This window comes from Arthrobacter sulfonylureivorans (genome assembly GCF_022637435.1).
Taxonomy (GTDB): domain Bacteria; phylum Actinomycetota; class Actinomycetes; order Actinomycetales; family Micrococcaceae; genus Crystallibacter; species Crystallibacter sulfonylureivorans.
This window is the reverse complement of sequence record NZ_CP093326.1, coordinates 226,446-340,295: the sequence shown is the minus strand read 5'-3', so window position 1 is coordinate 340,295 and position 113,850 is coordinate 226,446. Positions and strand designations below refer to the sequence as shown.

101 protein-coding genes, 1 pseudogene and 1 riboswitch (2 of these 103 running past the window's edge) are annotated in these 113,850 nt (G+C 66.0%); of the genes and pseudogenes, 40 read left to right on the top strand and 62 right to left on the bottom strand.

Features of this window, described 5'->3' with window-relative positions; translation table 11 throughout:
* The 3 genes from MNQ99_RS01630 to MNQ99_RS18995 all read right to left on the bottom strand — a co-directional run.
* Window positions 1-323, bottom strand: the beginning of a protein-coding gene (locus MNQ99_RS01630; RefSeq protein WP_241914202.1) for a DUF2306 domain-containing protein. Its footprint begins 412 nt before the window's first position; the window shows 323 of its 735 coding nt (coding positions 1-323); it begins with the start codon at window positions 321-323; its stop codon lies beyond the left edge, outside the window.
* Between the two features lie 43 nt (window positions 324-366).
* On the bottom strand, window positions 367-837 hold the full coding sequence (locus tag MNQ99_RS01625) for a hypothetical protein (RefSeq protein WP_241914201.1): 471 nt from the start codon (window positions 835-837) through the stop codon (window positions 367-369).
* A gap of 214 nt (window positions 838-1,051) precedes the next feature.
* Window positions 1,052-3,337, bottom strand: coding sequence for a LuxR C-terminal-related transcriptional regulator (locus tag MNQ99_RS18995; RefSeq protein WP_277883583.1), 2,286 nt, complete (start codon window positions 3,335-3,337; stop codon window positions 1,052-1,054).
* A 111-nt stretch (window positions 3,338-3,448) separates the two neighbouring features.
* Between MNQ99_RS18995 and MNQ99_RS01610 the strand changes: the two genes are divergently transcribed.
* A complete protein-coding gene (locus tag MNQ99_RS01610) occupies window positions 3,449-3,673 on the top strand; it encodes a hypothetical protein (protein WP_127512174.1) in 225 nt (74 codons plus the stop codon).
* An 887-nt stretch (window positions 3,674-4,560) separates the two neighbouring features.
* Here the strand turns inward: MNQ99_RS01610 and MNQ99_RS01605 are convergent.
* Complete coding sequence (locus MNQ99_RS01605; protein ID WP_241914200.1) at window positions 4,561-5,793, bottom strand: saccharopine dehydrogenase family protein; 1,233 nt, start codon at window positions 5,791-5,793, stop codon at window positions 4,561-4,563.
* 216 nt (window positions 5,794-6,009) lie between these two features.
* Here MNQ99_RS01605 and MNQ99_RS01600 point away from each other — a divergent pair, with 216 nt between their 5' ends.
* Complete coding sequence (locus tag MNQ99_RS01600) at window positions 6,010-6,660, top strand: hypothetical protein (RefSeq protein ID WP_241914199.1); 651 nt, start codon at window positions 6,010-6,012, stop codon at window positions 6,658-6,660.
* A 456-nt stretch (window positions 6,661-7,116) separates the two neighbouring features.
* On the opposite strand, the gene MNQ99_RS01595 is transcribed toward MNQ99_RS01600, so the two are convergent.
* The 5 genes from MNQ99_RS01595 to MNQ99_RS01575 all read right to left on the bottom strand — a co-directional run bounded on the left by MNQ99_RS01595 (window position 7,117) and on the right by MNQ99_RS01575 (window position 11,983).
* Window positions 7,117-7,812, bottom strand: coding sequence for a helix-turn-helix domain-containing protein (locus MNQ99_RS01595; protein WP_241914198.1), 696 nt, complete (start codon window positions 7,810-7,812; stop codon window positions 7,117-7,119).
* Between the two features lie 126 nt (window positions 7,813-7,938).
* Window positions 7,939-9,123, bottom strand: coding sequence for an oxamate carbamoyltransferase subunit AllG family protein (locus MNQ99_RS01590; protein ID WP_241914197.1), 1,185 nt, complete (start codon window positions 9,121-9,123; stop codon window positions 7,939-7,941).
* A complete protein-coding gene (locus MNQ99_RS01585) occupies window positions 9,120-9,749 on the bottom strand; it encodes a hypothetical protein (RefSeq protein WP_241914196.1) in 630 nt (209 codons plus the stop codon). Before MNQ99_RS01585 ends, MNQ99_RS01590 begins: the two co-directional genes overlap by 4 nt.
* A gap of 44 nt (window positions 9,750-9,793) precedes the next feature.
* Complete coding sequence (locus tag MNQ99_RS01580; protein ID WP_241914195.1) at window positions 9,794-10,705, bottom strand: NAD-dependent epimerase/dehydratase family protein; 912 nt, start codon at window positions 10,703-10,705, stop codon at window positions 9,794-9,796.
* 72 nt (window positions 10,706-10,777) lie between these two features.
* Window positions 10,778-11,983 carry an aromatic ring-hydroxylating oxygenase subunit alpha gene (locus tag MNQ99_RS01575; protein ID WP_241914194.1) on the bottom strand — a complete coding sequence of 402 codons (1,206 nt, stop codon included), beginning with the start codon at window positions 11,981-11,983 and terminating at the stop codon, window positions 10,778-10,780.
* Window positions 11,984-12,124: 141 nt separating this feature from the next.
* On the opposite strand from MNQ99_RS01575, the gene MNQ99_RS01570 reads away from it, so the two are divergent.
* Window positions 12,125-13,456, top strand: coding sequence for an amidase (locus MNQ99_RS01570; RefSeq protein WP_241914193.1), 1,332 nt, complete (start codon window positions 12,125-12,127; stop codon window positions 13,454-13,456).
* A gap of 103 nt (window positions 13,457-13,559) precedes the next feature.
* Here the strand turns inward: MNQ99_RS01570 and MNQ99_RS01565 are convergent, their stop codons facing one another.
* Entirely contained in the window at window positions 13,560-14,567 is a 1,008-nt protein-coding gene (locus tag MNQ99_RS01565) for a PDR/VanB family oxidoreductase (RefSeq protein WP_241914192.1), read from the bottom strand.
* Window positions 14,560-15,096, bottom strand: coding sequence for a type 1 glutamine amidotransferase domain-containing protein (locus tag MNQ99_RS01560; RefSeq protein WP_241914191.1), 537 nt, complete (start codon window positions 15,094-15,096; stop codon window positions 14,560-14,562). The genes MNQ99_RS01565 and MNQ99_RS01560 overlap by 8 nt, the downstream gene beginning before the upstream one ends.
* Window positions 15,097-15,319: 223 nt before the next feature.
* Here MNQ99_RS01560 and MNQ99_RS01555 point away from each other — a divergent pair, with 223 nt between their 5' ends.
* A complete protein-coding gene (locus MNQ99_RS01555) occupies window positions 15,320-16,732 on the top strand; it encodes an MFS transporter (RefSeq protein WP_241914190.1) in 1,413 nt (470 codons plus the stop codon).
* 184 nt (window positions 16,733-16,916) lie between these two features.
* Here the strand turns inward: MNQ99_RS01555 and MNQ99_RS01550 are convergent, their stop codons facing one another.
* The 3 genes from MNQ99_RS01550 to MNQ99_RS01540 all read right to left on the bottom strand — a co-directional run bounded on the left by MNQ99_RS01550 (window position 16,917) and on the right by MNQ99_RS01540 (window position 18,209).
* A complete protein-coding gene (locus MNQ99_RS01550; protein ID WP_338423125.1) occupies window positions 16,917-17,519 on the bottom strand; it encodes a recombinase family protein in 603 nt (200 codons plus the stop codon).
* Window positions 17,520-17,655: 136 nt separating this feature from the next.
* On the bottom strand, window positions 17,656-17,886 hold the full coding sequence (locus MNQ99_RS01545; protein WP_241914188.1) for a transcriptional regulator: 231 nt from the start codon (window positions 17,884-17,886) through the stop codon (window positions 17,656-17,658).
* A complete protein-coding gene (locus MNQ99_RS01540) occupies window positions 17,883-18,209 on the bottom strand; it encodes a restriction endonuclease subunit S (protein WP_241914187.1) in 327 nt (108 codons plus the stop codon). The genes MNQ99_RS01545 and MNQ99_RS01540 overlap by 4 nt, the downstream gene beginning before the upstream one ends.
* 220 nt (window positions 18,210-18,429) lie before the next feature.
* Between MNQ99_RS01540 and MNQ99_RS01535 the strand changes: the two genes are divergently transcribed.
* The gene (locus tag MNQ99_RS01535; RefSeq protein WP_241914186.1) at window positions 18,430-20,334 is read left to right on the top strand and encodes an ATP-dependent nuclease; all 1,905 of its coding nucleotides are present in this window, start codon (window positions 18,430-18,432) and stop codon (window positions 20,332-20,334) included.
* Window positions 20,335-21,296: 962 nt separating this feature from the next.
* Here MNQ99_RS01535 and MNQ99_RS01530 read toward each other — a convergent pair.
* A pseudogene (locus MNQ99_RS01530) lies at window positions 21,297-21,469 on the bottom strand (IS3-like element ISAar4 family transposase); the annotation flags it as partial.
* 316 nt (window positions 21,470-21,785) lie between these two features.
* Here MNQ99_RS01530 and MNQ99_RS18990 point away from each other — a divergent pair.
* The 3 genes from MNQ99_RS18990 (at window position 21,786) to MNQ99_RS01515 (ending at window position 25,780) form a co-directional block, all read left to right on the top strand.
* Complete coding sequence (locus MNQ99_RS18990; protein WP_277883582.1) at window positions 21,786-23,120, top strand: M23 family metallopeptidase; 1,335 nt, start codon at window positions 21,786-21,788, stop codon at window positions 23,118-23,120.
* Between the two features lie 379 nt (window positions 23,121-23,499).
* On the top strand, window positions 23,500-23,970 hold the full coding sequence (gene bcp / locus MNQ99_RS01520; RefSeq protein ID WP_241914185.1) for a thioredoxin-dependent thiol peroxidase: 471 nt from the start codon (window positions 23,500-23,502) through the stop codon (window positions 23,968-23,970).
* Between the two features lie 442 nt (window positions 23,971-24,412).
* Window positions 24,413-25,780, top strand: coding sequence for an MFS transporter (locus tag MNQ99_RS01515; RefSeq protein WP_241914184.1), 1,368 nt, complete (start codon window positions 24,413-24,415; stop codon window positions 25,778-25,780).
* A gap of 472 nt (window positions 25,781-26,252) precedes the next feature.
* Here the strand turns inward: MNQ99_RS01515 and MNQ99_RS01510 are convergent, their stop codons facing one another.
* Window positions 26,253-27,932 (bottom strand): thiamine pyrophosphate-binding protein, encoded by a 1,680-nt coding sequence (locus MNQ99_RS01510; RefSeq protein WP_241914183.1) that lies wholly within the window; start codon window positions 27,930-27,932, stop codon window positions 26,253-26,255.
* A gap of 26 nt (window positions 27,933-27,958) precedes the next feature.
* Window positions 27,959-28,468 (bottom strand): flavin reductase family protein, encoded by a 510-nt coding sequence (locus MNQ99_RS01505; RefSeq protein ID WP_241914182.1) that lies wholly within the window; start codon window positions 28,466-28,468, stop codon window positions 27,959-27,961.
* Between the two features lie 337 nt (window positions 28,469-28,805).
* On the opposite strand from MNQ99_RS01505, the gene MNQ99_RS01500 reads away from it, so the two are divergent.
* The 6 genes from MNQ99_RS01500 (at window position 28,806) to MNQ99_RS01475 (ending at window position 35,424) form a co-directional block, all read left to right on the top strand.
* Window positions 28,806-29,144, top strand: coding sequence for an EthD family reductase (locus MNQ99_RS01500; RefSeq protein WP_241914181.1), 339 nt, complete (start codon window positions 28,806-28,808; stop codon window positions 29,142-29,144).
* A complete protein-coding gene (locus MNQ99_RS01495; protein ID WP_241914180.1) occupies window positions 29,141-30,904 on the top strand; it encodes a GMC family oxidoreductase in 1,764 nt (587 codons plus the stop codon). Before MNQ99_RS01500 ends, MNQ99_RS01495 begins: the two co-directional genes overlap by 4 nt.
* 82 nt (window positions 30,905-30,986) lie before the next feature.
* Window positions 30,987-32,162: an LLM class flavin-dependent oxidoreductase gene (locus MNQ99_RS01490; RefSeq protein WP_241914179.1), complete on the top strand. Its 1,176-nt coding sequence runs from the start codon at window positions 30,987-30,989 to the stop codon at window positions 32,160-32,162.
* Window positions 32,159-33,010 carry an isocitrate lyase/PEP mutase family protein gene (locus MNQ99_RS01485; RefSeq protein WP_241914178.1) on the top strand — a complete coding sequence of 284 codons (852 nt, stop codon included), beginning with the start codon at window positions 32,159-32,161 and terminating at the stop codon, window positions 33,008-33,010. Before MNQ99_RS01490 ends, MNQ99_RS01485 begins: the two co-directional genes overlap by 4 nt.
* A gap of 19 nt (window positions 33,011-33,029) precedes the next feature.
* Window positions 33,030-33,905: an SMP-30/gluconolactonase/LRE family protein gene (locus tag MNQ99_RS01480; protein ID WP_241914177.1), complete on the top strand. Its 876-nt coding sequence runs from the start codon at window positions 33,030-33,032 to the stop codon at window positions 33,903-33,905.
* A gap of 37 nt (window positions 33,906-33,942) precedes the next feature.
* Entirely contained in the window at window positions 33,943-35,424 is a 1,482-nt protein-coding gene (locus MNQ99_RS01475; RefSeq protein WP_241914176.1) for an aldehyde dehydrogenase family protein, read from the top strand.
* A gap of 161 nt (window positions 35,425-35,585) precedes the next feature.
* Here MNQ99_RS01475 and MNQ99_RS01470 read toward each other — a convergent pair whose 3' ends face one another.
* The 5 genes from MNQ99_RS01470 to MNQ99_RS01450 all read right to left on the bottom strand — a co-directional run bounded on the left by MNQ99_RS01470 (window position 35,586) and on the right by MNQ99_RS01450 (window position 43,095).
* Window positions 35,586-36,578 (bottom strand): helix-turn-helix domain-containing protein, encoded by a 993-nt coding sequence (locus MNQ99_RS01470; protein WP_241914175.1) that lies wholly within the window; start codon window positions 36,576-36,578, stop codon window positions 35,586-35,588.
* 298 nt (window positions 36,579-36,876) lie between these two features.
* A complete protein-coding gene (locus MNQ99_RS01465) occupies window positions 36,877-37,578 on the bottom strand; it encodes an ABC transporter ATP-binding protein (RefSeq protein WP_241914174.1) in 702 nt (233 codons plus the stop codon).
* Window positions 37,575-40,304 carry a branched-chain amino acid ABC transporter permease/ATP-binding protein gene (locus MNQ99_RS01460; protein WP_241914173.1) on the bottom strand — a complete coding sequence of 910 codons (2,730 nt, stop codon included), beginning with the start codon at window positions 40,302-40,304 and terminating at the stop codon, window positions 37,575-37,577. Before MNQ99_RS01460 ends, MNQ99_RS01465 begins: the two co-directional genes overlap by 4 nt.
* 2 nt (window positions 40,305-40,306) lie before the next feature.
* Entirely contained in the window at window positions 40,307-41,497 is a 1,191-nt protein-coding gene (locus MNQ99_RS01455) for an ABC transporter substrate-binding protein (protein ID WP_241914172.1), read from the bottom strand.
* A gap of 251 nt (window positions 41,498-41,748) precedes the next feature.
* Window positions 41,749-43,095: an NtaA/DmoA family FMN-dependent monooxygenase gene (locus MNQ99_RS01450; protein WP_241914171.1), complete on the bottom strand. Its 1,347-nt coding sequence runs from the start codon at window positions 43,093-43,095 to the stop codon at window positions 41,749-41,751.
* Between the two features lie 359 nt (window positions 43,096-43,454).
* On the opposite strand from MNQ99_RS01450, the gene MNQ99_RS01445 reads away from it, so the two are divergent.
* Genes MNQ99_RS01445 through MNQ99_RS01435 form a run of 3 tightly spaced genes read left to right on the top strand, consistent with a single transcriptional unit; the run spans window position 43,455 to window position 47,730 of the window.
* On the top strand, window positions 43,455-43,763 hold the full coding sequence (locus MNQ99_RS01445; RefSeq protein ID WP_241914170.1) for a hypothetical protein: 309 nt from the start codon (window positions 43,455-43,457) through the stop codon (window positions 43,761-43,763).
* Window positions 43,763-45,811 (top strand): hydantoinase/oxoprolinase family protein, encoded by a 2,049-nt coding sequence (locus MNQ99_RS01440; protein WP_241914169.1) that lies wholly within the window; start codon window positions 43,763-43,765, stop codon window positions 45,809-45,811. Before MNQ99_RS01445 ends, MNQ99_RS01440 begins: the two co-directional genes overlap by 1 nt.
* Window positions 45,808-47,730 carry a hydantoinase B/oxoprolinase family protein gene (locus MNQ99_RS01435; protein ID WP_241914168.1) on the top strand — a complete coding sequence of 641 codons (1,923 nt, stop codon included), beginning with the start codon at window positions 45,808-45,810 and terminating at the stop codon, window positions 47,728-47,730. The genes MNQ99_RS01440 and MNQ99_RS01435 overlap by 4 nt, the downstream gene beginning before the upstream one ends.
* Window positions 47,731-48,004: 274 nt before the next feature.
* Here the strand turns inward: MNQ99_RS01435 and MNQ99_RS01430 are convergent, their stop codons facing one another.
* The 9 genes from MNQ99_RS01430 to MNQ99_RS01390 form a co-directional block, all read right to left on the bottom strand.
* Entirely contained in the window at window positions 48,005-48,532 is a 528-nt protein-coding gene (locus MNQ99_RS01430) for a MarR family winged helix-turn-helix transcriptional regulator (RefSeq protein WP_241914167.1), read from the bottom strand.
* A gap of 147 nt (window positions 48,533-48,679) precedes the next feature.
* On the bottom strand, window positions 48,680-49,672 hold the full coding sequence (locus MNQ99_RS01425; RefSeq protein WP_241914166.1) for an aldo/keto reductase: 993 nt from the start codon (window positions 49,670-49,672) through the stop codon (window positions 48,680-48,682).
* 62 nt (window positions 49,673-49,734) lie between these two features.
* Window positions 49,735-51,171 carry an aldehyde dehydrogenase family protein gene (locus MNQ99_RS01420; protein WP_241914165.1) on the bottom strand — a complete coding sequence of 479 codons (1,437 nt, stop codon included), beginning with the start codon at window positions 51,169-51,171 and terminating at the stop codon, window positions 49,735-49,737.
* Between the two features lie 80 nt (window positions 51,172-51,251).
* Window positions 51,252-52,094, bottom strand: coding sequence for an ABC transporter ATP-binding protein (locus tag MNQ99_RS01415; RefSeq protein WP_241914164.1), 843 nt, complete (start codon window positions 52,092-52,094; stop codon window positions 51,252-51,254).
* The gene (locus tag MNQ99_RS01410; protein WP_241914163.1) at window positions 52,091-52,915 is read right to left on the bottom strand and encodes an ABC transporter permease; all 825 of its coding nucleotides are present in this window, start codon (window positions 52,913-52,915) and stop codon (window positions 52,091-52,093) included. The genes MNQ99_RS01415 and MNQ99_RS01410 overlap by 4 nt, the downstream gene beginning before the upstream one ends.
* 2 nt (window positions 52,916-52,917) lie before the next feature.
* Complete coding sequence (locus tag MNQ99_RS01405; RefSeq protein ID WP_241914162.1) at window positions 52,918-53,766, bottom strand: ABC transporter permease; 849 nt, start codon at window positions 53,764-53,766, stop codon at window positions 52,918-52,920.
* 38 nt (window positions 53,767-53,804) lie between these two features.
* Window positions 53,805-54,812, bottom strand: a complete 1,008-nt coding sequence (locus tag MNQ99_RS01400) for an ABC transporter substrate-binding protein (protein WP_241914161.1) — start codon at window positions 54,810-54,812, stop codon at window positions 53,805-53,807.
* A gap of 56 nt (window positions 54,813-54,868) precedes the next feature.
* Window positions 54,869-55,204, bottom strand: coding sequence for a DUF4387 domain-containing protein (locus tag MNQ99_RS01395; protein WP_241914160.1), 336 nt, complete (start codon window positions 55,202-55,204; stop codon window positions 54,869-54,871).
* A gap of 2 nt (window positions 55,205-55,206) precedes the next feature.
* On the bottom strand, window positions 55,207-56,574 hold the full coding sequence (locus tag MNQ99_RS01390; RefSeq protein WP_241914159.1) for an acyclic terpene utilization AtuA family protein: 1,368 nt from the start codon (window positions 56,572-56,574) through the stop codon (window positions 55,207-55,209).
* Window positions 56,575-56,765: 191 nt separating this feature from the next.
* On the opposite strand from MNQ99_RS01390, the gene MNQ99_RS01385 reads away from it, so the two are divergent.
* Window positions 56,766-57,929, top strand: coding sequence for a flavin reductase (locus MNQ99_RS01385; protein WP_241914158.1), 1,164 nt, complete (start codon window positions 56,766-56,768; stop codon window positions 57,927-57,929).
* A 159-nt stretch (window positions 57,930-58,088) separates the two neighbouring features.
* Here the strand turns inward: MNQ99_RS01385 and MNQ99_RS01380 are convergent, their stop codons facing one another.
* A complete protein-coding gene (locus MNQ99_RS01380) occupies window positions 58,089-59,366 on the bottom strand; it encodes an MFS transporter (RefSeq protein WP_241914157.1) in 1,278 nt (425 codons plus the stop codon).
* Between the two features lie 95 nt (window positions 59,367-59,461).
* Here MNQ99_RS01380 and MNQ99_RS01375 point away from each other — a divergent pair, with 95 nt between their 5' ends.
* The 3 genes from MNQ99_RS01375 to MNQ99_RS01365 all read left to right on the top strand — a co-directional run bounded on the left by MNQ99_RS01375 (window position 59,462) and on the right by MNQ99_RS01365 (window position 61,162).
* On the top strand, window positions 59,462-60,559 hold the full coding sequence (locus MNQ99_RS01375) for a WD40/YVTN/BNR-like repeat-containing protein (RefSeq protein ID WP_241914156.1): 1,098 nt from the start codon (window positions 59,462-59,464) through the stop codon (window positions 60,557-60,559).
* Window positions 60,560-60,574: 15 nt separating this feature from the next.
* Window positions 60,575-60,877, top strand: coding sequence for a MoaD/ThiS family protein (locus MNQ99_RS01370; RefSeq protein WP_241914155.1), 303 nt, complete (start codon window positions 60,575-60,577; stop codon window positions 60,875-60,877).
* 69 nt (window positions 60,878-60,946) lie between these two features.
* Window positions 60,947-61,162, top strand: coding sequence for a hypothetical protein (locus MNQ99_RS01365; protein WP_241914154.1), 216 nt, complete (start codon window positions 60,947-60,949; stop codon window positions 61,160-61,162).
* 45 nt (window positions 61,163-61,207) lie between these two features.
* On the opposite strand, the gene MNQ99_RS01360 is transcribed toward MNQ99_RS01365, so the two are convergent.
* Window positions 61,208-61,747 (bottom strand): DinB family protein, encoded by a 540-nt coding sequence (locus tag MNQ99_RS01360; RefSeq protein ID WP_241914153.1) that lies wholly within the window; start codon window positions 61,745-61,747, stop codon window positions 61,208-61,210.
* 36 nt (window positions 61,748-61,783) lie between these two features.
* On the opposite strand from MNQ99_RS01360, the gene MNQ99_RS01355 reads away from it, so the two are divergent.
* Window positions 61,784-62,368 carry an LOG family protein gene (locus MNQ99_RS01355; RefSeq protein ID WP_241914152.1) on the top strand — a complete coding sequence of 195 codons (585 nt, stop codon included), beginning with the start codon at window positions 61,784-61,786 and terminating at the stop codon, window positions 62,366-62,368.
* A 133-nt stretch (window positions 62,369-62,501) separates the two neighbouring features.
* Here the strand turns inward: MNQ99_RS01355 and MNQ99_RS01350 are convergent, their stop codons facing one another.
* The 4 genes from MNQ99_RS01350 to MNQ99_RS01335 all read right to left on the bottom strand — a co-directional run bounded on the left by MNQ99_RS01350 (window position 62,502) and on the right by MNQ99_RS01335 (window position 67,077).
* Window positions 62,502-63,482 (bottom strand): ABC transporter substrate-binding protein, encoded by a 981-nt coding sequence (locus MNQ99_RS01350; RefSeq protein WP_127513924.1) that lies wholly within the window; start codon window positions 63,480-63,482, stop codon window positions 62,502-62,504.
* Window positions 63,483-63,632: 150 nt separating this feature from the next.
* A complete protein-coding gene (gene aqpZ, locus MNQ99_RS01345; protein ID WP_422387482.1) occupies window positions 63,633-64,439 on the bottom strand; it encodes an aquaporin Z in 807 nt (268 codons plus the stop codon).
* A gap of 103 nt (window positions 64,440-64,542) precedes the next feature.
* Window positions 64,543-66,234: a long-chain-fatty-acid--CoA ligase gene (locus tag MNQ99_RS01340; protein ID WP_241914151.1), complete on the bottom strand. Its 1,692-nt coding sequence runs from the start codon at window positions 66,232-66,234 to the stop codon at window positions 64,543-64,545.
* Window positions 66,235-66,360: 126 nt separating this feature from the next.
* Window positions 66,361-67,077, bottom strand: coding sequence for a transglycosylase family protein (locus tag MNQ99_RS01335; RefSeq protein ID WP_422387481.1), 717 nt, complete (start codon window positions 67,075-67,077; stop codon window positions 66,361-66,363).
* 477 nt (window positions 67,078-67,554) lie between these two features.
* Here MNQ99_RS01335 and MNQ99_RS01330 point away from each other — a divergent pair, with 477 nt between their 5' ends.
* Window positions 67,555-68,088, top strand: a complete 534-nt coding sequence (locus MNQ99_RS01330) for an OsmC family protein (RefSeq protein ID WP_241914150.1) — start codon at window positions 67,555-67,557, stop codon at window positions 68,086-68,088.
* Between the two features lie 10 nt (window positions 68,089-68,098).
* Here the strand turns inward: MNQ99_RS01330 and MNQ99_RS01325 are convergent, their stop codons facing one another.
* Complete coding sequence (locus MNQ99_RS01325) at window positions 68,099-68,623, bottom strand: metallophosphoesterase family protein (RefSeq protein ID WP_241914149.1); 525 nt, start codon at window positions 68,621-68,623, stop codon at window positions 68,099-68,101.
* Between the two features lie 22 nt (window positions 68,624-68,645).
* Window positions 68,646-69,254, bottom strand: coding sequence for a LysE/ArgO family amino acid transporter (locus tag MNQ99_RS01320; protein WP_241915226.1), 609 nt, complete (start codon window positions 69,252-69,254; stop codon window positions 68,646-68,648).
* Window positions 69,255-69,336: 82 nt separating this feature from the next.
* Between MNQ99_RS01320 and MNQ99_RS01315 the strand changes: the two genes are divergently transcribed.
* From MNQ99_RS01315 to MNQ99_RS01285, 7 genes are all read left to right on the top strand, one after another.
* Window positions 69,337-70,236, top strand: a complete 900-nt coding sequence (locus tag MNQ99_RS01315; RefSeq protein WP_241914148.1) for a LysR family transcriptional regulator ArgP — start codon at window positions 69,337-69,339, stop codon at window positions 70,234-70,236.
* A gap of 110 nt (window positions 70,237-70,346) precedes the next feature.
* On the top strand, window positions 70,347-71,858 hold the full coding sequence (locus tag MNQ99_RS01310) for an acetyl-CoA hydrolase/transferase family protein (RefSeq protein WP_241914147.1): 1,512 nt from the start codon (window positions 70,347-70,349) through the stop codon (window positions 71,856-71,858).
* A 100-nt stretch (window positions 71,859-71,958) separates the two neighbouring features.
* Window positions 71,959-72,068, top strand: a riboswitch (TPP riboswitch).
* A 30-nt stretch (window positions 72,069-72,098) separates the two neighbouring features.
* Window positions 72,099-72,770: a YkoF family thiamine/hydroxymethylpyrimidine-binding protein gene (locus MNQ99_RS01305; protein ID WP_241914146.1), complete on the top strand. Its 672-nt coding sequence runs from the start codon at window positions 72,099-72,101 to the stop codon at window positions 72,768-72,770.
* A 22-nt stretch (window positions 72,771-72,792) separates the two neighbouring features.
* Window positions 72,793-73,410, top strand: a complete 618-nt coding sequence (locus MNQ99_RS01300) for an ECF transporter S component (protein ID WP_241914145.1) — start codon at window positions 72,793-72,795, stop codon at window positions 73,408-73,410.
* Between the two features lie 28 nt (window positions 73,411-73,438).
* Window positions 73,439-75,121: an ABC transporter ATP-binding protein gene (locus MNQ99_RS01295; protein WP_241914144.1), complete on the top strand. Its 1,683-nt coding sequence runs from the start codon at window positions 73,439-73,441 to the stop codon at window positions 75,119-75,121.
* On the top strand, window positions 75,118-75,933 hold the full coding sequence (locus MNQ99_RS01290; protein WP_241914143.1) for an energy-coupling factor transporter transmembrane component T family protein: 816 nt from the start codon (window positions 75,118-75,120) through the stop codon (window positions 75,931-75,933). Before MNQ99_RS01295 ends, MNQ99_RS01290 begins: the two co-directional genes overlap by 4 nt.
* A complete protein-coding gene (locus tag MNQ99_RS01285; protein ID WP_241914142.1) occupies window positions 75,917-77,266 on the top strand; it encodes an NtaA/DmoA family FMN-dependent monooxygenase in 1,350 nt (449 codons plus the stop codon). Before MNQ99_RS01290 ends, MNQ99_RS01285 begins: the two co-directional genes overlap by 17 nt.
* Window positions 77,267-77,381: 115 nt before the next feature.
* On the opposite strand, the gene MNQ99_RS01280 is transcribed toward MNQ99_RS01285, so the two are convergent.
* Window positions 77,382-78,203, bottom strand: a complete 822-nt coding sequence (locus MNQ99_RS01280; RefSeq protein WP_241914141.1) for an oxidoreductase — start codon at window positions 78,201-78,203, stop codon at window positions 77,382-77,384.
* 15 nt (window positions 78,204-78,218) lie between these two features.
* Complete coding sequence (locus MNQ99_RS01275) at window positions 78,219-79,337, bottom strand: hypothetical protein (protein ID WP_241914140.1); 1,119 nt, start codon at window positions 79,335-79,337, stop codon at window positions 78,219-78,221.
* A gap of 417 nt (window positions 79,338-79,754) precedes the next feature.
* Here MNQ99_RS01275 and MNQ99_RS01270 point away from each other — a divergent pair, with 417 nt between their 5' ends.
* Complete coding sequence (locus tag MNQ99_RS01270; protein ID WP_277883581.1) at window positions 79,755-81,593, top strand: FAD-dependent oxidoreductase; 1,839 nt, start codon at window positions 79,755-79,757, stop codon at window positions 81,591-81,593.
* Between the two features lie 248 nt (window positions 81,594-81,841).
* Window positions 81,842-82,375 (top strand): flavin reductase family protein, encoded by a 534-nt coding sequence (locus MNQ99_RS01265; protein ID WP_241914139.1) that lies wholly within the window; start codon window positions 81,842-81,844, stop codon window positions 82,373-82,375.
* 67 nt (window positions 82,376-82,442) lie between these two features.
* On the opposite strand, the gene dnaB is transcribed toward MNQ99_RS01265, so the two are convergent.
* Complete coding sequence (gene dnaB / locus MNQ99_RS01260; RefSeq protein WP_127514026.1) at window positions 82,443-83,810, bottom strand: replicative DNA helicase; 1,368 nt, start codon at window positions 83,808-83,810, stop codon at window positions 82,443-82,445.
* Window positions 83,811-84,299: 489 nt separating this feature from the next.
* On the opposite strand from dnaB, the gene MNQ99_RS01255 reads away from it, so the two are divergent.
* A complete protein-coding gene (locus MNQ99_RS01255; RefSeq protein ID WP_241914138.1) occupies window positions 84,300-85,049 on the top strand; it encodes a hypothetical protein in 750 nt (249 codons plus the stop codon).
* 68 nt (window positions 85,050-85,117) lie between these two features.
* Window positions 85,118-85,549 (top strand): DUF1801 domain-containing protein, encoded by a 432-nt coding sequence (locus MNQ99_RS01250; protein ID WP_241914137.1) that lies wholly within the window; start codon window positions 85,118-85,120, stop codon window positions 85,547-85,549.
* Between the two features lie 73 nt (window positions 85,550-85,622).
* Here MNQ99_RS01250 and MNQ99_RS01245 read toward each other — a convergent pair whose 3' ends face one another.
* The 9 genes from MNQ99_RS01245 to MNQ99_RS01205 form a co-directional block, all read right to left on the bottom strand.
* Window positions 85,623-86,462, bottom strand: a complete 840-nt coding sequence (locus MNQ99_RS01245) for a PhzF family phenazine biosynthesis protein (RefSeq protein WP_241914136.1) — start codon at window positions 86,460-86,462, stop codon at window positions 85,623-85,625.
* A gap of 77 nt (window positions 86,463-86,539) precedes the next feature.
* Entirely contained in the window at window positions 86,540-86,989 is a 450-nt protein-coding gene (gene rplI / locus MNQ99_RS01240; RefSeq protein WP_241914135.1) for a 50S ribosomal protein L9, read from the bottom strand.
* 27 nt (window positions 86,990-87,016) lie between these two features.
* Entirely contained in the window at window positions 87,017-87,256 is a 240-nt protein-coding gene (gene rpsR / locus MNQ99_RS01235; RefSeq protein WP_127514036.1) for a 30S ribosomal protein S18, read from the bottom strand.
* A 59-nt stretch (window positions 87,257-87,315) separates the two neighbouring features.
* Window positions 87,316-87,903 carry a single-stranded DNA-binding protein gene (locus MNQ99_RS01230; RefSeq protein ID WP_241914134.1) on the bottom strand — a complete coding sequence of 196 codons (588 nt, stop codon included), beginning with the start codon at window positions 87,901-87,903 and terminating at the stop codon, window positions 87,316-87,318.
* Window positions 87,904-87,997: 94 nt separating this feature from the next.
* Entirely contained in the window at window positions 87,998-88,303 is a 306-nt protein-coding gene (gene rpsF / locus MNQ99_RS01225; protein ID WP_127514040.1) for a 30S ribosomal protein S6, read from the bottom strand.
* A 266-nt stretch (window positions 88,304-88,569) separates the two neighbouring features.
* Window positions 88,570-89,289: a response regulator gene (locus tag MNQ99_RS01220; RefSeq protein WP_277883580.1), complete on the bottom strand. Its 720-nt coding sequence runs from the start codon at window positions 89,287-89,289 to the stop codon at window positions 88,570-88,572.
* Window positions 89,282-90,550, bottom strand: coding sequence for a sensor histidine kinase (locus tag MNQ99_RS01215; RefSeq protein WP_241914133.1), 1,269 nt, complete (start codon window positions 90,548-90,550; stop codon window positions 89,282-89,284). Before MNQ99_RS01215 ends, MNQ99_RS01220 begins: the two co-directional genes overlap by 8 nt.
* 21 nt (window positions 90,551-90,571) lie before the next feature.
* Window positions 90,572-91,420: an ABC transporter permease gene (locus tag MNQ99_RS01210; protein ID WP_127514045.1), complete on the bottom strand. Its 849-nt coding sequence runs from the start codon at window positions 91,418-91,420 to the stop codon at window positions 90,572-90,574.
* A 2-nt stretch (window positions 91,421-91,422) separates the two neighbouring features.
* A complete protein-coding gene (locus MNQ99_RS01205) occupies window positions 91,423-92,409 on the bottom strand; it encodes an ABC transporter ATP-binding protein (RefSeq protein WP_127514047.1) in 987 nt (328 codons plus the stop codon).
* A gap of 314 nt (window positions 92,410-92,723) precedes the next feature.
* Between MNQ99_RS01205 and MNQ99_RS01200 the strand changes: the two genes are divergently transcribed.
* Entirely contained in the window at window positions 92,724-93,017 is a 294-nt protein-coding gene (locus MNQ99_RS01200) for a DNA gyrase subunit A (RefSeq protein ID WP_241914132.1), read from the top strand.
* Between the two features lie 310 nt (window positions 93,018-93,327).
* Window positions 93,328-94,122 (top strand): DUF2238 domain-containing protein, encoded by a 795-nt coding sequence (locus MNQ99_RS01195; protein ID WP_241914131.1) that lies wholly within the window; start codon window positions 93,328-93,330, stop codon window positions 94,120-94,122.
* A gap of 44 nt (window positions 94,123-94,166) precedes the next feature.
* On the opposite strand, the gene MNQ99_RS01190 is transcribed toward MNQ99_RS01195, so the two are convergent.
* From MNQ99_RS01190 to MNQ99_RS01180, 3 genes are all read right to left on the bottom strand, one after another.
* Window positions 94,167-94,985, bottom strand: coding sequence for a class I SAM-dependent methyltransferase (locus tag MNQ99_RS01190; RefSeq protein ID WP_277883578.1), 819 nt, complete (start codon window positions 94,983-94,985; stop codon window positions 94,167-94,169).
* A gap of 126 nt (window positions 94,986-95,111) precedes the next feature.
* Window positions 95,112-96,266, bottom strand: a complete 1,155-nt coding sequence (locus tag MNQ99_RS01185; RefSeq protein WP_241915436.1) for an MFS transporter — start codon at window positions 96,264-96,266, stop codon at window positions 95,112-95,114.
* Between the two features lie 64 nt (window positions 96,267-96,330).
* Entirely contained in the window at window positions 96,331-98,013 is a 1,683-nt protein-coding gene (locus tag MNQ99_RS01180) for an ABC-F family ATP-binding cassette domain-containing protein (RefSeq protein ID WP_241914129.1), read from the bottom strand.
* A gap of 407 nt (window positions 98,014-98,420) precedes the next feature.
* Here MNQ99_RS01180 and MNQ99_RS01175 point away from each other — a divergent pair, with 407 nt between their 5' ends.
* Window positions 98,421-99,362 carry a 2-dehydropantoate 2-reductase gene (locus MNQ99_RS01175; protein WP_241914128.1) on the top strand — a complete coding sequence of 314 codons (942 nt, stop codon included), beginning with the start codon at window positions 98,421-98,423 and terminating at the stop codon, window positions 99,360-99,362.
* Between the two features lie 78 nt (window positions 99,363-99,440).
* Here MNQ99_RS01175 and MNQ99_RS01170 read toward each other — a convergent pair whose 3' ends face one another.
* The 5 genes from MNQ99_RS01170 to MNQ99_RS01150 form a co-directional block, all read right to left on the bottom strand.
* The gene (locus tag MNQ99_RS01170) at window positions 99,441-100,556 is read right to left on the bottom strand and encodes a zinc-dependent alcohol dehydrogenase family protein (protein ID WP_241914127.1); all 1,116 of its coding nucleotides are present in this window, start codon (window positions 100,554-100,556) and stop codon (window positions 99,441-99,443) included.
* 81 nt (window positions 100,557-100,637) lie between these two features.
* Window positions 100,638-103,508, bottom strand: coding sequence for a helix-turn-helix transcriptional regulator (locus MNQ99_RS01165; RefSeq protein WP_241914126.1), 2,871 nt, complete (start codon window positions 103,506-103,508; stop codon window positions 100,638-100,640).
* Window positions 103,509-103,546: 38 nt separating this feature from the next.
* Window positions 103,547-104,371, bottom strand: a complete 825-nt coding sequence (locus tag MNQ99_RS01160; RefSeq protein ID WP_127514061.1) for a fumarylacetoacetate hydrolase family protein — start codon at window positions 104,369-104,371, stop codon at window positions 103,547-103,549.
* Window positions 104,372-104,481: 110 nt separating this feature from the next.
* Window positions 104,482-105,141, bottom strand: a complete 660-nt coding sequence (locus tag MNQ99_RS01155) for a response regulator (RefSeq protein ID WP_127514063.1) — start codon at window positions 105,139-105,141, stop codon at window positions 104,482-104,484.
* Window positions 105,138-106,574 (bottom strand): sensor histidine kinase, encoded by a 1,437-nt coding sequence (locus MNQ99_RS01150; protein WP_241914125.1) that lies wholly within the window; start codon window positions 106,572-106,574, stop codon window positions 105,138-105,140. Before MNQ99_RS01150 ends, MNQ99_RS01155 begins: the two co-directional genes overlap by 4 nt.
* Before the next feature lie 175 nt (window positions 106,575-106,749).
* Here MNQ99_RS01150 and MNQ99_RS01145 point away from each other — a divergent pair, with 175 nt between their 5' ends.
* The 3 genes from MNQ99_RS01145 to MNQ99_RS01135 all read left to right on the top strand — a co-directional run bounded on the left by MNQ99_RS01145 (window position 106,750) and on the right by MNQ99_RS01135 (window position 110,758).
* Window positions 106,750-107,850, top strand: coding sequence for an ABC transporter permease (locus MNQ99_RS01145; protein ID WP_422387543.1), 1,101 nt, complete (start codon window positions 106,750-106,752; stop codon window positions 107,848-107,850).
* Between the two features lie 98 nt (window positions 107,851-107,948).
* Window positions 107,949-108,668 (top strand): ABC transporter ATP-binding protein, encoded by a 720-nt coding sequence (locus tag MNQ99_RS01140; RefSeq protein WP_241914123.1) that lies wholly within the window; start codon window positions 107,949-107,951, stop codon window positions 108,666-108,668.
* Window positions 108,669-108,952: 284 nt separating this feature from the next.
* A complete protein-coding gene (locus MNQ99_RS01135; protein WP_241914122.1) occupies window positions 108,953-110,758 on the top strand; it encodes an HNH endonuclease signature motif containing protein in 1,806 nt (601 codons plus the stop codon).
* 112 nt (window positions 110,759-110,870) lie between these two features.
* On the opposite strand, the gene MNQ99_RS01130 is transcribed toward MNQ99_RS01135, so the two are convergent.
* The 3 genes in view from MNQ99_RS01130 to MNQ99_RS01120 are tightly spaced (at most 40 nt apart) and all read right to left on the bottom strand, a layout consistent with a single transcriptional unit that may run on beyond the window.
* Window positions 110,871-111,890 carry a PHP domain-containing protein gene (locus tag MNQ99_RS01130; protein ID WP_241914121.1) on the bottom strand — a complete coding sequence of 340 codons (1,020 nt, stop codon included), beginning with the start codon at window positions 111,888-111,890 and terminating at the stop codon, window positions 110,871-110,873.
* 40 nt (window positions 111,891-111,930) lie between these two features.
* Window positions 111,931-113,370 (bottom strand): phytoene desaturase family protein, encoded by a 1,440-nt coding sequence (locus tag MNQ99_RS01125; RefSeq protein WP_241914120.1) that lies wholly within the window; start codon window positions 113,368-113,370, stop codon window positions 111,931-111,933.
* On the bottom strand, window positions 113,367-113,850 hold the 3' portion of the coding sequence (locus MNQ99_RS01120; protein WP_241914119.1) for a glycosyltransferase family 87 protein. It continues 1,109 nt past the right edge of the window; only the last 484 of its 1,593 coding nucleotides appear in the window; the start codon falls outside the window, past its right edge; the stop codon is at window positions 113,367-113,369. The genes MNQ99_RS01125 and MNQ99_RS01120 overlap by 4 nt, the downstream gene beginning before the upstream one ends.

The following is a 113,850-nucleotide window of genomic DNA, read 5'->3' as shown; positions in this document are numbered from 1 at the left end:
AGGCCAGAAAGCGCAGCGGCCAGCCCAGCGGGCACGAGAATGCGCCCCGCGATCCGATGCCATCTCCGCCCCCGCAGTGCCGGGACGAACTGGAACGCTCCGAGCAGCGAGTACACCGTGGCACTGATGATATGAAGGGACACCGGGACAGGAGATTCGAAGAACCGCTCGTTGTGCGAGGTGATCTCCGCACCGCCAGCCAGCTCGGCGAGACGCATCGCCCCGCCCAGTATCGGGGTGAGGCTGAGCAGTATCAGCCCGGTGGGCACACCCCAAAGTGCGGGCTTGCGCCGGGTTTGACGGCGCCTCGCTTCGGTTTTCATTGGTTGCACGACTCATTGGGGTCTGGATGTGAAGCTGTGGTTATCATCTCCAGGCATCTCCCCGTGCGCTGACGTAGCGCCGCCAGCTGTATCCCCATGGAATGACTGCGATGATGACGATGACAAAAAGGCAGCTGAAGAGGAGCTCGCCGGCAGCGGCGTCCAGATTGTCGGAGAGCACGAGGGGGAGGGCGACGGCGGCGAACCAGATGAGTTTCCATGCCACTTCGAACAGCAGGATCGGGAGCATTTTGACCGGGTACCTGAGGCCTAGGAATGCCAGGAGCGACATGGCCGTCAGCACGCAGGCGACTACGCCCTCCATCAGCGGAAGGGAGTGGACGCCTTGGACGAACAGCGGCCACTTGACGATGGCCAATCCCACGCCCATGAACGCATATCCGACACGCATGACGTTCAGACGGCGGGTGGACAGCCCGTCGGTGCCGCCGTGCTGTCCGGCGGCGGTGGTTGTATCAACGGTAGTACCGTCGACGATTCGGGCAGTGGGCATGATGGTCTCCTGGGGTGATGGCACGGCTGGACCGGATTCGCCCCGGGGCGGCCGCTCGAGTCTTAGGATGTTCGTTCCCTGCTTCAACGGGAAGCGGGCGATCCGAAACCCCGTCCGGTGGGCTGACCGTGGGGGCGATTACCAACGTAGGCGGATCGGGCGCCGGTGGAATCAGTGGAACAACGGAGACGGCACTGAAACAGGCACCGGGACTTCAGCTGGCGTTTGCGGCCACCCACGCTGCTATCTGGGCCCGCTTGCTGAAGCCGAGCTTGTTGAGCGTGTTCCGCACGTGACTCTCCACCGTTCGTTCGGAAAGGAAGAGACGGCCACCGATCTCCTTGTTGGTGCAGCCCTCCGCGACGAGCCGGGCGACCTCCAGCTCGCGGCGGCCCAGGGGCGCCGAACCGGTGGTCCCAACCGACGGGTCGGAGGGTGGAGTATTTTCTCCCAGGGCAAGCTGCACCGCCGCGGCGCGCCCGAGCGACCGGCCGGCCGCGGTTTCGGAGGCGAATCGAGAGGGCCCCAGCGCCGCTGCAGTGGTCGCCGTGGCCGGGGCCAGGGCGCGGCGGATCCCCGTGTTCAAGGTGGCCCCGGCTTCCTCGCGCAACGTCTCCATGGCGCCGAAGAGCCGGGCGGCCAGCCGTGGCTCGCGGCGCCTTGAGGCGCAGCATCCCAGGCCACCCAGCAGGTAGCACTGAGCCACCCGGTCGTCCAGGTCCCGGGCGATGCTGAGTGCCTCGAGGAAGTGGTGCTCGGCCTCAGCGCTCTTTCCGAGCTGCAGGGTGGCGAGTCCAATGTTCATCAGCATCATTACCAGGCTGTACTGGTCGCCGAGCTCCCGGCTCAGGGCAGCCCCGGGTGTGGCCGAGGCTATGACCGTCGATGGGTAACCGTCGAGGACGCCGTTCAGCGCGGACGCCTGGTGCACCATGAGGGTGGCGCCCACCTCGTCGATGTCCGCGGCGATGGCCGTGGCCTCTTCGAGCTGACGTCGTGCAGTACTTGGATCTGCCGACATGGTTGAGGCAATGGAGGCCATCGCCAACAGCCGCGCGAGGACAGCGTCCGGCCCTTCCGCGCGGGCAGTCGCGATCCCAACGGACAGGCTGCGGGCGGCCACTTCCGGGTCGTTCTGAAGCACGGCCAGGAAGCCGCGGACGAAGTGCGCCACCGGGCGGCCCCTGCCATTGCCGCTCTCGAGGAGGCAGTCGAAACGCCGGGCACCTTCGCTGGTTGCCCGGGTGATCCAGAAGTACATCAGGCTGGCGGCCAAGTCGACAGCCGCCGGGTCGCGGGCGAGGGTAAGCCGGTCGAGCACGGCACGGACGTTGTCGGCTTCGAGCTCCATCCAGGACAACCACGGCAGGAGCCGGCGACGGCCCTCTGCCGCGAACTGGCCGCACCTGCGCGTAAAGTGGCCGGCCAGCCGCTCGTGCATCGCGTGGATCTCACCAGCCTTAACCAGATGGAGGTGGCCGAACTCGCGCATGGACTCGTGGAGACGGTAGCAGGGCGTCATCGCTGCGGTATCACGGACCACCAGCGATTTGTCTACCAGTGAGGACAGCAGGTCGGTGGCCGCGGACGCGGAGCCGTCCTCGAGGCAAACCATCTCCACGTCGTCTATCTGGAATCGGCCGGCGAAGGCACTGAGTCGGCGCAGCAGTTGGGCTTCCTGCTCATTCAGCAGATCGTAGCTCCACTCAATGGCCGCCTGAAGGGTTTGGTGCCGTGGAAGGGCTGCCGGTGACCCTCCGCTGAGCAGCGAGAACCGCTGCCCGAGCCGCCCGCAGATCTGCACGGGCGTCAGCGCCCGGGTCCTGACCGCGGCCAGCTCGATCGCCAGGGGTATCCCGTCCAGCCGACGGCAAAGCTCCACGACCGACGCCCGGTTGTCACCGGTGAGCTCGAAGACGCCCGAGGCGGCCGCAGCGCGTTCCACGAAGAGCTGGACAGCCTCGTTCAGCCGGAGTTTGCCCAGGTCTTCGATCTCGAGGGGCGGCAGGTCCAGGGGTGGCAGCGGGACGACATGTTCTTCGATCAGGCCCAACGGTTCCCGGCTGGTGGCCAGTATGCGTACCCCGGGCCCGGCCTTGAGCACGTTGCTCGCCAGCTGCGCGGTTTGTACGGCCAGGTGCTCGCAGTTATCGAGCACGAGCAGCAGGCGCTTGTCCTTCACCTGCGCGCACAAGGCCGCAATCGGATCACCTGTGCCGTGCTCGCGCAGGCCCAAGGCAGCGAGTGCCGTGCTGGCTACCAGCGTGCGGTCACGGACCTCAGCGAGCTCGACGAACCAGACTCCGTCCGGGAAGTTCCGGCTTAGCTGTCCGGCGAGACGAATGGACAGCCGCGTTTTCCCCACGCCTCCCGGGCCCACCAAGGAAACCAGGCGGGCGGTCTGGAACTTGTTCTTGGCCTCACCGAGTTCCGGCCGCCGCCCGACAAAGCTGGTGGTCTCCGCCGGCAGGTTTCCCGCGGGCCCGCTCTGCCTCGCCATTCGCTGACAGTACCACCGGCACCCCAACGACGGGCGGTTCCCTGCTCTTTCAGTGGCAGTTCAGTCATTACCCGCATCCGCTGGCCTGCTGCAGAACATATCGTCCATAAAATGAATGAGAAAGCAGGCATCTCCCGGGTCGAAATCCACCTCACCAGAACGCCACCAGCCACGCGTCTGACCCGGACCGCCGGGGTAAGCGAAGTCAACGTTTCGGGGACAGTCCTCACCTGCCTGGTATCCGGCAGCTTCCAGCCGCTGCTGGAATCCCTGCAAGGATACGAGGTGGTCCGTCTGTGGTCCTCACCTGGGTCCCTCACGCAGCCCAAACACTGACGTTCGCGCAAGATGAAGCTGCCACGGCAGTGGCGGCCAGCTGTGAGAATCCTGGTGTGGGGGTCGAAGAATGAACATACCGTCTTCTATGCACTTGACGGGCGCGGGTCAGCCGCTGGCCGTCGCCTCATACAGACGACTCGTTGCCGAAGGCGGAACAGCAGGTACTGCCGTGGCCCGAAGCCTTCGCCACAGCATGGGAAGCAGAACCCGACGAGTGAACGATGCAGGCAATTGTGCAGACACTCTCTGCACGGCTGCCTGAGTCAACTACCTGCGTGGATTATCGGCGACGAGGGAGGGAGTGTATTCCTTTAACAGTTCCGCCCAAGCTTAATTTCTGCTTTGAAAAGGGACTTTCACGGCCTGTGGATTGTTGACAGCACTACTCGCAAATTCCGCAGCAGACCGGGGAGACGCCGATTCCAAACCTGTGGATAGCGCACCATCCAACTTGGCCTTTGCCGGCTTTTCCCCGTCGCGCATACCGGTCCCCCACCGCGACAAAGATGAGCGAGGGCTTACGCAAGTGCCTGGATAACGCCGGTGCGTCGTGTTCCGGCTGCATCCGGGTTCATTACTGTCTCTATTGAGCATTCTTCATCGAGACGCCTGTCCGCACATACTCACGGTTATCGGCCCTTAAAAACGGGCAGAGGGAGTGACTGCTCAAGGGCTCCACGACCTGGAGCAGAGTGCTGGTCTGGACTCAGCGCGTGAAGGTGCGCGCCGGGGCGGCCCAGGGTTAAAAGCCGATTTGGAAGCATCGCTGGTCGCGATCTTTAGATGACCCTGGCATACTCCCTCGGCGAAATCCCATCGCGCCGCTAGTCGGACTGGTCCAGTCAATGATTGCCCCGTTATCAGGGGACCTGCAGGATCTGGGTTCAGGCGAGTTTGGTTACCTGGTAAGTGTGGCCGGCCGCACGGAGTCGTTGCATGAGCACGTTGCCGAGTGCAGTGGCCGGTGTTAGCGACCCTTTCGCAGTCGGCAGCCGGTCACCGTCGAGGGCAAGAGCGAGTGCAGTCTCCCCTGCCATCACGGCGGTGGCGGCATAGCCGGGATCGCCGGGGCCAGCAGCAATCGCCTGGTATCGGTGCCCGTTCTCGGTGCGGGCGGTTACCTGGGAGTGGAACCAGCCCGCGCGCTGCGTGCGGGTGCTCGGACCCGAACCTGGTGCCGGAAGACAGCGGTCGAGCACTCCCCGGGTCGGCGGGAACGCCATCGCGCCCGTGAATGCCCGGAGCCCGAGTGCCATTGCCCTGGCGATGACCGCTCCTGCCGGTCCGCGGGCTACCCCCATCACCTCGCCGTACTGAAGGGAGCGGCCGTAGGCCCAACCCTGCAACGCGTTGCTGCGGCGCACTGTCCGAGTGTTGACCGCGGCCATGATGAAAGGCGCGGTCCAGGTGCCGTCATCGGAACGGCGCACAGGACCGGCGTCGGGAGGCTGTTGTGTCGTCGGCTCCCGTGTGCGGTCGGGGCTCAGAGCGTAGGGGTCCGCGGCTAATGACCGCAGGGCGGTGCTCGATCGCATGGCGTCGAGCTGCCCGCGCATCGACTCGAGCGTGCCTCCGCTGATGCCACCCTTGGCCGTAGCAACGAGTTGGACCTCGACCAAACCGCCAGCGCCATCGGCTTCTGCTGCCTGATGAAGCAGCAATACAGCGAGGTCGGACGGCACGGAGTCGTAGCCGCAGGAGTGCACGATCCGGGCCCCGCTCGTCCTGGCCAGAGCGTCGTAGCGATCGATCGCCTCCCGGACGAAGGACACCTCACCCGCGAGGTCGGCGTAGTGGGTACCGGCCCGTGCGCAGGCGTCGACGACAGGTAATCCGTGTTTCGTGTATGGACCGACGGTTGTGAGGAGCACGCGCGTGCCCGCAGCCAAGGCAGCGATCGAGTCCGCGTCCTCCGAGTCGGCTTCGATGAGGGCCCATCCGTGCGCCGCGACCGGCAACTGCGACCGAACCGCCTCGAGTTTGGACCTCGACCGGCCCGCGAGTCCGACTCGCATGCCGGTCGGTGCATGCTCCGCGACGTAGCCGGCGATCAGTCGGCCAACGAAACCCGTCGCTCCGTAGAGAACGAGGTCATGTTCCCGGGATGAGTTGTCCATAACTGCAGCCTTTCACAGCGGCAACTCCAAGCTGACACACGGCTCCTTGCTTTGGTCCTCGGGTATCGTGAGTGGTCCTGCTTGGGAGACTGGCTCGCGTTCCGCGTGTTTGCCAGTTAGGGTACACCCCAACCTGACGTCAGGTGAGTGCCGGCGGCGACGTCGATTTTACGCAACGGCGTGCGGCGGGGCCGGCCGGAGCCGTACGGTATCCGGATGGAACGCTTTACAGGGTTCATCGCGGGTCTGGGCACCAGCGCGGGTCGTCGACTGGTGGTCGGGCACTGGATGGACTCCCCGCTCGGCGCCTTCACGGACGTCATGACCGAGGACCGCGACGGGCTGCGGACGCTGCTGGCTCCCCACCGGGCGGTCGCCGACTATGTGTCCGCGACCTACCGCTTCGACGACGTGGTGGTGGCGCCGCTGGACGCCAGCCTGAGCCCCGCCGGGGAACGGAGCGCGGAACCGGGGAACGAACCCGGGACCGCCGCACTGGTCCTCCGCGTTTCCGGCGGCCCGTTGGAGCTGCGCGCCGATCTGGGCCCCCTGACAGCGCTGGGCTGGATGCTGCAACTGGTCCCCGCCCGGATGGCCGTCCACCCGGCGTGGCTGACTGCCGTGAACCGCGCCGCGGGGATCCTGCTCCCGGGGGTGGCCACCGCCGGCTCCGCCGGAGGCGGACGTCGGGAGTACTATGGCGTGCGCTCCATCCGTGGCGTCGAGCGCGCCGCGGCGAGCTGGGACGGGGCTGGTCTCGGGCCCCTCGCGCCGGTGGATCCGCCCGTGCGCTTCGGCTTCAGTTCCGTCCCCCGCACGCCGCAGGCCGTGGCCGTCACGACGACGATCCTCCCCGCCCGCCGCTGAGGTGGGACGGGTGGCTGAAGGGAGTTAGTGGCGTTCGTTCCGGAGGCAACAAGACCTTCCCTTCTCAAGGTCGGGAGTTGCCCGCCCGCCAGTCTCATAAGCCGGTCCCCCATTGCGACAAAGGTTAGTCACGACCCGTCGGTCAATATCCCACACAAGTACTGCTCTTGCTGATTCGCATATACCCCGCCCCCAATATTGCCCGGCGGGGTGCCTCAACCGCTGCAGCTGCGGCGGCGGCCCGGAGACGGTCCAAACCGGTGGCCGCACGGCCGGTGTGGGCAGCAGTGAACTCATCTGCCGGCACACGCCCAGGCAGGAGCAGGACCAAGCCTGCTGAGAAGCCGGACTTCCACAAGTACTGCGCACTTGAGAAGACCGGGTTCCGCGATTCTCATCAACGTAGACGGGACGTCAGGTTTAAGCTGGCCGTTTCCATACCCATCGCAGTCCGCGTCAGAAGGCGCCTGTGTCCTCCGGCGCGGTGACGGTGCACCAGACCGCCTTCACAACATCCGGCCCCTCATTCCAGAATCGGTGCGGTAGGGCGGACTCGAAGGCAATGGTGTCCCCAGGGCCGAGTTCGTACTCGTCAAACTCCAGTTGCACGCGCAGCCGTCCGGAGAGGACGAGTCCGTATTCGCGTCCGCTGTGGCGCATGAAACTGTCCGGCTGGGTGGATCCGCTGCCGGCAGGATAGACGATTTCGCGGAAGTCCACGGGCTCACGAGTGGTGGGCGTAAGCAGCTCCCACCGGACGCCGGTGTCAAGGTTGATAGTGCGCCTCTCCGCGGCACGGGTCACGAAGCGGTCCTCGCCAGGTGTCCGGGCGATCCCCTCCATCGAGGCGACTTCGGCTACGGAGGAGCTGAACAGGTCGCTCATGCCGAGCGAGAGGACGTCTGCGATCGAGTACACCAGCGAAATGGACGGCTTCACCAGTCCGCGTTCGACCTGGGAAATGTGTCCGGCGGAGACACCCAGGCGTCGGGCCAGTTCGCGCAGGGTCATACCCTGTTCGGAACGGGCGGCCCGGATGCGGCCCCCGACGTCGCCATGGCCCTCCGACTGGGCCGGACCACGGACTTGCGGCAGAGTATCCGCGTTCTGATCCCGTGCCGGTTCAACGGTGTTTGCCTCGGCCTGAGCCACGGTTCCCTCCTCGCCCTAGTGTTTAGTGCTGTTCGCTCTACCATAACGCCCTGTTTGCCCGGGGACAGTGAGGGCCGACCGGGAAGTCATTTTATGGACTTCCCGGCCGGCCTACTGTTCTGTTTGCTAGGAAACAGGTGCCGCAAGTGCTTCTTGGAATACCGTCAGGGAGGGTTCGAAGGCCCCTCCCCCGATCCGGCCTTCCAGTCCCTGGCCCTCAATCATGCCCAGCAGCACCACGGGTGTCCGGCCGGCCTCAGCAATGCGTGAGGCCGAGACCCCGGTGCGGATCGGAAGCCGCGGATGCTCAAGCTCCATCAGCGCTTCGGGCCGCTCGAGTACCTCTGCGGGTGCAAACTCCCCGAGGCTGCCCAGCGTCAGCGGCGCGTGCCGCAGCGATGCGCCGCCGAGACCGAAGAAATCGAGGACGGCGCTGTCACCGATGGCGCCGAGGACAGGCAAGCCTTCGAACTCGGCCGGGATTGGGCCGCGGGGCGGGGTGCCGGCCACCGTTCGCCAGCGTCCGGGCTCGGCGGCTATCTGGACGCCGAAGTCAATGCCGTTTCCGCCTACGCGGGTGACGGCGTCAGAGCCTTCTGTCCCCTCTGCCGTGCGCAGGGAGAGCGCTGCGGCGGCCATCCACAGGTTCAGCGCGAACGGCAGGCACTCGGCCAGGAAGGCCTCAGCCTCCGAACGGAAGGCGGAGGCATCGTTGTGAAGCAGCTCGGACGCGACGAGCGCGCTGCCGGCCATGGTGCGGTTGTGCCCGTCGTCGCCCTGTTCGAGGGAAGCCGCGAGCAGTGGCAGCAGCGGCAGCGGCCCGCGCGCGGCCAGGCGGTCGGACAGCCACAGGGCGAACGGCCCGTGCAGCCAGTGCTGGTGGTCCACGAGTCCGGGTTCGACGACGCCCACGCGCAGGCAGTGGCGCATGCCTTCGTTCAGGACCGCGTACTGCACGCGGCCCGACTCGGCGTCGGTCACTACGTGCAACTGCATGGATGGGGAGATGACGCCGGCAAGCGGGACGAGGCAGTTGTGGTCCTGCGCCGGCTCTAAACCGACAGCGCCGGAATCGAAGAGTTCTTCCGCCGCCTCCATGGTGCTGGCCCAGCCCTCGAACAGGATGGCCTGGACCACGGAGTTGCGCACCGGCTGCGGCACGGTGTTTCGGCTGCTGAACGTTGGGCCGGCGTGCAGCAGCGTCCTTTCCGGGCAACCCGTGGCTGCGAGGACCTGAGCAAGCGGCGCCATGCCCGTCCAAACCGGTTCGGTCGCGCCAATTCTGGCCGCAGCCTGGGCGTTGGCGCTCACTGGTCCTCCACCCAAGTCTCGGAGATGGCCATGCCGGCGGACTGGCCGCGGCCGTTGAGGAAGTCCCGCTCGATCGTGGCGCCGGGAAGGCGCCGGCCGTCGACGCTGACTTCGCCGCCGCCGGCAATCCGGAACACTGCGAACATCTCGTGCAGGCCGGTGCCGGACTCCGGGCCGGGTACATCGACGGCGAACGGTTCACCGAGTTTGCGCCACGTCATGGTGACGCTGCGGCCGCCCGAGGTTGCGGTCTCGGTCCAGTCGTTACCGTCAAGGATCTGCTCGAAGGTGGCGCCATCGACGTACTCCAAGTCGTCCATAACGGGCGACGGACGGAAGAGCACGAACTTGGAGACGAAGTCGCGCACCAGGAAGCGCGCCAGTTCGACGTTGTCGGTCAGCACCAGGCGCGCAGCTCCCTGAGCGGCGCCGTCGTAGGGGTTCTCGACGACGACGGCTGCTTTCCCTGGCCCGTATTTGGAGGCGGCGATCCGGAAGTAGACGGAGAGCGAGCTCCATGCACCTTCGGTGTCGGTCTTGAGGTAAATGAATGGGTTGTCTCCGGTCCAGGCGACGACCCCGGGTCGGACGACGGGGAGATGAATAGCGGTGGTGGTCTCGGTCATGTTGGCGCTCCTCTTCGTGAGTGTTCGGTAGGCCCGGCCTGGGCTCAGGGGGCGGCGGTTTCGGGCAGCGGATGTCCTTGTGCTGCCCGCAGGTGTAGGAAGTTACTGGTCGGCGCCCAGCCGAGCTTTTCTTTGGCTCGGGCGGAGGAGAAGATTGACGCGCGGGGGTTGTTTTGGAAGAGCGCGGCGTCATGTTGCGGCACGTTTCCGCCGATCACGCGTGGGTACCAATCGAGCGTTGGTTCGGGATGGCAGGTGTCGTCGGCGCTGATGAAGAAGGTGTCGAAGCCGAGACCTTCGGCTTCGACAGCGGCGCGAAAAGCGCGGGCCAAGTCTGAGGCTTCGATGTAGTAGAACAGCCAGCGCAGCTCGGGGTTGTCAATGAACTCGGTGAACTCGGTGAGGGCCTCGGGCAGCACCACGGCCAGCGGCCGGATGCAGATCACCGACATACCCGAACCGCGCGAGACCGCCTGCCCCATGTTCTCCATGATCTGTTTGCTCAGACTGTAGGCCTGCACCGGCCGGATCTCGTGGTCTTCGTCCACCTGCAGATACTGCGGAGTCCAGTCAGGGCGCATCTCGGACAGGCCGCAGGCGGAGATGCTCGAGCAGAGCACCACCTTCTCCAACCCGTTCTCCTCCGCGGCCTGCAGTACATTCCAAGTGCCCAGCGTGTTAACCCTGATGTACTTCTCGGGCGCGGCCTTCCAGTCATAATCGATGGCGGCGAGGTGCACCACGGCATCGGCTCCCTTGAGTGCCGCGCGCACCTCGTCCAGGTCCATGACGTCGGTGGCCATGTACTCGACGTTGGCGGGCGGGCGCCCGTTCGGGCCAGCTGCAGCCGGGGCAAGGTCGGCGTTGCGCACGTCGAAGGCGCGGGCTAGTTCGTCGAGCACGTACCGGCCGACCCGGCCGGAGCCGCCGGTGACAACTACTTTCTTGGGAGACACTGTCTCTCCTTGCTTCTCGGGGCCGCACCGGCCGGGGTGTCCGGCCGGTGCGGCACTGATCGATGGGGCGGGTCAGACGCCGGCAGGTTCGGCGGCACCGACGACCTCGACGCCCCGTGCCTTGGCGTCTGCGGTGCGGTACTTGTTGATCAGCCACTCGTTGAGCCGGACCAGCACGATCTCGCTGGGCGCGTACCGGCCGCGCGGGGCGTTGCGGGAGAACATGCCCTTCTGCACTGACTCCCAGGCGTAGACGTCCTCGACCATGACCTCTTTGAGGTCCTCGACCTCCATCTTCCATTCCTCCTCGAAGGAGGGTTTCGCCAGCGTGGAGTCCGGGTAGAGCCATGTGGCAGCGAACACCGAAGTGGTTGGGCCGGTTGGCAGCCACGTGAAGTACTTGACCTTGTCAGGCATGGCGATCAGCAGCAGGTTTGGCGCCACGGTGACGTAGACGAGCCGGCGGCGCTGGTCGTCTGTCAGGTTGGGTAGCACCGGCTGCAGGTTCTTGCCGGTGCGCGTTGGGGATAGGTCCTTGTCCAGGCTCATCAAGTCGTAGGCGATTATGCCTTTTTCCGGCTCGTTGGCCAGGGAGTCGTAGTCAATGCGCTCCGAGGCGGTGTCATACATCGGGCACCAGCTCTTGGAGTGCAGGTGCGCGCAGTGGTAGCACTCGTCTCCGAAAATCTTCCAGTTGCAGTTCACCGGGAAGTAGGTCAGCGGGGAGGACGACTTCAGGTCGGAGAGGCCCCAGTTGGTTAGGTAAGAGGAGAGGTTGGAGAGCCGGTCGGCCAACGGCGGGATGTCCGGGTCGAAGGTGATGAAGACGAAGTTTTCCCAGATTTCGGAGCGGATTTCGGGCAGCTTCACCGAGGACTTCACGAAGCAGGGATTGTCGTTCAGATCTGGTGCAGACTGCAGTTCACCGTCCAGTCCGTAGACCCACGAGTGGTAGTCGCACTTGAAACGCCGGGCATTGCCACTGCCCTGTACCAGCTTCATGGCGCGGTGTCGGCACACATTTGACTGGACACGGACGGATCCGTCGGCCTGGCGCACCACCAGCAGCTGCTCTCCCAATGCGTCGACGCTAAAGTAGTCACCCTTATTGGGGATGTCGGTGGCCCGGCCGATGCAAAGCCACTCATGGCCGAACACCGCATCCATCTCGAAGTCGTAGAACTCCTGGGAGGTGAAGGTGGCCGGCGGCAGCGAAACGACCTCGTTGATGTCGCCGCAACTGGCGTCGAATTCTTCCAGGGGAATCGGGGTGAGCATGGCGTCTCCTTGAGCTTGGATGGGTATTGGGGTTCACATGGTTTTCCTATAGTGTTCTGTCAGATAGAACATAAGTCAAGACCTCGTTCTCCATAACCTTTTCCCGAGCAATGCCTGCCCGAAGCTGAAAGGAAAAACTTCATGCAGTATGTCGCCCCGAAGTCGCTCGAAAAGTCCGTCACATCCTTGGCCCGGGGAGAGAGTACCGCGATGGAGACCGTATGCTCCGCGCTCGACCGGATCGCCATGGCAGAGGCGGATCTCCATGCCTGGGTTACGGTTGATGCGGCGGGGGCGTTGGCTGCCGCAGAACAGTTGGACCGTCTGCCGATCGCCGAACGCGGCCCGCTGCATGGTGTGCCGGTAGGGGTCAAGGACATTATCGATGTGGCAGGGCTGCCGACCCGCTGCGGTTCAGTGTTGCGTAACGGGACTCCTGCGGCCGCCGACGCCGCAGTCGTGGCACTGCTGCGCCGTCTCGGGGCGGTAGTGCTCGGCAAGACCGTGACAACCGAGTTCGCGTACTTCAGTCCTGGCCCGACAGCCAATCCGCATGACCCCTCGCGGACGCCGGGGGGCTCTTCGTCGGGGTCGGCAGCCGCGGTCGCCGCCGGCATGGTCCCGTTAGCCCTGGGCACCCAGACCGCTGCCTCGGTCTCCCGGCCCGCTGCCTATTGTGGGGTAACCGGTTTCGTCACCGCGCGCGGCACCTATCCGGAGGGGGGCATTACCGGACTGAGTCCCTCGCTGGACTCACTCGGCTTCCTTACCGCGTCGGTAGCGGATATGGATTTCCTTCTCCGGGTGCTGAACAACTGCGATCCGGCAGTACCGGCCTGTCCGGCAACGGCGCCCGCACCTGTCCGGGTGCTCAGCTGGACTCCGGCCGGCTCCTTCGCTATCGAACCAGCCATGCTGGAAGCCCTTCGGACCGCCGAACAGTCCTTGGCTTCATTGGGCCACCCGGTCCTGCCGCTGGACTTCGATGTTCGCGGGGCAAGGCTGGTCGATGCCCACAGCGCGATCATGGCCTACGACGCGGTGCGGCTGCGCAGCGCCGAGGCGGCCAGTCCCGATGGGATCAGCCCGCAGCTGGCCGCCTTGTTCGAGGCCGGGCGGGCCACCGGGGACGATGAGTACACCGCCGCGCATGCGGCAGTCGCCGAAGAGCTCGCCTGGCTGCAGGAAGAGCAGGCCGGTGGTTCCGTTCTGATGGCACCTGCCGCGCAGGGACCGGCTCCGCAGGGTTTGTCCGCTACCGGATCCCCCTTGATGAGCCGGCCGTGGCAGGCGCTCGGCCTGCCGGTGCTCGTGGTCCCCGGGCTTGTTGAGCCAGCCAGCGGTATGCCCTTGGGTATCCAGTTCGCCTGCCTCCCCGGCGATGAGGAGCTCCTTTTCGCGGCCGCCGCCGGACTTGAACGGCAACTGCGTGCCGCGGCACCGTCTGGATCAGCAGCACCTGTTACCGGGTGATCCGGGACCGGGCCGTCGGCCGCTCCTCCGCCGGGCCATGCTGGCAACGCAGCGGGGCCCGGGTACCGCCGTCGGACGGTAGCCGGGCCCCGCTTGGGGCGGCCTAGAGATTGAGCACGAGTCGCGGTCCACGGGCGCGGGAGACGCATGGCATCATGGTTTCATTGGCCTCACGTTCCGCCTGTGTCAGCACCGCGTCGCGGTGGTCCGGGTCGCCCTCGAGCACCTCGGTTTCGCAGGTGCCGCAGACACCCTCGGTGCAGGACCAGTCGACGTCGGTTCCGGCCTCGCGCAGCACCTTTAAACAGGACACCCCTGCCGGGACCTGGAGCGTGCGCCCGGACTTTGCCAGCACGACTTCAAACGGTTTGTCTTCGACGCCGGCGGCCGGCGGTGCTGCGGCGAAACGTTCGCAGTGGAACGTCCAGCGGCCGGCGTCAGCGGCCATTTTGTCCAGTACGTCAAGCAGCGGGCCGGGGCCGCAGGCGTAGACATGATCGGCCGTGCCCAGCGTCGAAGTGATCGCACCCAAGTCGATGAGACCGCTCTCATCGTCGCAGTGCAGCACCACTTTGTCCGCCGGCAGCCGGCCGATTTCATCAAGCAGTGCCAGCCGCGGACGGTTGCGCGCCATATAGTAGAGCTTCCACGGCTGCCCTGCGTGCTCAACGGCATGGACCATCGGCAGAATTGGGGTGATGCCGATGCCGCCGGCGAAGAAAACATAGGCACCGGCAGGTTCGAGAGGGAAGTGGTTGCGGGGGCCGCGCACCGTGAGTTCGGTACCCTCCAACAGTTCGGCGTGTACCCGTGCCGAGCCGCCGCGGCTCTTCGGATCTTTCAGCACCCCGATTCGCCAGACGGAGCGGTCCTCTACCGCACCCCACAAGGAGTACTGGCGGCAAAGGGTCTCGCCGTCCTCGTCTTCGCCGAGGAAAAGGTCAACATGCGAGCCGGGCTCCCACTCCGGGAAGGGTTCCCCATCCAGACGGGTCAGGTCCAGCGACACAATGTCTTCACCCACTATCCGCCGCGCTGCCACACGCACACGGTAGGTTGCTTCGGGGACGGCCACTCGGCTCCGCACCGGCGCCAGGACAGCATCAGTCATCGCCACCGACTCCCTTCAGCACTTGGAGGAAGCCGTTCATCCAGGCATCCAAGTCATCGGGGACCCTGCTGGTGACAAAATTGCCGTCCACAACGACCTGTTCGTCAATCCATTTGGCTCCTGCGCCCTCGACCTCGGGACGGATGAACGGCACGCTGGTCACAGTTCGGCCCTCAAGAATACCTGCGGAGACGGCCACCCATGCGCCGTGACAGATCATGGCCACCGGCTTCCCTGCCGCGTCCATTGCCTGCAGAAATTCCAGCGCCTCCGGACTGCGTCTGACCAGATCAGGCGCGAACCCGCCGGGAACAAGCACGGCTTGGAAGTCGTCCGCCGACAGGTCTGCAAAGGCGGCCTGTGCGGCAAAAGCCCCGAAGCCTCCTTTGCCTTTCACCGGAGACCCGCTCGGCGTGGCGACGACGACCCGATCCGCCTGACCCAGCAGGCGGTAGTACGGGAAGAGGACCTCGGACTCCTCGAAATAGTCCGCAGTCAGAATCACGATCGACGTATCTTTGAGTTCCATCTGGCGTCCGTTCAGCTCAGGGGATTGAATGCCTCAAGTGTTCTGTAGATTCGAACAGCTGTCAATGTTGAACCCTAAAAGTCCTTGATACTAACGGGCAGGAGCGAGGAGTGAATCAGCGCGGGTGTTTCTACTGAATTAATTATTGGGAAAGTCTTGACACCGCGTTCGTTGTTAACGAACACTGTGATTCACCACACCTTCTTCCTTCCGAGGAGATTTCATGACACAAGACCGTCTGATGCCGGCCCCTTCCGCTGCCAACTTGGGCACTGCCGGCTATACGGCACCTAATGATGACCCAGTAATCAACGCCCATGGCGACCTCGGCGATCATGTTCCTGATGACGTCCGCCGCAAGGTCGTGCTGGCAGCGCTGGCCGGCAACTTCGTCGAATGGTACGAGTTCGCCGCCTATGGCGTCGTCGCCGCATTCATCGCCAGAGCGTTCTTTTCACCGGATGATCCGTTCGCTGCACTTCTTGGCGTGTACGCGGTCTTCGGCCTTGCGTTTGCGGCCCGTCCGATCGGTGGCATCATCATCTCCCGTTACGGCGACATCCTCGGGCGAAAAAAGGTCATGGCCTGGTGCATTATCGTCATGTCTATCGCCACAGTCGGAATCGGCGTGCTGCCCGGATATGCGGCCATCGGCGTCGCGGCACCCATTCTGCTCCTGGTTCTGCGTCTCATCCAGGGAGCCGCTGCAGGCGGAGAATGGTCCAGCGCTGTCAGCTTCGTCTTCGAACACTCCCCCTCCCGCCGGCGGGCACGGTGGATTAGCTACCTCGCCGCAAGCACCTACCCAGGATTGCTCGGCGGTACCGGACTGGGTGCCATTCTCGCCCTCACCCTCGGACAGGACGCGTTCGAGAGCTGGGGGTGGAGAATCCTGTTCCTCATCGCAGCTCCCCTTGGCCTAATCGGGATCTACGTCCGGCGGCGTGTCGATGAAAGCCCCGCCTTCGAGGCGATGCGCGAGGAGCAGGAGAAGCTGGAAATCGTCGCTTCACCGCTGAAAGAGGCTTTCCGCAACCACCGCCGCCCCATGATCGCCCTATTCCTCATCACCATCACCTACATGACGGGCATCTACACCAACAGCGCTCTGTACGTCACGTATTTGGTTCAGAACGGCTTCTCCGCCAGCGACGCCCTCAACTCCAACCTCGTCGGCCTCGTCGTCCTCACCCTCGGCGTCCTTCTATTCGGACCGCTGAGCGACAAGATCGGACGCAAACCAGTCATCATCATGGGGAACATCCTCATGGCAGCCACCATCATCCCGATGTTCTGGATGCCGGAACACTTCGGTACGGTGTGGTCGGCCATGCTTGGTGCAGGCATGTTCACGCTGGCAATCGCCCTGATCGGTGCTCCGGTCCTGACCTCGCTGCCGGAGCTGTTCCCAGTTCGGGTCCGTGCAACCGCGGGGGCCCTGCCTTACAACTTCGCCACCATCATGGCCGGCTTCGCTCCCTACATTGCAGTGGCACTGCACAGCAGCACCGGCAATGCCTTGGCATACCCCTACTACGTAATAGCCCTGGCCTGCATCAGCATCCTCGGCGCGATCTTCATCTACAAGGACCCCAGCCGCCGCAGCCGCAGGGAAATGGCAGCTCTCAAGAGGTAGCCACCTTGCCAGCATGAGCATCAGCGACTGGGAAACATGACAATAGCTATGGGGAGGAAGCTACCGCTTCCTCCCCATAGCTTTGACATCTTGTCAGAGGACGCCGTCGACCTCCAGCTCCATGCCAGGGACAACAATCGGCCCAACCACCTATCCCGTTGCGGCTTCGTCGGCGCGTAGTCATTCAGTCTGCGTCCATGCTCAGGTATCGGTAGACAGTGGCGCGGCTAGCTCCGATGATCTTGCCGATGTCCGCTGGTTTGAGGCCCTGGGCCTTCAGCTCTCGGGCTCGTTTCACCTTCGAGTCCCCGGCGGCAACTTCCCGTCGTCCGGCCCTGCGCCCGTTGGCGGCAGCTGCGGCCATGCCCGCCCTGGTCCGCTCGACGAGCTGGTCGCGTTCGAGCTGTGCGAACGCGGACATTACCGTCAGCATGGCCTTGCCCATGGCGCCGGTGGTAGTGATGCACTCGGTCAGTGAACGGAAGTGGATACCCCTCCCCTCGAGGTCGTCTATGAGGTCCAGCAGGTTGCGGGTATTGCGTCCCAACCGGTCCAGCTTCCACACCATCACTTCGTCACCTTCGCGCAGGTGCTCAAGCATCTTGTCCAGTTCAGGACGTTTGGCCCGTGTGCCGCTCACCCCAGGGTCGGTAAAGATCCGTCTGCATCCTGCGACCTTCAACGCCGTATGTTGAAGGTCAGCGTTTTGGTCCACCGTGCTGACCCTCGCATATCCGATGCTTGCCAAATATTGATGAGACGAGGAAAAATCCCCGGAAAGCGCCACACTGTACGACGGGCGGCTCGGAGAACGCACGGTCGCAACAAACGGTCCTCTGGTGAGATCCCCGTCAGGGCACATAGCTACCGGACACAAGCCAAGGAAACAACACGCCGGCTAATGACCCGCTCCCTAAAGGCAGTCAGGACACGTGGTCATGTTGCTGCCCCTTCTCGATCCCGACTTTCAGCCCGGGCGCAGCAGTTACTTTCGTGAGAGTGACCGTCGAAACATCGCTACCGGCCTCGACCCGCGCACTCGTGGGACGAGACACGCGGGATCGCTTGCCGAGTTCGGTCTGCAACAAGCCGAGCTCCCGGGTTTCGCGAACCTTGATCCCGAAACCCTTGGCCTCGTTAGGGTCTCTACTCATGGCTGCGCCGATTCCAGCACTGCGTCCACTGCTCGTTCAGCCCGACCCCTGAGTGCGCGGCCATGGCGGTGCATCCCTTCCCAGCCGATGATCTGCTCACCGCTGGCGTTCGTGGTGACGGGCATCGTGATCTTCTGGCGACTTAGTCTGTGCAGGGTCAACATGTAACCGAACCCGAACTTAAGAACGCATTGGTGTGTAAGCAGACTGGCTACGACAAACAAGGCATCTTCAGAAGCGTCATCTGAAACCGGTTCAAGCACGATGACCTCATCGGAGGCACTGAACGGAACAGGCTGGTCACCGTGAAAGATCAACGTCACCTACCCGCCAAGAAACAACGGAGTAACATCCGAGTAGTCAACGATGCTTTTGTTGGCCCTGGAGCCAGCGACAAAGGGGATGTCTCCTGATGTTCGATGCTCAGTAAAAAGCCGCTTGCCCTCGTGAGCGCAGAACAATCCTTCTTGGCGTCCGTGCCGGTCGGAACTGTCGCTGTCGCATGCAAGACTTACTTCAATACTCAACTAGAGCGGGGGAAGCATGAGGCTAACGTCTGTCGAAATCCATCGGTTCAAGAGCGTGGACGACTCAGGAAGCTTTGAATTGGAGCCGGATGTCACGGCCCTAGTGGGCAAAAACGAGTCGGGTAAGACCGCAGCCCTTCAGGCACTGTACAGGGTCAATCCCGTTGACTCTGGTTACCCCAAAAGCTTTGACGCTCTGAGGGACTATCCCCGCGGCGACTACAACGAAGACGAGGCCGATGGCAATATCGCCAAGGTAAGTCCGGTGACTGCAACGTTTTCACTTGATGAGCAAGACGAAGATGTGGTCGCCAAACAGTTCGGTGCGAAGACACTGAAGAGCAATGTGATCACCGTGAGCCGCCGGTATGACAAAGAACCGATGATCCTTTCTGTCGAAATTGATGAGCTAGCCATGGTGAGACACTTCATCTCTGCAGCGGGCATTGATGAAAAGAAATACGGAACTGGGACATCGGTTGCCACCATATTGGAACGGCTCCAGGAGGACTCTGAGGTCACGCCTGCGGCCGAACTTGGCAACAGACTCGAGTCCATGGACTTCAACGCCGAGGTCCACACCTTCCTCGCGCAGCGGGTCCCAAAATTTGTCTACTTCGACGAATGGGGCACTATCGGTGATGACATCCCCCTCAACCGCCTCCTGGAGGATGAAGAAGAGTTGTCTCCGTCGGAAAGAACGGCCCTCTCCCTCCTGAGAGTCGCCAAAGCCGATGCTGGCCGCTTCACCGAGGAGAACTACACGAGGCGCAAAGCGTCCATGGAGGGCGCTGCGAACAGCCTAACCAGGAAGCTCTTCAAATATTGGAGCCAGAACAAAGATCTTCGCGTTAACCTCGACGTTGACATGCGCCGAGTCGAGGTCGAGTCAATAACAAACAATCAGGGTCGGCAAATCGCTCAGTTCGACTTCGACCCCTACCTGAAGATAGGCGTCTTCAATAACCGGCACCAGGTTACTCTGGACATCGGACAGCGTTCGCGAGGGTTCCTCTGGTTCTTCTCATTCCTGGCCGCCTTCAGCGAGTATGCCCGCGACAAGTCGCCCAAAATCATCCTGCTGGATGAACCGGGGCTGAGTCTCCACGCAACAGCCCAAGCAGATTTGCTCCGCTACATCGAAGAGGAGCTGGCACCCCATCATCAAGTCATCTACGCAACACATTCACCGTTCATGATCGACCCCTCTCACATCGAACGATGCCGCACCGTGGAGGACCAAGAAGAAGAGGGAACTAAGATAACAGCGGACGTTCTGCGGGCCGGGCAGGAAACGATGTTTCCGCTGCTCGCTGCCATCGGCGTCGATCTGGCACAGACCCTTCTTATCGGTCCGCATCAGCTCTTGGTCGAAGGCCCGAGCGACCTCCTGTACCTGACCATCATGTCTGAGGCAGTCAAGACCAGGACCGAAAACACTGAAGCCGGCCTGGACCCAAGATGGAGCGTCGTCCCGGCCGGAGGCATAGAGAAGATGCCAGCCTTCATCAGCCTCTTCACAGGCAGCAACCTCAATATCGCCGCCATGATCGATGTTGCTGCAAAGGGCAACCAGCGCCTTGACGAAATCATTGCCAAGGGACTCATAGACCATGCTTCCATCGTTCGGCTGACTGAATTCACAGGCACCAGAGAGGCGGACATCGAAGACCTCTTCGATCGCAGTTGGTACTTGCGGCTCCTCGAAGAATCCGGCATCGGCACATTCACTCCAGACAAGCTCAACTCTGGACGGATCATGGTCCAAGTTGAACGCATTCTTGGTAAGAAGTTCGATCATTACCACCCGGCCAGCCTCCTGAGCCGCAATCCCGCCTTGGTGGACAAGCTACCGGACGAGGACATCGCGCGTTTCGCAGATCTATTCGCCCGGATCAACAGATTGCTCCCTGCGGAATAAGGACTGGGATCTTCGCCCAACTGGCTCAGGGGCAAAGGCGCCGAGAACAGCAAATACTCCAGCTGGCTAGCGGCAAAAATGAAGAGATCCCACCAATTCGACGAATTGGTGGGATCTCTTGATGGGTTATTTACCCAAAGCTTCGGCCGCCTGCGCCGAAACTAGTCCCGAGAGAATACCTGAAAGTATAGTGGCCCAAACCGATACAAACATTTCAGTAGTTGGCATCATAATGATCCCCCCTTCTATACACCCGAAGGCGCCTGCAATTGTCATTGCTGTGCAGAAAAGGACTAGCCATACCACTGTTGCCAGCAGTGGTCGGAGGATTCGAACCCCCGGACGACCGAGCACATCTATTTAGTTTTGAAATCCATAATAGAGGATATCAGAGGCTTTTAGACCTACCCACTTCCGACTTCCGCTTTCGAGTGCGGACGTGGCCCCCGCTAAGACTGATACCGCCGAGACGGGAGTACTGGACACAGGCCAACAGGTGAATTTGGCGACCATCGAACCATTCATACCGTGTTGCTTCCGAAGCGGGCGACAACGTGAGCAGGAGCGCACTCGGATCGGATACTTGGCGAAGCCTGTTATTCGACCTCGGTGTTCCCTCGCGGCAGTGATAGGACGGAAACGCCGATAACGGCGCATACGTCTGGTTGGAGCCAAAGCGCACTCGGGCCACAGATGGCAAAGCTCTAGATGACCAGTACTAGGAACGCCAGAATTCCATCGTTGACCAGTGTTCGGGCACGCCGATAGATTGCCTAGTCACGCGTTCGGTTTGGGGGAACGAATCGATGAGCTCGACCGCGCGCGGCCCAACCGCTGTTCGGTTCGATCACCCTGAGCAGGTAGGCCATCACAGCAAGGGCGTTGTACAGACCAAACAGCTGCTTTGAGGATTCCTCCTCCTGGGCTGCTTAGGAGTTGCGGACAGCGGATTAGTGGTTTCTCTACGCTGCCGTGGCCGGCTGCTGGTAACTGTGGTGGACTTCGTTCGGTCGCCGGTAATCGAGCGCCGAGTGGCGCCTGCGGCTGTTGTAGAAGCCCTCGATGTAGCGGATGACGTCCCTGCGGCACGTTCCTTCGGGGCGTACTTCGTGCGGTAGACGCCCCGCCCTCTGAGCCTGGCATCCTCTCCCGTCATCTTGGGCAAAGGTATGGCAAGGCACCGCTCACCCGACTTACCGGCCTGAAGGGTCCTGGCACCCGGGGTGGTGTTACGTCCTCTCCGCACCCCATGGTCAACGTGGGATCGCCGCCTCTGAACGGGAGCGGCGGCAGGAAGTGGGGACCTGGGCCTATGGCCCTCATCTGGGGCCCGCCGTAGACTGGGCCGAAGGGTTGACTCCGGCGGAAATTGGACGGATGGCAGCGCTGTGGATCAGTTCAGGCGCGTGCGGATAATCCGCAGGCATCCAGTTCGCCAGGAGCAACGGACCATGCAAATCACACACCGGATGATTGCATTTATCGCCGTTGCACTTCTCCTGGCGGGCTGCACCTCCGGACCTAACACTGCTGACCAGACCACAACAGCCGAAAAGACCGGGACCGCTGTCGCCACTACGGACGTCAGCGGTGGGCCCGGGACAGGAACTGCCGTGGCGCTGCCGCCGGCCTACACCGCTGTGGCCATTGTGCAGCTCGGGGAAGCCACCATGCCCTTCAAGGGAACAGACGGCAAGTTTCACGTCGTATACGACCTTCTGCTGACGAACGCCAGCGTGGCCCCGGCAACTTTGGAGCGGATCGACGTCGTCGATGAGGCCAGCCGGGCCACCGTTATTCAGTCGTTCTCGGGAAAGCAATTGGTTGATCCGGACTGTGACTACGGGGACTGCAACAGACTGCGGACCCTGCCCTCCAGCCCAGCCCCAGATACTAAGATCGCCGCGCAGGAATCCCGGGCATTGTTGGTCCACCTGTCCTTCGACAGCCTGGCCGACGCCCCGAAAATGGTCCTGCACCACGCCTACCTGCAGGCCGCCGCCAATCCAGGCACCACGGAGCCCTCGGACGTCGATTACCTGGTGACACCCGTGAACATCTCGGCCGGAACCGCCCGGGTGATTTCCCCGCCAGTCAGGGGCACCAACTGGGTGGCTCAAAACGGTTGCTGCGACGTCGGATTCCCACATATCCCGTCCCTCTCGCCCCTGAGCGGCAAGCTTTCCAACAGCCAACGCCTGGCCATCGACTGGATGCGCACCAACGACGACGGCGAGTTCGTCTCCGGAGACAAAACAAAGAACGAAAGCTACCTTGGCTACGGCCAGGAAATCCATGCCGTGGCAGATGGCACCATCTCATCAACGCTTGACACGCTTGAAGCTAACACACCCGGTGTCCTGCCAGCCAGTGACCCCGAATTGCGCAAACAAATCACCGTGGAAACCGTTGACGGAAACCACATTGTGCAGGACCTTGGCGGCGGTGTCTGGGCCATGTATGCCCACCTGCAGAAAGGGTCGCTGCTGGTCAAACCCGGTGACCAGGTCAAGGCAGGCCAGGTCATCGCCAAGCTGGGCAACACAGGAAACTCCAACGCAGCCCATCTGCATTTTCAGCTCATGAACGACCCTAGCCTGATTGGGGCCGACGCAGTTCCCTACGTCCTTGACAACTTCTCCTACGCGGGTTTTCTCAATCCGGAGTTGATGCTGGCCGCTGATGACTACATCACTGGAAAGTTCTTCGCCGACCATCTGGCAACCGTGCAACCACGCACCGACGAACTGCCCATGAGCGGAAACATCATCAACTTCCCTGGATGAGTAATTTCAAGGTGCGCGGCGTGTCGTAGGGACCAGTCACCACGGCAACGAGGCGGCATCCAGCTGAATTCATCTCGGACCTACTCTGGAACCAATGCGATACGGCCAAATCGTCGAAGGCCGATAACAACGCATATGTCGTCTCTGGGCTGCTTCCTGGCAACCTCATTAACGACCACTAACGGCGGCTATGTAGATGGCTCCCGTAGGTTCCTGTGCGAGAAGCCCCTGTGTCCGGAACTCTAGCCCGAGGTCTTCAGCAAGCCGGGCCCCCGATGCTTCACGCAATGGTTGAAGCGGCCGTGCCCTCCGGCGCCAGCCGCGCCACTAGACTCGGTGAGGAAAATACAGTTCACACTGGTTCTTCCGACGAAAGAGGATGTTCGTGTCCCAGCTTCAGCCCGGCATGTCCGCCCCCGAGTTCACTCTCTCCGACGCTGACGACAAGAAGGTCTCGCTGTCCGACTATGCCGGCTGGAATGTTGTGCTCTACTTCTATCCCAAGGCTGCCACCCCCGGTTGCACCACAGAGGCCTGCGATTTCCGCGACAGCCTCAACTCCCTGCAGGCCGCCAACTACGACGTCATCGGCATCTCGCCGGACGGACCGGAGGCTATCCAGGCATTCAGCGACGCCGAGGGCCTGACCTTCCCGTTGCTGTCCGACCCCGATTTTGCAGTGGCGAAGGCATACGGCTCATACGGCGACAGGAAGTTCGGCGACAAGGTCTTCACCGGCACACTCCGCAGCACCTTTGTGATCGGCCCGGACGGAACCATCAAGCACGCTGAGTACGACGTGGACGCCAAGGGCCACGTAGCGCGCCTGCGCGAAACCCTCGGGGTCTGATCCCAAGGCGGTGCCGGCCGCCATAGCCATTGCCCGCAGTGGAATATCAGTGACCATGGCCTCGGCGATCCGTTCCTTCGGTCCCAGTATGGCGCAGCACATGCAGCGACAACTCGTTACCAGTGCGGTAAAGCGGGTCATGCCGCGGACATCGTTAATCTCAGCGCGCGTCTCTAGTTTCAACGAGGAGCTGGATGCGCGTCTTGAGGCGTCTTACGGCGCTTCCAATTGGGATGGTTGTTAGAGAAATGATGGGTCACGACAAATTGGTGTACACCCCATCACGTTGACCTAAGGGCTTCAAAGGGTTGATCTTCCGTGCAATCGAGTTGACCTAGAAGGAAACGCTCGAGTCTTTCGTGTTCAGTTTCGCCCAGCCATGAGGTGGCATGTAAGGAGCATCACATCTAGGTGGTGAACTTTACATCAAGGACAGTAATTCATGACAACTTCGAAATCTGCCGAGCGGATGACGGACTACGCTGCAAGAAAAGAGCGTCGCCGCGCCCAGGGGTCCAGTTTCTTAGGCTCCGTCGTCGAAGCCTACGACTTCCTGCTTTATGCCTCTGCAGCCGCATTGGTTTTTCCACGGGTTATGTTCACCGGGATGGATCCAGCCCTCGGGACGACGTTGGCCTTCGTCACACTGCTGGCGGGCTACTTAGCGCGGCCGCTTGGTGGCTTGCTCTTCGGCCACTTTGGGGACCGCATAGGGCGAAAGCCCATGCTGTTTATCTCCGTCCTAGTGATGGGTGTGGTCTCGCTGGCCATCGGCCTAATGCCAACGAATCTGGGGCCGGTCATTTCCGGCGTCATCCTCACCGGTATCCGCGTCATCCAGGGAATCGTCGTGGGCGGCGAATGGAGCGGTGCCACTCTGATGTCCATGGAACACTCGAGTAAGCGGAACAAGGGTTTCGGGGCATCCATTGCCGTATCAGGTGGACCGGCGGGGTCCGTGCTCGCCACCCTCGTGCTGGGAATTTTCGTGGCGCTTCCGGAGGAGCAATTTCTGACGTGGGGGTGGAGGGTTCCCTTCCTGTTGTCAATCGTCGTAGTCGCCGTCGCCGTGTACCTGCGTTACCGGGTCTCGGAGTCGCCGGAGTTCAAAGCGGCAGCGCCGAGCGCAGTCAAGCAGAAAGCGCCCCTTCTGAGGGTGCTGCGTGACTCTCGCGGAAAAATCCTCCTGGGAATTCTCGTAGCCTTGGCACCGCTCTTCCTTCAGGTCATGCTGACGTCCTTCATGATTTCCCACCTCGCCGGCCGATCAGCTGGCTTGGCCGGCGAAGGAGTTGCGCCCGCAATCACCGTGGACGCTCTGCTGTTCATGATCACGGCGGCAAGTGCAGTTGGCGTTCTCACCATCCCGCTGGTCGGCTGGCTTTCCGATCGCATCGGCCGGAACCGCATGCTCGTGGCAGGGGCGGTTCTGGGCATGATCGGCGTGTGGCCGATGATGGCATTGTTCAGCACCAATGACCCATTCCTCATCGGCCTAGGCTTCATGCTCGGTTTGCCGGTGATGCAGGTATCGATGCTCGGTGTGCTGGGTGCTTTCCTGGCGGAACTGTTTGAGACGACAACGCGCTACACCGGATTGTCTCTGACGTTTCAGGTGGGAGCTGCGATCGGTGGCGGTACGGCACCGCTGGTTGCGCAATACCTGGGACAGGCCGGTGGCGGCGGACTGACATTGATCGCGGTCTATTACTGCCTGCTTGCGTGCGTCGCGGCGGCAGCTGTCCTGATCGCAGGGCGGCATCAACCGATCAGGTCGCGGGAAACCGCGAGCATGGGCACCTTGGCGTAGCAGGGGCTGGTAGCGCCCCCCAAAAAATCGGTAGTCCGGCCTCTGGCGTCGTTTGGATGCTAGAGGCCGGACTGCCGCGTCGCTGCTCTAAGTTCAATGATTCTCATCATCTACCGGGCGACGGACTACTGGAAAACGCGTAAGCCCGATTCAGACATGCCCATTAGCTTCGGCGTTGATCCATTGCTGAAATTTGTCAGGGGCGTCCAAAATGTGGATCAATCGACTGGGCTTTGAAACAGCGCGACTTGGGCAAAGGCTGCAGGATTCGCATGCCGCTCTAGTCCGCGCTCTGTGATCCGGCACTGGTGAACCAAGATGCAACCGGCAGCGTGATTTAAGAACGAGCACTACAGTTGCCCAGATCCGGCCCAGCTCAAAGGTATCCCCGGTCCCGGCAATCCGTCCCCCAGTTTCTGGTTGGGCCCCAGCACCTGCCTTGCTTGTGGTGCTGGGGCTGAAGGTGCCGGCGCTACTCGCTCCGCCCGGCCGGCTGGGGGCGTTTGAGCGTCAGTTCGATGATTTCAAGGATGTAGGGGGCGATGATGCCCTGCGAGACCCGCAGGTCGGCCACGAAGGTTCCCTCCGCGCCGGCATCGACCCAGTCCTGGATCTGGTCCAGGTCGTCCAGGGTGCGGATAACCGCTGACTTAGCGCCGAAGCCGAGGGCAACCTGTGCGAAATCCACCTGCGGAATTTGCATGATCTCTTGGTCCAGCCCCTGCGAACCGTATTGATGGACCTCGGCGCCGTAGGCCGCGTCGTTGAACACCAGCACAATTGCGCTGCGCGCCACCCGAACCAGCGTGTCCAAGTCCGGTAGGCCCATGAGCCCTCCGCCGTCGCCGGTGACCACCACGGTGGTGCGTTCCGGGCGGGCGACTGCGGCGCCGGCGGCCGACGGCAGCCCCAATCCGATCGACTGGTAGGTGGTCCCGACCAGGGTGATGCTGTCCGGCGAGGGTAGTTCGAAGTAGGTGTTCGCCCAGCCGATGAAGTGACCGCCATCGGAAACTACCTGGCGTTGGGCAGGAAGGATGGTGTTCAGCCGGCGCATCAGGCTGCGCGGGTCCAACCGACCGTCGGGGGCCAGCTCATCGCCGGGCTCGCGGTCGAACTGCAGGGTAGAATCTTTCGCCTGCTCGGCAGACCCGCCCCAGGGCATTTGCCGCGCCTTTCCCTCGCCGGCCACGGACCGGAACCGCTCCACCAAGGCCGGGATGGCATCGGCCGCATCGGCCTGGATGAAGTGGTCAACTAACGGCGAGGTGGCAGCTTCGGCGACGTCGATTTGCACAACCGTGGCGGCTCCGCCGAAGGCATGCCCGAAGGAAGTGGTGAACTGATTCAGCCGGGCGCCGACGACCAGGACGACGTCGGCCGCCTTGATCAGCGCGGCGGAAGGCTCGGAGGCGAAGCCGCCGGCCACGCCGAGGTCGTAGGCTCGGCCGGCGAAAGTGCCACGTGCCGGCGCGCTGGAAGCGGTAAGCGCACCAACCAAATCCGCCAACTGACTCAGTTCACCCGCAGCGCAGCGGGCCCCCCGTCCGGCGAGTACTAGTGGGCGTTCGGACTGCGCGAGCAGTTTGGCCACGCCATCAAGTGAGGCTTGGGCCGCCGTCGTTGTTGCAAGCGGCAGGGGTCCCGGCACCAAGGTGCCCTCATCGGCGGCGGGTGAGGCCGCGACGTCGTACGGGATGGCCAGCACCACGGCGGTGCGGCGCGTGACGGCGTAGTGGAAGGCGTCGAGCGCAGTCTGGCCAGCGTTCGCTCCGGTCACCGTGAACGTGTTGACTCCCATCGCGGCTGCCATCGCCGTTTGATCCACGTCCCAAGGACGCGGGCCAGTGCTCGGGGCGTCCCCGACCACAAGCAGCACAGGTGTATTGGCCTGCGCGGCTTCGGCCAGCGAGGTCAAGGTGTTTGTGAAGCCGGGGCCGAAGGTCGTCGTCGCCACCGCTGGCCGACGCGACACGCGGTAGTAAGCATCGGCGGCTGCAACCGTGGCGGTTTCGTGCCGCATCGCATGCATCCGCACCGACTGCCGTGCCAGCGCATCGACGAAGTAGGCGTTGCCGTTGCCCATCAGGGCAAAGACCTCGTCGACCTGTCCGGCGAGGACCTCTGCGACGCGCTCGGAGACTGTTGTCATGGTGTTCCTTCGTGGTGAGTTCTCTGTCAGCGGGCGGTCAGGAAAGACCCGAAGCCCCCGCGGAAATAAGCCAGCGGTTCGCCCGGTGCGGTCACGACCGTCTCCACGCGGGCCAGAAAAACTGTGTGGGTGCCGCCGGTAGTGGTCGACTCGGTGCGGCAGACCATTCCGGCGATTGCCCCGGGGAGCAGCGGTATGCCGTCCACCTGATCTGGGGCGACTCCGTCAAACTTATCAGGACCCTTGCCCGCGAAGCGGCGCGCCAACTTCTGCTGGTCAACAGAGAGGATGCTGATGCCGAATCGGCCGGCGTCTAGGAGCGCATCGCGGGTGCTGCTGGACCGATTCAGGCAAATCAGCATCATCGGCGGTTCCATTGACAGGCTGGTCACGGCAGACGCCGTCGTGCCGTAGAGCCGTCCGCCGGATGCGGTGGTGATGACTGCGACGCCGCTGGCAAAATGGCCTGCGGCCTCACGGAACCGGTCCTGGCTGAGCGCCGCTGCCGGAGCTGGAGTACTGGGTGCGATCGTCACGGTAATAGTCACTTCCTGCCGATGAAGGCACAGTGTGCCGCTGTTAGTGGCCCGAGCCTACGTCTGGCGTCCGCGATCGGGACAGTGCTGCGGGGCGGACTATTCGCCGTGCGTCAAGTCGATTTCCCGCGTTGCCAAACCGCGTCGGCTGCTCAATTACGGGGCTGTTTTTCCAGTCTTCCCGCAATGCCAAGTGGGGTTCCCGGATCGTCAAGATCGGCGTGGGGACCTGTGGCTACGATCACTTTCAAGCAGATGTGGAGGCTCGCATCTCCGCACCCGCACCACCGTCCCGCCGCTTCGGCCCCATCGCTGACTCGGCAGCTGAAAGGAAGACATGTACCGGATCACCGTCACCTATGGACAGCCCGCTGACTCTGAGGCGTTCGACCGCCACTACGAGCAGGTGCACGCGCCACTGGCCGCGCAACTGCCCGGCCTCCGGTCCTTCACCACGCTCAAGGGGGAGGCGCTCGACGACGCCGCCTCGCCTTGGTATTTCCAGGCGAACCTGTACTTCGCGGACAAGGACGCCGCCCTGGCTGCGCTCGGCTCGGAGACCGGGCAGGCAGCCGGGGCGGACATCGCGAATTTCGCCACCGGCGGCGCCACCTTAGCCGGGGGCCACGAGACTGAGGTGGCCGTGGCCCACGCAGCGGAGCAGGTTGCGCCGTGACCGGTGGTTACGACTTCATCATCGTCGGCGCTGGGCCGGCCGGCTGTGTGCTCGCCAACAGGCTCAGCGCGGACCCGCAGAACCGGGTGCTGTTGCTGGAAGCCGGCGGCGCTCCGACCGGGCTGCCGTTCCGGGTCCCGGTGTTGTCCACCAAGCTGTGGTTCAGTCCAGAGCACACCTGGATGCTCCGCTCCGAAGAAGAGCCGGGGCTGAATAACCGCCGGCTGCCCATCCCCGCCGGGAAAGTTCTCGGCGGCGGAACTTCCATCAACGGCATGGTGTTCAACCGCGGCCTGCCCACCGATTACGAGGCCTTCAAGGAGATGGGCCTCGAGCAGTGGGGCTACCGCGAACTGCTGCCCTACTTCAAGCGCACAGAGACGAACTGGCGCGGCAGTTCGCGCTATCACGGGGACAAGGGCCCCATCCGGGTAAACCGGTTCAACAGCACCCACCCGATGGCGGCCGACGCCTTGCTCGCGGCCCAAGCGATGGGCTTCCCGCTCTCCGACGACTTCATGGGCGCCCAGCCGGCCGGCTTCGGCATTCCCGACACCAACATTCACCGCGGTCGCCGGGTCAGCGCCTACGACGCTTACCTGAAGCCCGTGCTGGACCGCGAAAACCTCACCGTCCTGACCGGCGCGCAGGCCACGCGCATCGTGATCGAAGCCGGCCGCGCCGTCGCCGTCGACTACCTGGTCTCCGGGCAGTCGCAATCTTCCCGGGCGGACCGGGAGATCATCATCGCCGGTGGCGCCTACCGGACCCCGCACCTGCTGATGCACTCGGGGGTCGGGAACCCGGACGAATTGCGCCGCCACGGCCTGGCCGTCGCCCACGAGTCGAGCGAAGTGGGCCAGAACCTAGTCGAACAGCCGGCTATCGGCGTCGAAGTGGCTTGCCGGCCCGACCACGCCTTCGATCACGAGATGCGGTGGGACCGAGCCGCGGCGAATGCGCTGAAGTGGGCCGTCACCGGGAAGGGTGCCTTCTCCGGCATGCCCGTGGTGGTTACCGGCGTCGCCTCCACGACCAGTGAAACCGAAGGGCCGGACATCCGCTTCATGCTCGGCGGGACCGCTGACTCGCGCCCGTGGCGGCCCTTCTCGGACCGCCGACGGGGTGACTTCCTGGTGGCCAACGCCGGCGTCTCCTACCCGCACAGCCGTGGCCAGGTCCGTCTTGCCTCGGGGTCTCCGCTGGACGCACCGCGGGTGAACTACAACCTGCTGCAGGACCCCCGCGATGTGGAGGACCTCAAACGCGGCTACCGCGTCCTACTCAGTTGGCTCGACCAGCCGAGCCTGCGCCGGCATATCGGCGCGATCGCCCGGCCGGCCTCGCTGCCCAAGACCGAGGCGGAGCTGGAGGATTTCCTCCGCTCGGCCGCTTCGACCACCCAGCATCCGCTCGCCACCTGCCGGATGGGCGTCGACGACGGCGCCGTGGTCGACCCGGAGTTGAGGGTCAACGGCGTCTTGGGCCTGCGCATCGCGGACGCGTCCGTGCTGCCGCGGCAGATCGGCGGGAACCCGACCGGTGTCATCGCCATGCTCGGCGAGAAGGCAGCGGACCTGGTCCTGGGCGCCGTTGCACCCGCCCCGGTGCTCGAAGCCCAGGAAGCAATCGACGCCGCCCGCGCGGCGCACCCGATCATCGACCTGCCGGATTTCCCCGGTTCGGTCTCTCATCAGTCCGATGTCGGTTCGCCGACGGTGGTTGCCGCCGAGCCGTGGGAGACCAAGACCGGCTGGTAATCCGCATAGACAACACGCCGACCCGATCCCATCGGCCCGGCCCGATTCACCCCCCGTCAAACAGTCCAGAAAGGCAATATCGATGACTTCCCATGATCCCGCCGCCCCCCGCGTCCACCCGCTGTTCGGGCCCAACAAGCTCAAGCTGGGCGTATTCGGCATGAACGGCTCCGGCACGGTGATGACGAAGCACCCGGACCGGCACACCCCGTCGTGGGCTTACACCTCGCAGCTGGGCCAGATGATCGACCAGGCCGGGTTCGAAGCGATCGTCCCGTACTCCCGCTGGCACGCGTTCGGCGACGCCCACCACTTCAGCGGCCAGGTCCTGGACCCGTTCGTCTGGGCCGGTGCGCTGGGAGCCACCACCAGCAACCCGTCGGTTTTCAGCACCGTGCACACCACCACCACCCATCCGATCGTCGCCGCTAAGCAAGGCGCCACGATCGACGACATCTCCAACGGCCGCTTCACCCTGAACGTGGTGTGTGGCTGGTTCATGCCGGAGATGGAGATGTTCGGCGGCGACTTCGACCCGGACCGGCGTTACGATCACGCCGAGGAATGGATCACCATCATCAAGAAGCTGTGGACCGAGCCCGACGGCTTCGATTTCGACGGCGAGTTCTTCCAGCTCAAGGACGCGATGCTGGCGCCGAAGCCAGCGTCCAGCCCGATGCCGCCGATCATGAACGCGGGCAGCTCCGGCCGCGGTCGGGACTTCGCCGCCAAACACGCCGACGTCGCCTTCATCATGATCCCGGACCCGTCTCCGGAGGCGGTCAGCGCGCAGGTGAAGTCCTACAAGGAGTACGCCCGGGAGAAGTACGGCCGGGACATCCAGGTCTGGGCGCATTCCCTGGTGATCCAGCGCGAGGACGCGGCCGCCGGCCGCGCCGCCTTCGACTACTACACCGATACACACGGCGACCACGAAGCGATCGACCTGTTCGCCAGCTTCCAGATCCAAAACCACGCCCAAACCGCCCCGGAAATCCTCCGCGCGGTCCGCGAGGCGGCGGCCGGCGGCGGCGGCGTGCACCTGTTCGGCAACGCTCAGGACATTGCCGACCGCCTGACCATGCTTTCCGACGCGGGGGTCGACGGCGTGCTGACCACCTTCGTGGACTTCGAATCCGGCCTCCGCGAGTTCAACGAGACCGTACTGCCGCTGCTGGAACAGCGCGGACTGCGCGGCCCCGCCCCGGAATTCATCGGAACGGCCGCCGGCCGCGCGACCGAACAGGCTTCGGCATGACCGGCATGCGTTCGCTCATCCGCTCGGACCAGACCATCCTGATCCCCGGGGCCCACGACGCGATCACCGCCCGGATGATCGAAGACGCGGGCTTTGACATCCTGGCCATCGGCGGCGCTTCGCTGGCGGCCACCCAGTTGGCGCTGCCCGACATTGGCCTCCAGAGCTTCGGCGAATACCGGGACGCGGTCGGCAGGATCCTGCAGGGCAGCACCCTGCCAGCCATGGTCGACGGCGAAAATGGTTTCGGCGACGCCAAGGCCATCACCCGCACCGTTCGATCCTTCGAGGCGCTCGGCGTCGCCGGCATGTCGTTCGAGGACTTGAGCTTCCCACCGGTCCTCGGGGTCCCGCCGTCGGTCATCAGCGAAGCCGAGATGACGGTCAAGCTCGAGGCGGCTCTGGCCGCCCGGCAGAACCCGGCGACCTTCATCGTCGGCCGGACCGATGCTGCCGGGATCCTCGGCCTGGACGCCGGACTGGAGCGCGCCCGGCTCTACGAGGACATCGGCGTCGACGCCGTGCTGCTCACCGGGGTTCCCGACGTGGAGTCGCTGAAGCGGGCCCGCGATGCCGTGACCGTCTCGATCATCGCGATCATCGTGGAAAACGGCCCCTGGGCCACGGCCACCCCGGAGGAACTGTCCGCGATGGGCTACGAGTTCGCGCTTTACCCGGCCACCCTGATGCTGGCCGGCCTCACGGGCTACCGGCAGGGCCTCGACGCCATCCGGTCCGGCAGCACCGCGCTGCCCGCCGACAGCATCGGGCACCAAGGGCTGCGTTCGCTGGTCCGCCCCGAGGACTGGGCCGCCGTGGATGCCCGCGCGCTGGACAGCATCCACTAACCCTTTGAAAGGCACAAGCATGCAAACACTCACCGTCACCCGGGTCGACGTGCCGGCCTGCAAGCTCGGCGAAGGCCCTGTCTGGGACGTAGACGAACAGGCCCTCTACTACGTGGACGCGGCCGGTTTCGCCCTGCACCGGTACGACCCGGCAACCGGCGACCTGAAGACCTGGAACTTCGACGGCCGGGTAGCCTGCCTCGGCATCCGGCGCGACGGCGGCGCCATCCTCGCGCTGTGGAACGGGATGCACCTGTTCGACTTCGCCACCGGCGAGCTCACCCTGATCGGCGATCCCGACCCGGACCAGCCCCGGACCTCGCTCAACGACGGCAAGGTGGACCCGCGCGGCCGTTACATCTGCGGCAGCGTCGACCTGCAGGTGAGCGCCCCGCTGGGCAAGCTCTACAGCATCGGCTCCGACGGCGCCATCGTCGTCCTGGACCAGGACATCACGGTCGCCAACGGGCCGTGCTGGTCCCCCGACGGCACCACCTTCTACCACGCCGACAGCGTGCCGAAGACGATTTACGCCTACGACTACGACCTGGACACCGGCGCCGTCGCCAACCGCCGCGTCTTCGCCAAGACCGACTCGCTCGGGGGCATCCCGGACGGCGCCACGGTCGACGCCGAGGGCTACCTCTGGACCGCCGTGTGCGAAGGCGGGGTGGTGGCCCGGTTCGCCCCGGACGGGACACTGGACCGCACCGTCGAACTGCCCACCAGCATGGTCTCCAGCGTCATGTTCGGCGGCCCCGACCTGGACCGCCTCTTCGTCACCTCCATCGACCCGCGCACCTTCGGCAAGGAGGCCGAGGAGGACGGCGGCCGGATGTTCGTCATCGACGGCCTCGGCGTCCGGGGCCTGCCCGAGCACCGGTACGCCGGCTGAACCAGACCAACCACCACCAATCGAGAGGCAGAAGACCATGACCACCGTTGACACCGAAACCCCCACGACCACGACGCCGGATCCGCTCCAGGGACAGCTCTACATCGGCGGCGCCTGGCGCGAAGCCAGCAGCGGCGAACGGACAGACGTGCTGAACCCGGCCACCGGACAGGTCGCCGGCTCCGTAGCCAAGGCCACCGCGCAAGACGTGGACGACGCCGTCCGGGCCGCCCGGCAGGCCTTCGACTCCGGCGTCTGGTCCGGGCTGCCGGCCCGCGACCGGGCCCGCGTGCTGCACCGCGTCGCGGAGCTGATCCGGGAGAACGCCGCAGAGCTGGCCCGGCTCGAAAGCCTGGACGTGGGCAAGCCACTGGGCATCGCGCAGGCGGTGGACGTTGCGACGGCCGCAGAGCAATACGAGTACGTCTCCGCGCTGACCATGCAGCTGGACGGCGCGGTGCGGGAAACACCGTTCCCGGCCCACGCCTTCACCCGGCGCGAGGCGATCGGCGTCGTCGCGGCGATCACCCCGTTCAACTTCCCGCTCATCCTCAGCAGCACAAAGATCGCCGCGGCACTGGCGATGGGCAACACCGTGGTGCACAAGCCGGCCACCGACACCCCGCTCACGGCGCTGGCGATGGCCAGAATCCTGGCAGAAGCAGGGGTCCCCGACGGCGTCGTCAACGTGGTGACCGGATCCGGCGCCGTCATCGGCGACGCTCTCACCTCGCACCCGCTGGTCGGCAAGGTAGCATTCACGGGCTCCACCGAGGTCGGCGCACACATCGCCGAACTGGCCGGCAAGGGCCTGAAGCCGGTCACCGCCGAGCTGGGCGGCAACGGCGCACACCTGGTGTTCGCCGACGCCGACCTGAATGTCGCGATTCCCTCGATCATCGGCGGCGCCTTGTTCAACGCCGGACAGTTCTGCATGGCCGGTACCCGCATCTTGGTCGAGCGCCCGATTTACGACCAGGTAGTGGAGATGCTGGCCCAGGCCGTGCCTGGGATGAACGTGGGCCGCCCCCAGGAAGCGGCCACCGAGATGGGCCCGCTGGTCAGCCAGAAGCAGCTGGACAAGGTCAGTGGCTACCTGCGCGACGCCCGGGAAGCCGGGGCGCGGATCGTCGCCGGCGGCGAGCCGATCGAGCTCGACGGCGGTTTCTACCACCAGCCCACCGTCGTGGCCGATGTCGCCGATGAGGACCCGATCGTCGCCGAGGAGATCTTCGGCCCGGTGCTCACGGTCCAGCCGTTCGACGACGAAGCCGAAGCGGTTCGCCGCGCCAACGCCACCCCGTATGGTCTGGCCGCCGGGGTGCAGACCACGGATATCGGCCGCGCCCACCGCGTGACCAAGCAACTGCAGGCCGGCATGGTCTGGGTCAACACCTGGGGCCTTCTTGACCCGGCGATGCCGTTCGGCGGGATGAAGCAGTCCGGCTTCGGTCGCGAATTCGGGCCCGAGGCGCTGGCGGCTTACACGCAGCCCAAGTCGGTGGTCTTCGGGCTCTGAGCCCGAAGATGGCTTGAACCGGTCGACGGCCGGAGCCTGCAGATGGACGGGGTCCCTCGAGAGGGGCACCGTCCATCTGTCTTCTCACTCCACGTCGCAGCACAGTTCTCTGTAGGCAGCCCGTCGCCTCGCCGGCGGCTTACAGGGCTTCGACGGAATCCCTAGGCTGTGGCCTGTTCGCGGTAGCGGCGCGGCGACACCCCGTAGGCGCTGCGGAAGACCCGGGAGAAGTGCGACGCTTCGTCGAAGCCCCAGCGCTCCCCGATCGCCGAAACCGGCTTGTGCATCTGGTGCGGATCCGACAGGTCCCGGCGGCACATCTCCAGCCGCCGCTCCCGGATCCACGCGGCGACAGTGGTGCCCTCCGGCTGGAAGATGCCGTGCAGGTGCCGCGGCGTGATGAACAGGGACTCGGCCACACGCGTCGGGGTCAGCTCCGGATCGGAAATGTTCGATTCGATGAAATCCTTCGCCTGCTGCAGCAGCGGCTGCCGCTGCACGCTGATTGGCTGACCATCGGCGTCACTCTCCAGCACCTGGTGCGCCACGGTCCCGATCAAATCCAGGGCACTATGCAGCAGTCTGGTCCCCGCGCGCTCCTCCACCGCACCGAAGCTGCGGTCGAACTGGGTCAGGAACGGGCGCACGAACCGCGACAGCACGTCGTCCGGCTGCACCGCACGGGCAACGATGCCGCCCAGACTCCACGCGGACAGGCCTACCATCTTGCGCGGGAAGAGAAAATACAGCAGGTGGAACGACTCTTTGAACGCCAGGCTGTAGGGCACGTCCGGGTCGTTCATGAACATGGCGCCCGGACCCAGCGTCGCGGTTCGGCCCTGCTGGTGCACGTAGCCGCGCCCGGCGAGCAGGAGGCCGAAATTCATATACGTCGGGTCGACGTCGCCAATCAGTGCCTCGGTCCGCTCCAGCCGATGGCCGCGCGCCCGCACGGCGCCCACGACGACGTCGTTGTTGCGGCTGGTGTTCATCTGGACGCCGAACTTCTCTTCACCCAGAGGAAACGCCCGCACCGGGCCGTAATAACTGGACATGACACGGCTCAGCTCGGCGACGTTCGTTGTCGACATCCTGCTCACCGCGCCGTTGTGCAGCGGCTCGAGCTCGGTTGCGGCCGCAACGTTAATCGTCACTCAGACACTCCTTTGTCCCTGTGAATCCAATCCCCATAGACCGCGGACCGCGGAACGGATCGGTAGCCCTCCCAGTATGAACGAATGTGGCCTGGATCTCACTCGGAATGTGCACAGAGGGAAATTCAGTTGACAGCGAGCGAAGTGCGCGCGGGTTCGCAGGCCCGCAGAGCAGCCAATTCACCTGGACCATGCGCCGCCAACGCCCGGGCCATGCGACGGGTCATCTGGCTGATCCCGGCCTTGGCGAACCCGTGCTCTCAGCGCACCGGCAACAGGCTGGTCACCGCCAGGGAGGTCACGTCCTGCTGCCGCTGAGGTACAGATCGCTGACCCGCTCCGGGTGCTCGCGCAGTTCTGCGGCGGGCGCCTCCAGCGCGATGCGGCCGCGGGCCAGCACGCACGCCCGGTCCGCGTGGGCGAGGGCCAGCGGGACGTGCTGCTCCACCAACAGCACCGCGGCGCCGTCGTCGGCCGCCGCCCGCAGCGCCAGCAGCAGGCGTTTGACCACCAGCGGTGCCAGGCCCAAGGACAACTCGTCGGCCAGGATGACCTTAGGCTTCGCGGCCAGGATGCGTCCCAGCGAGAGCATCTGCTGCTGGCCGCCGGAGAGCAGGCCGGTGACCCGGTCGAGGTGTTCCTCCAGTTCGGGGAAAATCTCGATGGCTCTCCCGACGGTGCCCTGCCCCAGGCGGAGGTTGTCGCGGGCTGTCAGCGCGGGGAACACTGCCCGGTCGTCGGTCAACAGGGCCAGCCCCTGTCGGGCCGCCTTGAACAACGACTTCGGATGCGGGGCGCCCAGCAGCGACACCGACCCGCCCAGCGGGGAAATCTCGCCGGCCAAGGTGAGCAGCGTCGTCGTCTTCCCTGCCCCATTGGCGCCGAAGAGCCCGACCATCTCGCCGGCATGCACGGCCAGGTCGATGTCGTTGATGATGGGGTTGCCGTGGTAGCCGGCGGACAGCCCGACAGCCTCGATCAGTGGTTCTGCGCGGATCATGCCCGCACCTCTTCCTTGTTATCCCGGACGTCGCCGCTCTGCGAATCGTCGGTGTCGCCGGTGCCCAAATAGGCGGCCACGACGTGGTCGTTATGCCGGATCTCCTCCGGGCTGCCGTGGGCGATGGTGCGGCCGAAGTCCAGCGCCAGCACACTATCCGAGACGCCCAGCACCAGCTCGACGTCGTGCTCGATGATCAGCACGCCGATGTTCCATTCCTCCGCGATGACGCGGATCAGTCGGGCCAGCTCGTGGCGCTCCGCGGCGCCCAGGCCGGCTGCAGGCTCGTCCAGCAGCAGGATCTTGGGTCGGCTGGCCAACGAGCGGGCGATCGCCAGCAGGCGCCGCTCGCCGTAGGAGAGGTCGGCAGGCATCGCGTTGATCCGGTCGTGCAGGCCGAGTGTTCGGGCAGCGGCGCGGGCAGCGTCGGTCAGCTCCGCGCGGCCGGGCTTCACCCCGGCGAACAGCGCGGTGTGCCAGGGAGCGTCGGCGTCGGCTGCCACCACCAGGTTGTCAAACACGCTGAGGTCCTCGAACAGCTCCAGCGACTGGAACGAACGGCCCAGCCCGGCCAGGGACCGCACCCCCGAGCCCAACCGGGTTAGGTCCCGGCCGTCCAGGGCGATGGAGCCAGTGGGCCGGTTGAACCCCGTAATCGCGTCCACCAGTGTGCTCTTCCCCGCGCCGTTGGGACCGATCACGCCGAGCACGGTGCCGCCGACCACGTCCAGGTTCACGCGGTCGAGCACCTTGTTTCCGCTGAAGGAGATGCTCAGGTCGCGCACCTCGAGCCGCCCCGTCTGCACCGGCTGCACTGCCTGCTCTTCGGCGGCGAACAGGTAGGGCTTCGGGTCCTTGACCAGCTTCAGCACCCGCACCAGTCTGGCCAGCGGCACGCGAATCTGCGCCGCGACGCCGGACGGAGCCGCAATCACAGTGATCAGCAGCAGCAGCCCGCCGATCAGGTTGAACCAGGCTCCGCTGGTGATGAATCTCAGTAGGGTGTCGACGACGGCGCCGGGCACCGTGACGGTGCCGATGATGGTGCCGGAGACGAACCCCAGGCCGCCGACAGCGCTCTGTGCGATGGCGTTGAGCGAGTAGGTGGCGTCGAACTGTCCACCCGGGTTGGCCAGCGTCACCACGCTGTTGGTGAAGGCCAGCAGCACGCCGCCGACGCCGGCGATCAGTGCCGAAACGATGAACGCGTAAAGCTTGGTCCGCGGCACACTGATGCCCAGCGACGCCGCAGCGCGTTCGTTGCCGCGCACCGCGATCATCTGTCGCCCGGCGCCCGAGCGGCGCAGGTTCAGCACGATGATCGCCAGTGCGACGAACACGATTAGCACCATGATGGCGTATCGGCGCGGTTCGAACGCGTTGCTGATGTTCAGCCCGAACAGCTCCGGCTGGCCGACTTTGAGCCCGTCGATGCCGTTGCTGATGGACGGGTTGTTCAAGATCAGCGCCTGGAAGGACACCGCCAGGCCCAGTGTCACGATGGCCAGGTTGGTGCCTCTGGTACGCACCGCCGGGAGCCCGAAGAGGAAGCCGACGGGCACGGTCGCAACCACACCGGCCAGCCCGGCGGCCAGGAACGGCCAGCCCGCGTTGGCCACCAGGTGGGCCGCGACCAGTGCCGCGACTCCGGCCAGCGCGTAGGACGCCAGCGAGAGCTGTCCGGCGTACCCCGTGACCACCACCACGGAGAGCAGGATGACCGCCGCGATGAGTCCGACGGCGACCGCCTGCACCCATCGCACGGGCAGCCCCCACTGAAGCAGGAACAGCAGTACCACGCCCAGGATCACCACCGGCAGGACCGGGATCCGGCCGGTGCCGATTACCGGCAGCCGCTCGGCGTCTTCGCCGCGCTGCGGCAGCCCGCGGCCGCGGGCCGCCAGCAGCACCACGATGATCAGGAACGGCACCGTTTCCTGCAGCCCGGGCAGGCTGGTAAACACGCTCAGCTCAGCCTGGAGAATCCCGATCGCGGTACCGCCCAGGAAGGTCAGCCAGAAGGAGGAGAAGTTGCCCAGCAGCGCGGCTGACAGGATCGGCACGATCAAGCTCAACGCGAGCACAGGGGTCAATGACGTCATCGGTGCGAGCATCACGCCGGCGAAGGCCGCGATCCCGCCGGCGATCAGCCAGTTCACCAGGCTGACGGTGCGCGGCGAGATGGTCCCCAACGCGGCGAGCGAGCGCTCACTGCCGGAGGCCGCCGTCGTCGCAATTCCGAACCGGGTCTTGCTGTAGAACCAGTACAGGGCCGCGGCCAACACCAGCGCGATCCCGAAGGCCAGCACCCGGTCCAGCCCCACCGGAATCGGCCCCAGGTTGAGCAAGGTGGTGGGCAGCCAGGAGGGCACGACGACGGCGTTGTATCCGTAGCGGATCATCAGCACCGCTTGCAACACCAGCAGCACGCCGATGGTGGATATCGTCTTGGTCAGGAAGCTGGCGTGCCGCAGCGGGCGGACCACGCACACCTCCATCAGCAAGCCGATGCCCATGCCGACCGCGATCGCCAGGATCAACGCGACCGGCCACGGCACGGACCCGATGAACTCCTTGTACTGGTAGGCCGCGGTGATGGCGATGGCTGCGTGGGAGAAGTTGACGACCCTCGTGGTCCGGTAGACCACGTTCACACCGAGTCCCAGTAGGGCTATCACCGCCCCCGACGCAGCCCCGATGAGCGCGAACCGAATGACGTCAATCATGCTTAGCCAAGATTCCCGGCGAGATCGAATTCCTTACCGGTGGGCTGCCAGTCGCCGCCCTTGACCTCGTATTCGATGAACTTGGTGCCGACCACGCGCGGGTTGTTCGGGATCTGCTCGGTGTCGGTGCCGAAGTTGAACGGTGCAGTGAAGCCGTTATCGATAGTCAGGTCCGAGTTCAACGCGTCGGTAACGGCCTGCCCGGTGATGTCGCCGTCGATGGTCTTGGCGGCCTCGGCGAAAGTGATCACCGAGGAGTACGCGTTCATCGTCATTTCGTCGATCACGGTGTCCGCCTTGATGGCCTGGATCTCCTTGACGGCCGTGCTGACCGCTTCCTTACCGGTGGATTCGAAGAAGAGCGGCGAGTAGACCAACGTGCCGTCTGCGGTGTCGCCGAGTTCGTCAATCGTGGAGTTCGGGAACGCGATGGTGCTCAGCGCCACGTTGGTGGTCTTGGTACCGGTCTGCTTCAGTGCGGTGAGCGTCGCCACAGATTCGGCCGAGCCGCCGCCGAGGAGGACGCAGTCTGACTTATCCACCAACTGGGCCGCGACCGAGGTGAAGTCGGTCGTGTTGGCCGGGTAGAGGACGGCCTTGGCTTCGACACCGACCGTCTTGGCGACGGGCTCGACCAGGCCGAAGGCATATTCACTGGTGGCACTCTGCGGGGCCGCGACGACGAAGTCGGTGCAGCCACGTTCCTTCAGGCCGAGCAGCGCGGCAAAGTTCGGTGCGACGGCGGCGAGCACGGGGAAGGAATTCTCCTGGCTCAGCTCGCCCTGGTTCATCGCCTCGGACTGGATCAGCGGGATCCCCTCCGCAGTGATCTGCTCCAGCACGTTGTCGGAGAACAGGCTGAAGGTGCCGACGACGGCGGCGACTCCTTCGTCCACTGCCTGCCGACCGCAGGCAGTGGCAGCGTTGGCGTTCATCTGGTCGTCGCAGCTGATCAGTTCGATCTTGGTGCCGTTGATGCCGCCGGCCTTGTTGACGTGTTCAACGGCGGCCTGAGCCCCGGTTTCGATCTGCGGCAGCACGAACGGGGCCTGACTCATGGAGCCGAAGACCATGATCTTGACGCTGTCGCCGCCGCCCTCGGGCCCGGCCGAGGCATTTCCGCCACAGGCGGTCAGCGCCAGGGTACCGACGCACAACGCGGCCATAGCGGTGGAACGGAGTGTTTTTTTCACGAAAGTCTCCTTGGATTGAACGGGTTAAAGGGCTGCGAGGAGCCCGGCATATCGGTACAGGATTCGTGCTTGGCTCAAGTGATTCCTCAAGCTATCCGAGGGGCTGGCCGGCGGGCTTGTCATGGAGGGAAGTCGCTTTGACCGCCAGTGAAGTCCGGGTGTCGGCCGTCACTCCGCGCCGAGATGCGGCCGCACCGCCCGGTTCAGGCGCGGGGCCGCCGCTCCGATCAGGTGCGGCGGCCCCACCCCGGTCAAGCGTGCGAGGCCAGGGACGTGGCCGCGTCCCAGGCGCCGGGGCGGTCGATGCCGAGGTGTTCGCGCAGCGTGGAGCCTTCGTATTCGTCCCGGAAGTAACCGCGTTCCTGCAGCTCGGGGATCAGGAGGTCGCAGATGTCATCCAAACCGCCGGGAATGTAGGGCGAATTCAGCGAGAAGCCGTCACAAGCGCGGGATTCGAACCATTCCACCATCCGGTCCGCTGCCTGCGACGCCGAGCCGACGATCCAGCCGTGGCCGTGTCCACGGGCGTTCTCCACGATCAGCTGCCGCAGCGTGTAGCCTTGCTCCACGCTGAGCCGCTTGAAGATCTCGGTCCGCTGCCGGCTGGCCCGCGAGGACTCCAGATTAAACCGCTCGGCCGGAATAGACTCGTCCAAGTCGATGTCGTCCAGCTTCGTGTCCAGCCGCTGCTCCATCGTGCGCCGGCCGGTGTCCATGTTAACCAGCGCCCCCAGTTCGGCGGCGAGTTCCTGGCCTTCCTTCTCCGTCCGGCCGATGATCGGCACGATGCCAGGCAGGATCTTCACGTGGTCGGGATCGCGCCCATTGTCCTTGACCTTGTCTTTGAACTCGGCATAGAACTGCTGGGCCTTGCCACGGTCCGGCTGAGCGGTGTAGATCGCGTCACCGACCGCTGCCCCCAGCCTCATGCCGTCCACGGAGGAGCCGGCCTGGACCATCACCGGCCGCCCCTGCGGGGAGCGGCGCATATTGATCGGGCCGGCGACCGTGTAGTGCTCGCCCTCGTGATCGATGGCCCGGATGCGCTCGGGGTCGCCCCACCAGCCGCGTTCGCGGTCGACGGCCACGGCGTCGTCCGCCCAGGAGTCCCAGAGCTTTGTCACGACCTCCACGAACTCGGTGGCCATCTGGTACCGCTGCTCCGGCGAAGGCATCTCAACCATGCCGTAGTTCTCATTACCCATCGAAGAGGTGACGATGTTCCACCCGGCCCGGCCGCCGGAAAGCGAGTCCAGGCCGGAGAACTGGCGGGCGACGTTGTAGGGGGCGCTGAAAGTGGTGGAGGCGGTGCCGATCAGGCCGATCCGCTTCGTCACGGCGGCCAGCGCGGACAGCGTGGTCAGGGGTTCATAATGACCGGCGACCGTGGGGTCCATCCCTGGATACTTGCCGGCCGTGACCGTGTCGCCGAAGAAGATCCCGTCGAGCTTGGCCGCCTCGGCCTTCTGCGCCATGTCGACCACCAGGTCAAGGTATCCGAGTTCCTCGGCCCGGCTGCCCTCCCGGCGCCAACTGTCGTAGTGGTAACCGCCGGTAATCATGAAGACGGTCAATGCCATGTGCTTTCGAGGTGCCATATCGGTTCTTTCTGTTCACGGACTGAGGCAGATGCCGCTCGTGGGCCGTCGGCGGTCCGACGGAAGGATCAACCACGGTGTCTCACATCCCCGCATTCATCAGCGAAAGGGCTGAGGTCTCTCCCATCCCCCGACCCCGGATGCTCAGCTCGGGGATGGTCCGGCGGTCCGGGCCCACCCCAATTTCTGACTAACAGTTGTTACATTAGTGATCAGGGCCACAAATGTCACTAACTTTCTTTACAGCTCCCCGGGTGCGCCCTGCCATGGAAATTACCTGTTGCGTGATGGGGATCACCCTCCTACTGTTGGTAACACTTGTTACTAAGCGCAGCATCTCTCAACGCCAGGAGTCCAGCGTGACCGCTTTCAACGCCCCGTGGGACAACGTTGCTTTCCCCGAACCGCTGGCCGATGGCCTGCCGGCCCACCCGCGGCCTGCGCAGCACCTGCTCGAAACCGAGAAGGCCGAGTCCGCCCAGCGCTGCTCGCACTGTCCCGCCAGCGAGGTGCGCCAGTACCGGGTGTTGAGCGAAGGCGGCTGGTGGAACGTGGCCAAATGCCAGACCTGCTTGCGGTCCATCGCGCGGACCCCGGCCCCGATCTTCGGCTCGTACAAGCCGCTAGGGCTCGTCCCGGCCATCCGCTTCGGAAAGGAAACCAACTGATGTTCGGTGTTGATGTCGGCGGGACGTTCACGGACGTCGTCGCGGTCAAGGACGGCAAAGTCCAGGTCACCAAGGTGCCCAGCAATCCGCAGGACCCGCAGTCCGCGGTACTCGAGGGTGCCCGCCGACTCGGCGTGGCCGACTCCGCGGTGTTCAACCACGCCAGCACCAAGGGTCTGAACGCGATTCTGACCCGTTCGCTGCCCAAGATCGGGTTCTTGACCACCCACGGCCACCGGGACATGCTCGACGCCGGCCGCGGTTGGCGCCCATTCGAAGGCCAGCTGAACCCGCATTGGCGGCGCTCCTTTGGCGACGCGAAGGGCCGTCCCCTGGTCCCGCGCTACCTGCGCCGCGGCGTTGCCGAGCGGATCCTCGCGGATGGCTCGGTCCATCAGGCGCTGGAGCTGGACGACGCCCGCCGCCATTTGGAGGTGCTCAAGCGCTGCGAGGTGGAAGCGGTCGCCATCTGCCTGATCAATTCCTACGTCAATCCCGCCCACGAACTGCAGCTGCGCGATCTGGCGCGCGAGGTCCTCGGCGAGATCCCGATCTCAATTTCCTCCGAGACCTCGCCGCGCTCCCGCGAGTACACCCGCGCGTCCACCACCGTCATCGACATCATGATGAAGCTGATGTACGAGGACTACGCCCACGACATCAACACGGGATTGCAGGAGCAAGGCTTCAACGGGAAGCTGAATTTCGCCGACTGTACCGCCTCGCTCGTGCCCTGGCAGGAAGCGCTGCGACACCCCTACCGCATCCTCTTCGCCGGCCCCGCCGCCGGCGCGGCCTCGTGCGTGCAGCTGGGCAAAGCGCTCCAGGAGCCGAACTTGATCTGCGCCGACGTCGGCGGCACCTCCACCGACGTCGCACTCATCGAAGCCGGCGAGACGTTCACAAATGATTCCTTCGAGGTCGAATTCGACATGGTGATCAGCGCCCTGTCCACCGATATCTCCAGCGTCGGCGCCGGCGGCGGCAGCATCATTTCCATCTCCTCCACTGGCGACATCCAAGTGGGGCCGGAGAGCGCCGGCGCGTATCCTGGCCCAGCCTGCTACGGGCGCGGCGGGACCCTGCCGACGGTGACCGACGCATGCGCGCTCATGGGATTCCTGAATCCGAAGGACTTCGCCGAGGGCCAGATCCAGCTGGACCTGGCCCCGGCCCGGAAGGCGTTCGAGGACCTGGACGCCCCGCTGTCCTTCGAGCAGCGGGTCAGCTACGCCTACCGCATCGCGGTGCACAACATCGCCGAGGAGGTCACCAATGTGGCGATCCGCAAGGGCACCGACCCGCGTGAATTCTCCTTGGTGGCCTATGGCTCGGCGGGCCCGATGCTGCTGCCGGCCCTGCTGGAGATCCTGCAACTTAAGAGCATCATCGTGCCGCCCAATCCGGGCCTGTTCTCCGCCCTGGGTTTGCTGAGCACCGACACGGTGTTCTCCGACAGCCGCACAAAGTACTTGGCGCTGGCCCCGGACAACGCAGGGGAGATCCGGGAGATCTTCGAGTCCATGGAGCAGGAGCTGATCGAGCGCACCGGGGCCGATCCGAGCCGGGTCTTGATCCAGCGCAGCTTCGACGGCCGGCTCTACGGCCAGTCCTGGGAGACCCCCTTCGTCGAAGTGCCGGCCGGTCCGATCACCGCGGAGACCCTGCCGGGGCTCATCGAGTCCTTCCACCAGGAGTACAAGCGGCGCAACAGCCTGAACTTCCCGGCGATCCCGGTCCAGGCGGTGACCTTCCGGGTCCAGCTGGTGGTGGAGGCGGAGCGGTTCGAATACACCGCCTCCGGCGCACCGAACGGTGGCCCCGCCCCCGAGCCCGCCACGCACCGGCCCATCTCCTACTTCCGCGGCGAGACCGTCAACGCCCCGGTGTATGACCGGGCGTCCATCGGGCCCGGCCAGTCCGTGCTCGGCCCGGCCATCATCGAGGAAGAGTTGTGCACCACCGTGGTGCTGCGGGGTCAGCAGGCCACTGCCGGCCGCTTCGGCGAACTCCGCCTCACCGCCGCGTCTGATCAGGAGCTTTCATGAACACCGCCTCTGCGCCAACCCAGACCATCGAACGGCTGCGCGAACTCGACGACGCCGCGTTCGCATCCCGCTACGACTGCGACCGTTACACCGCCACCGTGCTGAGCAACCGACTCGAGTACCTGCTGGACCATGTCTGCACCCAGCTGCTGCAATGCGCCTTCTCGCCGATGCTGCGCGATTTGTACGACTTCGGTGCCACGGTCACCGGCCCGCGGCACCTAAACTACCCGACCCCCGTCGTCGGCAAGGGCCTGGCCTGCTTCACCGGCACCATGACCGAATCGGTGAAGAACACGATCGAAGAATACGGCCACCAGAACCTGAAGCCCGGGGACGTCATTATCGCCAACGACCCCTACCGCACAGGCACGCACGTCAACGATGTGCTCTTCATCCGGCCCATCTTTTTCGACGGCGAGGTGATCAACTTCGTCACGCTCAAGGCCCACCAGTTGGACATCGGCGGATCCGTCCCGGGCGGCTTCTCGACCACCAAGACCAGCATCTACGAAAACGGACTGGTAATCTCCCCGCGCACGCTGGTCCGCGAGGGCGTGCTCGATGTGCAGACCTGGTCGCTGATCATGGACAACGCCCGGTTCGGCAGCACCATCGGCGATGACATCAAGACCATCATCTCCTGCCTGGATCTGGGCCACGAGCTGATGCTCAAAACCGTCGCCCACTATGGAACGCCCGCCCTGCAGGGCACCACCCGGTACATGGTCGACGCCGACGCCGAGCGGATGGCGGAGGCGCTGGCGGAGTTGCCTGACGGCGAATGGGTCAGCGAGGGATTGATCGACGCCGACGGGCTGGACGCCTCTGAGCAGTACCCGATCAAGGTCACGCTGCGCAAACAAGGCGACCGGCTGGAAGTGGACCTGGGCGGCAGCGCCCGGCAGACGCGGACCTCGGTCAACAGCACGTATCTTGATACCAAGACCGCCGTCGGGGTGGCGCTGAAGTACCTGATGGATCCGGCGAAGGCGTTCACCTCCGGCCTCTACCGCAACGTGGACATCATCATCCCCGACGGCAGCATCGCCAACGCGCTGCCGCCGAACGGCGTCGTCTTCATGTACGGGGACGCGACCAACGTCATCATCTCCTGCATCATGAGGGCCTTTAGCCAAGTGCTGGGCGAGAACGCCATGGGCGGGGATTACGGCTCGCCGAACATCCACACCGCCACCGGCCTCACCCCGGACGGCAACGTCTGGGTCTCCAGCGGAGTCGGCGGCGGCGAGCGCGGCCCGTGGGGCGCCACCAAATCCGGGGACGCAGACAGCTACCAATTATTCTTCCAAGCTAACGGGCTGGACCTGTCGGTTGAGATCAGCGAAGTGGATGCGCCGGTGGCCGTGCTTAGCCGCGAATACCAGCGGGATTCCGCCGGCGAGGGCTACCACCGCGGCGGCGCGGCCGTCCTGAAGGACACACAGTGGCTGGCCCCGGCGCAGCACAACATCACCCCGGACCGAGTCCGCGAGGTCACCGGGTTCGGCGCGCACGGCGCCAAGCCCGGGGCGTCCGGCGGGGTCTGGCTCTGGCAGGATGCGGCTCGTCGCGGCGACCTGGCCGCTGCGACCAAGGTCGCGGGCGTTTTCGACCCGAAGACCGGCCAGGTGGACCTGGAAGGCGAATACGCCTACTTCGGCAGCAGCAAGTCGTGGCCGACGCCGGCTGGCGCCGTCTTCCGCTACCTCACCAACGGCGGCGGAGGCTGGGGCGACCCACTGCGGCGCGAGCCGGAGCGTGTGCTGCGCGATGTTCGCGACGGCTACACTTCCATCGAGGCCGCCCGGGAGAACTACGGGGTGGTGATCACCGGCGACCCCGACTGGGACCCGGAGGGCCTGCAGTTGGATCTGGAGGCAACGGCCGCGCTGCGACGAGAACGCGTCGGCGGGTGAATTCCTCCGGCCTGAACGTTCTAATGCCCGGTTTCGGTCGGGCTAACCGGCTTCGGGCCCGGTCAGGCACGCTGTATCCACGCCGAGGACGGGCCAGCACCACGTGGTGAACGAGCGCACCCGCACCTCACTTTTAGTCGCAAGTGGCCCCGTCCCCGCGGACGGGACCATTAGCGCTGTATCAAAGCGGCTGCTGGACGAATAGGCCTATTCTGCGGCCGGCCAGTCGGACGGGACGGCTGTGGCCAGGGAATGTCGGGCTGGTGCTCCGGCCTTACTGGACCGACGGGACCACCGGCTGCCCCGAACGGGAGTCATCCTCGCCCAGGATCACTTCCGACTGCGCCAGCAGCCGGTCCAGGAACTCCCCGAAGACGGCCTGTTCCTCGTCGGACAGGACGGAGAAGAGCCCGTTCGCCTGCTGCTCCGCGCTCGGGTAGAGGGCTTCGAACAACTCGGTGCCCTCCGCGGTGAGGGTCAGCATCTGCCGGCGATGGTTCTCTGCGTCGGGCTCGGACGTCAGTCGGCCGGCCTCCCGCAGCGCATTAACGGCGCGGCTGACGTTCATCGGGTGGATCCCGGTGTAGTGGCTGACATCTTGGGCGGCGATCCCCGGGCGGGCGTGCAGCAGGACGATCACGCGCCACTCGTTCAGCGTCAGCGAATAGTCGTGCGCGTAGGTCTGGAAGAAGGGACGGCTCAGCTGCCCACCGAGCCGGGTGAGCTTCATGACGCTTTGGAATACCGGCGGGAGTGCTGCTGCGATCGATTGCTCGATGACCGCCGTCGACTCATTTGGCATGGACTGACCTTTCGGGAAACTCTACGGTGGCTGTTCCGGACATTACTTTGGCCGAATTGTACGTGGCAAGACGCCGCTGCGGTGGAACGGCCGCGGAGGGGGCCTTCGGTTAGCCGAAGGCCCCCTCCATGGAGATGGTGGACCCTGTTATTTCTTGATCTGCGTCGGCAGTTTGGATTCGTGCTCGTCCCAGCTGTCGTACAGTTCTGCGATGTCTTGGAGGGTGTCGACGTCGTACGCCCCCATGTCCGCTACCCGTACGTTCTCGGCGACCTGCTCCGGGGTCTGCATCCCAACCAAGACGGTGGAGATGTCCTCGTTGGACAGGGCGAACCGCAGGGCGGCCTCGGCCCTGGTCCTGACCCCGCCGTCAACGAGGAACTCGAACTGGCGGGCCTGGTCCAGGCGGCGCAGGTAGTCGTCCCGGTCCCACCAGCGGCGGGTGTCGTTCTCGGCGAAGACGGTGTTCTCGTCATAGGCGCCGGTCAGCAGTCCCATGGCCAGCGGGCCGCGGGCGATCACGCCGACGCCCTGCCGGCGGCAGTACGGGAACGCCACCCGCGCCGGGTTCTGCGACAGCAGGTGGTAGGCGGCCATTACCGCGCCGGCCTGCGGATGCTTGGCGGCGGCGATGGCGTCCGGAGTGCCGAAGTCACCCGGGCCGACGGTCACCCCGACCGCGCGGACCTTGCCCTCCTGGACCAGAGTGTCCATCTCCTCCCACCATTCGGCGGAGGAGAGCACCTCCGGCGGGCAGTTGTGTGCTTGGTACAGGTCGACGTAGTCGGTGCCGAGCCTGCGCAGGCTGCCCTCCAACGCGTCGCGGACATGCTGCCCGGAGTAGATCCGCGGCTGCGCCCCGGCGGCCTCACCGTATTTCTCCCACTGGTAGCCGAACTTCGTGGCGATGTAGACCTCGTCGCGCCGGCCGGCCACGGCCTTGCCCACCATCTCTTCGGCATGTCCGAACCCGTACAGGTCCGCGGTATCGAAGAAGTTGATGCCGGCGTCGAGCGCGGCATGCAGGGTAGCCACCGAATCGGCGTCCTCCTGGTCGCCCCAGTCGCCGCCGAACTGCATGGTGCCCATCATCAGCGTGGACACCTTCCACCCGGTGCGGCCAAATTCGCGGTATTCCATGGTCTCTCCTGTTCCTTCTGCCTGGATCAGTCCTGGCAGCACATCGGTGTGACTGGTCTTGGTCAGAACTTGAAGGTGATGTTTTTGGTGTTGGTGAACGAGCGCAGCTCGTCGAGGTGCCCCTCGCGGCCCACCCCACTGTTCTTGATGCCGCCGTACGGAGTGCCGGGCAGCAGCCGCGACACGGTGTTGACCCAGACGTAACCGGCCTCCACATCGCGGGCGAACCGGTGGGCCGTGGTGTAGTCCTGGGTGAAGACGCTGGCTGTGAGCCCGTATTCGATGCCATTGGCGATCTTTACGGCGTCGTCGTAATCCTTGAACCTGATCGCCACCAGCACCGGTCCGAAAATCTCCTCCTGGGCGATGCGGGCACGCGGGTCGATCCCGTCGAACATGGTGGGCCGGACGAACAAACCGTCCTCCATCGACTCCACCGTGGCCCGGCCGCCGCCGGCGACCAGACGGCCCTCCTGCTTGCCGAGTTCGATGTACTGCAGCACCTTCTCGAACTGTGGACGGCTGGCGATCGCCCCGGTGTCCACGGTATCGTCCAACGGGTTGCCGGGCCGAAGCGCATCGATCTTCGCGGCCACGCGGGCGACGAATTCGTCGTGCACCTCTTCGTGCACCATCAATCGGGAGGTGGAGGCGCAGGACTCGCCCTGCCAGCCGAAGTTCATCCCGATCACGGCGGCCTCCGCGGCCGCGTCCAGATCGGCGTCCGGGAACACCACCAGCGGATTCTTGCCGCCCAACTCCAAGGTGACGTTCTTGACACCGGCCCGCGCCGCCCGCTCCTGGATCGCCCGGCCGCCCGCGGCGCCGCCAATGAAAGCAATGCGGCGCACCTCCGGGTGGTCGATGATCGCGTTCCCGGCCTCGTTCGCGTAGCCGGTAATGACACTAACGACGCCGGACGGGAAGATCTCGTTGAAGTCCTTCGCCAGTTCCAGGGCCGAGAGCGAGGTGTGCTCGGACGGCTTAAGCAGCACGGTGTTCCCGGTTACCAGCGCCGGCACGATCTTGGTGGTCGCGTTCATCAACGGGTGGTTGAACGGGACAATGCGGGCTGTGACGCCGTAGGGCTGATGGATCGAGATGTTCAAGTGATCGAACTCATCCGGGACGGTCTCGCCGTGGACCTCCGTCGCCAGGTTCGCTTGGTAGCGCATATAGTTCGAGGCCATGGCCACGATGCGGCGCATCACCCAGATCGGTGTGCCGTTGTCTTTGGCGTCCAGGATTGCCAGTTCCTCGCCTCGCTCCTCCAGCCGGTCGGCCAAGCGGTGCACCATCGCCACCCGCTCCTGGACCTTGGTCCGGCCCCACGGCACAGCCGCCTTCGCCGATTCCTCCACGGCCAGGTCGACGTCTTCCTTGCCCAGACGCGGAATACGGCCCAACAGTTCACCGGTAGCCGGGTTGAACGAATCAATGGTTTCGCCGCTGCGAGCTCCGACGAACTGCCCGCCGATGAGTGTGGGCGTTACTTCCATGGTGACTCCTCGTTGTTGATGCATAGCTGGTTTACCATCCCGGATGACGACGCCGGCGGGCGCCTTCCATCGTTTCTCACCTATTTCTCGCCTTCGACTGCGGCCGGGCGGCGGATCAGCCGGTAGAGCTGCGAGCGCAGTTCCGCGAACTCCGGCCGCTCCTTGGTGGCGATCTGGTCCCGGTCCGCACCGAGGTCGACGTCGACGACGGCGGCCACGACCGCCGGTTTGCCGGAGAGCGCCAGCACCCGGTCCGAGAGGTACACGGCCTCGTCGATGTCGTGCGTGACCAAGACGATGGTGATGCCCAGGTGCTGCTTCACCCGCAGCGTGAGGTCCTCTAGGTCGGCGCGGGTCTGGGCGTCCACCGAGGCGAACGGCTCGTCCATGATCACTACCGCTGGCTGGTAGGCCAGCGCCCGGGCGATGGCCACCCGCTGCTGCATGCCGCCGGAGAGTTCCCACGGGTACAGGTCGGCGGAGCCCTCCAGACCGACCTCGGCCAGCGCGTCCAGCGCCCGCCGGTCGCGCTCGCGTCTGGAGACACCGGCGCTCTTCAGCGGCAGCGCGATGTTCTCTTGGGCGCTCAGCCACGGCATCAGCGACCGGGAGTAGTCCTGGAAGACGACGGCGAGTTCCGCCGGCGGTTCTGTCACCGCCTGTCCCTTGAACAAGATCCGCCCCTGCGTGGGCTGCCGCAGTCCGGCGAGGCACTGCAGGAAGGTTGATTTCCCCGCGCCGGACGGGCCGACGATGCAGACGAACTCCCCCGAGCCGACGGAGAAATCGATGTCCCGCAGGATCGGCTTGTCCCCGTAGGCAAAGGAGAACCCTTCGACCGCCATGATGGGTTCGACGACAGTGCTCGCCGGGTCCGGCTTGAGTTCTGTCGTAGGGGCCAGTGCGCCGTTGTGGGTGTTCATGCTGCTCCTTGGACGTGCTTAACCATGCGCTGGTGCCAGCCCAGCACGCGGTTCTCAATGATTCGGAAAGCGATGTTCAGCAGGTACCCGAAGATGCCCAGGATCACCAGACCGGTCCACATATCCGTGATCTTGAACGTCTGCTGGGCGTTGCGGATGAAGTAACCGATGCCGCCGGGTGTCCCGTACATCTCCACCGCCACCATGACGGCGACGGCGATCGCCAGGGAGATGCGGGCCCCGGAGAAGATCTGCGGCATCGCGGCGGGCAGGTAGACGTACCGGAACCGCTCCTGCGGCCGCAGCTTGAACGCGTCCATCACGTTCTTCAGCGCGGGATCGACGGAGCGGACGCCGTCGATCGTGGTCAGCACGATCGGCCACATCGAGACGAACACGATCATCACAAGCTTCATGCTCTCGCCGGTCCCGAAGAACATCATCGAGATGGGCAGCAGCGCCACGCCGGGTATCGCTCGCAGCGTTTCGGTCAGCGGCCGCACGGCGAGTTCCCCGGAACGGAACAGACCAAGCACCACGCCCAAGCCGACGCCCAGCACCAGCGCCAAACCGAACCCGACGACGACCCGGAGCAGACTGGGCACCAGTTCGCTGATGAGTCCGTTCGGGAACCAGATCTGCCAGGTCTTGCTTAGCACGGCTTCCCCGGACGGAAAGTAGAACGATGTGCTCTGCGCGCTGAGGAAATAGACCAGCACCAGCAGGCCTACCGGCAGCCAGGCCTGGAGCAGCACCGATTTCAGCACCGCCGTCCCGCTGCGTCGCTTCGTCGTTTTCGACGCCACGTGATTCACGGTCATGGCTACCCCGCCTTCCTCATCGAAGCATGCCACCACAGCAGCTTGCGCTGCAGCAGCATCAGGACCGAGTTGATCCCCAGGCCGATACCGGCCGCGGCCAGCACGTAGGCGAACATGGTCACCTGTTCGTTGAACAGCAGCGAGTTCTGAATCGCCGAGCCAATGCCCGGTGCCCCGCCGATCAGCTCGGCGCCGACCGCCACCAGCAACGACGCGGTAACCGCCATCCGCAGCCCCGGCCAGAAGAAGGCCAAGAACTGCGGCGCCAGAATGTACCGGATCCGGTCCTGGCGGGTAAGCCGGTAGGACCGACCCACGAGTCCCAGCGACGGATCCGCGTTCTCCGCCGCATACATGGACTGAATGAGTACCGGCCATACGGCGGTGAAGGCCGCCACCATGACCACCATGGCGTAGTTCGGTCCCAGCAACAGCAGCGCCAGCGGGATGATCGCCAGGGACGGGATTGTCCGCAGGAAGTCGACCACGAACCTGGAGCTCTGCCCGGCAACGCGGTGCCGGCCCAAGCCCATCCCCACCGGGATGCCGATGACCAGGCTCAGCAACAGCGCCGTGCACCAGCTGAGCATGGTCGAGCCGATGGTGGTCCAGAACTCCGCGGTGGGCAGCAGTTCCAGGAACCTTCCGGCGGTCTCCAGCGGGGCCGGCATGTTGGCCTTGCCCGCCATATCGCTCAGGGAGAAGACATGCCACAGCAGAACCGCGGCCATGACCACCAGAATTTGGGAAACTCGCCCGCGTGCCCTCTCCCCCATGCGCCGTCCGGGCACGACGCCGGTGGTCGGCGCACCTGGGCGACGGACGGCGGCGGTGCGGCTGAGTTGTGTCACGTGCAATCTCTCCTTCTTGGACCTACGTGAACGTGGATCTATTGGAGCGGGTACAGTGCGGCGAGGTCCGGTGTGACGTCGTCGGCAAGAATCCCGTGGTCCTTGAGCCGGTCGACGACCTGTTCGGAGTCAGCGGGCCGGAACGGTGCTTCCGCGAACGTAGGGAGCACGGTCTTCGCCAGGAGCTCCGGCGGGATCTTCATGAACGTGGCCAGCGATGCGTTGACTTTTTCACGGTCGGTGTTGGCCAGTTTGTTCGCCTCGGTAACGGCTTCCTGGAATCGCTTGGCCGCCTCCTTGTCGCCTTCAATGTAGGACGTCTGCGCGGCGAGCACGAACATCGGTGCACTCGGCATGGCGGCATCGGCGGATCCGATCATCCGCACGCCGCCTTCGGCCATCGCGAGCGTGCCGCCTGGCTCCGCGATCGTGATCGCGTCGTACTGGCCCTGCTTCAGGCCAGCCACCGCCTGCTGCGTCGGCACTGCAATCCACTCGATGTTGGAGGTGTCCACGCCCTTGGATTCCAGGTAGGTGGTGTTATCCAACTGGGCTTGGCCGTCGATCGAGTTGGTCCCGATCTTCTTTCCCTCGAGGTCCTTGAGCTCCTTGATCCCGGAGTCCTCGGCCACCATCAGGTTCGCAAAGCCCTGTTTCGGTTCATCCTGCGCGTTGACTGCTATCGGCGCCCCGACGGCGATGGGCATGCCCTCGGTCTGCGCCAGGATCGTGTTGTGCAGGTCGGCGAAGATGTATTGGGCCTGGCCGTTCATCAGCAGCGGCATCATCTCGGCCATCGACGTGCCCGGCTTGAGTGTGACCTCAAAGCCGGCGTCTTCGAAAATCCCCTCGGATACACCCAGGTACATCGGGGCGGCGAAGGACGAGGGCGGAATGCTGACCGTGACTGCGGTGAGTTCGCCGTCTGCGGGGGCCCCGACTTCAGCGTCGGCCGCTGGCTCGCCAGCACCGCCACATCCAGCGGTGAGGAAAACTACGCTGACGGCCGCCGCGGCTACTACCCCGCGGCCAATGGTTTTGAGCATCTCTGCTGTTCCTTTCAGGTAGAACACAGTCTTGCGTTGGGATGGGTCGAGTGGTGCTAGTGGGTGACGGACGGAGCCGGGCGGTCGGGGACCTCCAAGTCCACCAATGGGGCGAACTGCTGGCCGCCGAAAATGTCGCGGTCCTGCGGATGCCCGTTCGGGTAGGGCCGCGGGAAACTGATCTTGATGGCGTTGGCCGGGTCGTAGTGGAAGATTTCCACCTTGTCCTTGGCGATGCCGAAAAGTTTGCCCATCGTGGCCGCGTTCATGACGTCGCTGTCCACCACGTGGCGGTAGGCATCGTTGTCGGGAAACATGACGTCGATGGTCAGTTTCCACGGGCCGGCGTTTTTGCTGCGGATCAGCTGCGCCATGGATCCGAGTGTTGGCATTGCTATAGCTCCTTGTATTCGACCGTGTAGGCCTCGTGCGGGTGGTCGAGCTCCATCGCGTGGTTCAGCACAAAGGAGTAAGCCGGGCCGAGGTCAATTTCGTGCGGGGCGATCGGGAAGGCCAGGTTGGAGACGAGTCCCTGCCACGCCGGCACCGCGAAGTGCAGGATGGTGTGGCTGATGGTCGCAATGACGCTGGCGGCCAGCTCCTGGTTGGGAGCCACCGCATCCATGAAGATGCCGATCTCGTGGTCGTTGGTGAATTCCCGCGACTCGCGCTCGCCCAGGACGGCGTTCTGGCCATAGACGCGGTAGCTGACCGTGCACTGGTCCACCAGTTCGTCACCCAGCGCCCGGCGGACGGTGTAGTCGGCGCCCTTCTTGGCTTGCTCGAACCAGTTGTCGAAGTCGCGCAGAATCATCGGGTCGGTGATCCCGCCGAGCACCGCCGAACGGTAGCCCTGCAGCGCCGCGCCCTCCAGTTTGACGGTGTAGGGCGCGGGCTCGAATCGGCTGCCTGAAACCCGCACGGATCGGTGGCTCGCGGCTTCGTAGCTGACATCGTTCAGCAGCATGGTGCCCCCGGGCTCGAGCATCTCGATCGGATTGGAGGTCTCGTAGAGTGCGTGCGAGGCGATGCTCAGCGGGGTGCAGGTCTGTTCGGGGCTGACCGGTTCCAGCACGAACGAGTCCTCGTCGAACCGGCAAAGCATGCCTTCGGGCTTGACCATCTGGGTGACCGCGGCACCGCCGCATTCCATGATTTTCGCTGCGTGCCATGCCAGCCCGGGGGCGACTCCCTTCATCAACGGGATGGCGGCCATCAGGCCTGCGTCGCTGGCCCGGCCGGCGAGGACGACGTCGGCCCCCTCGCTCACGGCGCGCTGAATCGGTTCCGGCCCCATCATCGCCACAATCCGGTGGGTCTGCCGGAGGGTGTCCTCGTCGATCTCCGGGGCCGGGTCCAGCGGGATGATCTTGCCCTCACGGTACTTGCGGACCAGCAGGTCGCGGTCCGGTTCGGCCGGAATCAGCGCCACCTTAAAGCTCAACTGCTCCTCGCCGGCAATCTCTTGGACGATCTCCCACATCCAGTTCAGGTTCCAATTGCCGCCGCTGCCGCCGCAGGAGCCGACCAGCAGCGGGATGTCCCTCTTGCGGGTTTCCCGGATCAGCAGCGTCATGTCCCGCTTCACCGCTCCGCGGGAGAAGAAGAACCGGTCCTCGCCCAGATTGTTGGCGCCGCCGTCGGTCGATCCCGAGTCCACGGCGACGAAGTCCAGATCCCTCTCGGCCATGGCCTTCTCGAAGTATTCGGGCGTGAATCCGCCGCCCAGCATGCCAACTGGCGAAAGATAACTGACCGTCATCTGCGCAACCACCTTGTGTCGATCGGATGGCATCCCTGCGGACACCCCAAAGTCTCACTAACAGGTGTTACATTACTTACCGAATGTGATCCATACAACACTTTTCAATAACAAATGTTTCTGAGACCATGGCTCGCAGGTGGATGTTCCGATCTCCGCCACGAACCTGGTCACTCGACTCTGGAGCGAAAATGGACCTGCCAACGACCCAAACGCCAGACCGCACCACCTCCGGTGCCCTCGTGGATCAGGAAACCTTCCGTCAGGTCGCGGGCCAGTTCACCACCGGCGTCACCGTAATCACCACGCTCGACGGCGACCGCCCAGTCGGCACCACCGCATCCGCCGTCGCCTCGCTGTCGATGGATCCGCCAATGATGCTGGTCTGCCTGAACCGCAGCAGCGCCACCCACGACGCCATGCAGGCGGCCGGAGTCTTCGGCGTCAACATCATGGCCCGCGACCAGACGAGCACCGCCCTGCAGTTCGCGCGCAAAGGTCCGGACAAGTTCGACGGCGTCGACTGGTCACCCGCCGGCAACGGCGCCCCGCTGATCGACGGCTCCCTGGCGACCATCGCCTGCCGAACCGTTGAAACGGCCACCGGCGGTACTCACACCGTCTTCCTGGCCGAAGTCGCCGAGGCGCACTCGGCCCCCGGCGAGCCCCTGACCTACTACCGCGGCATATTCGGCCGCTTCGATGAGGACGACGACGACAAGGCCTACGCCGCGCTCCGGCACTGGGTGCTCAGCCGCCGCACCCCGGTCAACGAAAGGCTCGACCCGCAGGAATTGGCGATCGCCCTGGGCTTTCGCCCCGGCAACATCAACAAGGCCCTCGTCCGCTTGGGGGCCCAAAAGCTCGTCGAGCTAACATCGGCCGGAGCGGCCACGGTCTCACCGATCAACGCAGATCTCGCTGCCGGCTTCTTCGCCGCTCAAGCCGCCATCGAAGTCGGTGTCATCGACACGTCCCTGCAGGGCGCCAACAACGACCATCTGGCCCGCCTGGCAGACGCCGGACGTCAGATCGCGGCCCTCCACGACAGTGGTTCGACCACGCTGGAGGCCCAGCTGGAGACCGTGAAGGCTTTCCACCGCCTGCTGCTCGGGCTCTCCAACTCCAAGCCACTGCTGGCTGCCTATGAGGAGATGGCAACCACGGAGATTTGGCATCACGCCCTGGATGAGCGTCAATGGTCGCAGTTCCTGGACGTCTCCGCTTTCGCGGTCTTGACTGATGCCCTCGCCGCCCGCGACACCGCCACGGCCCGAGCCGCCGTCCTGCAGCATTCCCAGCGGGTCGCCGACATCGTCCACGAGGTAATCTCCACCCGCGGGGGGAGCATCTAGAGTCGGAGCGGGAGTACGGCGGCGGCTTCGGCCCGGCGGCCGGAATCGCTAAGCGGCGCCTCGCCGAGTGAGGAACGAACGAGGTGTCGAAGCCGCGTGCGATTCCGGGTGACGGGTCTCCACGCGCTCGCTGGCGCTCGCTTGGTCGACCACCGGGGGCTAGCGCTCGCTTGGTCGACCACCGTTGCCAGGTTCGCTCCGCACCGTCAGCCGGGCCGCGGCCGCCGCGCCCAGCACAGCGCAGGAGAACCAGATGGCGCCGCCCGGTCCCAGCGGTGCGGCGACCAGGCCGGAGGCGAGCGGCAGCACCACCTGCCCCACCCGGTTGCCCAGCAGCCTCAGGGCCAGCGCGGCACCGCGGGATTCCGGCCGGACCGCGTGGCTGATCAGCGTCATGGTCAGCGGCTGGCCCAGGCCCAGCAGGAAACCACCCACGAACAACGCCACGGCCGCCAACCAGAAGGGTTCCAGCACAAACGGCGTCACCGCGATCGCGGCACCGGATCCCAGCAGGCTGGCCACCAGCAGCTGGATCCGGCTCCAGCGGTGCACCAGCCAGGGCAGCAGAATCCTCGAGATGATCGACGCGCAGGCGCGGACGGCCAGCAGCACGCCCACCCAGAAGGGCGCCACCCCCAGTTCCTCGCCGACCAGCGGCAGGAATGCCACCAGAATGTCGATCACGGACAGCAGCGCCAGCGAGGCCAGCATGTTCCACGCCACCCCGGGCCGCCGCAGGATCTGCAGCACCGGCTCCTTCACCATCGGCGGCCGGACGGCAGCGGCGCCCGCACCGTCGTCGTTCTTGCGGCGGAACCGCCGCCTGGCCGCCCCCGGGTGCGCGCCGATCAGCATCACCGGCGCACCGGCCAGGGCAATACCGGCGGCCAGCAGCAGGGCCAGGTTGATGGCGCCCAGCCAATCGGGGCCCACGCCTTCCGTCCCGGTGCCCAGCAGCACTCCGGCCAGCAGCGGGCCGAGCAGCTGGCCCAGCGAAAAGGCCGCGGTGAACCAGCCGAAGCCGCTGTCCATCTGGTTCAGCGGGGCGTAGCGCCCAATCGCGGACTGGCCGGCGATGGTGAAGACCAAATGCCCCATGCCGAGCAGGGCCATGGAGATGCCGATCAGCAGGAAGTCCTGCGCCAGCGCCAGCCCCACGGCGGCCACGGCCAGCATCACCGCGCCGAGCGCCACCATGCCCTTGAGCGAGGCAATCCGGTCGCTCACCCGCCCCAGCCACAACGCGGCCACCACCGGCAGCACCGCATAGACCGCGGTCACCACACCGATCACCGCCGCGTCGCCGCCCAGAGCCAGCAGCTTGTAGGACACCACCGGCCGCGCCAAGTTCAGCGACGTCTGGGTCAACACGGCGGCCGCCATCAGGACCCAGAGCCACAGGCGGGACCCCGGCTGGCTTGGCGGCTGCGTGCTCATGTCCTCTTTCCTGGCGTGGCGTCGGCTTCCCCATTCTGCCCCGTCCGAAGCCTTTCATCGCAAAACCGTTGCGCCCGCCGGACCGCAGTGGTCGAATGGGTGGCATGGCTACTGGGGAAACCGTCCTGGCGATCGGGACGAAGAAGGGGCTGTGGCTGGCCACCAGCCAGGACCGGACCAACTGGTCCCTGTCCGGCCCGCACTTTTTGATGAACGAGATCCCCAGCATCGGGATCGACCAACGCAACGGGTCCACCCGGCTGCTGGTGGGGGCGCGCTCCGAGCACTGGGGACCGACAGTCTTCCACTCGGATGATTTGGGCGAATCCTGGACCGAGCCGGAGAACGGCGCCATCCGCTTTAACGACGGCGACGGTGCCGCGCTGGAGCGGGTCTGGCAAATCCAGCCGGACGCGGCGGACCGTCCGGGCGTGGTCTGGGCGGGCTGCGAACCGATTTCGGTCTGGAAGTCCACCGACGGCGGGGAACACTTTGAACTCAACCGCGCCCTCTGGGACCACCCGGACAAGGACCAGTGGGGCGCCGGCTACGGCGGGGCGGCCGCTCATTCGATCCTGCCGAGCCCGGATGATCCGGACACCGTGCATGTTGCCATGAGCACCGGCGGGGTCTACCGCAGCACCGACGGCGGCGAGAGCTGGCAGGCCCGCAACCACGGCATCAGCGCCTACTTCATGCCCGATCCGAATCCCGAGGTGGGCCAGTGCGTCCACAAGATCGCGCGGGACGCGGTGGAACCGTCCACGCTCTTCGCGCAGAACCACCACGGCGTCTACCGGTCCGACGATTCCGGCGACAACTGGCAATCCATTGCCGACGGCCTGCCCAGCGACTTCGGCTTCGTCATGCTCACGCATCCGCGGAAGTCGCGGACCGCGTGGGTGGTCCCGATCAAGGCCGACGGCGAACGGATCCCGCCGGACGGGCACCTTGCGGTGCATCGGACCGACGACGGCGGTGCCACCTGGGCGCGGTTCGGCACCGGCCTGCCCGACCTCGACTACAACGTGGTGCTCCGCGATGCGGCTGCCGTAGACACCGGCGATCCGGCCGGATTCTACTTCGGCACGCGCGGCGGTTCGGTGTACGCCAGCGCAGACGAAGGCGAAGTCTTCGTTGAAGTTGCCTCGGGCCTGCCGGACGTCCTCTGCGTCCGGGCCGCCAGTCTGTAAGAGGAGGGACTCGCCATGGTGGGGGTAGCAGAGAAGACGGTCACCGTCGTCGTGCCCAGCCTGCTGGCCAAGGTAACCGGCGAGCGGCGGGAGCTCAGCGTGCCCGCGTCCGGCCCGCGGTCCGTCGCGGAGATTCTGGACGACCTGGCCGCCGACTTCCCGGTGTTCAACCGGCGCGTGCGCAATGAAACCGGGGCCATCCGCCGCTACGTCAACCTCTATCTGGACGGCGAAGACATCCGCACGCTGCAGGGGCCCGCCACGCTGGTTGCCCCGGGGCAGGAACTGCTCATCATCCAGTCGGTCGCCGGAGGCTAGGCCGGCGCACCACCGACGGATGCACCGCATCCGCCACATTCAACCGCAGCAGATACCAGGAGGGCCGCAATGACCAGCACCGGCAACCACGATGCAGAAGTCCCGGAAGCGGACGAGGCCGACCGCGCATGGCAGGACCGCCCGGTAGATGAGGATGCCTCGGAGCAACCGGCTTCGACGCTGCCGCCGGTCGGCTGGGAAGCGAACGAGGCAGACATGCAGGAGCAGTTGGAGGCGATCAGCGAGGACGAGGACGAAGAGTACCCTCGCGAAGAGCCAGAATAACTCCTGCCTAGGCCGGCTGCCTTGAACGTCCGCCGGTGTCCGCGGCTACTCCCCGACCAGTCCGTCCACTGCCTCGCGCAGCAGGTCGGCGTGCCCGTTGTGCCGGGAGTACTCCTCGATCAGGTGGACCAGGATCCAGCGCAGGTTCGGAACGCTGCCATCCCGGCCCGGCCTGCCGGCCATGAGATCCAGCCCGCCGGCTGCGACTGCTTCCGCGGTCAGGACGCGGGAGCGCGCCACGCTGGAGGCCCACAGCTCACGGAGCCGTTCGAGAGTATCGGCTGCAGCCGATTCCCAGTCCCAGTCGGGCTCCGCTTTCCAGTCCACGCCGTCCCACGGCGGCTGCGGCTCCTGTCCGTGCAGCCGGCGGGATAGCCAGTAGTCCTCCACGAACGCCAAATGCTTGAGCATGCCGCCCAGGGTCATGCGGGACGGCGGCAGTTTGGCAGCGAGTCCGTCCGCGCCCAGATCCGCGCATTTCCACTCCAGGGTGGCCCGCTGGAACTCCAGGAATCCCAGCAGCGTGTCCAGCTCGTTGGCCGCTTCGGGCGGTTCCGGGCGGTCTTGTCCATCCACTGCGGTCATGACCCGAGAGTCTAGCGGCACTGGGATAATTGCAGCATGCGACTTGCAGTTTTCACCGGTTCAGCCAGCGGAACAGACGCCCTTTACGCGCGGGAGGCGGCGTCCTTTGCCGCCGAGCTGGCGGCCCGCGGCATCGGCATTGTTTACGGCGGCGGACAGGTGGGCCTGATGGGCACCGTCGCGGACAGCGCCGTGGCTGCCGGCGGAGAGGTTCTGGGCGTGATTCCCTCGTCGCTGGACCGGACGGAGGTGGGGCACACCGGCCTGAGCACCCTGCACGTGGTGGATTCCATGCATGAACGCAAGCAGATGATGGCCGACCTGGCCGATGGCTTCGTTGCACTCCCGGGCGGGGTGGGCACGCTCGAGGAGATTTTCGAGGCCTGGACCTGGCTGCAGCTGGGCATCCACGAGAAGCCGGTGGCCTTTCTGAACATCAACGGCTTCTGGGACCCGCTGCTGGCGGCGATCGACTCCCTGGTCAGCGCAGGTTTCCTGAAGCAGGCCTACCGCGATGCCGTCATTGTGGCCGGCTCCGCCGCCGAGCTGCTGGACTCCATCGACGGCTGGACCCCTCCGGCCCGCAAGTGGCAGGACCCCGGCGAGCGCAGCCGGATCTGACCGCTCAGCCCTGAACCGCTCAGCCCTGCGGCCGGCAGAACGCAAACAGCGCCCCTCCCCTGCGGGAGAGACGCTGTCCGGCGCATCGAACGGAAAGGGGACCCCGCCGTCGTACTGGTTTAAGACGTGGTGCTTACGGGAAGAACTTGTCCAGCTCCGCCGGCTTCGTCAGCGTGCCGTACTTCAGGGCGGCGTCGGCGAGCTTCTGCGCCGCCTCCATGTTGAAGTCCTTGCGGAAGGCCGGCAGGGCCATCTCCGCGCGGGCGGCTTCGTCGATCTTGGTGTAGGTGCCCACGATGTCGCGGACCTCGTCCGGGTTCTCCTGGGCGTATTCCAGGGAGCGGTTCATCGCGGCCTGGAACTTCTTGACCAGTTCCGGATCGTTGGCCACGGTGTCGCCGGTGGCGAAGTAGCCGGAGATGTCCAGCTTCTTGTCGAAGTCGGCGAAGTTGTAGGAGACCACGCGGCCGCCGTCATCCACGGACTGGGACAGGAACGGATCCAGGATCCAGGCCGCGTCAACCTGGCCGTTGGCCAGCGCTGCCGGCGCGTCCGGGAAGCCCACCTCCACGAACTTCACGCTGTCCGGGTCGCCGCCGTCGGCTTCGATCACGCTGCGGATGGTGGTGTCGCCGATGTTGGACAGGGTGTTGACGGAGACGGTCTTGCCGGCCAAGTCCTTGGGCGACTTGATGTCCGAATCCCCCTTGACCACCACGCCGCCGAAGTCGTGCGAGGTATCGCCCGAGGTGGAGTTGCCGTTGGCCACCAGCTTGATGTCCAGGCCCTTGTCATTGGCGACCATGACCGACACCAGGTTGCCGAAGGCGAAGTCGAAGCCACCGCTGACCACGGCCGGGATGGCGGCAGCGCCACCGGCGACGTTCTGGATGTCCAGATCCAGGCCCTCTTCTTCGAAGAAGCCCTTCGAATCGCCGAGCCAGAGCGGCGCGGTGTCAACGATCGGGATCACACCGACGGTAACTGGGGTGAGTCCGCCCGAGGCTGCGGGTTCGTTGCCGCCGGCCTCGCCGCCGCTGGGTGAGCCGGAGCCGCAGGCCGCCAGACCCAAAGCCGAGACACCGGCCAGCAGGGTCAGGAATGTTCGCTTCATGTCACTTCCTAAAAATCGAAAAACTAGGTGGCAGCCCGCGGTCTCCCCCAACGGAAGCGCGGTTTAGCGCGTAACCACCGGCACAACTATGTCACGGCTCACAGGCCATCCCTGCCGCGGCGCCGAAATGTGACGCGTCACCCACTTTGGTCAGCGGACGGCCTGTCGGCCCCGAGACTCCAGTGCCAACCGATACACCATGCCGCCGATCAGCGCCCCGATAAGCGGTGCCAGAATGAACAGCCAGAGTTGGGCCAAATAGTCGGCACCGCCGTACAGGGCGGCGGCAATCGAACGGGCCGGGTTCACCGACGTATTCGTGACCGGGATGCTGATCAGGTGGATGAGCGTCAGCGTGAGGCCGATGGCCAGGCCCGCGAATGCCTTGGCGCCGCGGCTTTCGGTCACCCCCATGATGACCAACACGAAGACGGCGGTCAGGATGATCTCGATTAGCAGTGCCGACAGCAGCGAGAACCCGCCGGGCGAGAGGTCGCCATAGCCGTTGGAGGCGAAGCCCGATTCCTGCGCAGCAGCGAGGAAGCCATCCGGGCCGCCGGCCGCGATGGCGAACACCAGGCTGGAACCGACAATGCCGCCGACGAGCTGCGCGACGATGTAGCCCACCGAGTCTTTCCAGCGGAACCGGCCGCCGCATGCCAGCCCCACGGTCACCGCCGGGTTGAAATGCCCGCCGGAGATGTGGCCAAAGGCGTAGATTCCGACCAGCACGGTCAGTCCGAAGGCCAGCGCCACGCCCAGGAAGCCCACGCCCAGCGGGTTGCCCGCGTCCGCGCCGGGGAAGCTGGCTGCAAAGATGGCTGTGCCCACACCGCCAAAGACCAGTATGAACGTGCCCAGGAACTCGGCGAGCAACCGCGCGATCATCGATGGTGCAACTGCCTCGCCGGGGGCTCCCGGGACAGCCTCCTGGCGCCCCCTCTTCTGTGCCGACATGGCCACGCCTCCCACCAGTGGACGCTTGTTGCCCTTAACGTACTCCTGTCGGCGCGCTCCGCCCAGCCCTGACGGCTTCGGCCGCCGCCGAAATACGGGGCAATTACCTGGCGGCGAGCTGCTCCTTGACCTGCTTGCGCAGCACCTTGCCGAGCATGGACTTGGGCAGTTCCTGCACGGCAATAATCCGCCGCGGAACCTTGTACGCCGCCAGCCGGCCGCGGCAATAGTCCCGCATCTCCTGCTCGCGCAGCGTGAAGTCGCCCTCTTCGCGAAGCACGACGGCGGCCGTCACCTCTTCGCCGCCCTCGGCCCGGGGTATGCCCACCACTGCCGCGTCCACCACGTCCGGATGGGACCGCAGCGCATCCTCGACTTCCGACGGCGAGACGTTGAAGCCGCCGGTGATGATCAGTTCCTTCACCCGGTCCACAATCCGCGCGTTGTGCTGCTCGTCCACGGTGACGATGTCGCCGGTGCGCACCCATCCGCCGTCGAGCAGCACGGCGGCGGTTTCCTCCGGTTTGCCCCAATAGCCCTGGAACACCTGCGGCCCGCGGATCAGCAGTTCGCCGGGTTGTCCGGGCTCGACGTCGCGGGATGGATTGTCTGGGTCCACCACCCGCATCTCGGTGCTGGGGAAGGGAACGCCGATGGTCCCGTTCCTGCGGGTGGACGCGAACGGATTGCCCATCGCCACCGGGGACGTCTCGGTCATCCCGTAGCCCTCCACCAGCAGGCCTCCGGCGGTGTCCTCCCACAGGTCCACGGTGGCCTGCGGCAGGTTCATGGCCCCGGAGATGGCGAACCGCACCGAGCTCAGGGACACCCCGCGCTTCCGGGCCTCGTTCGCGGTCCGCTCATAAATGGGCGGCACCGCGCAGTAGATGGTGGGCGGGATCTTCTTGGCTGCGGAGAGCACCAGATCCACGTCGAACTTGGGGAAGAGAACAACCCGCGAGCCGGTGAGTACGCCGAAGGTCAGATACAGGGTCATGCCGAAGGCGTGGAACATCGGCAGCACGGCGTACATGACCTCCTTGCCCTCGGCCACACCGTGCATCCACGCGCGCCCCTGTTCGGCGTTTGCCCGCAGGTTCCGGTGGGTCAGCATCGCACCCTTGGGGTGTCCGGTGGTGCCGGAGGTGTACTGGATGGCCGCCAGATCGGTGACCTCGGGGCGGGGAAAGCCCTGCTTCAGCGGCTTGGACTTCAGCAGCTTCTCCCAGGAAATGGTGTTCTTCACCGGAGCGGTCAAAGCCTTGCGGGATTTCCTGGCGGCGGGGACGGGCAGCCTGAGGGCCAGCCGCTTGGCCCGCGGCATGGCGCGGGTCAGGTCCACCGACACGATCGTCTTGACGGCAAGGTCGAAGGGAAACGCCTGGACCTTGGCCACCACGTTGTTCCAGACGACGGCGACCGTGGCGCCATGGTCCTCGAACTGGTGCCGGAGCTCGCGCTCGGTGTACAGCGGATTGTGTTCGACGACGACGGCGCCCAGCCGCAGCACCGCGTAGAAGGCCACCACATGTTGCGGGCAGTTGGGCAGGATCAGCGCCACACGGCTGCCCGGGCCCACACCCAGCCGGCGCAGGCCTTCGGCTGCCCGGTCAATCTGGCGGCCCAACTCCTGGTAGCTGGTGGACGCCCCGAAGAAGTCCAAGGCCGCCCGCTTCCCAAACCTGCGGACCGAGTCGTCCAGCATGTGCGAGAGGGACTCGGTGGGAATCTCAATCTCGGCGGGCACCCCGGATTGGTAGTTCTGCAGCCAGGGACGGTTCTCAATGGTGGGCATACAGCGGCCGGTCCTCTCACTCGGTTTGCTGCCAGTCTATGGCTCCCGGCCGCGTTGCCAGACGGAAACGCCCCGCCCTCCAGGTGGAGAACGGGGCGCTTCACGGCCTGCTTATTAGCGTGCTAATTATTGCGCGGGAACCTGCAGAACCTGGTCCACGAAGATCAGGTTCGGATCCGACACGGTGTCCGTGTTGGCCGCAAACAGATCTTCCCAGCCGCCCTGGAGTCCCATTGACTCTGCAATGGTGGCCAAGGTGTCACCGGACTGGACGGCGTAGGTTTCGCCGCTCACGGCCGGAGCCTCGACGGCGGGTGCGGCCGCGGGGGCCGGAGCCTGCTGGACCGGCGCCTGCTGGACCGGTGCCTGCTGGACGGGGGCCTGCTCGACCGGCGCCTGCTGCTGAACCGGCGCCTCGGCGACGGGAGCCTGCTGGACCGGGGCCTGCTGGATCTCGGCAGACTGGCTGCTCACCTGCGATCCTCCGCCGCCACCGGACAGTCCCAGCTTGGACGAGCAAGCCGGCCATGCACCCCAGCCCTGGTTGTCCAGGACCTTCTCCGCCACCGCGATTTGCTCCGCGCGGCTGGCATTCTCTGCCGAGCCGGTGCCGCCGTGGGCAGCCCAGGTGCTCGGGGTGAACTGCAGGCCACCCGAGAAGCCGTTGCCGGTGCTGGTGCTCCAGCTGCCGCCCGACTCGCACTCGGCCAGAGCGTCCCAGGTGGCGCCATCGGCGGCATTTGCCGCCGGTCCGACCATGGCCACGCTGGCACCGGTCAGGGCCAAGGCGGCCAGGCTGCCACGCAGGGCACGACTGAAGTTCTTGTTTTTCTGTAAGTTCACAATGCTCCGCTGAGGCCGCCTTGCGCTCAGTCCGTCCCCGGACATCCCTGCGCCGCCGTCAGCCACTCGTAAAGATCGAGGTCATGTGGACGTCTGCCATTCTGACGGCGAAAGGCGTGGGCAGCGTCCGGGCATATTTTCTTTGGGTGGATCGCGCCGTACGTTCCGGCACCCCCTGGCGTGGTCATCTGACCTGCGCACTCCGAGGACGCTACCGGAAAGTAATCAACGTTGCAAAATCGAGACCTGTTCAAGGCGTGTCGTTCAGCCGGCTGGAGGGGATCAGGGCTATGTGCGCTTCGTTGCGCGTACGGCAACTAGTTTGGCCCGGCACCCTCTCCTCATCCGCGCTGCCGGGTCTGCGGCTACTGCGCGCTGAGACGAGGAGGCGCAGAGGCAAAATCGCGCGTCTCCATGCGGTTTTGACGGCCGGCGGCGCGCATATACACCGGCGGCCGACGGGAGCATGATGGTTTCGTGACTACGCAGAATCTGCGGGCCGTTCAGGCTCCACTGAAGGCCAAGTACCGGCACCAGCCCGACGCCGCGATGATCACGCTTTACGCCGAGGGCGAACTCGGTGAAGGAACCAGCTGTTCCGTTGCCACAGGCCGTGCCTTGGTGGCGGCCGGACTGCACCCTGCCACCGGTGGCGACGGCAGCCTGGTCTGCTCCGGGGACATGCTCTTGCAGGCACTGGCGGCCTGCGCCGGAGTGACCTTGCAGGCCGTCGCGGCCTCACTGGGACTGGAGGTGGCCGGCCGCGTCCATGCCGAGGGCGACTTGGACTTCCGCGGAACGTTGGCGGTGGACAAGGACAGTCCGGTCGGCTTCCAACGCATCCGAGTCCGGTTCGAGCTGGTCAGCGACGCCGACGACGCGGATCTGGAGACCCTGCTCCGGCTGACCGAGCGCTACTGCGTGGTCTACCAAACGCTGGCCGTCCCTCCAGCGCTGTCCGTGCACCGGGTCCAACAAGACAACGACGGCGGAGCGCCGCACCTCCCGTAGTGCACACGGCCTATCCGTCCGTGCGGCCGGCAGCCTTGTCCACCGGCACCAGCTTCACGTCAACGAGCCTTCCGCCGTCGGCCGTCGCCGTCATATAGGTACAAACCGGTTGCCGGCGGCGGTCGGTCGGCGAGCCCGGATTGAGCAGCCGCAGGCCGCCGGGCGAGGTGGTGTCCCACGGGATGTGGCTGTGCCCGAACACCAGCACATCCACATTGGGAAAGCGCGCCTCACACCGCTCTTCCCGGCCCTTAGCCGCTCCGGTCTCGTGGATCATGGCGAAGCGAACGCCCTCGACTGTTGCGGCGGCGATTTCCGGCAGGCGCGAGCGCAGGTCGTCGCCGTCGTTGTTGCCGTACACGCCGATCAGCCGTCGGCTGCGCTGCTCCAGCTCGTCCAGCAGTTCCGCGGTGACCCAATCGCCGGCGTGGAACACCACGTCGGCCGCGGCCACCGCATCCCAGACCTGCTCCGGGAGCCGCCGCGCACGCTTCGGCAGGTGCGTGTCCGCCAGGAACAGGAGCTTGCTGACCATACCGGCATCCTTGCATACCCGCTCAGAAGCCGAAGGCCATCCGCAGCCCCAGCGCCAGCATCACCACCGCGATCAGCCCGTCAAGGATCCGCCAGGACCCGGGCCGGGCGAAAATGGGGCGCAGCAGCCGGGCTCCGAATCCGAGCGCACCGAACCAGGCAATGCTGCCCAGCACCGCGCCGGCGCCGAAGTACCAGCGCAGATCCGGGCCCTGGGTGTTGGCGATGGAACCGAGCAGCAGGACCGTGTCCAAATACACATGAGGGTTCAGCCAGGTCAGCGCAAAGGCCGTGGCGGCCACGGAGGCCAGTGAACCGCCGCGCTGATTCTCCGCCGCGGTGAGCGCGCCTGGCTTGATGGCCCGTTTGGCGGCGAAGACGGCGTACGCCAGCAGGAAGGCGGCCCCGCCCAGCCGAATCACGTCCACCACTGCCGGCGCCGCCTCGATCACCGCACCGATTCCGGCAATCCCGGCGGCGATCAGCACCGCATCGGAGACGGCGCAGATCAGGACGACGACGCCGATGTGCTCGCCCCGGATCCCTTGGCGCAGCACGAAGGCGTTCTGGGCCCCGATCGCGATGATGAGGGCCAGTCCGGTACCCAGTCCCAGCAAGACGGTGGGGGCCATAGCGGTAGTCACAGCAGACGACGCTATCCGAACGGCTGACACCAGTACAGCTAAAGAAATTTAGGATCCGTAAGATGAGCTTATGCAGCCGTTCCAATTCGAGCATCTGGCGACCTTCGCCGTCGTCGTTCAAGAAGGCAGCTTCGATGCCGCCTCCCGCGCCCTGCATGTGACTCCCTCCGCCGTCTCGCAGCGAATCAAGGCGATGGAGCAAACGGCCGGCCAGGTTCTGCTGCAGCGCACCACCCCGGTACAGCCGACCGCTGCCGGCGACGTGGTCCTGCGGCTGGCACGGCAGGTGCGGGTCCTGCAGGCCGATGCGCAGCGCGAACTCGGCGGCAGCGTGACCGGGCTGGCCCTGCCGCTGGTGGTCAATGCGGATTCGCTCGCCACGTGGTTTCTGGGCGCGCTGGCCCGGATGCCGCGCGACCGGAGCGTGTTTTTTGAGGTGCACCGTGAAGACGAGCAGCATTCGACCTCGTTGCTGCGGTCGGGACGCGTGACCGCGGCGGTGACCGCCACGCCGGAACCGGTCCAGGGCTGCTCGGTGGAAGCCCTCGGCTCGCTCCGCTACCGGGCGGTGGCCAGCAGTGACTACCTGGACCATTGGCGGCCCAGCGGGACACCGGATGACGACCTGGCGTGGCTGGGCGCGGCGCCGGTGCTGGACTTCGACCGCAAGGACGACCTGCAGGAGCGTTTCTACCGGACGCTGACCGGCGAGGACTTGGCCGCGCCCCGCCACTACATGCCGGCTTCCGGAGAGTTTGCGGCCGCCGTCCGGCTGGGCATCGGCTGGGCCCTGCTGCCGGAACAACAGTGCCTGGCGGACCTCCGCCGCGGCACGCTGCGGCAGCTGGCCCCGGACCTGCCGGTGGACGTGCCGTTGTACTGGCAGCGCTGGAAAATCAGCTCGCCGATCCTCGATGAACTCTCCGCCTGCGTGCGGCAGACCGCGGAGGAACAACTGCGCCAGCCATAGCACCGCCGGGCGCAGGACCGGCTCCGTGCGGCGCTTCGGCCCGTCACCGAGGCCCTGACCTCTGTGACCGGCGCCTAAGGTGGAGGGGAAGATCCTGACGAAGGGGCATGATGCAAGACCGCATTCGCAATGCCCGCATGCTCGAGCGCGTAATGTCCGCCGAGCAGGCGGCCGAACTGATCAAACCCGGCATGACGGTGGCCATGAGCGGCTTCACCGGGGCCGGTTACCCGAAGGCCGTGCCGCAGGCGCTGGCCGCGAGGATGGAATCCGCCCATGCCGCGGGCGAGCAGTTCAAGATCCGCGTCCTGACCGGCGCATCAACCGCCCCCGAGCTGGACGGCGCGCTGGCCAAGGTCGACGGCATGGAGTTGCGCCTGCCCTACCAATCCGACCCAGCGTTGCGCGAGCGGATCAATGCCGGCGAACTGGACTACATCGACATCCACCTCAGCCACGTCGCCCAGCACACCTGGTACGGGTTCTTCGGCGACGTGGATCTCGCCGTCGTCGAAGTGGTCGGCATCCTCGAAGACGGCCGGCTGATTCCGTCGTCCTCGGTCGGCAACAACAAGACCTGGCTGGAACAAGCCGACAAGGTCATTGTGGAGGTCAACAGCGCGCAGCCGGCCGAGCTGGAGGGCATGCACGACGTTTACTACGGCACCGCGCTGCCGCCGAACCGGAAACCGATCCAGCTGCTGCACCCGGACGACCGGATCGGCGAACCGTATCTGCAGGTGGACCCGGACAAGATCGTGGCCATCGTGCACACGGACGCCCCCGACCGCAACTCCCCGTTCAATCCGCCGGACGAGACCTCGCAGCAAATTGCCGGCCACCTGCTGGACTTCCTGGACCAGGAGGTCCAGCGCGGCCGCCTGACGGATAAGCTCCTGCCGCTGCAGTCCGGCGTCGGCAATATCCCCAATGCGGTGCTGGAAGGCCTGGCCGCCGGTGGCTACCGCGGCCTGACCGCCTACACCGAGGTCATCCAGGACGGCATGCTGAAGCTGATCAAGGACGGCGTGCTGCGGATGGCGTCGGCCACATCCTTCTCGCTGAGCCAGGCCGGGGTCGAGGAGTTCAACGCCAACGTCGACTACTACCGCGAGCGCATCATCCTGCGCACCCAGGAGATCTCCAACCACCCGGAGCTGATCCGCCGGCTGGGCTGCATTGCGCTGAACGGCATGATCGAGGCGGACATCTACGGCAACGTCAACTCCACCCACATCGCCGGCACCAAGGTGATGAACGGCATCGGCGGCTCCGGCGACTTCGCCCGGAACGGCTACCTGTCCGTGTTCATGTCGCCGAGCACGGCCAAGGCCGGGAAGATCTCCAGCATTGTGCCGATGGCCAGCCATGTGGACCACACCGAGCACGACACCATGATTGTGGTGACCGAACACGGCCTGGCCGACCTGCGCGGCCTGGCCCCGAAGCAGCGCGCCCGCAAGATCATCGACACCTGCGCGCATCCGGACTACCGGCCAATGCTGCAGGACTATTTCGACCGGGCCTGCCGGGACAGCTTCGGCAAGCACACCCCGCACCTGCTGGGCGAGGCGCTGTCCTGGCACCAGCGCTTCGTGGAGACCGGCAGCATGCGCCCCTAGGTTCCGGCCGCCCGCCGCGCGGTCCAGCAGGTCCGGCCGGAAGTATGACGTCGTCGTACTCGCGCGCTTTCGCCACCCGGCGGGCCTGCCGGTAGGCTGCTGGCTTGTACACGGGAGTCCGGTGAGCCGGGCTGAGAGGAAACTTCTCAAGTTTCGACCGTTGAACCTGATCTGGATCATGCCAGCGCAGGGAGCAACCCTCACACCCGTGCCCTGTTCACTCAACAGAAGGGCGCGAACATGCGAACACCTGACGCTGCCGTCGCGGCAGCGAACCATCCCTCCACCGGCGACGCCGGGACATCCTTCACGGCCACGCCGCGTGAATTCGGCGTGGGGGCCCGACTGACCCTGGCGGTCATGGCCGATGACTACGTCGACGTCATCCTGGGGGCGCTGCGAAGCGCCGACGCCACCGGGCTCGAGGTGCAGACGGGGAAAGTCAGCACCTACGTCTCGGGCGCCGAACAGGACGTCTTGCGCTATCTGAGCCAGGTGATTGCCGGGGCCGGACGCAGCGGAGCGCACGTAGCGGCCGCGGTCCACCTATCCCACGGCTGCCCGGGCGGCGTCAGCTGCGACATACCCGAGGGCGGCGCGGCGCTGTATTCGGAAATCCCGCAACTGGAACCGACCGGAATCAAGACAGCGGCAGACTGGGCGATCTACCCGCTCGCCGACGGCGGATCCGGCACTGCCGCAGCGGACCACATGCGCGACATCTACGCCGCCATCGACTACGCCAAGTCCACCGGCGTGACCGTCACCGAAGACCACTACGTCACCCGGCTGGACGGAGACGTCGCCCAGGTCCTGCAGACCATCGCCGCTGGCTGGATCCTGATTGGGCGGTCCGTCCAGCACGTTGTCACGCACGCCACCCTGTCCATCAACAGCCCCAGTGCGTCCTGACGCTGGCCCGGAAGGAACCCCCATGTCAACATCATCTGGTCCCGCCCGCACACGGACTGCCTGGAGCCTGAAGGACCTGGTCCTGCTGGTCGTCCTCGGCGTCGTCTTCGGTTTCCTCTACTGGGTCTTCGTCCAGGCCTGGACTGCCCTCTCGCTCCTCATGGGGCCCGCCGGAGACCTTTCGCAGCACTTTCTGGCCGGTAGCTGGCTGCTGGTCGCGCCGATCGCCATTGCCATCGTCCAGCGTCCCTTTGCCGGCGTGATCGCGGAGGTCCTGGCCTCGGTGATCGAGGTCGTGTTCCTGGGCTCGGCGGTGGGCCCGCTGCTCTTCATCGCGGCCGCAATCCAAGGCATCGGCAGTGAGATCCCGTTTGCGGCCACCCGCTACCGTTCCTACAGCTGGCTCACCTACGCCCTGTCCGGCCTGCTCGGCGCCGGTCTGGTCTTCTTCTATTCGGCCTTCCGGTCCGGCTGGTATGGCCAGGACCTGTTTTTCACCCGTCTGGTCATCCACCTGATTTCCGGCGTGGTGCTGGGCGGGTTGCTGGCGAAGGCCATCGTCGACGCCCTGGCGAAGACCGGCGTAGTGGACAACTTCGCGATCGGGCGCGCCCGGTTGGGCAAGGCCAATGCCCGCTGAGCCTGCACTGGCGCTCCACGATGTAGCTGTGGAGTTTCCCCGGCGTGATGCCGCCGTGCTGCGCGGCGTCACGCTGCGGCTGGAACCCGGCGAGCACCTGATCGTGCTCGGGGCTTCGGGGTCCGGAAAATCCACGCTGTTGCAGGCGATCACGGGCGTGGTGCCGCACACGGTGTTGTCCACGCTGACCGGCAGCGTGTCGGTGAAGGGGACGGCGACGACGGACGCGTCCGTCGTCGAGCTCTCGCGCCATGTCGGGGTCCTCGCCCAGGATCCCTCCTCCGGGGTCTGCCTGCCGGACGTTGAACAGGAACTGGCCCTCCCGTTGGAGAACCGCGCCGTGCCGCCGGAGCGCATATCGGCCCGCATCGACCACGCGCTGTCGTTGGTCGGTGCGGCCGGTCTGCGGCAGCGCCAGACGGACAAGCTTTCCGGCGGCGAGGGCCAGCGTGTGGCACTCGCCGCCAGCCTGATCGCCGAACCGGCCCTCCTGCTGCTCGATGAGCCGACCTCCATGCTCGATCCGGCCGGCCTCACCGCCGTGCGTCAGGCTATTGACGCGGCCGCAGCCGCCTACGGTCCGGCTGTGGTGCTGGTCGAACACCGGCTCGACGACTACGCCGGCCGGGCGGGAATTGCCGGGCTGCCGGGCCGGGCCCTCGTGCTCGGCGACGCAGGGCAGGTCCTGGCCGATGGCGCCACTGCGGCTGTGCTGGCCGGCAGCGCCGGCCGGCTCAATGCCCGCGGATGCTGGTTGCCGCTGGAAACGGAACTGCTGGCAGTCACCGGGCAGCCCGGTGGCCTGGATTCGCCCGACGTCTGCTCTGCCCTCCGCGCTCTGGCGCTACCCGACGACGACGGCGGCGCTCCAGACGCGCCCGGTGCCGGCGACACGGTCCTCGCCGCGGAGAATGTCTCCGTCTCACGCGGCGCCGGACGGAAGAAGCGCCGGTCCCGTCGCGCGGACCGGGTGGAACCGGCCATCCTCAGAAACGTGAACGTGGAGCTCAGGCGCGGCGAGATCACGGCCCTGCTGGGAGCCAACGGAACGGGCAAAACGTCGTTGCTGCTCACCCTCGCAGGGCTCCTCCCGCCCGCCGAAGGAACGGTGCTGGGCGCCCGCCCCGGCATGGTGTTCCAGAACCCCGAACACCAGTTCGTGGCGCACACCGTGGCGGAGGAAGTCCGGCACGGGTTGCCCGATGCTCGGAACGACTTCTTCAACCACCTGTTGGAACAGCACCGGCTCACGCATCTGGCCGACCAGAGCCCCTTCCGACTGTCCGGCGGCGAAAAGCGCCGCCTGAGCGTCGCTGCCATGCTGGCCCACGAACGGCCGTCCTTACTGGCGGACGAGCCGACGTTCGGCCTGGACCGGCGGGACACGATTGCCACCGCCAGCGCGTTCAAGCAGGCGGCGGCCGGCGGCAGCGCCATTCTCTTCTCCAGCCACGACCTGCGCACCGTTGCCGCGCTGGCCGACCGCGCCGTCGTCATCGCCGAGCGCACCGTGATTGCCGACGGCCCCGTCTTCGACCTCCTGCGCGACCCGGAAATCCTGGCGCGAGCCGGCCTCAGGCTGCCGCCGCTGCTCGACTGGCTGCTCGCAGAGTTCGATTCGGACCGCGAAATCCGCCGCGTTCTCGACCGGCTGGATGCGGCAGTTTCCGGTGGGTCTTCCGTGCAGCATCTGGCCGGGAGCCGCGCATGACCGCCATATCTGCCGCATCACCGGCGTCCTTCGCCTCCGGCAGTGTCCTCGCCCGGCGCAATCCCACGGTCAAGCTCGCGCTGTTGTTTGTCGTGTCGCTGGCGATGGTCTTCATTTTTGATCCGGTCACCCCGGCCGTGCTCTACGTCGTGGCCCTGGCCGCCGTCGTTGCTTCCACCCGGCTGCCCCTCCGAACGCTGGCGCTGGGTCACGTCCCCTTCCTCGCCTTCGGTCTGGGCATCTTGATGGTCAACGCGCTCAGCCGCCCGGGTCACATCCTGTGGGATGCCGGCCCCCTGCGGATCACCGCCGAAGGACTGTCGGTCGGCGGTTCCTTGGCCCTGCGGACCCTGGTGATCGGCATTCTCGCCATCGGCTTCATCGCTTCCACCGACGGCGTGGCACTGATGGGAAGCCTGCATCAACATGCCAGGCTCGGTTCCCGGATCACCTATGCCGTGCTGGCCGGCTACCGCATGCTGCAGGAGATGCCCCGGGAGTGGCAGACCATCCGTCAGGCCCACGCCGTCCGGGCGCAGCTCCGCCCGGACGGTTCGCTGCCCAGCGGCCTGGCCGCCTACGGCCGTGCGGCCTTTGCCCTGCTGGTGGTCTCCGTGCGCAAAGGCGAACGGATGGCCCAGTCGCTGGAATCCCGTGGCCTCGGGCTGACCCCCCGGACCACCTGGCGGAAAATTCCCCTCACCCGCACCGACTGGCTGATGGCGGCAGCCGTCCTGGCCGTGCTCGGCGGGATCGTGTACGCCAGCCACGTCCTGGGGTTTTTGGAAGGATACGATGCGCTCTTCAGCTGACGGCATGCACCTGGTGGCGATGGTCAACCCGCCCACCAGCCAGTATTCGGAGAATTGGCGGCACCCGCTCTCCCGGCGGGACTGGCTGAGCGCGGAGTTTTACCTCGATCTGGGCCGGACGCTGGAACGAGGCTGCTTCGACATGCTGTTCCTGCCCGACGCGCTGGCCGTCCCGGAGGACAACACGGGCGACTTCGCCACCACGCTGGTCACCGGCGGCAAAGGCGCCATCTATCTCGACCCCTTGATTACGCTGTCGCTGGTTGCCGGGGCCACCCGGCACCTGGGGTTGGCCGCGACCATCTCCACCACCTTCACCCCTGCCTACAGCATCGCCCGGAAGCTGCTCTCGCTGGATCACCTCTCCGGTGGCCGGGTCGCCTGGAACATCGTCACCTCCACCACCGACGCCGAGGCCGCCAACTTCGGCCTGACCTCCATCCCGCCCAAGGCGGAGCGGTATGACCGGGCCGACGACGTCGTCCAGACCGTGGTGGACTTGTTGGAATCCTGGCAGCCCGGGGCCTTGACGCTGGACGGTCCGCGACGTCAGTTCGCGGATCCTGAGCTGGTGCACCGGATACCGGAACGGCCCCTTTCCGGCAGGAGCCGGCCGTTGAGCCGCGGTCCGATCACGCTGCCGCGCAGTCCGCAGGGCCGGCCGGTACTCATGCAGGCCGGATCTTCGCCGCGCGGCATGGAGTTCGCCGCCCGCTGGGCCGAGGTCGTGTTCGCCGTGGCCGACACACCGGACGCCATGCGGGCCGTGCGGACTGAACTTCGGGACCGCGCTGCGGCCGCCGGACGGAATCCGGATCAGCTGGCCGTGCTTCCGGCGGTCCAGCCGATCACCGGTTCCACCCGCGCCGCCGCCTTCGCCACCGTCCAAAGCCTGGAAGCGGCACTCGATGGGGAAGGCGTCCTGACGAAGTTGGGCCGGCTCCTGCACGCGGCCCGGGAGGACCTCAACCCAGACGGCAGCGCCGAGGAGTTGCTGCTGGCCCACCGCGGAGCCACCGGCAGCGAGGGGTTCGAACAGATGCTGCTCGCCGCAGCCCACCGCCAATCCATGACCGTCCGCGACCTTGCCAACGCCCAAGCCATGAACCAACTGCACCCGCAGCCGGTCGGCGATCCGGCGGACATCGCCGACTACTTGTGCGAACTTTACGACTCGGAAGCGGCTGACGGTTTCGTGATCATGTCCGCGCTCTACCCGTCCTCGCTCGAAGAGTTCGTCAACGGCGTGGTCCCTGAGCTGCAGGCACGAGGCCGGTTCCGGTCCTCGTATTCGGGGCGCACCCTGCGCGACCACTTGGGCACCTCCCTCTGAGGCAGCAAGCCCCAACCGGGCAGCGGTAACCGAACGCCCGCTGCGTCCCCGGAGGTCCGGCCTGTGCGCACGTGCCGGACTTCCAACGTTTATGTCCCGCGGTCCCGGGGTCCGCTCAGCGCTGGTACACCCGGGCCAGCACGGCGTCGAAGACCCGGTCCGGCAGCAGCCGGCGAGCGCTCATGATGGTCCGCGCGCCCCGGCCCACCGGGTACCGGCTGCGGATGCGGCGCGCGGCCGCGACGCGGGCAATACGCCGGCCCACCACCTCCGGCGGCGTTCCCGTCCGCTCCGTATAAGCTCCTGACATCGCCTGCGCGACACTCTCGGCCTGCCGTTCGTACGCTGTCCCCTCCGAGCTCTGCAGCAGGCTGTTCACCGCAATCGAGCTCCACTCGGTCAGAATGGGCCCGGGCTCGATGATCACCACGTCAATGCCGTAGGGCTTGAGCTCCACTCGAAGACAGTCCGACAAGCCTTCCACCGCAAATTTGGCCGCGTGATACCAGCCGCCAAGCGGCTCGTAGAAGACGCCGCCGATCGAGGACACGTTGATGATCCGGCCGCTGCCCTGCGCGCGCATGGCGGGGGCGACCAATTGAATGAGCCGCCCCATCCCGAACAGGTTCACCTCGAACTGCTGCCGGGCATCAGCCAGCGGCACGTCCTCCACGGAGCCGAAGGACGCGTAGCCCGCATTGTTGACCAGCACGTCCAGGCGGCCCTGTTCAGACAGGATCCGCTGCACCCCGTCGACCATGGACGCGTCGTCGGTCAGGTCCATGCCGAGCACGCGGACCCCGTGCACTTCCAGTAGGCACATCCGCTCCAGCCGGCGCGCTGCCGCGTAGACCGTGAAACCGCGGCTCACCAGTTCGCGGCAGGTGTGTTCGCCGATTCCGGAGGAAGCCCCGGTCACCAGTGCCACTTTGTCCATCGCCATCTCCCCGCGTCACTTCCCCAACGCGACGACGACGGCGGTGCTCGCCTCGTGCGGCAGGGTCCGGGCTGCGCCGTCAGGCCCAAAGAGCCGCTGGCAGCCATCGATTTCCACGGTCAGCGGCGCACCGACGTCCAGCCCGTCGGCAACCGGCCACAAGACCGCAAACTCCGTCGCTTTGTCGTCGCACTCGGCAGCGGGCGCGTCCGCCTTCACTGCTTTAAGTACGGCATTCATTCCGGGGCCGTCGAGGCTGCCTCCACCAATAAACTCTCCGGCGAATACCTCCGTGCCTGAAAACTCCAGCTCCGCGTGCGTACCGGCGGTCGGCGCCGCGCCGGCGTCGGGCCGATCAATGTTGTAGTGGCAGACCCTGAGCGAGTCCACCTCGCCGACCTCGGGAACCAGGCCTGCGGAGCCGGAGACCGTGGCACCGGTGCCCTCCGCGCCCAGTTCCGGGGCCGGTATCGGCGCCACGTCGATTCCGCCCGCCACCGGTTCCTTCCACTCGGCCGGGCAGTTGGCGTCCAGTGCCGCCTTCGGTTGGATGAGTTCCATCTTGTGCTGTGTCGACTCGACCACCTCCATGCCACCAAGGATCTCGCGCACGCCGGGCTTCGTCTTGCCGCAGGAATTCGTCGGCCATGCCGCGCGCATTGCCCTGCCCTGTTCATCCAGCAGCCAGAGATCGGGAACCAGTTCCATGTCCGCCGTGCAGGCCTGGTTTGCTCTGGGTGGGTCGCTCGGCTGTGCCAGGGCGTCCAGCAGTCCGTCCATGTTCCCGGTGAGGCGCTCCTCCGTGACCGCCGACCACAGGCCCTCGGCATCTTCGACCGTCGCCATCATGAAGGCGTCACAGCGGATGACTTCGACAGGCACGAATGCTTCGGGCACGCTGCCGGCCACTGGTGGCGGAGGCGCGGACGGCTTCCCTGGTTCCAGGACGTGCTGCGCCGATGTGCAGTCGACGGCATCCACCAGCTCGGCCACGGCACGTGTTTGCCCGCGCCCTCCAGGCATCTCTCCGCAGGCTGCCAAGGTGACCATAGCCAGCAGCGCCGCCACGCCCAGTCCACATATCCGCCTTCGACCGCCGCTGAACCACATCCGCTGCACGCTGCTGTCCCCCATCCCAGTCCTTGCGGCCATTCTAGGGCCTCGATACAAGGCCACCGAGGCCAGAACGGCGGCAGTTCGTCCTGATGTTGTCGACTGTCCTGGGCCTGATGGACCTATGACTGAAGATCGCTGGGCAGTGCTTCTCCGGCCGTCTCGCTGTGCGGTCTCTTCCGGTGTAAAGACGCTGGGAGGGCGGCCAAGCGTCGTTAGCATTCGCCATCCGCGGGCGCGGATCCAGCGACCACCTATCGAGAGGCGAATGAGGCGCACACCGACAGCGGGTCCGCCAGCAGCCCGGAAGAAAGTTGACACATCAACTAAATGGGATAGGATCAATGCATCTGCATATACTTGCGCCGGCGTTGGGCATCAATCTCAATATGGCCAAGTGATAGGGACACCTGCGGAACCAATAGCAAGGAGAGATTCGTGGTTGACAGTTCGACTCAGCACAGCGGCTCCATCGGGACCGTTTCCCAAAAGGGCATTCCCGACGAAGTGGACGTGGTCATCGTCGGTTCTGGCGGAGCAGGCCTGATGGCGGCGCTCACCGCTGCAAGGGAAGGCGCACGAGTTCTCGTTGTCGAGTCCCGTGAACTCGTCGGAGGCGCCACCGGCATCTCTGCGGGTGCCGCCTGGATCCCCAACCACGGTTTCTCGACCAAGGATCTGAAGGTGAAGGACAACCTGGACCAGGCCCGGCGCTACATTTACGGCCAAGGTCGCGACCAGGTCCTCGACCACGACTTGGTAGAGCAGTTCCTGGAAGCCGGACCGCACGTCGCCCGGTACATCGAGGAGCACACCTCCTTCGGGTGGATCCCGACTATCTGGCCGGACTACCGCTCCGACATTGATGGCGCATCGGTCGGTCGGGCGCTCTTCCCCGGCCCCTACTCCCCCGAAGGCCTGGGCGAGGCGGCAAAGTACGTCCGACCGGCCCTGACCACGGGCATGGCCAAGAACCCGCTCCCGTTCTGGTTGCTGGGTGGAATCGGCATCGATGACGTCTGGCTCGCCGGACCGGCATTAGTCGGCGCCCTTCTCGAGGGCGGCCTGCGCAACGGCGTCGACGTGCGTGTCGAGACGCCCGCCGTCCGCCTGGTCACGGATGAGTCGGGGGTGCAGGGCGTCGTCGTACGGGCCGATGGCGTGGAGCACACGGTGCGCGCCACCAAGGGTGTGCTGCTGGCCAGCGGCGGGTTCGAGAGCTCGGACGAGGCCACCACGAAGTACCTCGAGGCGCCCTTCGGCGTGCAGGTTTCGCCCAAGGGCCACGATGGCATCGCAGTCCAGTTGGCCAACGAAATAGGTGCCGACTTGACCGGGATGGACGATGCCTGGTGGATGCCCGGGGTGCAGCTGCCCGGCGAGGAACTGGAAGGCCAGCCCCTTAGTCGTGTGTTCCTGGGAGAGCGCGCACTGCCGCACAGCATCATGGTGAACAGCAGGGGAGAGCGCTTCGCGAACGAGGCCTTGGCCTACGACCAGTTCGGCCAGATCATGCGCGAGGTCGACTCGGAGACGGGCACCCTGCCCAATGCCACGGCATGGCTCATCTTCGACCACAATTACTGGGAGAAGTTCGGGATCTTTGGCGTCACCCCGGGCGGAGAGGTGCCCGAGTACCTCCACCGCGCCGACACCCTGGCAGAGCTGGCGGCCAAGATCGGTGTCGACGAGGTGGGGCTGCTCCGCACCGTCGACCGGTTCAACCCCGACGCCGCACGAGGCCGCGACTCGCAGTTCAACCGGGGCGACACAATGTTCGACCGTTACTTCGGTGCCTACTATCCCCGGCTGGGCAAGAACTCGCCCGACGCGCGCTTCCCCGCCGCGACAGCCAAGGCCCGAGTGCTCATCGCCAAGGCCGTCGGTCCGATTGCGAGCAAGCTCGCGGGACGAGTGGCAAAGAGGAACGACCCCGAGCGCCTGCGTTCAGTCGTGGTCAAGCCGCTGGCGAAGATCATCCGGCCCGTGCTGAAGAGCCCGCGCTCCAGCGTGCTCGGACCCGTCGACACGGCGCCCTACTACGCGCTCAAGGTCGAGGCCAGCGCACTCGGCACTGTCGGTGGCCCGAAGACCGACGCCCTCGGACGGGCACTGGACACCGAGGGCAAGGTCATCAAGGGCCTGTACGCCGCCGGCAACGCAGGCGGCGCACCCACGAGGGGGTTCTACGGAGGCGCCGGCGGAACGATCTCGCTCGGACTGGTATTCGGCTACCTAGCCGGACGCGAGGCAGCCCGGCGGCAGGACGACGCCTGAGCACCATGTCGGTGGTGACCTCGACCGTCGAGTCGGCGGTCGAGGTCACCCCTCACGGCAACACGCTTCGCTGCGGTGAAGGCCGCGCCGCTTGAAGGCTCTCGATCCCGGCAGGTCAATGATGTGATCCTCGGGCCGCAGCCGGCCGCATCGAAACAAGCGGTCTCTGGCGGGGCATGCCCCGCGGTCCTAGCATGGGCGGTAGGTGCCTTCGGGGCGTTAGGTCCCGACGCAGGAAAGGAGCCAGGATGGGTCCCATGCGGCAGGATGCCCAGCCTCCAGGCCTCGCCGATGCCTTCCGCGCCGCGTTCTCCGCCCATCCCGCCGGCGTAGCGATTGTCACCGCCGCGGGGCCGGGTGGTCCGGCGGGCATGACCGCGTCTTCGGTGATTTCGGTATCTGCGGAACCTCCAGTTCTCGCGCTTTCCATCGCCCGCGGCACCGAATCCGGAGCCGCCCTACTGGCGGGTGAGTCGCTTGCCGTTCACCTGCTCACAACCGCCAACCGCCGGCTTGCGGAACTTTTTGCGCGGCCCGGTTCGCACCGCTTCGGGTTCGACATGGACTGGCACACCGCGCCGACTGGCGAGCCGATCATCCGCGGCGTCGGCACAGTGCTCCGGTGCAAGCCCCTTGACCGGATGCCCGCCGGAACCGGCGTCGTTCTGGCCGCTCAGGTTCTTCAGGTGCTCGACGGGGGCTCGCTCGCCCCTGCACTGGTATACCAGCGCCGGACTTACTACGCCTTGGACGCCTGGTCGGCCCTGCCCTTTCGGACCTGATTCTGGTTCACGGCAACAGCGCAAGCTGTGCCCGATCGCGGCAAGGGCACCTGAGTCGACAGCATCACTAACCGTGTTCAACCGCCATGTTGGCGAAGCGGGAGTAGTGGCCCTGGAAGCCCACCACGATGGTCTTGGTCGGACCGTTCCGGTGCTTGGCCACAATCACGTCCGCTTCGCCCGCACGCGGGGATTCCTTGTCGTAGATGTCCTCGCGGTGAAGCAGGATGACCATGTCCGCATCCTGCTCGATCGAACCCGATTCACGCAGGTCCGAAACCATCGGCTTCTTGTCGGTGCGCTGCTCGGAACCACGGTTCAGCTGCGAAAGCGCGATCACCGGAACCTCGAGTTCCTTGGCCAACAGCTTGAGCGCACGGGAGAACTCCGAGACTTCCTGCTGGCGGGATTCGACGCGCTTGCCGGAGGACATCAGCTGAAGGTAGTCGAGCACCACCAGCTTCAGGTCATGGCGCTGCTTGAGCCGCCGGCACTTGGCACGGATCTCCATCAGCGACATGTTGGGGCTGTCATCGATAAATAGCGGGGCGTCATTCATCCGGCCCATGGTGGTAGCGATCTTGCCCCACTGCTCGTCCTTGATGGTTCCCTTGCGCAGGTCCTGCAGGCCGATGGTGGCCTCCGCGGAGAGGAGGCGCATGGCGATTTCGTTTCGACCCATTTCCAGGGAGAAGAAGACCGTCGTCATGTTGTTTTTAATGGCTGCCGAGCGCGCAAAATCCAATGCGAAGGTGGATTTGCCAACTGCGGGGCGTGCCGCGATCACGATCATCTGGCCGCCGTGCAGGCCCTGGGTGAGTTCGTCGAGTTCATAGAATCCGGTGGGGACACCGGTCATACCCTCGCCGCGATGGCCGGCGGATTCGATCTCGTCGACGGTGCCTTCGATGATGTCCTTCAACGGGACATAGTCCTCGGCGGTCCGCCGCTCTGCAACCTTGTAGATCTCCGCCTGCGCCTCGTTGACGATCGCGTCGACCTCGCCGTCGTGGGAATAGCCCAGCTGGACGATCTTGGTGCCGGCGTCGACGAGGCGGCGGAGCACTGCGCGTTCGCGGACGATCTCCGCATAGAAGCCCGCATTGGCAGCTGTCGGCACGGACTGAATCAGCGTGTGCAGGTAAGCGGGTCCGCCGATGCGGGAGATCTCGCCCCGTTTCGTCAGCAGGTCGGAGACGGTGACGGCGTCTGCCGGTTCGCCACGGCCATACAGGTCGATGATGGCTTCGTAGATGCTCTCGTGGGAAGGGCGATAGAAGTCCACGCCGCGGAGCACTTCGACACAGTCGGCGATGGCATCCTTGGAAAGCATCATGCCGCCCAGCACCGACTGCTCGGCCACGAGGTCCTGCGGCGGCGTGCGGCCGAATTCGGAATCCCGACCTGTTGCCGAATCCGCGTGCGCTAACGACACCGCTGCCTGCTTTCTTTGTTCCTCGAACGGGTACCGCATCCCCTTCTGGACCAGACCTATCAGGCGGTTCGGACATTTGCTCGAACTGCCGGATGGGCGCGCCGGACTACAGCCCGTGCGCGGACTTCTGAGTGGGATACTCCGCAACGGTAGCCCCCTTCCCCGCTTCCACCAAGCGACTTATCCACCGCACCTGTGGATAAAATGTGGATACGTAGGCGTGTCTTGTGCACAGGCTGTGTGTAGAGCTGTGGATACTAAACTTAACTCACCAGTAACATGGCCCTGACCTGCACAAACGTTGTCCGGCGACTGTGGATTAAAAGAATTTGGCCGTGAATTCTCACCGGTTTTTGGCTGTTGACAGAACGGAATTTGCAGCGTACGCAAAAGTTATCCACTGGTTATCCACAGTGTGAATTACACCGGTGTAATACGTCGGCCGCCGGGCCGGGAAGCCGTCTCCGGAGCGGGACGTAGGATTCAAGTATGGAATTTGTGGTGCCGCTGCTGATCGTCGTACTGGTCATCGCGATCGGACTGGTCATCATGCGTCTCGCGGCGCGGAACAAGACCAGCCGCGCGGGCCAAGTGCGCAAGTCGCCGGGCCAACCCGCAACGGCAACGTCCAGGGAAGCTGCTGCCGAAGCCAGTGCTCGGCTGAACCAGCAGCAACACACGGCGATCTATGCGCTGATCGCGCAAGGGCAGGCCCTCTCCGCCATCCGCGAGTATCGGAATGCCACCGGAGCAGGACTCCGCGAGGCAGCCGGCGCAGTCGCACAAATGTCGGCGCACCCGCAGCCATACAAGGCGTCCCCAGACGATGTCCCGACACTCCGACCCGAGGCCGAGGAGCTGCGGGAGGCGGCGCCGGAGCAGCCGCGGGAGGATGCGGAGCCAGGACAGGCAGCGCCGGAACAGCCGCGAGAGGATGCGGAGCCACAACAGGAGGCCCCCGCGCCGGTCCAGGCAGAGGATGCTCCGCCGCAAGAGTCCGCTCCCGCCTCACGAGCCGCGCCGAAGGGATACCGCTACCGGGCCATCGTGTCCAAAGGCGACACCATCAGGGAAATCGCCAGCACGCGCCTGAACGACGACGTGTTCGACCGGATCCGCACTGCGGCTCTCGGTGGCGATCGGGAAGATGCCGTTCGCTTGCTCCTGGACCATTCGGAAGCGACCGAGGCAGACGCGCGCGAGTTTGTGGATCTGATTGGACCGGAAGAAGAGTCCTAACGGCAGAGCCGGGCGACGCGTCCGGCGGATAGTGGCAACCCCTCCGGCTTTCTGCGACACTTCAACCCATGGCTGAGAACAAAACCGCTCCGACGGACGTTCCCGTGGAGGCATTCCTCGCGTCTGTGGAACATCCGGTGCGGCGGCAGGACGGCGAGACCGTCGTGGAGTTGATGCGGGACATCACCGGCCAGGAACCGGTCATGTGGGGGCCGTCGATCATCGGATTCGGCAGCTACCACTACAAGTACGCGAGCGGACACGAAGGTGACGCTGCCGCCGTCGGCTTCTCCCCCAGGAAGGGCAATCTGGCCCTGTATGGACTGACCTACGCGCCGGAGTCCGCATCGCTGCTGGAGCGCCTGGGCAAGCACAAGACCGGTGCCGCCTGCCTGTATGTCAACAAGCTGGCTGACATCGATCTGGACGTGCTCAAGGAACTAATTAAGCTCGGCTACCGCACCATCACGACGGCGGATGCAGAATCCTTCCAGAGCTAACCTGGCACACGTTAGGTGCCTGTTGGCGGGCGCCGGTATTCGTCGGTCGGCTGTTCGCCGGGAGCCGGCGGGCTCAGAGGTGAACGGTCCCGGTGATCAGCGTTTGCACGTCCCCGCCGATCCAGATGTCCTCCCCGTCGGTATCAACATATAACCGGGCGTCCCGCCCCAACGCCGTTCCCTGCCGCACCGTGTAGCTTTCGGGGGCTTCGTTTTCGCCGATCAGCCACTGGGCCAGCGCCGCGTTCAGGCTGCCGGTCGCCGGGTCTTCGGCCGGCAGCTCTTCGAAGCCCATCAGCCCGCGGACCTCGAAGTCGATGCCGGCCCCTCCGGAGTGGGCGCCGACCAGGCCGACGCCGAACGGGGACAGCGCCGCATAGTCGGGCACCACGTCCAGGACGGCCTGGGCGTCCCGCAACTGCAGGGCCTGCCACTGGGGTCCATTGTCGGCCCACTGGTGGCGCAGCACGTCGCCGCGTGCCAGTCCAAGCGCCGCACAGATCTTGGCGACGTTCTCTTCCGGAAGCGGCCCGGTCCGCCGCCGCGGCGGGGCGGCGAAAGCCAGCCGTCCGCCGTCGTTCTTCACCCTCACCAGGCCTGCGGCGCATTCCTGGATGATCACGCCGTCAGCTTGCGGCTGCCCGCCGTCGGCAAGCCAGACCGCGGCCGTACCGAGGGTCGGGTGTCCGGCGAAAGGCAGCTCGCCGGAGGGCGTAAAGATCCTGACCCGGTAGTCGGCGTCCGGGCTGTCGGGCGGCAACAGGAAGGTGGTCTCTGACAGGTTGGTCCAGTTGGCGAAGCGCTGCATCTGCTCGCCGTCCAGCGTCTCTGCTGCCGAGACCACGGCCAGCGGATTTCCCGTGCACCATCCGGTGGCGAAGACGTCCACTTGGCTGAACTGGTGTGTGCTCATGCGTTACAGCGTACCGGGCGTTAAACGCAGCATGCCGGGCCCACATCGGACCCGGCATGCTGCGTAACGTGAGGCTATTAGCCTGCAACGACCTTCAGGTCGATGACAGCGGAGACCTCTTCGTGCAGACGCACGGTCGCCTGGTAGTTGCCCACCGACTTGATGTGCTCGGTCAGTTCGAGCTTGCGCTTGTCGATGGCACCGAGGCCAGCGGCCTCGACGGCGGAAGCAACGTCGGCCTGCTTGACCGTGCCGAACAAGCGGCCCGACTCTCCGGCCTTGACGGTCAGGGTGACCGGCTTGCCGGACAGCTTGGCTGCGAGCTGCTGTGCGTCTTCCAGGGATGCGATCTCGCGAGCGGCACGGGCAGCCTTGATGGACTGCACCTGCTTCTCGCCGCCCTTGGTCCAGGTCAGGGCGAAGCCGCGGGGCAGAAGGTAGTTACGGGCGTAACCGTTCTTTACCTCGACGACGTCGCCAGCAGTGCCGAGACCGGTCACTTCGTGGGTCAGAATGAGCTTTGCCATGTCAGTACTCTCTCCTCTTCGCTTCGCTTAGCCGCGGCCAGCGCCGGAGTAGGGCAGCAGGGCAACTTCGCGGGCATTCTTGATAGCCAGTGCGATCTTGCGCTGCTCCTGCACGGTGACGCCAGTCACGCGGCGGGCGCGGATCTTTCCGCGGTCAGAGATGAACTTGCGCAGCAAAGCTACGTCCTTGTAGTCGATGACGGTGATGTCAGCGGCCTTCAAGGGGTTGGACTTTGGTTTGGGCTTACGAATTTCAGCCTTAGCCATCGTGGAGCTCCTTTATCTCGTGGAGCCCGTGGATCTTTTCCACGGGATGGGGTTTGTTTTTAGAAGGGAGGTTCGTTGGAATCCGGACCGTTGCCCCAGCCGCCGGAGTTGCCGCCGGCCGGTGCTCCCCAAGGATCATCCTGGGGTGCGGGCTGCTGGCCGGACTGCTGTCCGCCCCAACCGCCCTGGTTCTGGCCTCCACCGAAACCGCCGCCGCCGCCGCCGCCAAAGCCACCTTGGCCGCCTTGACCGCCGCCGAAGCCGCCCTGCCCGCCGCCGGAGCGCTGGGTACGGGTGACCTTGGCAGAGGCGTAGCGCAGCGAGGGGCCGATCTCGTCGACCTCAAGCTCCATGACGGTGCGCTTTTCGCCTTCTTTGGTTTCGTACGAACGGGACTTCAGCCGGCCCTGAACGATCACGCGCATGCCCTTGGTCAGGGTCTCTGCGACGTTCTCGGCAGCTTCGCGCCACACCGACGCGCGGAGGAACAGGGTTTCCCCGTCCTTCCACTCGTTGGACTGGCGGTCGAAGGTCCGCGGCGTGGATGCAACGGTGAAGTTCGCTACCGCGGACCCGGACGGAGTGAACCGCAGCTCGGGATCGTTGGTGAGATTACCGACGAGCGTGATAACGGTTTCGCCTGCCATGTTGCCTCCTGATGTCCTAGTCCCGCTTGCCAGGTGGTGCGCGGGATTGTCTTCGTCAATGCCGGTCCGGGAAGGACGCGGCGATCACAGCTGATTACTCAGCGGAGATCTTCTGCTCCTCCGGGCGGGTGATCTTGGTGCGCAGGATGGTCTCGTTCAGACCAAGCTGGCGGTCAAGCTCAGCAGCAGTGGCGGGAGTTGCGGTGAAGTTGACCACCGCGTAGATGCCTTCGGACTTCTTCTTGATGTCATAGGCGAGCCGGCGGCGTCCCCAGATGTCCACCTTGTCGATGGTTCCACCATCGTTGCGGACAACGTTGAGGAACTTGTCGAGCGAGGACTCTACGGTACGCTCTTCGACCTCGGGGTCGATGATTACCATCAGTTCATAAGCACGCATTGTGAACCCACCTCCTTCGGGCTAAGCGGTCACGGTCTTTCCGTAACAGGAGGTTCTGTTGCGTTGCCTGCCTGCCACCGCACAGCGATGTTCCAACGTGTTTTGGCTATTGTCACAAGGATTACCGGCTGGTGCTGACAGCACAGACTCATCAATGCTACCGGACACCGGACCGGGCGCGTAAATCCGCGCCGCCGACCCGTCCTCCACAGCTCGGCCGAGGTTCCGGGCCGAGGACGACAGACCGCGCCCGCGAACCGGCCGCGTCAGTAATCCAGACCTTGGCTGGGGACCACCAGTCCGGTCTCGTAGGCGTAGACGACGGCCTGCACCCGGTCTCGCAGGTGCAGCTTGGCGAGGATCCGCCGCACGTGCGTCTTCACGGTCGCCTCGGAGAGAAAGAACCGATGCGCGATTTCCGCGTTGGACAGGCCCTCCGCAATGGTTCCCAGCACTTCCAGTTCCCGCGGGGTCAGGTCATCCAGGAGCGGGTCGCGCTGCGGCGGGGCCGCCGGACTGCCGGCCGGGGCCAGGCCGCGCACATACGTCTCCAGCAGACGCGCCGTCACCCTCGGCGCCACCACGGCGTCGCCGGAGGAAACCAGGCGCACCGCCTGGACAAGTTCTGCGGGCGCCACGTCTTTAAGCAGGAAGGCGCTGGCTCCGGCTTGCAGCCCGGCGAACGCGTACTCGTCCAGATCAAAGGTCGTCAGGATGATCACCCGGGCCGGCAGCCCGGCGTCGACAATCTGCCGGGTGGCCTCGATCCCGTCCAGCACCGGCATCCGCACGTCCATCAGCACCACGTCCGGGGCCAGCGAGCGCGTCAGCTCCAGCGCCTCGGCGCCGTCGGACGCCTCCCCCACCACGGCCACGTCGTCCTCGCCTTCGAGGATGAGCTTGAAGCCCATCCGCAGCAGCGGCTGGTCGTCCACCAGCAGGACTTTCACCGGCCCCGCCGGGCTGCTTTCGGTGCTCTCAGACACTCTTGTCTTCCTCTCCGGGCCAATACAGTGTTGCCTCCACCATCCAACCACCGCCGGATCGCGGACCGCTGGCAACGCGGCCGCCGTAGATGGCGGCCCGTTCGCGCATCCCGACAAGGCCTTGGCCGGCACCGAGCGAGTCTGACGTGCCAACCTGCCGGCCGTCGTCGGCCACCGTGATGTGGACGGCGTCGCCGTCGCGGATCAACGCCACGTCAACCCGGGACACTCCCTTGGCGTAGCGGAGCACGTTGGTGAGCGACTCCTGCACAATCCGGAACACGGTGAGCCGGAAATTCTGGTCTTCCGGCAGCGGCGGCCCGGCCATCACCGTGCGCAGCGGAAGGCCGGCCGCCCGGAAGCCGTCCAGCAGTCCGCTCAGCTGATCGCCGGACGGAGCCGGCGCCAATGGGGCCGCTTCCACACCGTTCTCGGTGCGCAGCACTCCCAGCACCCGGCGCATGTCCGCCAGCGCGGTACGGCCGGTCGCGGAGAGTTGGTCCAGGACCTGCCCGGCGCGTTCCGGATCCTTGCGGACCACGACGGCGGCACCATCCGACAGCGCGATCATCACCGACAGCGAGTGGGCCACCACATCATGCATCTCCCGCGCGATGCGGGTGCGTTCGTTCGCCGACGCCAGCTTGGTGTTGTCCGCCGCCCAGCGCTGCAACTCGGCATCGTGAAGCCGGTCCCGGCGTACGGTGACCCCGATGCCCGCGGCGATGATGTTCGCCAGGATCAGCACCAGCCCGGTGATCAGGCCAACAAATGCCGGGACCTCCCCGCTGGCGATTTGCTTGGCGATCTCCGGCGGCATCCGGACCGCCATGACCACCATCATCGGCACGACGGCGAGCACCGCCGCCGCGATGGCCCGCACCGCGGGCTGGGTGGTTGCCACCGTGTAGACGGCGAACCACATGGCGAAGGAGCCGCTGCCGGTGCTGGTCAACAGCACAATCAGCATGTCCACCATGGCAATGGCCGCCAGCACCACCAGCGGATAGCGGCGGCGCCACACCAGCGCGGCGCCGCCGGCCAACAGCAGCAGCAGCGGCGACCACTCGCCGTCGGCCGCGGTCATCACGGCATTCGGCAGCCCGAACAACAGATGGATGCCGATCAGCACCCAGTCCATCGCCACCGGGTGGGTATGGAAATAGCGCCGGATGGGGCCCCGGCGCTTGGAAGAAATTTCGGTGAAGGAGACGGCGGCCGTTCGTTCCGCCGCCTCCCTCACCGAAGGCTTGTCAGTCATGCATCGAGCCTAGCCGCGCGCTTAGACGTCCCGGGCCTTGGTGGTCACCGCGGCGCCGGCCAGCAGCACGGCGGCCCAGGCCGCCATCACCAGTCCGCCCTGCCACTGGGTCAGGTCGCCGTCGGCGGTTTCCAGCATCACCATTTGCCGTCCCGCATTGGAAGGCAGGTAGGGCATGACGCCGTCCTGGACCCAGTCAAAGGGGATGATCTGGGCGACGATCGGCAGCACCAGCAGCAGCACCACCAGGGTGACGATCCCGCCGGCGCTGTTGCGCAGCAGGGACCCAAGCGCGAGGCCCATCACGGCCACCACGGCCAGGTACACGCCGGAGAGCAGCATGGACTGCATCAGGTGGTCCACGTCCAGCCCGAATTCCCTGCCGTAATTGGCCAGGATCGGCTGCAGCAGGAAGTAGGTGATGAAGCTGGAAACAATTCCGACGACGGCGGCCACCACCGCGACCACCAGGGCCTTGGCGAACAGCGGCGACAGCCGCGACGGCACGGCCGTCATGGTGGAGCGGATCATGCCGGTGGAGTATTCGGAGGCGATCAGCAGCACGCCCAGCGAGCCGATGATCAGCTGGCCGAAGTCAAGGCCGCCGCTGGTCATCAGGTACAGGAGGGAGGAGTCCATGCCCGCCGCGGCCGGATCCTGGCCCGCGGCTTCCATCTGCTCCATGCCGCTGGCAATGCCCCAGCCGCCGAGCAGGCCGATGCCCACCATCACCAGGACGGTGGTGGCCAGCAGCACCCAGGTGGAGCGCAGCGTGGTGAACTTGATCCACTCGCTGTTCAGCGTCCGGGGGAAGCTCACGCCGGGGCCGGTGACGCGCCCGGCTTGGGGAGTCAGGGTTGCAGCGCTCATGGTCAGTTTCCTTCCTGGCCGGCGCCGGCGGCGACAGCAGCGTGCCGTCCGGACTCTGCAGTGCCGGCATGGTCATGTACGTCGGCCACCGGGCCGGAGTGGTATTCGACTTCGTCCTTGGTCAGGTCCATGTAGGCCTCCTCCAGGGACGCCTGCAGCGGGGTGAGCTCGTACACGAGCACCTGCTGGGCGAGGGCTGTTTCAGCGATGGCCCGCGCGGCGACACCGCTGACTTCCAGCAGTTCCGGTTCGCGTGCTTCAACGCTGACGCCTTCGCCGGCCAATGCCCGGGTGAGGACGTCGGGGCGGTCGGTGCGCACCCGGACCCTCTGGGCGCGGTTGTTGAGGATGTCCTGAATGGGCGCATCGGCGATGATCCGGCCGCGGCCGATCACGATCAGATGGTCCGCCGTCAGCGACATTTCGCTCATCAGGTGCGAGGACAGGAACACCGTGCGGCCCTCGGCGGCGAGCGCCTTGACCAGGTTGCGCACCCAGAGCACGCCTTCCGGGTCCAGGCCGTTCACCGGCTCGTCCAGAATGATGGTCTGCGGATCGCCGAGCAGAGCGGCGGCGATGCCCAGCCGCTGCCCCATGCCGAGGGAGAAGCCGCCGACGCGCTTCTTGGCCACGGCGCCGAGGCCGGTCAGCTCGATCACATCGTGTACCCGCTTGGTGGGGATGCTGTGCGTGGCGGCCATCGCCCGCAGGTGGTTGTACGCGGTCCGCGAGGTGTGAACTGCCTTGGCGTCCAGCAGGGCGCCGACTTCGCGCAGCGGTGCGCGGTGCTTGGCGTAGTGCTTGCCGTTGACCAGCACGTCGCCGGAGGTGGGGCGGTCCAGTCCCATGATCATCCGCATGGTGGTCGACTTGCCTGCGCCGTTCGGGCCCAGGAAGCCGGTGACCCGGCCGGGCTGCACAGTGAAGGAGACGCCCTGCACTGCCGGTTTGTTTCCGTAGACCTTGACCAGGCCCTGTGCCTCGATCATCTGAACCGTCCTTCGTGGATTGGGATGGCGCCCTGGCTTTCGGGGCCACTAGCTACGTTACGGATTGCCGGCCGCCCGCACACCGCACGCAGGGATGATCTTGGCGACCGACTGGATCGTCCTAATGGATGACGCTACGGGGCCGGGACCGCCCCGCTCTACTGGGGAAAGCCCTGAGCTGTCCCGGAGCGCGCCCCTGAGGAGGCGAGGTTGGTCCTCGATGGGGTCGATTCCCGCGAGTCCCATTGTCGGACAAGCCGATCCGTCAACGGACACTTTCTCGGTTGGTTAACCGTGCGTGGAAGAATCACGGCATGAATGCGGAGGACCGGAGGCAGACCGAGCTAAGCCTAAAAATAGTGGACGGGCTTCTTAAGGCAATGGATCGGCGCGACGAGGTCTTCCAAGTAGTCGAAGATTCAGAAGACATGGACGCAGCAATCCGTCGCCTTGCCGAACTGTTGGAGGCCGACGAAATGGTATGCCGCGCAATCCTCGACATGCAGGTCAGAAGGTTCACGCGCGACCAGCGCCGGGCCATTGCGGCCCAGGCTGATGAAATCAGGTTTCGCCTGTCTGGCGGCAGACTTGATGCGGATACCTGCTAAGCAGCACCATCAGTCGAGCGTTCTTGGGGCGATTGGGACCACAGCCCCGTAGGCACAAAGTCACCGGAATGGAGTGCCCTCGCTCGCCCCCGGATCTCACTCCTTGCGCACCGGGGGTCGGGCCGATAGCGTGACCGACATTAAGCAAGCTTGTAAAGGCCGGCTTAAAAGGGGGGTCCATGGATCAGAGCGAGGCGCTACTCCTGGAGGCGCTGGCAGCGCATCACCGCTTGGACCGCCATGGTTTCACGCCGCCAGGTCACAGCTCTGGCCGCGCGACTGGCGACATCCTAGTCGGCAGCCCCACATCATGAGTCTGCCTCCCGCCCCCGACCCCGCCAGCGCCTCCGACGTGCCGCAAGGTACCCCACGGTCCACGAAGAGCGGTGCGCCGATGGTCGGCCAGCCCGCCGGCAGGCAAAGAGATACCGGCACCCCGGCCCTGCCGATCCGCTCGGGCATCCGGTCGTTCCTGGCCGTCCCCGGAATGGCGATGTTGATCCCGGTCGAGCTGCTTTTTCTTGGTTTCCTGGGAGCAGCCGCCGTAGCCAGTGCCTGGAGCGAGGCCTTGGTTCCGGCCCTGTTGGCCGTGGCCGCACTGGTTCCCTCCTCGTTGGAGCGGGTCATCGAGGCCCGATTCCCCGCGTGGTTGCACGGCTGCTATCTGGGGTTCCTGCTTGCGGGACCGTTCGCCGGCACCCGGTTGGGGCTCTATGCCTTCAGGCCCGATTGGGACAAGGTCATCCACGTCTTCTCGGGGGTGCTCGTGGGGTGCGCCATCACGTTCGCCCTCGGTACTGTCGGGCGCAGGAAACACCTCGACCTTCCGCCCTTTCTGATGGTGGCCGGGGTGGTGGCCTCTGGCGGTTTCGTTGCTGCCGCATGGGAAATCGCAGAGTTCACTAGCGACGGCCTCCTGGGCACCCACGCACAAAATGCCAGCCTTCAGGACACCATGACGGACATCATCTGCGGAGTTCTCGGGGCGATAGCCGTGGCGGTCGCGGTGGGAATCCACCTCCGCGGCCACCCGGTTCCCCCGGTCAGTTCCCTGCTTCGAAACCGCGACTTCACCGTGTCCGTGCCGCGCCAGACTCGACCATAACCCCTTCGGCGGGAATGCAGCATTCCTCACCGCTTCCAGCGCAGTCACCTCTTGCGGGCTGTGAACAGCAGGTACTCCCACTCCATCGTGCCGCCGCCGAGATCGTGCCGGCGGGCCAGTTCGACGAGGTCCTGATCGAGGGCCTGGACCCGGTCAGGATCCTCCGCGATGTTCCGGTACGTGTTGATCGTGGGGCCGTAGCAGGCCTTGAAAAAGTCGTGGAATTCCTCAGCGGAGCCGAACCTGTCGACCGTCAGCTTTTCGCGCCGGGCCACAACGTCGCTGGCCCGGTCGCCGAGCAAGTCCACCACGTGCTCCTCGTTGCCCCAGAGCGGCGGCGGCTGTGCACCCGCAGGCGGCGGAGGTGCGTACGGCTTCATCGCCGCAAACATCTGCCCTACGAAGCCTTCCGGTGTCCAGTTGGAAAGGGCGATAGTGCCTCCGGGCCGCAGCACCCGGACCAGTTCGTCGGCACTGGCCTGATGGTTGGGAGCGAACATGATCCCCACGCAGGAGATCGCGGCATCGAAGGAATCGTCGCCGAACGGAAGGTCCTCTGCATCGGCCTCCTGCCAGTCCACGGAAACACCTGCATGTTCGGCCAACCGGCGCCCCTGCTCGAACAGTTCGGGAGTGAGATCTGCTGCGGTGACCTGTGCCCCAGCCTGCGCCGCCGGGATGGCCGCATTGCCGGACCCCGCCGCAACGTCCAAAACGCGGTCGCCCTGTTGTATGCCGCTTGCCTCGACCAGAGCGGTGCCCAGGGCGGGAATCACCTCCGTGGCGACGGCGGGATAGTCGCCGAGTGCCCACATGGCCCGGTGCTTTGCTTTGATCCCCGAATTAACTGATGGATTACTCATTGCCATTGCCTCCTGCTGTTGAGGCCTCCGTCAGTGGTTCTACAAGGATGGATGTGAGCCCGATTAATTTCTAGTGACGGCGGTCCGGGCATCTACTGGAAGCGGCATCTCTCTGACCGCCGCCCTTTAATTCCGAGGATGCCGCTGCTCCCGGGCGGCGGGGGCGGTCAGTAGCGAGGCCACCATGAGGACGCCGACGGCGAGCAGGGCGTTGCGGATGCCGACATGTTCGCCGAGGAAACCGAGGAAGGGCGGACCGGCCAAGAAGGCCACGTAGCCCAGGGTGGAGACGACGGAGACGCGCTCGGCGGCGCGGACGGGATCGCCCGCGGCCGCGGACATGCCCATCGGGAAGCCCAGGGCTGCGCCGGCACCCCAGAGCACCGCTCCGGCGAAGGCCAACGGCAGGTTCGGCGCCAAGACGAAGAGCAGCAGGCCGGCCAGGGCGGTGCCCAGGCTGATCCGCAGCACGGCCACCCGGCCCCAGCGGTCGATGAATCGGCCGCCGGCAAAGCGCAGCAGCGTCATGGCGGCCACGAAGACGCCGAACATCACGGCGCCCATGGCTTCGCTGGCATCAAGCCCGACGACGGTGGCCTGCGCGATCCAGTCGTTGGCGGCACCTTCGGTTAGGGCGGCACCGAGGACGACGACGCCGATCAGCACCGTCCTTGGTTCGCGCCAGGCGGCGAACCGCCCGCGGTGAGCACCGCCGTCGTCCTCATGGCGCTTAAGGTGCGGCAGGAAGGCCCGCGGCACCAGCCAGGTGGCGACCGCCACCACCGCCGCCAGCACCGCCAAATGGACGGACAGCGAGACGCCGAGCACGGAGAGCCAGGCGCCGAGCATGGCCCCGGTAAAGGCGCCGAGGCTGAAGGCGGCATGGAACTGCGGCATGATGGTGCGCAGCAGCTTCCGCTCCACATCCGCGCCCTCGATGTTCTGCGCCACGTCCCACCAGGCCACGCCGATGCCGTAGCAGAACAGCGCGGCGGCAGCGCCCGGGACCGATCCGGCCGCAAGCGCGCCGGCCAGTCCCGCGCCGCTGACCGCGGCAATCAGTCCGCCGGCGCGGACGGTGTTGGCGGTGCCGATCCGTGCCGCGACCGGTCCGGCCAGTGGAAGTGAGATGACCGAGCCGAGCCCGAGTGCCAGCAGCAGGGCGCCGATTTGGCCGGCGCTGATGTTCAGCGTTGCCGCGGCCGCGGGGATCCGGGCGGCCCAGCTGGCGAAGACCAGACCGTTCAGCGCGAAGATGGCGAAGGTGGCGTATTTCGCCAGCGTCGCTTCGCGGGGCGGCCCGCCGGAAGGACGGCGCGCCGTTTTGCTCGCCCGACCTTTGGGCTCAGCGGTTCCGGACAACACGTTCCTCGTCCCAGACCGGGGTGTCGCTTTCGTAGACCTTGCCGTCGGAACCGAAGACGAGGAACCGGTCGAAGCTGCGCGCGAACCAACGGTCGTGGGTCACCGCCAGCACCGTGCCTTCGAAGGCGTCGATGGCCCGCTCCAGTGCCTCGGCGGAGTGCAGGTCCAGGTTGTCGGTGGGCTCGTCGAGCAGCAGCAGGGTGGCGCCGGACAGCTCCAGCAGCAGGATCTGCAGCCGGGCCTGCTGGCCGCCGGAGAGCGAGTCATACAGCTGCTCCGCCTGCCGGGCCAGGCCGTAGCGGTCCAGCACGGCGGCGGCGGCTTCGCGTCCGAGGCCGGAGCGGTGGTCGTCGCCGCGGTGCAGGATGTCCACCAGGGACTTGCCCAGCAGGTCCGGCCGCACGTGGGTCTGGGCGAAGAAACCGGGGCGGATCCGTGCACCGAGTTTGACCGAGCCGGTGTGCGGCACGTCGGCAATGCGGACCTCCGAGACCGGCAGGTGCTCCTTCTCCGGGTCGGTGCCGCCGCCGGCGAGCAGGCGCAGGAAGTGGGACTTGCCGGAGCCGTTGGACCCCAGCACCCCGACGCGGTCGCCGAACCAGATCTCGGTGCTGAACGGCTTCATCAGCCCGGTGAGCTCCAGCTTGCCGGCCACCACTGCCCGTTTGGCGGTGCGGCCGCCCTTAAGCCGCATCTGCACATTCTGCTCGATCGGAACGGCTTCGGGCGGACCGGCCTCGAGGAACTTTTGCAGCCGGGTGGTGGCGGCGTGGTAGCGGTTGGCCATGTCGGACCGGAAGGCGGCCTTGTTCTTGTACATGTTCACCAGCTCTTTGAGCTTGGCGTGCTCCTCGTCCCACCGCTTGCGCAGTTCCTCGAACCGCGCGTTCCGGTCATCGCGGGCCTGCAGGTAGCTTTCGAAGCCGCCGCCGTGGATCCACGCGGTGGCACCGAGGGCGCCCGGCTCCAGAGTGACGATCCGGGTGGCCGCGTTGGCCAGCAGCTCACGGTCGTGGCTGACGAACAGCACGGACTTCCGCGACTCGCGCAGCTTCTCCTCCAGCCAGCGCTTGCCGGGAACGTCCAGGTAGTTGTCCGGCTCGTCCAGCAGCAGCAGTTCGTCCGGTCCGGAGAAGAGTGCCTCCAGCACCAGCCGCTTCTGTTCGCCGCCGGACAGGGTGGATGCGTTGCGGTACTGCGCCCGGTCGAAGGGCACGCCCAGCGAGGCCATGGTGACCTCGTCCCAGACCGTCTCCTGCTCGTAGCCGCCGGCATCGCCCCAATCCGCGATCGCCTGGGCGTAGCGCATCTGGGTGGGCTCGTCGTCGTGCTCCATCATGGCCAGCTCCGCCTCGTCCACGGCGCGGGCGGCGGCGGCCAGGGCCGGCGGCGCGGCGCCGACCAGCAGGTCCCGGACGGTGGTCTGGTCGCGGACCTGGCCGACGAACTGGCGCATGATGCCCATGCTGCCCGAGCGGGCCACGGCGCCGTCGTCCGGGGCAACGTCCCCGGCGATGATCCGCAACAACGTGGTCTTGCCGGTGCCGTTGGGACCGATCAGGGCCGTTTTGGCGCCGTCGCCGACCTTGAAGCCGACGCCGTTGAGCAACTGGCGGCCGTCGGAGAGGAAGTAGTCAATGTTGGAGACGTCGAGATGGGCCACGGAACCAGTCTGTCATGGCCCGGGCATACGAAATGGCTCAAAGTCAGGCCTCCCCATTAGCCAACTCACTTCGAGCCATTTCGTGTGCGGCATCTGGATCCACCGCCCGCAGGCAGGTCCCCCAACTCGGATCCCAATGCCGCCGCCTCCGGTTCGGTCTCCCGTTCCGGTTGCTGACACCTTCAATCATGGTCGAGGACGCGGGCGTATTCCAGATCAATCCACCCTAGTTAGAAAACCCTAGGGTGGATCGGTCCTTACTGGAGGCCGGCAGCAGCAGGCAACGTCTGGTGCGATGTTTTGCCGAGAACTGAGCGGCACGTGAAGAAGTGGGACGAGCAGCGTCTGCGCAACAATGGTCGTGAGCCCTGATCGGCATCGTCAGCGCACAACGCACAAGGAGCCCCATGAGAATCTTGATCGCCGGAGCCGGGGCGACTGGTGGCGGCTATGGCGCCCGCCTCATCGAAGCCCGGCGTGATGTAACTTTCCTCGTCCGCGAACGCCGCGCGGAAGTGCTCACGCGCGATGGCCTGACCTTGGACGCGACAGACGGCCGCCGCACCCTGCATGCGAATGCAGTCACAGCGATCGAGGCCGGTGACTACTACGACCTACTCATCGTTGCCGTGAAGGCTCCCGCCCTTGCCGAGGTGCTCATCACTGCTGCTCCGGCGATTGGGCCGAAGACGATGATTCTGCCTGTGTTGAACGGATTGGACCACCTCGATGCCCTTCAGACGGCATACCCCGGCCAGGTCCTGGGCGGCCTCGTCAAGATCGTCGCGACCCTCGACGAGGCGGGCGCGGTCCTGCAGATGACCCCGCTGTGCACGATGACGGTCGGCACCCTTGACGGTTCGACGTTGAAGGATGAGATCCGAGAAGCGCTCAATGTTCCCGGCATCGAGCTCACCGTCGATGATGATGTTCTGACGCGGCTGTGGGAAAAATGGGCATTCATCGCCTCTGCCGGGGTCATCACCTGCCTCTTCCGCGGCAATATCGGGGATATCATCGCCGCTGGCGGCGAGGACCATATCCTCCGGGCGATCGCCGAGACAGAAGAGATCGCCCGAGTCGCCGGTCACGCCGTCAGCCCCGCGAGCCACGCCCAAAGCATTGGCCTGCTCACCGTACCGGGCTCGTCTTTCACATCGTCGCTCTACCGGGACCTCCAGCACGGTGATCCGGTTGAGTCCGAGCACATTCTCGGAGGCCTCGCCGCCCGCGCTCGGAAACTCCTCGTCGCAACACCTCTGCTCGACGCTACGCTGCTCCAAATGCGTACCCACCACCGCGCCTTGGAGCGGAGTAAGCAAACGCCTCAGGCAGAGGCATCCGCATAAAACGATACTGAGCGGTGACGGCTACGTGCAGGCCACTGCGGCACCCGATGAGGAAATGCGTTCGGTTCGAACCCACTCTCAGGCCCTGAAGAGCCGCCGGACAACCTGCCCTTGAGCCAGGGCGTCGAGTCCCTCGTTGATCTGGTCCAGCGGGCAGGTGTCCGTGTGCAGCAGTTCCACCGGGAGCCGACCCTCCCGCCAGTACCCGAGGTAACGGGGAATGTCCCGCGTCGGGACCGCATCCCCCATATAGGATCCGAGGAGGCGTTTTCCCATGCCGGCGAATTGCAGCGCCGGCACGCTGAGCTCCTGGGAGGGGTGCGGGAGGCCAACGGCCACCACGGCGCCTCCCCGATGGGTGACCTCCAGGCAGCCGGCCAGCACACGGCCGGAACCGGCGGCTTCGATGGCAACGTCTACGCCGCCGCCGGCCGCCATCGCTGCCAGCGCGGCCGCTTCTTCCGGCGTCCCCACCGCGGTGGCACCCGCCTTCAGTGCCAAGGCATGCTTCGCAGTATTCGGATCAATCGCAATGACGTCCGATGCCCCCGAAATCCGGGCGGCCATAACCGATGCCAGTCCCACAGCCCCGAGGCCAAAAACGGCCACCGACTGCCCGGCTTCAACCCGCGCCGTGTTGATCACCGCTCCCATGCCGGTCAGGACAGCACACCCAAACATGGCCGCAACCTCATCCGGTACGTTCTCGTCGATCACCACAACTGACTCCCGGGCGACCACGGCGTGATCCGAAAACGCGGAGACGCCGAGATGGTGGTTGATCCTCCCGCCGTCGGCAGATCGGAGCAGCGCCTCCCCGTGCAGCAGGTCGCCGCTGCCGTTCGCCTCGGCGGCCCGATCGCACAGTGCGGGCCGGCCGGCCAGACAGGTGCGGCAGTGCCCACAACTGGGCACGAACACCAACACAACGCGATCACCGATCCTCACGTCGTCCACGCCTTCCCCGATGCTGGCGATGCGGCCCACGGCTTCATGGCCGAGGGCCATGGGCAAGGGGCGCACCCGGCTGCCGTCGACGACGGAGAGGTCCGAATGGCACAGGCTGGAATAGGTGATGTCGACGCCCACCTCGCCTCGTCTGGGCATCGGCGTGTCGAGGTCTTCGATGACAAGCGGCTTGGATTCGCTGTATGGACGAGGCAGGCCCGCCGCATGAAGTACGGAAACTCGCATGTGCCCTCCTTTATCAGGTGGTTTGTCTGGTGGCGTTGTCGGTTGAGCGGTCCGCCGGCAGCATGTTCGCGCGGGCTGCCGTCAGTCCTGGGGGTCCATCACCGTGGGCAGGGCCTTGCGGGAGCTGATTTCCAGCTTCGCGAAGGAGCGGGACAGGTGCCATTCCACGGCCTTGATGGTGATGAACAGTTCGGCGGCGATCTTGCGGTTGGTGAGTCCTTTAGCCGCCAGCGCGCAGACCCGGTACTCGGCGGGCGTCAGCCGGTCCGCCTTGTTCTCCGCGATCAACGGCAGCTGCGAGTCCTGCTGGGCCAGCAGCCGCGTCATGCGGCGTGCCACCGCGGCGGCCCCGATCCGGTTCGCCAGCACCAAGGACTTCCGGGCGGCCGCCAGGGCCTCGGTGCGGAACACCTGCAGGTCGTCGGCCTGTGTGGACTGCAGGCACGTCTCCGCCAGGTCCGCCAACGCAAGAGCCAGCTGGTAACGGCCTTCATGCGCCTCCAACAGCGCGATGGCCTCACGCAGCATGACGACGGTGGTTCGGCCGGGCTGGGCCAGCGCGGCGAGCCGAAGTGCCGTGCCGGTCAGTCGGGGAGCGCCGAAGGACCGAACCTCCTGCAGCAGCTCCGCGGCAACCGCGGCGGCGTATTCGGTCTGTCCGGCGCGGGCGGCAGATTCGATGGTGCTGCGCTTCCACAGGCTCAACGTTGGGCCCAACCCCACGTCCAAATCCATCGCTGCGGAGAAGAACTCAAGGGCCTGAAGGTGCTCACCGTGCCCGGCGGTGACCACACCGTGCAGTTGCAGGGCCATGGCTTGGACCAGCGGCACGCGTTCTTCATCCAGCGGCACACGCTTCAACAGGGCGTCGGCGGCGGCAAGATCGTCCCGGGCAATATAGATCTCGGCCAGCGTAACGCAGGCCACTTCCAAGTACGTTCGCCAGCCGGTGTCCGCCGCCTGCATGGCGGTTTCCAGATCCATCTGGGCCAGCCGCAGCCGTCCCCGGTTGAGGTGGATGGCTCCGCGACAGTAGCTCAGCGTGGCGTTGGCCATCGGTGACGAGTTGGCCCGCGCCTCGGCGATTGCTGCATCCAGCAGCTCCAACGCGGCGGCATCCTGTTCCGAGCCGTTGAGCGCACCCGTTGCATAGTTAATGATGTTGGATTCCGCGCCGACCTCCGCCAGTAGCTTTCCGCCGGCATAACCGCGCAGGGCCAGTTCACCGCTGCGCTTGGCATCCGTGCCGGTCACGCTCAGCCGCAGGGCCTCCTGGATGAGCAGCATGCGGTCGCTGGGGCCGTCCTCGGCGGGATCCTGGGCCAGGATGTCCGCCAACTCCTGGCCGTATTGCGACGCAAACTGCAGCTGCTGGAAGCCCGCCCCGGTGGCCTGCGCAATGACGCGGCGCCTGAGTTCGGTGTCCGGTTCGGCGTCGTTCTCCAGTTCCTTCAGCGCCTGGCTGAAGCAGCGCGAACTCTCCTCCACCCGGTTGAGGGCGTACTGCGCCTCGGCAAAATCCACCAACAGCTCTACCCGCGCCCTCGTGCCCTCGGTCATCGCCAGCGCCCGGCGCCCGAACTCCGCTGCCTGTTTGATACGGTCGGCCGCCTGATATGCCAGCGAGGCTTCAATCAGGATCCTCCGCTGCAGCTCGGCCGGCAGCCCCTCTTCGGCCAGCGCCCGCCCGGTCAACCGGACGGCAAGCTCCCACGAGCCGGAGCGGCGGGCGCCGTTGGCGGCGTCAAGCAGGATTTCGGCGGCAGCGGGATCAGTGCCGGGCTCGGTGGCCAGCAGGTGGCCCGCGACGACGGCGGGGTCGCTCCCCTGCGCCCGCAAGGCGGTCGCCGCCAGGCCGTGCAGCTCAGCCCGGCGTTCCGGATCCAGTGTGGCGAGCACTGCCTCGGCCACCAGCGCATGCTGGATTCGCGGCCGGGGGCGCAGCGAACTCAGGAACCGCTCCGCGGCCAGCCGTTTCAGCACCGGGGCGATGGCCTCTGTGGGCAGCCCGGTCATCCGTGCCAGCAGCTGCTGGCTGGCGTCCTCCCCCAGCACGACGACGGCATCCAGCACCGTCCGCTCTTCCAGCGATAGCCGGTCGAGGCGGAATTCCAGCACGGCGGTTTCGGCGCTGGCCCTATCAGTACCGACCTCGACACCGCCCTCCAGGATCTCTTCAACGTAGAACGGCATCCCTCCCGCCGCCGCATGGATGCGTGCCGCCTCTGCGGGATCCACGCCGGGCGTCCGATGGGCTGCCCACTCGGCCACCGCCCGGCGGTCCAGCGGTTCCAACGGCCAGTGCACCCGCCCGCCGGGGCGGGAGGCGCCTTCGCCGGCCGCGCTGTGGCCGGCCGCACCGTGCCGGGCACCGCCGTCGCGCCCATCCAGCAACAGCGTGTCCGTGCGGATCCCGTCACCGCGTTCGGAGCCCTGGCCGGTACGCACGCCGCGCACGATCAGCAGCGGCGCCCCGATGAGCAGGACTCCCATGTCCGAGAGCGACTGCAGCGAAAGGTCATCCAGCCACTGGGCATCGTCCACCATGGCGATCACCGGGGCCTCCTGGGCCAGCGAGCGCAGCACCCAGGACGCGGAGTAGGTGAGCGCGTCCTTGTGCAGCGGACCGCCGGCGGAGGTCAGGAACGCATGCAGCACCCGGCCCTGCCCGTCGAAGGGCGGACCGTGGTCCGGCATCTGCTGGGCCAGCGGCGCGAACCACTGCCAGAACATGGAGCCGGGCAACGAGCGACGGGCGGCGCCGGCGGCGCGCAGCAGCTTCCAGCCGCGCGAGGAGGCATCCGCGCACAGCGTTTCCAGCACCGTGGTCTTGCCAATGCCGGACGGGCCGCTGACCGTCAGTTCAATGCTATGGCCGGCTTCCACGGCAGTGGCGAGGTCGCGCCACTGCGCCACCTCATCCTCACGCCCGTACAGCCGGGTTTGTGTCACGCCTTGATCCTAAGCTGCGGGTCCGGCAAATGCGACGTTTAGCCTTTCACTTCCGGCACGCAGTGGTTGCGCAGCTCGCCGATCCCCTCGATCCGGGTGACCATCTGTGCGCCGGCGGGGATCCACTCCCGCGGTTTCCGCGCCAGTCCCACCCCCGCGGGGGTCCCGGTGGCCAGCAGATCGCCGGGCTCCAGGGTCATGAACTCGCTGACGTAGGACACCAGCTTGGCGCAAGAGAAAATCAGGTCCGAGGTGTTGCCCGACTGCTTGGTGACCCCGTCCAGCTCGCATTCCACCGCCAGCCCGGCCTCCGGATCCAGCTCATCCGCCGTGACGACGACGGGGCCCACCGGAGTCATCCGGTCCCAGTTCTTGCCCTGGAACCACTCCGAGGTGCGGCCCTGCCAGTCGCGGACCGAGACGTCGTTCATCACCGTGTAGCCGGCGATCGCCGCGCGGGCGACGGCCTCGTCGGCCTGCCGGACCCGGGAACCGATCACCACGGTCAGCTCGGCCTCCCAGTCGATCTTTGTGCTGGCCGCGGGCAACACCACATCGTCGGTCGGACCGACGAGCGCGTTGGCGTACTTGGTGAAGATGGTGGGGTACTTCGGGACTTCCTGGCCCACTTCTTCGGCATGAGCGTAGTAGTTCAGGCCCGCGCACAGGATCTTGCCGGGGCGCAGGATCGGCATTTCCAGCTCCGCGTGCTGGGGCGCCGGGCCCGGTTCGCCGGAAAGGGTGCGCCAGTCATCGCGCTGCAGCAGCTCGCCCACGTCCTTGGCCGGCAGGTAGACCGTGGTGTCCCCGTCCTGCCGGAACGCCTGCGTGGTCCCGTTCCGCCGTACTGTTCCCAGACGCATCTGTACCTCCTCGCGGCAGCCGTGCGCCGCCGTCGTTAGCTGTTGGCGGCCATGGAAGCCGCCCCTTTGCACGATATACGCTGGCGCCACCGCCAGCCGGAAGATTGCGCTCAGGGGGTCCTGATGATGCGCCGTTTGACCGCCTCGGCAATCGCGGCCGTCCGGTTCTCCACGCCCAGCTTCGCGTAGATGTGGACCAGGTGGGTCTTGACCGTTGCCTCGGAGATGTACAGCTGCCGGGCGATGGCACGGTTGCCCATCCCGGTGGCCAGCAGCTCCAGCAGTTCCACCTCGCGTGCGCTCAGGGCAGGCTGGGGACTGCGGATCCGGCCCATCAGGCGGGCGGCGACTTCCGGCGCCAGCGCGGTGCGGCCCGCCGCGGCGGCCAGCACCGCCTCGCGGATCTGTTCCGGCGGGGCATCCTTGAGCATGTAGCCGCTGGCACCGGCCTCCACCGCCGCCAGGATGTCCGCGTCGGTGTCATAGGTGGTCAGGATCAGCACCGGCGGCGCCGATTTCCCCTCGGCGGCGCGCCCGGTGATCTTGGCCGTGGCGGTCACGCCGTCCATCCCGGCTCCCATCTGCAGGTCCATCAGGACCAGATCCACCGGTTCGCGCAAGCCGTCCAGCCGGTCCAGTTCGCGCAGGGCGGCCGCGCCGTCCGACGCCTCGGCGGCTACCGCGATGCCGTCGAAGTCCGTCAGCATGGCGCGCAGGCCGGCGCGGACCACCGGATGGTCATCCACCAGCAGGATCCTGATCCCGTTCACGGCCGTTCCCGTCCGGCATCGGACAACGGCAGGCGGACGGCCACCACGGTGCCCTCCCCGGGCGCCGATTCAACCGCCATCGTGCCGCCCAGCGCGGCGGCCCGCTCGGCCAGCGAGCGCAGCCCGAACCCGGTGCCGTCCTCCCGCGGACCGGCGGCCGAGGGATCGAAGCCAGCGCCGTCGTCGTAAATGTCCACGGTGACCTCGCCCTCCAAGAAGCCCAACGTGACGACGGCGGTGCTGGCCCCCGCGTGTTCCACCACGTTGGCCAGGCTCGCCTGGCAGGCCCGCAGCAGCAGCACCTCGCAGGCCGGCGGCAGTGGGAACGGTCCGCCGTCCAGCACGAAGCGGCAGCGCAACGGGCGGCCGGACGCGGCGGCCTGGCTTTCCGTCGCCTCGCACAGCCGCTGCAGGCTGGACACCAGCGCACTGGTACCGCCGGGCTGTGCGCCGAGCTGAGCGTCGAGCTGGGCGCCGGGCTGGGGGTCGAGTTGAGCGCCGGGCTGCGCGTCGAGCTGGGGTGAGGACAGGCCGCGGACAAACCGCCGGGCCTCCGCCAGGTTGTCGGCCGCGGTGGACTGCACCAGCCGGATCCGTTCCGCCGCGGTGTCCCGCTGCCCGGCGTCCAGCGCGCCGGCGGCGCCACGGGACAGCAGCACAATGCTGGAAAGGCCCTGGGCCAACGTGTCGTGGATTTCGCTGGCCAGCCGGCCGCGCTCGGCCAGCACACCGGCTTCGTGCTGGGACCTGGCCAGCTCCGCTCGGGTCCGCCGCAGCTCCGCGAGGGCCAGTCGCTGGTTCCGCGCGTCCAGGTACAGCGCCCGATAGGCCATCCCCATGAACACGGCGAACACCGCCCCGACTACCGGTCCGATCAGCATGGCCGCCTCCAGCCTGCCGGCGTGCCACCACTGGGAGGCGATCACCAGGCCGGTGAGGACGGCGACGGCGACCACAGCGTGTCCGGTGCGCAAGATGTGCAGATGGAGGAAAAACAGCGGGAAGGCCAGCCAGACGAAGTTTCCGCTCAGCAGCACCAGGCAGGTCCACAGCAGCGTGACCAGGGCCAGCCACCACGGGGCATAACGCTGGAGGTCCTGACCGGTTCCGGCGGCACTGCGGCGTTTCTCCCAGACCGTCCCGGCCACGTACACCACCGCCAGCAGGGCCCCCAGGGCGGCGGCCAGATAACTGGCTGGACTGGCCGGATCCGCGGCCAGCGTCGCGGCGATCGCGATGGCAAGCAGGCCGGCAAAGCCGACGTGCAGGCCCACGCGCAGGATCCTGAGCACCAGTTGGCCGGCAGGAGCGGCTTCCTCTCGCATCGCCTCCGCCGGCGATGCCTCCGCCGGGGATGCCTCCGCTGCTCCGGTCCGGCCGTTCCCGTTCCGCGGTGCACCGGTTCGGTCTTGCGGACGGGGCTGGGCAGGCATGGTCCTCAGCGTACCGAGGTTCAATACCGCGGGCATCAACCGATCGGTTGACCGGCAGATCAACCTTCGGCTGGGCGCAGATCAACCACCAACCGGATGCGCGCGCACGCCCTGCGCGGGACGCTGGAACCAGCCCGTAAACCGGGGCACTCAAGCAATGAAAGTAGGACCAATCGTGTTCCTGGCACTTCGGGATATCCGGTTCGCAAAGGGCCGCTTCCTCCTCATGGGTACCGTGGTGGCCCTGATTACGTTGCTGCTGGTGATGCTGTCCGGGCTCACCGCCGGGCTGGGAAACCAATCCGTGTCCGCCATCCGGCAGCTCGGCTCCGACGCCAACGCCGTCGTCTTCGGCTCGGCCGCGGGCAATAGCCCCGCCGCTTCGTTCACGGAGTCCCAGATCAACCAGGAGCAGTTGCACGCCTGGCAGCAAGCGCCCGGCGTGGAACGTGCGGAGGCCTTCGGCGTGAGCCAGAGCCGGTTGAGTGCAACCGGCAGCACCAATGTGGCAGTTTTCGGCGTCGTACCCGGCGGTGCGCTGGCGCCCGCACCCGTGACCGACACTTCCCTGGTGCTGAGCCGGACAGCAGCCGAGGACCTGGGCGTGCACGTGGGCGACACAGTCCAACTGGCCGGACGGGATCTGGAGGTCTCCAACGTGGTCGACGACCAGTGGTACTCCCACACGCCGGTGGTGTGGACATCGCTGGCCAAGTGGCAGCAGGTCAGCCACATCAACGACGCCGGGGCCGCCGACGGCCCGATCGCCACCGCTATTGCCGCTCAGCTGTCCGACGGCGATCCGTCCGGAGAAGCCGCGACTGCCGCCAATGAGACCGCCGGCACCACCACCACCTCGGTCGCCGGCGCCTTCCAGGCCTTGGGCTCTTACAAGAGCGAAAACGGGTCGCTGATGCTGATGCAGGGCTTCCTCTACGGCATTTCCGCGCTGGTCATCGTGGCCTTCCTGACTGTCTGGACTATTCAGCGCACGCGCGACATCGCCGTACTCAAAGCCATGGGCGGTTCGGACGCCTACCTGCTCCGCGACGCGTTGACGCAGGCCTTGGTGGTCCTGGCCTGCGGCGCAGCTGCCGGCGGCGGCGCCGGGATCCTTGGCGGGGTCTTCGCTTCCCAGGCCGCGCCGTTCCTGCTGACCCCGGCCAGCACCCTGCTGCCCATCGCCGGAATCGTGATCCTGGGCATGGCCGGTGCCGTGCTGGCGGTCCGCCGGGTGACACGGGTGGACCCGTTGACGGCACTCGGCGGCAGCTGACACCCTTCCCGGCCCTTATTCTGGCGCTCCGCACTGCAACGCCACGCACCGCCTCCGCGGCTTTCGCACCCGCACCCACTCCTCGAAGGAACACCCCCATGACACACGCACTCAGTCTTCTCAACGTCATCCTCGACTACCCTGACGGCGACGGCACCACCAAGGCACTGGACCGGGTGGACCTGAAGGTTCCGGCCGGTACCCTGACGTCCCTGGCAGGTCCGTCCGGTTCCGGGAAGTCCTCCCTCCTCGCGGTCGCCGCCACGCTCATCCGCCCCACCGCCGGCGTCGTGCTGGTGGACGGCGTGGATGCTACGGCCTTGAGCCTGAAGGAGTCGGCCGAACTACGCCGGCAGAAGGTGGGGATTGTCTTCCAACAGCCCAACCTGCTGGCCTCGCTGACGGCCCTGGAACAACTCCAGATCGGAGCCCATCTGCGCGGCGAGAAACCGCGTGACGCCCGCTCCCGCGGCTTGGAGCTCTTGGACATCGTGGGACTTATCGATGCAGCCCACCGCCGCCCGCACCAGCTCTCGGGCGGGCAGCGCCAGCGGGTCAACATCGCGCGGGCGCTGATGGGCAGCCCGCGGGTACTGCTGGTCGATGAGCCGACGGCGGCGCTTGACCATGAGCGCTCCGAGGCTGTTGTGCGGTTGCTGGTCCAGGTCACCCGGGAATTCGACGTCGCCACCGTCATGGTCACCCACGAGACCGAATTCATTCCGCTCACCGATGCCGTCGCCACCATGCGCGACGGCCGGCTCTCGGCACCGCGGAGCACCGCAACCGCCGACGCTCCGCCGGGGGTACGCCGCTAATTGGACCAATCTTTGGTTAGCTGGTCGCCCTTTCTTTGGAGTGCAAGCCACAACGGTCCCTCGGAACGACCCACCATGTCGTTCTTTTTCCTGACGGCGGCATGCGTCCACTAGAGCCTCTCGGGCACGGCGCCGTGGGCACAGCGCGACGTTCGGCTGATCGTGGCCTCAGTTGCGGCCCGTGCCACTATCCCTACACATTGGACCGTTTCGATGGTGGGTCGAATATGTGTGCGAATAAAATTGTGGTATGGCGCTTGCACCGTTGGACCGCACCGGGGGGGATGGAGGATTCCCTCGCCGAGGTGCGCGCCCTGCTGCAGGATATCGCCCACTGCTTCACCGCGGAGTCCGGATCGTTGAGCACCCGCGAGCTGGCCAACACTGTAGCGGCGGTCGAGGACGTTTCGAAGACGGTGGAATTCCTGCAGGCCGCCGGCGCGCACGCGGTGGAGCGGGCAGACATCGCCGCGAACGGGGAAACCTCAGCCAGCACCGGTGCACTTGCAGGATCACCTGACGCCTCCGGCGCGGCGGGGTGGGCCAACCCGGCCGCGGCCATCGCCGCCTCCGGAACCGAGGCAGGCGACCCCGGCGGTGTTGACGCCGCGGTACCCGACGGCGCGGGTCCGCAACACCGGCAGCGCCGGCGCAAGACCGAGTTCCGCAACAACGCGGAGTATCTGCGCTCCCGGCTGGGGATCAGCATCGTCGAAGCACGGCGCCGGCTGCGGGTCGGAAGAGTAATCACCGCGCCGGTCCGGTTTGACGGCGAACCCGGCGCTCCGGCACTGCCGGCCCTGGCGGAGGCGATGGCGGCCGGGGAGCTCAGCGGGAACGCTGCCGTCCTTGTCACCGACTCGATCGCCCGGGCCCGCCACGCCGCCGACCCGGGGACCCTGGAAGCGATGGAGTCCTCGCTGGTCCGGCAGGCCGCCGAGGGCGACGCCGACACGCTAGCGATGGTCGCGAAGACCTGGGAAACAGCCGTCGACCAGGACGGCGCCGAGCCCTCGGAGGATGAACTGCGGTCCCGGCAGGGGATGTTCTACCGCGGCCGCCGACGGGGCCTGCACCAGTTCGTCATCAACACCACCGACGACCAGTACGAACTCCTCGCCACCATGATGAACAGTGCCGCGAACCCGCGCATCCGCTCCGACGCGATCGAAACCGCCGCGAACAGCCGGACCGAAGCCGCCCCTGCCGGACCGAACCGCAACGGCACAGGCCCCACCGGAACCACGGACGCCGCCACGGCCGGCACCGGCGCGGCAGATCCCGCAACTGAGGGCACTCGGATCGGCGAGGGAGTCGGGCCCGGTAGCGGCGAGAGTGAAGCGGACGATGATCGCAACACAGAAACCACGGATGCCGGCGCATTAGGCACCGACGACGCCGGAGCAAACGGGACCGGCATGCCCGACGCGGAAGACTGCACGGATTCGGAACACAGCCACGGCGACGTGGATCCGGCGGTGGTTGCCGGAATGGACGGCTTCACCAGGGCACAGAAGCTGCTGGCCGGCCTGATCGGTGCCTGCCGGATCGCCCTGAACGTGGACAAGCTCCCGGACTCTGGCGGGCACCGCACCCAAGTGATCGTCACTGCCGGCTATGAACAACTGGCCGGCTTGCTCTCGGGCGGCGGCAGCGCGGTGTTCAACGGGTCCCTGTCGGCCAAGACAGTGCGCCGAATGGCCTGCGACGCCGAAATCATCCCGGCGATTCTCGGGTCCAAGGGCGAGGTCCTGGACCTGGGCCGGTCGCAACGGTTCTTCAGCCGGGCCATCCGCAAGGCGCTGCTCCTACGGGATAAGGGCTGTGCCTTCCCTGGGTGCAGCATGCCCGCGTTCTGGACCGAAGCGCACCACATCGTGCCCTGGTGGGCCGGCGGCCGCACGGACATCAACAACGGGGTCTGCCTCTGCAGCCTGCACCACGACCTGATCGAGCAAGGCAACTGGGAAATCAACGTCATTGACGGAATCCCGTGGTTCACCCCGCCCGACTACATCGACCCCCACCGAAGACCACTGCGAAACACGTACTGGCAAACCCACGTCCCGCCCCGGGGGCTGGCAGGCTAGCAAAAACTTGCCGTCCGATTGCGCTGACCAGTGGCACGATTCCCCCTCATGCCAGTCCGAACATCCCTACCGACTCGCCGTGACGGTGGCGCCGCGCCCTGGTCGAGCAACCTCACCGCCCCTGACTGCACCACTCGAGCAGCCGCTCAACCGGCCACGTGGTGATGATCCGTTCCGCGGGCACGCCGTTTTTGGCGGCCCGTTCGGCACCGTAGTGGAGGAAGTCCAGCTGGCCGGGCGCGTGGGCGTCGCTGTCGATGCTGAACAGGCAGCCCGCGTCGAGGGCCAACTGGATCAGTTCATCCGGCGGGTCCTGCCGCTCCGGCCGCGAGTTGATTTCGACGGCGACGCCGTTTTCGGCGCAGGCGGCAAAAACCCGCTCGGCGTCGAATTCCGATTGCGGGCGGGTTCCCCGTGATCCCTTGACCAGCCGTCCGGTGCAGTGGCCCAGCACATTGGTGCGCGGATTGTTGATGGCGCCGAGCATCCGGCGGGTCATGGTGCCCCGGTCCGACCTGAGCTTGGAGTGGACGCTGGCCACCACCACGTCCAGCCGATCCAGCATCTGGGGTGTTTGGTCGAGTTCGCCGCTTTCCAGGATGTCTGCTTCGATGCCGGTCAGGACCCGGATACCGTCGGCATCGGCATTGATCTGGGCCACGAGGTCAAGCTGCTTGGCCAGACGCTCCGCACTCAGGCCGTTGGCAATCTTGAGGTTCGGCGAATGGTCGGTCAGGGCCAGGTAGTCGCGGCCGAGCCAGCGCGCCGCGTCGACCATGTCAATCGGCGGCGAGCCGCCGTCGGACCAGTCGCTGTGGCTGTGCAGATCGCCGCGGAGTGCCTGGTGCAGCTCGCGGCCGCCTTCGGCCAGTGGCTCCGCCGAACGTTCCCGTACCTTCACCAGATAGTCGGGGACCTCGCCGTCGACCGCCTGCTGAATGACTTCGAAGGTACTGGCCCCGATCCCTTTCATGCTCTTCAGCCTGCCGCTGCGCGCTCGTGCGGCCAGCTCGTCGGGGTCCAGCCCGGCGGCCACGGCGGCTGCCTTCCGGAACGCCTGCACTTTAAACGTGGGCGCCAGTTCGCGCTCCAGCCAGAAGGCGATTTCATTCAGGGCCGCAACGGGATCCATGGGACCATCTTGCCTTCGATCCGCCCCGCGGGCCACGGCTTCAAGGCTGCAGGGGCGGTACAGCCAGCCCGAAATGCGTCTGCAGGGCGAGTGCGGCGGCGCGGTATCCGGCCATCCCGTGCACGCCGGGTCCGGGCGGTGTTCCCGCCGAACACAGGTAGACGCCGTCCAGCGGGGTCCGCCAGGGTTTGGGGCTCAGCACGGGGCGCGCCGCGAGCTGCGGCAGGCTGACCGCGCCGGTGCCGAAGTCGCCGCCCACGTAGTTGGGGTTGTACGCCGCGTAGTCGGCCGCGGACATGCTCGCCGAGTCGACCACGAGATCGGTGAATCCCGGCGCGGCTCGTTCCAGCGCGGCCGTAATCACCGGCTCCATGTCCCGGGTGGAGCCGTTCGGTACGTGGCAGTAGGCCCACAGCACGTGCCGGCCGGCAGGCGCCCGGGACGGATCGACCACGGCTGGTTGTGCCGCCAGGATCACCGGGTCCTCCGAGTGCCGGCCGCGGGCAATGGCCCGCTCGGACGCTGCCATCCGTTGCCGTGTGCCGCCCAGGTGCACAGTGCCGGCCCGGCGCAGTTCCGGGTGTGCCCACGGCACCGGTCCGGACAAGATGAAGTCCACCTTGGCCGCACCGGGTCCGTACCTGAAGTGCCGCAAGGCACGGGCGTAACGGGCCGGGAGCCGGCCGCCGGCCAGCCGGAGGAATTCCGTGGGCGAAGTATCCAGCATGACCACCCGGGCATCGGTCAGCTCGGCCAGCGATGCGACCCGATGCTCGGTCTCCAACCGGCCACCGTGGGCCCGCAGGTCCTGGACCATGGCGTCGATGATGGCCTGTGACCCGCCGGCGGGAAAGGGGAATCCCACGGCATGGGCCAGCGCACCGAGCATCAGTCCGGCCCCCGCCGACGAGGGGCGCCGCACGCCTCCCGGTGTGTGTGCGGCAACGCCGGTCAGCAGGGCAGGTGCGAACTGTTCCTTAAAACGCAGGTTCCAGGCGGGCGAGCCCTGCTCCAGGGTCCGGATGCCGTATCTGAAGGCCGTCAGCGGATGGGCCGGCACGCGGAGCAGCTGGTCCATGGTGAACTCCATCAGGGCGTTGGTCCGCTCCACCAGCGGCCCCATCAGCTGCCGGTAGGCAGCGCCGTCGGCGCCCAACCCGGCTACGGTCTGTTCCAGGTCGCGGTAGGCCACCGCCGCCGCTGCCCCGTCGATCACGTGGCCGTAGGAGACCTCGGGCGCCAGCAGCTGGATCCGTCGGTCCAGCCCGAACGAGCGGAAAAACAGCGATGCTGCGGCCATTGGATGCACTGCCGAGCAGATGTCGTGCCAATGGCCGGGCTCGATCAGCTCCAGGGTCCGCGCGCCGCCGCCGGGCGTGGCGGCCGTTTCGAAGACCGTGACGTCCAGGCCCGCCCGCGCCATGATCACGGCCGCGGCCAACCCATTCGGCCCGGCGCCGACTACCGCTACGTCCGTCACGATTGATCTTCCCCTTCCGGCCCTCGCTTCAACCTTGTGCCCTCCGCGTCCCCGCTGGCAATGCCCGGCCACCGAGACGACGGCCGGAGGGAATCTATGCCGATTGGAGAATATTCGCGTGCGGCACCTCCTGCGCCGGGCGCCGGGCCCACCGGTGCCGAGGGAACGCGGCCCGGCATCGGGAGCGCGAACTTGTCGGCAGCGCCGTCAAACTCGCCGCCCTGGGGATCATCGGTGTCCAGGCGCCGGACCGGATCATGTTCAGGCAGCCAGATGGCCCGGACAACCTTCCCCATGATGTATGCCGTTGCGGCTATGTGAGCCAGGACTGCCAGCACGTAATAGGGCGCATCCAGGTTCCGCACCGCCTCGCCGCCGCTGGTGACCTGGCCCAGGTGCATCCATATGGCCCACCAATGCATCACCTCGAAGAACTGCCAGATCAAAAAATCGCGCCAGCGCGGATGGGCCAGCGCAACC

Bases quoted from the DNA above. Each gene is read 5' to 3' on its own strand.
- MNQ99_RS01625 (WP_241914201.1), bottom strand. From the start codon at position 837: ATGCCCACTGCCCGAATCGTCGACGGTACTACCGTTGATACAACCACC.
- MNQ99_RS18995 (WP_277883583.1), bottom strand. From the start codon at position 3,337: ATGGCGAGGCAGAGCGGGCCCGCGGGAAACCTGCCGGCGGAGACCACC.
- MNQ99_RS01610 (WP_127512174.1), top strand. From the start codon at position 3,449: ATGAATGAGAAAGCAGGCATCTCCCGGGTCGAAATCCACCTCACCAGA.
- MNQ99_RS01605 (WP_241914200.1), bottom strand. From the start codon at position 5,793: ATGGACAACTCATCCCGGGAACATGACCTCGTTCTCTACGGAGCGACG.
- MNQ99_RS01600 (WP_241914199.1), top strand. From the start codon at position 6,010: ATGGAACGCTTTACAGGGTTCATCGCGGGTCTGGGCACCAGCGCGGGT.
- MNQ99_RS01585 (WP_241914196.1), bottom strand. From the start codon at position 9,749: ATGACCGAGACCACCACCGCTATTCATCTCCCCGTCGTCCGACCCGGG.
- MNQ99_RS01575 (WP_241914194.1), bottom strand. From the start codon at position 11,983: ATGCTCACCCCGATTCCCCTGGAAGAATTCGACGCCAGTTGCGGCGAC.
- MNQ99_RS01570 (WP_241914193.1), top strand. From the start codon at position 12,125: ATGCAGTATGTCGCCCCGAAGTCGCTCGAAAAGTCCGTCACATCCTTG.
- MNQ99_RS01565 (WP_241914192.1), bottom strand. From the start codon at position 14,567: ATGACTGATGCTGTCCTGGCGCCGGTGCGGAGCCGAGTGGCCGTCCCC.
- MNQ99_RS01560 (WP_241914191.1), bottom strand. From the start codon at position 15,096: ATGGAACTCAAAGATACGTCGATCGTGATTCTGACTGCGGACTATTTC.
- MNQ99_RS01555 (WP_241914190.1), top strand. From the start codon at position 15,320: ATGACACAAGACCGTCTGATGCCGGCCCCTTCCGCTGCCAACTTGGGC.
- MNQ99_RS01545 (WP_241914188.1), bottom strand. From the start codon at position 17,886: ATGAGTAGAGACCCTAACGAGGCCAAGGGTTTCGGGATCAAGGTTCGC.
- MNQ99_RS01535 (WP_241914186.1), top strand. From the start codon at position 18,430: ATGAGGCTAACGTCTGTCGAAATCCATCGGTTCAAGAGCGTGGACGAC.
- MNQ99_RS18990 (WP_277883582.1), top strand. From the start codon at position 21,786: ATGCAAATCACACACCGGATGATTGCATTTATCGCCGTTGCACTTCTC.
- bcp (WP_241914185.1), top strand. From the start codon at position 23,500: ATGTTCGTGTCCCAGCTTCAGCCCGGCATGTCCGCCCCCGAGTTCACT.
- MNQ99_RS01515 (WP_241914184.1), top strand. From the start codon at position 24,413: ATGACAACTTCGAAATCTGCCGAGCGGATGACGGACTACGCTGCAAGA.
- MNQ99_RS01510 (WP_241914183.1), bottom strand. From the start codon at position 27,932: ATGACAACAGTCTCCGAGCGCGTCGCAGAGGTCCTCGCCGGACAGGTC.
- MNQ99_RS01500 (WP_241914181.1), top strand. From the start codon at position 28,806: ATGTACCGGATCACCGTCACCTATGGACAGCCCGCTGACTCTGAGGCG.
- MNQ99_RS01490 (WP_241914179.1), top strand. From the start codon at position 30,987: ATGACTTCCCATGATCCCGCCGCCCCCCGCGTCCACCCGCTGTTCGGG.
- MNQ99_RS01485 (WP_241914178.1), top strand. From the start codon at position 32,159: ATGACCGGCATGCGTTCGCTCATCCGCTCGGACCAGACCATCCTGATC.
- MNQ99_RS01480 (WP_241914177.1), top strand. From the start codon at position 33,030: ATGCAAACACTCACCGTCACCCGGGTCGACGTGCCGGCCTGCAAGCTC.
- MNQ99_RS01475 (WP_241914176.1), top strand. From the start codon at position 33,943: ATGACCACCGTTGACACCGAAACCCCCACGACCACGACGCCGGATCCG.
- MNQ99_RS01465 (WP_241914174.1), bottom strand. From the start codon at position 37,578: ATGATCCGCGCAGAACCACTGATCGAGGCTGTCGGGCTGTCCGCCGGC.
- MNQ99_RS01460 (WP_241914173.1), bottom strand. From the start codon at position 40,304: ATGATTGACGTCATTCGGTTCGCGCTCATCGGGGCTGCGTCGGGGGCG.
- MNQ99_RS01450 (WP_241914171.1), bottom strand. From the start codon at position 43,095: ATGGCACCTCGAAAGCACATGGCATTGACCGTCTTCATGATTACCGGC.
- MNQ99_RS01440 (WP_241914169.1), top strand. From the start codon at position 43,763: ATGTTCGGTGTTGATGTCGGCGGGACGTTCACGGACGTCGTCGCGGTC.
- MNQ99_RS01435 (WP_241914168.1), top strand. From the start codon at position 45,808: ATGAACACCGCCTCTGCGCCAACCCAGACCATCGAACGGCTGCGCGAA.
- MNQ99_RS01430 (WP_241914167.1), bottom strand. From the start codon at position 48,532: ATGCCAAATGAGTCGACGGCGGTCATCGAGCAATCGATCGCAGCAGCA.
- MNQ99_RS01425 (WP_241914166.1), bottom strand. From the start codon at position 49,672: ATGGAATACCGCGAATTTGGCCGCACCGGGTGGAAGGTGTCCACGCTG.
- MNQ99_RS01420 (WP_241914165.1), bottom strand. From the start codon at position 51,171: ATGGAAGTAACGCCCACACTCATCGGCGGGCAGTTCGTCGGAGCTCGC.
- MNQ99_RS01415 (WP_241914164.1), bottom strand. From the start codon at position 52,094: ATGAACACCCACAACGGCGCACTGGCCCCTACGACAGAACTCAAGCCG.
- MNQ99_RS01410 (WP_241914163.1), bottom strand. From the start codon at position 52,915: ATGACCGTGAATCACGTGGCGTCGAAAACGACGAAGCGACGCAGCGGG.
- MNQ99_RS01400 (WP_241914161.1), bottom strand. From the start codon at position 54,812: ATGCTCAAAACCATTGGCCGCGGGGTAGTAGCCGCGGCGGCCGTCAGC.
- MNQ99_RS01395 (WP_241914160.1), bottom strand. From the start codon at position 55,204: ATGCCAACACTCGGATCCATGGCGCAGCTGATCCGCAGCAAAAACGCC.
- MNQ99_RS01390 (WP_241914159.1), bottom strand. From the start codon at position 56,574: ATGACGGTCAGTTATCTTTCGCCAGTTGGCATGCTGGGCGGCGGATTC.
- MNQ99_RS01385 (WP_241914158.1), top strand. From the start codon at position 56,766: ATGGACCTGCCAACGACCCAAACGCCAGACCGCACCACCTCCGGTGCC.
- MNQ99_RS01380 (WP_241914157.1), bottom strand. From the start codon at position 59,366: ATGAGCACGCAGCCGCCAAGCCAGCCGGGGTCCCGCCTGTGGCTCTGG.
- MNQ99_RS01375 (WP_241914156.1), top strand. From the start codon at position 59,462: ATGGGTGGCATGGCTACTGGGGAAACCGTCCTGGCGATCGGGACGAAG.
- MNQ99_RS01370 (WP_241914155.1), top strand. From the start codon at position 60,575: ATGGTGGGGGTAGCAGAGAAGACGGTCACCGTCGTCGTGCCCAGCCTG.
- MNQ99_RS01365 (WP_241914154.1), top strand. From the start codon at position 60,947: ATGACCAGCACCGGCAACCACGATGCAGAAGTCCCGGAAGCGGACGAG.
- MNQ99_RS01360 (WP_241914153.1), bottom strand. From the start codon at position 61,747: ATGACCGCAGTGGATGGACAAGACCGCCCGGAACCGCCCGAAGCGGCC.
- MNQ99_RS01355 (WP_241914152.1), top strand. From the start codon at position 61,784: ATGCGACTTGCAGTTTTCACCGGTTCAGCCAGCGGAACAGACGCCCTT.
- MNQ99_RS01350 (WP_127513924.1), bottom strand. From the start codon at position 63,482: ATGAAGCGAACATTCCTGACCCTGCTGGCCGGTGTCTCGGCTTTGGGT.
- aqpZ (WP_422387482.1), bottom strand. From the start codon at position 64,439: ATGTCGGCACAGAAGAGGGGGCGCCAGGAGGCTGTCCCGGGAGCCCCC.
- MNQ99_RS01340 (WP_241914151.1), bottom strand. From the start codon at position 66,234: ATGCCCACCATTGAGAACCGTCCCTGGCTGCAGAACTACCAATCCGGG.
- MNQ99_RS01325 (WP_241914149.1), bottom strand. From the start codon at position 68,623: ATGGTCAGCAAGCTCCTGTTCCTGGCGGACACGCACCTGCCGAAGCGT.
- MNQ99_RS01320 (WP_241915226.1), bottom strand. From the start codon at position 69,254: ATGGCCCCCACCGTCTTGCTGGGACTGGGTACCGGACTGGCCCTCATC.
- MNQ99_RS01315 (WP_241914148.1), top strand. From the start codon at position 69,337: ATGCAGCCGTTCCAATTCGAGCATCTGGCGACCTTCGCCGTCGTCGTT.
- MNQ99_RS01310 (WP_241914147.1), top strand. From the start codon at position 70,347: ATGCAAGACCGCATTCGCAATGCCCGCATGCTCGAGCGCGTAATGTCC.
- MNQ99_RS01305 (WP_241914146.1), top strand. From the start codon at position 72,099: ATGCGAACACCTGACGCTGCCGTCGCGGCAGCGAACCATCCCTCCACC.
- MNQ99_RS01300 (WP_241914145.1), top strand. From the start codon at position 72,793: ATGTCAACATCATCTGGTCCCGCCCGCACACGGACTGCCTGGAGCCTG.
- MNQ99_RS01290 (WP_241914143.1), top strand. From the start codon at position 75,118: ATGACCGCCATATCTGCCGCATCACCGGCGTCCTTCGCCTCCGGCAGT.
- MNQ99_RS01285 (WP_241914142.1), top strand. From the start codon at position 75,917: ATGCGCTCTTCAGCTGACGGCATGCACCTGGTGGCGATGGTCAACCCG.
- MNQ99_RS01280 (WP_241914141.1), bottom strand. From the start codon at position 78,203: ATGGACAAAGTGGCACTGGTGACCGGGGCTTCCTCCGGAATCGGCGAA.
- MNQ99_RS01275 (WP_241914140.1), bottom strand. From the start codon at position 79,337: ATGGGGGACAGCAGCGTGCAGCGGATGTGGTTCAGCGGCGGTCGAAGG.
- MNQ99_RS01265 (WP_241914139.1), top strand. From the start codon at position 81,842: ATGGGTCCCATGCGGCAGGATGCCCAGCCTCCAGGCCTCGCCGATGCC.
- MNQ99_RS01255 (WP_241914138.1), top strand. From the start codon at position 84,300: ATGGAATTTGTGGTGCCGCTGCTGATCGTCGTACTGGTCATCGCGATC.
- MNQ99_RS01250 (WP_241914137.1), top strand. From the start codon at position 85,118: ATGGCTGAGAACAAAACCGCTCCGACGGACGTTCCCGTGGAGGCATTC.
- MNQ99_RS01245 (WP_241914136.1), bottom strand. From the start codon at position 86,462: ATGAGCACACACCAGTTCAGCCAAGTGGACGTCTTCGCCACCGGATGG.
- rplI (WP_241914135.1), bottom strand. From the start codon at position 86,989: ATGGCAAAGCTCATTCTGACCCACGAAGTGACCGGTCTCGGCACTGCT.
- rpsR (WP_127514036.1), bottom strand. From the start codon at position 87,256: ATGGCTAAGGCTGAAATTCGTAAGCCCAAACCAAAGTCCAACCCCTTG.
- MNQ99_RS01230 (WP_241914134.1), bottom strand. From the start codon at position 87,903: ATGGCAGGCGAAACCGTTATCACGCTCGTCGGTAATCTCACCAACGAT.
- rpsF (WP_127514040.1), bottom strand. From the start codon at position 88,303: ATGCGTGCTTATGAACTGATGGTAATCATCGACCCCGAGGTCGAAGAG.
- MNQ99_RS01215 (WP_241914133.1), bottom strand. From the start codon at position 90,550: ATGACTGACAAGCCTTCGGTGAGGGAGGCGGCGGAACGAACGGCCGCC.
- MNQ99_RS01210 (WP_127514045.1), bottom strand. From the start codon at position 91,420: ATGAGCGCTGCAACCCTGACTCCCCAAGCCGGGCGCGTCACCGGCCCC.
- MNQ99_RS01205 (WP_127514047.1), bottom strand. From the start codon at position 92,409: ATGATCGAGGCACAGGGCCTGGTCAAGGTCTACGGAAACAAACCGGCA.
- MNQ99_RS01200 (WP_241914132.1), top strand. From the start codon at position 92,724: ATGAATGCGGAGGACCGGAGGCAGACCGAGCTAAGCCTAAAAATAGTG.
- MNQ99_RS01195 (WP_241914131.1), top strand. From the start codon at position 93,328: ATGAGTCTGCCTCCCGCCCCCGACCCCGCCAGCGCCTCCGACGTGCCG.
- MNQ99_RS01190 (WP_277883578.1), bottom strand. From the start codon at position 94,985: ATGAGTAATCCATCAGTTAATTCGGGGATCAAAGCAAAGCACCGGGCC.
- MNQ99_RS01175 (WP_241914128.1), top strand. From the start codon at position 98,421: ATGAGAATCTTGATCGCCGGAGCCGGGGCGACTGGTGGCGGCTATGGC.
- MNQ99_RS01170 (WP_241914127.1), bottom strand. From the start codon at position 100,556: ATGCGAGTTTCCGTACTTCATGCGGCGGGCCTGCCTCGTCCATACAGC.
- MNQ99_RS01160 (WP_127514061.1), bottom strand. From the start codon at position 104,371: ATGCGTCTGGGAACAGTACGGCGGAACGGGACCACGCAGGCGTTCCGG.
- MNQ99_RS01150 (WP_241914125.1), bottom strand. From the start codon at position 106,574: ATGCCTGCCCAGCCCCGTCCGCAAGACCGAACCGGTGCACCGCGGAAC.
- MNQ99_RS01140 (WP_241914123.1), top strand. From the start codon at position 107,949: ATGACACACGCACTCAGTCTTCTCAACGTCATCCTCGACTACCCTGAC.
- MNQ99_RS01135 (WP_241914122.1), top strand. From the start codon at position 108,953: ATGGAGGATTCCCTCGCCGAGGTGCGCGCCCTGCTGCAGGATATCGCC.
- MNQ99_RS01130 (WP_241914121.1), bottom strand. From the start codon at position 111,890: ATGGATCCCGTTGCGGCCCTGAATGAAATCGCCTTCTGGCTGGAGCGC.